The sequence below is a fragment of the Streptomyces sp. NPDC057743 genome (assembly GCF_042798755.1).
Classification (GTDB): domain Bacteria; phylum Actinomycetota; class Actinomycetes; order Streptomycetales; family Streptomycetaceae; genus Streptomyces.
In genome coordinates this window covers 54,783-167,003 of the sequence record NZ_JBHVJX010000007.1, presented here as the reverse complement: position 1 = coordinate 167,003, position 112,221 = coordinate 54,783, and the positions used below count along the sequence as shown (strand labels likewise).

General features: G+C 73.0%; 101 protein-coding genes, 1 pseudogene and 1 riboswitch (2 of these 103 running past the window's edge). Of the genes and pseudogenes, 53 read left to right on the top strand and 49 right to left on the bottom strand.

Annotated elements, in window-relative coordinates; genetic code table 11:
• On the top strand, positions 1–196 hold the 3' portion of the coding sequence (locus tag ACFVFQ_RS10480; protein ID WP_274917636.1) for a hypothetical protein. Its footprint begins 41 nt before the window's first position; only the last 196 of its 237 coding nucleotides appear in the window; the start codon falls outside the window, past its left edge; the stop codon is at positions 194–196.
• 86 nt (positions 197–282) lie between these two features.
• On the opposite strand, the gene ACFVFQ_RS10475 is transcribed toward ACFVFQ_RS10480, so the two are convergent.
• The 3 genes from ACFVFQ_RS10475 to ACFVFQ_RS10465 form a co-directional block, all read right to left on the bottom strand.
• Positions 283–1,425 carry a hypothetical protein gene (locus tag ACFVFQ_RS10475; protein WP_383412006.1) on the bottom strand — a complete coding sequence of 381 codons (1,143 nt, stop codon included), beginning with the start codon at positions 1,423–1,425 and terminating at the stop codon, positions 283–285.
• Positions 1,426–1,607: 182 nt separating this feature from the next.
• A complete protein-coding gene (locus tag ACFVFQ_RS10470; protein WP_383412003.1) occupies positions 1,608–2,414 on the bottom strand; it encodes a VOC family protein in 807 nt (268 codons plus the stop codon).
• A gap of 9 nt (positions 2,415–2,423) precedes the next feature.
• Positions 2,424–2,591, bottom strand: a complete 168-nt coding sequence (locus ACFVFQ_RS10465) for a hydrophobic protein (protein WP_383412000.1) — start codon at positions 2,589–2,591, stop codon at positions 2,424–2,426.
• A 259-nt stretch (positions 2,592–2,850) separates the two neighbouring features.
• On the opposite strand from ACFVFQ_RS10465, the gene ACFVFQ_RS10460 reads away from it, so the two are divergent.
• Positions 2,851–3,039 carry a DUF6381 family protein gene (locus ACFVFQ_RS10460; RefSeq protein ID WP_383411997.1) on the top strand — a complete coding sequence of 63 codons (189 nt, stop codon included), beginning with the start codon at positions 2,851–2,853 and terminating at the stop codon, positions 3,037–3,039.
• 18 nt (positions 3,040–3,057) lie between these two features.
• The gene (locus ACFVFQ_RS10455) at positions 3,058–4,128 is read left to right on the top strand and encodes a trypsin-like serine peptidase (RefSeq protein WP_383411993.1); all 1,071 of its coding nucleotides are present in this window, start codon (positions 3,058–3,060) and stop codon (positions 4,126–4,128) included.
• A 158-nt stretch (positions 4,129–4,286) separates the two neighbouring features.
• Here the strand turns inward: ACFVFQ_RS10455 and ACFVFQ_RS10450 are convergent, their stop codons facing one another.
• From ACFVFQ_RS10450 to ACFVFQ_RS10440, 3 genes are read right to left on the bottom strand one after another with little or no spacing between them, the layout of a single operon-like run.
• Positions 4,287–5,318 (bottom strand): ABC transporter substrate-binding protein, encoded by a 1,032-nt coding sequence (locus ACFVFQ_RS10450; RefSeq protein ID WP_383411990.1) that lies wholly within the window; start codon positions 5,316–5,318, stop codon positions 4,287–4,289.
• A gap of 38 nt (positions 5,319–5,356) precedes the next feature.
• Complete coding sequence (locus tag ACFVFQ_RS10445) at positions 5,357–6,229, bottom strand: ABC transporter permease (RefSeq protein ID WP_383411987.1); 873 nt, start codon at positions 6,227–6,229, stop codon at positions 5,357–5,359.
• Positions 6,219–7,034, bottom strand: coding sequence for an ABC transporter ATP-binding protein (locus ACFVFQ_RS10440; RefSeq protein ID WP_383411984.1), 816 nt, complete (start codon positions 7,032–7,034; stop codon positions 6,219–6,221). The genes ACFVFQ_RS10445 and ACFVFQ_RS10440 overlap by 11 nt, the downstream gene beginning before the upstream one ends.
• A 243-nt stretch (positions 7,035–7,277) precedes the next feature.
• Between ACFVFQ_RS10440 and ACFVFQ_RS10435 the strand changes: the two genes are divergently transcribed.
• Both ACFVFQ_RS10435 and ACFVFQ_RS10430 read left to right on the top strand, forming a co-directional pair.
• Entirely contained in the window at positions 7,278–8,981 is a 1,704-nt protein-coding gene (locus ACFVFQ_RS10435; RefSeq protein ID WP_383411981.1) for an ATP-binding protein, read from the top strand.
• Entirely contained in the window at positions 8,978–9,670 is a 693-nt protein-coding gene (locus tag ACFVFQ_RS10430; protein WP_383411978.1) for a response regulator, read from the top strand. The genes ACFVFQ_RS10435 and ACFVFQ_RS10430 overlap by 4 nt, the downstream gene beginning before the upstream one ends.
• Here the strand turns inward: ACFVFQ_RS10430 and ACFVFQ_RS10425 are convergent.
• Positions 9,667–10,626, bottom strand: a complete 960-nt coding sequence (locus ACFVFQ_RS10425; protein WP_383411976.1) for a LysR substrate-binding domain-containing protein — start codon at positions 10,624–10,626, stop codon at positions 9,667–9,669. The two genes, ACFVFQ_RS10430 and ACFVFQ_RS10425, sit on opposite strands and share 4 nt — an antisense overlap.
• Positions 10,627–10,777: 151 nt before the next feature.
• Here ACFVFQ_RS10425 and ACFVFQ_RS10420 point away from each other — a divergent pair, with 151 nt between their 5' ends.
• The 3 genes from ACFVFQ_RS10420 (at position 10,778) to ACFVFQ_RS10410 (ending at position 13,960) form a co-directional block, all read left to right on the top strand.
• Entirely contained in the window at positions 10,778–11,569 is a 792-nt protein-coding gene (locus tag ACFVFQ_RS10420; protein WP_383411973.1) for an alpha/beta fold hydrolase, read from the top strand.
• Between the two features lie 230 nt (positions 11,570–11,799).
• The gene (locus ACFVFQ_RS10415) at positions 11,800–13,191 is read left to right on the top strand and encodes a pyridoxal phosphate-dependent decarboxylase family protein (RefSeq protein WP_383411970.1); all 1,392 of its coding nucleotides are present in this window, start codon (positions 11,800–11,802) and stop codon (positions 13,189–13,191) included.
• Positions 13,192–13,348: 157 nt separating this feature from the next.
• Positions 13,349–13,960: a GNAT family N-acetyltransferase gene (locus tag ACFVFQ_RS10410; RefSeq protein WP_383411968.1), complete on the top strand. Its 612-nt coding sequence runs from the start codon at positions 13,349–13,351 to the stop codon at positions 13,958–13,960.
• A gap of 68 nt (positions 13,961–14,028) precedes the next feature.
• Here ACFVFQ_RS10410 and ACFVFQ_RS10405 read toward each other — a convergent pair whose 3' ends face one another.
• From ACFVFQ_RS10405 to ACFVFQ_RS10390, 4 genes are all read right to left on the bottom strand, one after another.
• The gene (locus ACFVFQ_RS10405; protein ID WP_383411965.1) at positions 14,029–15,615 is read right to left on the bottom strand and encodes an adenosine deaminase; all 1,587 of its coding nucleotides are present in this window, start codon (positions 15,613–15,615) and stop codon (positions 14,029–14,031) included.
• A 124-nt stretch (positions 15,616–15,739) separates the two neighbouring features.
• A complete protein-coding gene (locus ACFVFQ_RS10400; RefSeq protein ID WP_383411962.1) occupies positions 15,740–17,317 on the bottom strand; it encodes an amidase family protein in 1,578 nt (525 codons plus the stop codon).
• A gap of 180 nt (positions 17,318–17,497) precedes the next feature.
• Complete coding sequence (locus ACFVFQ_RS10395; protein WP_383411959.1) at positions 17,498–18,277, bottom strand: MerR family transcriptional regulator; 780 nt, start codon at positions 18,275–18,277, stop codon at positions 17,498–17,500.
• A 185-nt stretch (positions 18,278–18,462) separates the two neighbouring features.
• Positions 18,463–19,914, bottom strand: a complete 1,452-nt coding sequence (locus tag ACFVFQ_RS10390; protein ID WP_383411957.1) for a glyceraldehyde-3-phosphate dehydrogenase — start codon at positions 19,912–19,914, stop codon at positions 18,463–18,465.
• A gap of 242 nt (positions 19,915–20,156) precedes the next feature.
• Here ACFVFQ_RS10390 and ACFVFQ_RS10385 point away from each other — a divergent pair, with 242 nt between their 5' ends.
• The 4 genes from ACFVFQ_RS10385 to ACFVFQ_RS10370 all read left to right on the top strand — a co-directional run bounded on the left by ACFVFQ_RS10385 (position 20,157) and on the right by ACFVFQ_RS10370 (position 24,341).
• Positions 20,157–20,888 (top strand): FadR/GntR family transcriptional regulator, encoded by a 732-nt coding sequence (locus ACFVFQ_RS10385; RefSeq protein WP_383411954.1) that lies wholly within the window; start codon positions 20,157–20,159, stop codon positions 20,886–20,888.
• On the top strand, positions 20,885–21,946 hold the full coding sequence (locus ACFVFQ_RS10380; RefSeq protein WP_383411951.1) for an asparaginase: 1,062 nt from the start codon (positions 20,885–20,887) through the stop codon (positions 21,944–21,946). The genes ACFVFQ_RS10385 and ACFVFQ_RS10380 overlap by 4 nt, the downstream gene beginning before the upstream one ends.
• A gap of 49 nt (positions 21,947–21,995) precedes the next feature.
• Positions 21,996–23,399: an aspartate ammonia-lyase gene (gene aspA / locus ACFVFQ_RS10375; protein WP_383411948.1), complete on the top strand. Its 1,404-nt coding sequence runs from the start codon at positions 21,996–21,998 to the stop codon at positions 23,397–23,399.
• 147 nt (positions 23,400–23,546) lie between these two features.
• On the top strand, positions 23,547–24,341 hold the full coding sequence (locus ACFVFQ_RS10370) for a carbon-nitrogen hydrolase family protein (protein WP_383411945.1): 795 nt from the start codon (positions 23,547–23,549) through the stop codon (positions 24,339–24,341).
• A 74-nt stretch (positions 24,342–24,415) separates the two neighbouring features.
• Here ACFVFQ_RS10370 and ACFVFQ_RS10365 read toward each other — a convergent pair whose 3' ends face one another.
• From ACFVFQ_RS10365 to ACFVFQ_RS10345, 5 genes are all read right to left on the bottom strand, one after another.
• Positions 24,416–25,993: an APC family permease gene (locus ACFVFQ_RS10365; RefSeq protein ID WP_383411942.1), complete on the bottom strand. Its 1,578-nt coding sequence runs from the start codon at positions 25,991–25,993 to the stop codon at positions 24,416–24,418.
• Positions 25,994–26,109: 116 nt separating this feature from the next.
• Positions 26,110–27,267: an aromatic ring-hydroxylating dioxygenase subunit alpha gene (locus ACFVFQ_RS10360; protein WP_383411939.1), complete on the bottom strand. Its 1,158-nt coding sequence runs from the start codon at positions 27,265–27,267 to the stop codon at positions 26,110–26,112.
• Between the two features lie 72 nt (positions 27,268–27,339).
• The gene (locus tag ACFVFQ_RS10355; RefSeq protein ID WP_383411936.1) at positions 27,340–29,802 is read right to left on the bottom strand and encodes an FAD-dependent oxidoreductase; all 2,463 of its coding nucleotides are present in this window, start codon (positions 29,800–29,802) and stop codon (positions 27,340–27,342) included.
• Positions 29,799–30,884, bottom strand: coding sequence for an S-(hydroxymethyl)mycothiol dehydrogenase (locus ACFVFQ_RS10350; protein ID WP_383411934.1), 1,086 nt, complete (start codon positions 30,882–30,884; stop codon positions 29,799–29,801). The genes ACFVFQ_RS10355 and ACFVFQ_RS10350 overlap by 4 nt, the downstream gene beginning before the upstream one ends.
• 253 nt (positions 30,885–31,137) lie before the next feature.
• On the bottom strand, positions 31,138–31,881 hold the full coding sequence (locus ACFVFQ_RS10345) for an IclR family transcriptional regulator (RefSeq protein WP_383412356.1): 744 nt from the start codon (positions 31,879–31,881) through the stop codon (positions 31,138–31,140).
• A 282-nt stretch (positions 31,882–32,163) separates the two neighbouring features.
• Here ACFVFQ_RS10345 and ACFVFQ_RS10340 point away from each other — a divergent pair, with 282 nt between their 5' ends.
• Together ACFVFQ_RS10340 and ACFVFQ_RS10335 are read left to right on the top strand one after the other, a co-directional pair.
• Positions 32,164–32,487, top strand: coding sequence for a bifunctional 3-phenylpropionate/cinnamic acid dioxygenase ferredoxin subunit (locus tag ACFVFQ_RS10340; protein WP_383411932.1), 324 nt, complete (start codon positions 32,164–32,166; stop codon positions 32,485–32,487).
• A complete protein-coding gene (locus ACFVFQ_RS10335; protein WP_383411927.1) occupies positions 32,484–33,689 on the top strand; it encodes an NAD(P)/FAD-dependent oxidoreductase in 1,206 nt (401 codons plus the stop codon). The genes ACFVFQ_RS10340 and ACFVFQ_RS10335 overlap by 4 nt, the downstream gene beginning before the upstream one ends.
• 75 nt (positions 33,690–33,764) lie before the next feature.
• On the opposite strand, the gene ACFVFQ_RS10330 is transcribed toward ACFVFQ_RS10335, so the two are convergent.
• Complete coding sequence (locus ACFVFQ_RS10330; protein WP_383411924.1) at positions 33,765–34,118, bottom strand: hypothetical protein; 354 nt, start codon at positions 34,116–34,118, stop codon at positions 33,765–33,767.
• Between the two features lie 174 nt (positions 34,119–34,292).
• On the opposite strand from ACFVFQ_RS10330, the gene ACFVFQ_RS10325 reads away from it, so the two are divergent.
• The gene (locus tag ACFVFQ_RS10325; protein WP_383411921.1) at positions 34,293–34,889 is read left to right on the top strand and encodes an AAA family ATPase; all 597 of its coding nucleotides are present in this window, start codon (positions 34,293–34,295) and stop codon (positions 34,887–34,889) included.
• A 98-nt stretch (positions 34,890–34,987) separates the two neighbouring features.
• Here ACFVFQ_RS10325 and ACFVFQ_RS10320 read toward each other — a convergent pair whose 3' ends face one another.
• Complete coding sequence (locus ACFVFQ_RS10320) at positions 34,988–36,103, bottom strand: alpha/beta hydrolase (RefSeq protein WP_383411918.1); 1,116 nt, start codon at positions 36,101–36,103, stop codon at positions 34,988–34,990.
• A 507-nt stretch (positions 36,104–36,610) separates the two neighbouring features.
• On the opposite strand from ACFVFQ_RS10320, the gene ACFVFQ_RS10315 reads away from it, so the two are divergent.
• From ACFVFQ_RS10315 to ACFVFQ_RS10305, 3 genes are all read left to right on the top strand, one after another.
• Complete coding sequence (locus tag ACFVFQ_RS10315; RefSeq protein WP_383411915.1) at positions 36,611–37,630, top strand: ArsR/SmtB family transcription factor; 1,020 nt, start codon at positions 36,611–36,613, stop codon at positions 37,628–37,630.
• Positions 37,631–37,724: 94 nt separating this feature from the next.
• On the top strand, positions 37,725–38,228 hold the full coding sequence (locus ACFVFQ_RS10310; RefSeq protein WP_383411912.1) for a hypothetical protein: 504 nt from the start codon (positions 37,725–37,727) through the stop codon (positions 38,226–38,228).
• Positions 38,229–38,255: 27 nt separating this feature from the next.
• Positions 38,256–38,933, top strand: a complete 678-nt coding sequence (locus ACFVFQ_RS10305; protein WP_383411909.1) for a ribonuclease H — start codon at positions 38,256–38,258, stop codon at positions 38,931–38,933.
• Positions 38,934–38,987: 54 nt separating this feature from the next.
• Here ACFVFQ_RS10305 and ACFVFQ_RS10300 read toward each other — a convergent pair whose 3' ends face one another.
• From ACFVFQ_RS10300 to ACFVFQ_RS10290, 3 genes are all read right to left on the bottom strand, one after another.
• On the bottom strand, positions 38,988–39,539 hold the full coding sequence (locus ACFVFQ_RS10300; protein ID WP_383411906.1) for a hypothetical protein: 552 nt from the start codon (positions 39,537–39,539) through the stop codon (positions 38,988–38,990).
• Positions 39,536–40,711 (bottom strand): helix-turn-helix domain-containing protein, encoded by a 1,176-nt coding sequence (locus ACFVFQ_RS10295; RefSeq protein ID WP_383411903.1) that lies wholly within the window; start codon positions 40,709–40,711, stop codon positions 39,536–39,538. The genes ACFVFQ_RS10300 and ACFVFQ_RS10295 overlap by 4 nt, the downstream gene beginning before the upstream one ends.
• A 302-nt stretch (positions 40,712–41,013) precedes the next feature.
• Positions 41,014–41,298 carry a hypothetical protein gene (locus ACFVFQ_RS10290; protein ID WP_383411900.1) on the bottom strand — a complete coding sequence of 95 codons (285 nt, stop codon included), beginning with the start codon at positions 41,296–41,298 and terminating at the stop codon, positions 41,014–41,016.
• Between the two features lie 321 nt (positions 41,299–41,619).
• Here ACFVFQ_RS10290 and ACFVFQ_RS10285 point away from each other — a divergent pair, with 321 nt between their 5' ends.
• Positions 41,620–42,051, top strand: a complete 432-nt coding sequence (locus tag ACFVFQ_RS10285) for a protein phosphatase (protein WP_383411897.1) — start codon at positions 41,620–41,622, stop codon at positions 42,049–42,051.
• Positions 42,052–42,360: 309 nt separating this feature from the next.
• Here ACFVFQ_RS10285 and ACFVFQ_RS10280 read toward each other — a convergent pair whose 3' ends face one another.
• From ACFVFQ_RS10280 to ACFVFQ_RS10260, 5 genes are all read right to left on the bottom strand, one after another.
• A complete protein-coding gene (locus ACFVFQ_RS10280) occupies positions 42,361–42,654 on the bottom strand; it encodes a hypothetical protein (RefSeq protein ID WP_383411894.1) in 294 nt (97 codons plus the stop codon).
• Positions 42,651–43,367 (bottom strand): HNH endonuclease family protein, encoded by a 717-nt coding sequence (locus ACFVFQ_RS10275; RefSeq protein WP_383412352.1) that lies wholly within the window; start codon positions 43,365–43,367, stop codon positions 42,651–42,653. Before ACFVFQ_RS10275 ends, ACFVFQ_RS10280 begins: the two co-directional genes overlap by 4 nt.
• Before the next feature lie 227 nt (positions 43,368–43,594).
• A complete protein-coding gene (locus ACFVFQ_RS10270; protein WP_383411891.1) occupies positions 43,595–44,611 on the bottom strand; it encodes a DUF418 domain-containing protein in 1,017 nt (338 codons plus the stop codon).
• A gap of 88 nt (positions 44,612–44,699) precedes the next feature.
• Positions 44,700–45,377 (bottom strand): response regulator, encoded by a 678-nt coding sequence (locus ACFVFQ_RS10265; RefSeq protein WP_383412348.1) that lies wholly within the window; start codon positions 45,375–45,377, stop codon positions 44,700–44,702.
• Positions 45,378–45,460: 83 nt separating this feature from the next.
• Positions 45,461–46,831 carry a sensor histidine kinase gene (locus ACFVFQ_RS10260; protein WP_383411888.1) on the bottom strand — a complete coding sequence of 457 codons (1,371 nt, stop codon included), beginning with the start codon at positions 46,829–46,831 and terminating at the stop codon, positions 45,461–45,463.
• Between the two features lie 424 nt (positions 46,832–47,255).
• Between ACFVFQ_RS10260 and ACFVFQ_RS10255 the strand changes: the two genes are divergently transcribed.
• The 7 genes from ACFVFQ_RS10255 (at position 47,256) to rodA (ending at position 54,621) form a co-directional block, all read left to right on the top strand.
• Positions 47,256–47,768 carry an NUDIX hydrolase gene (locus ACFVFQ_RS10255; protein WP_383411885.1) on the top strand — a complete coding sequence of 171 codons (513 nt, stop codon included), beginning with the start codon at positions 47,256–47,258 and terminating at the stop codon, positions 47,766–47,768.
• 178 nt (positions 47,769–47,946) lie between these two features.
• Positions 47,947–48,663: an N-acyl homoserine lactonase family protein gene (locus tag ACFVFQ_RS10250; RefSeq protein ID WP_383411883.1), complete on the top strand. Its 717-nt coding sequence runs from the start codon at positions 47,947–47,949 to the stop codon at positions 48,661–48,663.
• A 187-nt stretch (positions 48,664–48,850) separates the two neighbouring features.
• Positions 48,851–49,510, top strand: coding sequence for a C39 family peptidase (locus ACFVFQ_RS10245; RefSeq protein WP_383412345.1), 660 nt, complete (start codon positions 48,851–48,853; stop codon positions 49,508–49,510).
• 300 nt (positions 49,511–49,810) lie between these two features.
• Entirely contained in the window at positions 49,811–50,053 is a 243-nt protein-coding gene (locus tag ACFVFQ_RS10240) for a hypothetical protein (protein ID WP_383411881.1), read from the top strand.
• 279 nt (positions 50,054–50,332) lie between these two features.
• Positions 50,333–51,982 (top strand): APC family permease, encoded by a 1,650-nt coding sequence (locus tag ACFVFQ_RS10235; RefSeq protein WP_383411878.1) that lies wholly within the window; start codon positions 50,333–50,335, stop codon positions 51,980–51,982.
• Positions 51,983–52,485: 503 nt separating this feature from the next.
• On the top strand, positions 52,486–53,223 hold the full coding sequence (locus ACFVFQ_RS10230; protein ID WP_383411875.1) for a class I SAM-dependent methyltransferase: 738 nt from the start codon (positions 52,486–52,488) through the stop codon (positions 53,221–53,223).
• A 201-nt stretch (positions 53,224–53,424) separates the two neighbouring features.
• Positions 53,425–54,621 carry a rod shape-determining protein RodA gene (gene rodA / locus ACFVFQ_RS10225; RefSeq protein ID WP_383411872.1) on the top strand — a complete coding sequence of 399 codons (1,197 nt, stop codon included), beginning with the start codon at positions 53,425–53,427 and terminating at the stop codon, positions 54,619–54,621.
• 135 nt (positions 54,622–54,756) lie between these two features.
• Here rodA and ACFVFQ_RS10220 read toward each other — a convergent pair whose 3' ends face one another.
• Positions 54,757–55,200 carry a hypothetical protein gene (locus ACFVFQ_RS10220; RefSeq protein ID WP_383411869.1) on the bottom strand — a complete coding sequence of 148 codons (444 nt, stop codon included), beginning with the start codon at positions 55,198–55,200 and terminating at the stop codon, positions 54,757–54,759.
• A gap of 606 nt (positions 55,201–55,806) precedes the next feature.
• Here ACFVFQ_RS10220 and ACFVFQ_RS10215 point away from each other — a divergent pair.
• Positions 55,807–56,568, top strand: coding sequence for a GNAT family N-acetyltransferase (locus ACFVFQ_RS10215; RefSeq protein WP_383411866.1), 762 nt, complete (start codon positions 55,807–55,809; stop codon positions 56,566–56,568).
• On the opposite strand, the gene ACFVFQ_RS10210 is transcribed toward ACFVFQ_RS10215, so the two are convergent.
• Together ACFVFQ_RS10210 and ACFVFQ_RS10205 are read right to left on the bottom strand one after the other, a co-directional pair.
• A complete protein-coding gene (locus tag ACFVFQ_RS10210) occupies positions 56,555–57,295 on the bottom strand; it encodes a DUF4389 domain-containing protein (protein ID WP_383411862.1) in 741 nt (246 codons plus the stop codon). The genes ACFVFQ_RS10215 and ACFVFQ_RS10210 overlap by 14 nt on opposite strands.
• A gap of 184 nt (positions 57,296–57,479) precedes the next feature.
• Complete coding sequence (locus ACFVFQ_RS10205; protein ID WP_383411859.1) at positions 57,480–58,928, bottom strand: glutamate decarboxylase; 1,449 nt, start codon at positions 58,926–58,928, stop codon at positions 57,480–57,482.
• A gap of 511 nt (positions 58,929–59,439) precedes the next feature.
• Between ACFVFQ_RS10205 and ACFVFQ_RS10200 the strand changes: the two genes are divergently transcribed.
• Positions 59,440–60,480 carry an alcohol dehydrogenase catalytic domain-containing protein gene (locus ACFVFQ_RS10200; protein WP_383411856.1) on the top strand — a complete coding sequence of 347 codons (1,041 nt, stop codon included), beginning with the start codon at positions 59,440–59,442 and terminating at the stop codon, positions 60,478–60,480.
• 60 nt (positions 60,481–60,540) lie between these two features.
• Here the strand turns inward: ACFVFQ_RS10200 and ACFVFQ_RS10195 are convergent, their stop codons facing one another.
• The gene (locus ACFVFQ_RS10195) at positions 60,541–61,497 is read right to left on the bottom strand and encodes a helix-turn-helix domain-containing protein (RefSeq protein ID WP_383411853.1); all 957 of its coding nucleotides are present in this window, start codon (positions 61,495–61,497) and stop codon (positions 60,541–60,543) included.
• Between the two features lie 112 nt (positions 61,498–61,609).
• Here ACFVFQ_RS10195 and ACFVFQ_RS10190 point away from each other — a divergent pair, with 112 nt between their 5' ends.
• The 4 genes from ACFVFQ_RS10190 (at position 61,610) to ACFVFQ_RS10175 (ending at position 65,785) form a co-directional block, all read left to right on the top strand.
• Complete coding sequence (locus ACFVFQ_RS10190) at positions 61,610–61,984, top strand: cupin domain-containing protein (RefSeq protein WP_383412342.1); 375 nt, start codon at positions 61,610–61,612, stop codon at positions 61,982–61,984.
• Positions 61,985–62,487: 503 nt separating this feature from the next.
• On the top strand, positions 62,488–63,573 hold the full coding sequence (locus tag ACFVFQ_RS10185; protein ID WP_383411850.1) for an ATP-binding cassette domain-containing protein: 1,086 nt from the start codon (positions 62,488–62,490) through the stop codon (positions 63,571–63,573).
• Complete coding sequence (locus ACFVFQ_RS10180; RefSeq protein ID WP_383411847.1) at positions 63,570–64,370, top strand: ABC transporter permease; 801 nt, start codon at positions 63,570–63,572, stop codon at positions 64,368–64,370. Before ACFVFQ_RS10185 ends, ACFVFQ_RS10180 begins: the two co-directional genes overlap by 4 nt.
• Positions 64,371–64,495: 125 nt before the next feature.
• Positions 64,496–65,785 (top strand): cytochrome P450, encoded by a 1,290-nt coding sequence (locus ACFVFQ_RS10175; protein ID WP_383411844.1) that lies wholly within the window; start codon positions 64,496–64,498, stop codon positions 65,783–65,785.
• Between the two features lie 178 nt (positions 65,786–65,963).
• On the opposite strand, the gene ACFVFQ_RS10170 is transcribed toward ACFVFQ_RS10175, so the two are convergent.
• A complete protein-coding gene (locus tag ACFVFQ_RS10170; protein ID WP_383411841.1) occupies positions 65,964–66,476 on the bottom strand; it encodes a GNAT family N-acetyltransferase in 513 nt (170 codons plus the stop codon).
• A 55-nt stretch (positions 66,477–66,531) separates the two neighbouring features.
• The gene (locus ACFVFQ_RS10165) at positions 66,532–67,941 is read right to left on the bottom strand and encodes a DUF5685 family protein (protein ID WP_383411838.1); all 1,410 of its coding nucleotides are present in this window, start codon (positions 67,939–67,941) and stop codon (positions 66,532–66,534) included.
• Between the two features lie 258 nt (positions 67,942–68,199).
• Here ACFVFQ_RS10165 and ACFVFQ_RS10160 point away from each other — a divergent pair, with 258 nt between their 5' ends.
• Entirely contained in the window at positions 68,200–68,622 is a 423-nt protein-coding gene (locus tag ACFVFQ_RS10160) for a hypothetical protein (RefSeq protein ID WP_383411835.1), read from the top strand.
• Positions 68,623–68,685: 63 nt separating this feature from the next.
• Here ACFVFQ_RS10160 and ACFVFQ_RS10155 read toward each other — a convergent pair whose 3' ends face one another.
• Complete coding sequence (locus ACFVFQ_RS10155) at positions 68,686–69,552, bottom strand: bifunctional 5,10-methylenetetrahydrofolate dehydrogenase/5,10-methenyltetrahydrofolate cyclohydrolase (RefSeq protein ID WP_383411832.1); 867 nt, start codon at positions 69,550–69,552, stop codon at positions 68,686–68,688.
• A 27-nt stretch (positions 69,553–69,579) separates the two neighbouring features.
• A riboswitch (ZMP/ZTP riboswitch) is annotated at positions 69,580–69,667 on the bottom strand.
• Between the two features lie 52 nt (positions 69,668–69,719).
• On the bottom strand, positions 69,720–70,736 hold the full coding sequence (locus ACFVFQ_RS10150) for a hypothetical protein (protein WP_383411830.1): 1,017 nt from the start codon (positions 70,734–70,736) through the stop codon (positions 69,720–69,722).
• 174 nt (positions 70,737–70,910) lie between these two features.
• Here ACFVFQ_RS10150 and ACFVFQ_RS10145 point away from each other — a divergent pair, with 174 nt between their 5' ends.
• On the top strand, positions 70,911–71,309 hold the full coding sequence (locus tag ACFVFQ_RS10145; RefSeq protein WP_383411827.1) for a hypothetical protein: 399 nt from the start codon (positions 70,911–70,913) through the stop codon (positions 71,307–71,309).
• A gap of 80 nt (positions 71,310–71,389) precedes the next feature.
• Here ACFVFQ_RS10145 and ACFVFQ_RS10140 read toward each other — a convergent pair whose 3' ends face one another.
• Positions 71,390–71,731 carry a hypothetical protein gene (locus ACFVFQ_RS10140; RefSeq protein ID WP_383411824.1) on the bottom strand — a complete coding sequence of 114 codons (342 nt, stop codon included), beginning with the start codon at positions 71,729–71,731 and terminating at the stop codon, positions 71,390–71,392.
• Positions 71,732–71,884: 153 nt separating this feature from the next.
• A complete protein-coding gene (locus ACFVFQ_RS10135; RefSeq protein WP_383411821.1) occupies positions 71,885–72,517 on the bottom strand; it encodes a TetR/AcrR family transcriptional regulator in 633 nt (210 codons plus the stop codon).
• Between the two features lie 143 nt (positions 72,518–72,660).
• Between ACFVFQ_RS10135 and ACFVFQ_RS10130 the strand changes: the two genes are divergently transcribed.
• The 12 genes from ACFVFQ_RS10130 (at position 72,661) to ACFVFQ_RS10075 (ending at position 85,017) form a co-directional block, all read left to right on the top strand.
• On the top strand, positions 72,661–73,851 hold the full coding sequence (locus ACFVFQ_RS10130; RefSeq protein WP_383411818.1) for a cytochrome P450: 1,191 nt from the start codon (positions 72,661–72,663) through the stop codon (positions 73,849–73,851).
• 5 nt (positions 73,852–73,856) lie between these two features.
• Positions 73,857–74,075: a ferredoxin gene (locus ACFVFQ_RS10125; RefSeq protein WP_383411815.1), complete on the top strand. Its 219-nt coding sequence runs from the start codon at positions 73,857–73,859 to the stop codon at positions 74,073–74,075.
• Between the two features lie 339 nt (positions 74,076–74,414).
• Positions 74,415–75,464: a hypothetical protein gene (locus tag ACFVFQ_RS10120; protein WP_383411813.1), complete on the top strand. Its 1,050-nt coding sequence runs from the start codon at positions 74,415–74,417 to the stop codon at positions 75,462–75,464.
• Between the two features lie 53 nt (positions 75,465–75,517).
• Positions 75,518–76,786 (top strand): FAD-dependent oxidoreductase, encoded by a 1,269-nt coding sequence (locus tag ACFVFQ_RS10115; RefSeq protein WP_383411811.1) that lies wholly within the window; start codon positions 75,518–75,520, stop codon positions 76,784–76,786.
• A 55-nt stretch (positions 76,787–76,841) separates the two neighbouring features.
• On the top strand, positions 76,842–77,726 hold the full coding sequence (locus ACFVFQ_RS10110) for an FAD binding domain-containing protein (protein WP_383411808.1): 885 nt from the start codon (positions 76,842–76,844) through the stop codon (positions 77,724–77,726).
• Positions 77,723–80,137, top strand: coding sequence for a xanthine dehydrogenase family protein molybdopterin-binding subunit (locus tag ACFVFQ_RS10105; protein WP_383411802.1), 2,415 nt, complete (start codon positions 77,723–77,725; stop codon positions 80,135–80,137). Before ACFVFQ_RS10110 ends, ACFVFQ_RS10105 begins: the two co-directional genes overlap by 4 nt.
• Positions 80,134–80,802: a (2Fe-2S)-binding protein gene (locus ACFVFQ_RS10100; protein ID WP_383411797.1), complete on the top strand. Its 669-nt coding sequence runs from the start codon at positions 80,134–80,136 to the stop codon at positions 80,800–80,802. Before ACFVFQ_RS10105 ends, ACFVFQ_RS10100 begins: the two co-directional genes overlap by 4 nt.
• Positions 80,802–81,584: an SRPBCC family protein gene (locus ACFVFQ_RS10095; RefSeq protein ID WP_383411794.1), complete on the top strand. Its 783-nt coding sequence runs from the start codon at positions 80,802–80,804 to the stop codon at positions 81,582–81,584. Before ACFVFQ_RS10100 ends, ACFVFQ_RS10095 begins: the two co-directional genes overlap by 1 nt.
• Positions 81,581–82,261 carry an isochorismatase family protein gene (locus ACFVFQ_RS10090; RefSeq protein WP_383411791.1) on the top strand — a complete coding sequence of 227 codons (681 nt, stop codon included), beginning with the start codon at positions 81,581–81,583 and terminating at the stop codon, positions 82,259–82,261. The genes ACFVFQ_RS10095 and ACFVFQ_RS10090 overlap by 4 nt, the downstream gene beginning before the upstream one ends.
• Before the next feature lie 104 nt (positions 82,262–82,365).
• Entirely contained in the window at positions 82,366–83,304 is a 939-nt protein-coding gene (locus tag ACFVFQ_RS10085; protein WP_383411788.1) for an alpha/beta fold hydrolase, read from the top strand.
• A 62-nt stretch (positions 83,305–83,366) separates the two neighbouring features.
• Positions 83,367–83,879, top strand: coding sequence for a MarR family winged helix-turn-helix transcriptional regulator (locus ACFVFQ_RS10080; RefSeq protein ID WP_383411785.1), 513 nt, complete (start codon positions 83,367–83,369; stop codon positions 83,877–83,879).
• A gap of 370 nt (positions 83,880–84,249) precedes the next feature.
• The gene (locus ACFVFQ_RS10075; protein ID WP_383411782.1) at positions 84,250–85,017 is read left to right on the top strand and encodes a PE-PGRS family protein; all 768 of its coding nucleotides are present in this window, start codon (positions 84,250–84,252) and stop codon (positions 85,015–85,017) included.
• 459 nt (positions 85,018–85,476) lie between these two features.
• On the opposite strand, the gene ACFVFQ_RS10070 is transcribed toward ACFVFQ_RS10075, so the two are convergent.
• Complete coding sequence (locus tag ACFVFQ_RS10070; protein WP_383411780.1) at positions 85,477–85,836, bottom strand: zf-HC2 domain-containing protein; 360 nt, start codon at positions 85,834–85,836, stop codon at positions 85,477–85,479.
• A 49-nt stretch (positions 85,837–85,885) separates the two neighbouring features.
• On the opposite strand from ACFVFQ_RS10070, the pseudogene ACFVFQ_RS10065 reads away from it, so the two are divergent.
• A pseudogene (locus tag ACFVFQ_RS10065) lies at positions 85,886–86,443 on the top strand (sigma-70 family RNA polymerase sigma factor); the annotation flags it as partial.
• A 635-nt stretch (positions 86,444–87,078) separates the two neighbouring features.
• Here ACFVFQ_RS10065 and ACFVFQ_RS10060 read toward each other — a convergent pair.
• Positions 87,079–87,573 carry a copper chaperone PCu(A)C gene (locus ACFVFQ_RS10060; RefSeq protein ID WP_383411777.1) on the bottom strand — a complete coding sequence of 165 codons (495 nt, stop codon included), beginning with the start codon at positions 87,571–87,573 and terminating at the stop codon, positions 87,079–87,081.
• Positions 87,570–90,596, bottom strand: coding sequence for a heavy metal translocating P-type ATPase (locus tag ACFVFQ_RS10055; protein WP_383411773.1), 3,027 nt, complete (start codon positions 90,594–90,596; stop codon positions 87,570–87,572). The genes ACFVFQ_RS10060 and ACFVFQ_RS10055 overlap by 4 nt, the downstream gene beginning before the upstream one ends.
• 991 nt (positions 90,597–91,587) lie before the next feature.
• Here ACFVFQ_RS10055 and ACFVFQ_RS10050 point away from each other — a divergent pair.
• The 4 genes from ACFVFQ_RS10050 to ACFVFQ_RS10035 all read left to right on the top strand — a co-directional run bounded on the left by ACFVFQ_RS10050 (position 91,588) and on the right by ACFVFQ_RS10035 (position 98,024).
• Entirely contained in the window at positions 91,588–92,958 is a 1,371-nt protein-coding gene (locus tag ACFVFQ_RS10050; protein ID WP_383411770.1) for an MFS transporter, read from the top strand.
• A 414-nt stretch (positions 92,959–93,372) separates the two neighbouring features.
• Complete coding sequence (asnB, locus tag ACFVFQ_RS10045) at positions 93,373–95,247, top strand: asparagine synthase (glutamine-hydrolyzing) (protein WP_383411767.1); 1,875 nt, start codon at positions 93,373–93,375, stop codon at positions 95,245–95,247.
• 159 nt (positions 95,248–95,406) lie between these two features.
• Positions 95,407–96,888: a cytochrome P450 gene (locus ACFVFQ_RS10040; protein WP_383411764.1), complete on the top strand. Its 1,482-nt coding sequence runs from the start codon at positions 95,407–95,409 to the stop codon at positions 96,886–96,888.
• Positions 96,882–98,024 carry an L-tyrosine/L-tryptophan isonitrile synthase family protein gene (locus ACFVFQ_RS10035; RefSeq protein ID WP_383411761.1) on the top strand — a complete coding sequence of 381 codons (1,143 nt, stop codon included), beginning with the start codon at positions 96,882–96,884 and terminating at the stop codon, positions 98,022–98,024. The genes ACFVFQ_RS10040 and ACFVFQ_RS10035 overlap by 7 nt, the downstream gene beginning before the upstream one ends.
• Before the next feature lie 49 nt (positions 98,025–98,073).
• On the opposite strand, the gene ACFVFQ_RS10030 is transcribed toward ACFVFQ_RS10035, so the two are convergent.
• Genes ACFVFQ_RS10030 through ACFVFQ_RS10020 form a run of 3 tightly spaced genes read right to left on the bottom strand, consistent with a single transcriptional unit; the run spans position 98,074 to position 100,984 of the window.
• Positions 98,074–98,844, bottom strand: a complete 771-nt coding sequence (locus tag ACFVFQ_RS10030; protein WP_383411757.1) for an ABC transporter ATP-binding protein — start codon at positions 98,842–98,844, stop codon at positions 98,074–98,076.
• Positions 98,841–99,905, bottom strand: coding sequence for a FecCD family ABC transporter permease (locus tag ACFVFQ_RS10025; protein ID WP_383411754.1), 1,065 nt, complete (start codon positions 99,903–99,905; stop codon positions 98,841–98,843). The genes ACFVFQ_RS10030 and ACFVFQ_RS10025 overlap by 4 nt, the downstream gene beginning before the upstream one ends.
• Complete coding sequence (locus ACFVFQ_RS10020; protein WP_383411751.1) at positions 99,905–100,984, bottom strand: ABC transporter substrate-binding protein; 1,080 nt, start codon at positions 100,982–100,984, stop codon at positions 99,905–99,907. Before ACFVFQ_RS10020 ends, ACFVFQ_RS10025 begins: the two co-directional genes overlap by 1 nt.
• 180 nt (positions 100,985–101,164) lie before the next feature.
• On the opposite strand from ACFVFQ_RS10020, the gene ACFVFQ_RS10015 reads away from it, so the two are divergent.
• Positions 101,165–101,584 carry a hypothetical protein gene (locus ACFVFQ_RS10015; RefSeq protein ID WP_383411749.1) on the top strand — a complete coding sequence of 140 codons (420 nt, stop codon included), beginning with the start codon at positions 101,165–101,167 and terminating at the stop codon, positions 101,582–101,584.
• Positions 101,585–101,612: 28 nt separating this feature from the next.
• On the opposite strand, the gene ACFVFQ_RS10010 is transcribed toward ACFVFQ_RS10015, so the two are convergent.
• From ACFVFQ_RS10010 to ACFVFQ_RS09990, 5 genes are all read right to left on the bottom strand, one after another.
• Positions 101,613–102,074, bottom strand: a complete 462-nt coding sequence (locus ACFVFQ_RS10010; protein WP_383411746.1) for a cyclic nucleotide-binding domain-containing protein — start codon at positions 102,072–102,074, stop codon at positions 101,613–101,615.
• A gap of 133 nt (positions 102,075–102,207) precedes the next feature.
• The gene (locus ACFVFQ_RS10005) at positions 102,208–105,054 is read right to left on the bottom strand and encodes an NHLP bacteriocin export ABC transporter permease/ATPase subunit (RefSeq protein ID WP_383412339.1); all 2,847 of its coding nucleotides are present in this window, start codon (positions 105,052–105,054) and stop codon (positions 102,208–102,210) included.
• 40 nt (positions 105,055–105,094) lie between these two features.
• The gene (locus ACFVFQ_RS10000) at positions 105,095–107,383 is read right to left on the bottom strand and encodes an NHLP family bacteriocin export ABC transporter peptidase/permease/ATPase subunit (protein WP_383411743.1); all 2,289 of its coding nucleotides are present in this window, start codon (positions 107,381–107,383) and stop codon (positions 105,095–105,097) included.
• Positions 107,380–108,186 carry an HlyD family efflux transporter periplasmic adaptor subunit gene (locus tag ACFVFQ_RS09995; protein WP_383411740.1) on the bottom strand — a complete coding sequence of 269 codons (807 nt, stop codon included), beginning with the start codon at positions 108,184–108,186 and terminating at the stop codon, positions 107,380–107,382. Before ACFVFQ_RS09995 ends, ACFVFQ_RS10000 begins: the two co-directional genes overlap by 4 nt.
• A 227-nt stretch (positions 108,187–108,413) precedes the next feature.
• A complete protein-coding gene (locus ACFVFQ_RS09990) occupies positions 108,414–108,629 on the bottom strand; it encodes a type A2 lanthipeptide (protein ID WP_383411737.1) in 216 nt (71 codons plus the stop codon).
• 673 nt (positions 108,630–109,302) lie between these two features.
• Here ACFVFQ_RS09990 and ACFVFQ_RS09985 point away from each other — a divergent pair.
• Positions 109,303–110,343: a PHP domain-containing protein gene (locus ACFVFQ_RS09985; protein WP_383411734.1), complete on the top strand. Its 1,041-nt coding sequence runs from the start codon at positions 109,303–109,305 to the stop codon at positions 110,341–110,343.
• 72 nt (positions 110,344–110,415) lie between these two features.
• Here the strand turns inward: ACFVFQ_RS09985 and ACFVFQ_RS09980 are convergent, their stop codons facing one another.
• Both ACFVFQ_RS09980 and ACFVFQ_RS09975 read right to left on the bottom strand, forming a co-directional pair.
• A complete protein-coding gene (locus ACFVFQ_RS09980; protein ID WP_383411731.1) occupies positions 110,416–111,327 on the bottom strand; it encodes a LysR family transcriptional regulator in 912 nt (303 codons plus the stop codon).
• Between the two features lie 49 nt (positions 111,328–111,376).
• A protein-coding gene (locus ACFVFQ_RS09975; RefSeq protein ID WP_383411728.1) for a glycine C-acetyltransferase crosses the window boundary here: on the bottom strand, positions 111,377–112,221 show its 3' portion. It continues 349 nt past the right edge of the window; the window shows 845 of its 1,194 coding nt (coding positions 350–1,194); its start codon lies beyond the right edge, outside the window; it ends in the stop codon at positions 111,377–111,379.

Below are 112,221 nucleotides of genomic sequence, written 5' to 3'. Positions count from 1 at the left end.
TTTCGAGGTGCGCATCGACGACGAGGTGCACGTCTTCGACTGCGTGGAGTGCGCCGCGCAGTCGCTCGCGCCGACGTGCGCGAACTGCCGGTGCCGGATCCTCGGACACGGACTGGAGGCGAGCGGCCGCTTCTTCTGCTGCGCGCACTGCGCACGGACCCAGGGGGTCATGGAGCTGGCCGACAGCGTCGCCTAGGGGCACGGGCCCGGCGACGCGTGGGCTGGGCCCCTCACGTGCTGCGGCGGCCGCCCCGAGGGACGGCCGCCGCATCCGCTCGCCGGTCACACACCGGCCGTCGCGGGCGTCACCCGGCGGGGGCGCAGGAGCAGCGCGGCGCCGGCCAGGCCGGCGCTGACGATGGCGAGTCCGACGGCCAGCAGCTCCGGCCACATCGAGGCGTCGCCCAGGCTGCTGCGCAGCGGGACCAGGACGCCGGCCCGGGACAGCGCGTGCAGGACGATCACGGTGACCGCGGCCACCGCACTCGCCGTCCAGACGACGGCCGTGTCGCGCATCGCCAGGCACCCGGCGAGCAGCAGGTACACCGCGGCGATGGTCATCGAGATGGCGTCCGAGGGGCCGCCGTGGCTCTCGGAGACGCCCAGCGGCAGGTGGCTCAGCCCGCACAGGACCAGGGCCGCGGCGGCGGGCCAGCGCAGCACCGACCGCAGCACGCCGCCGACCTCCTGCCCCGGCTGGGCGGGGGCCCCGGCCGCCGGCCAATCGGCGCCGGGGTACCGCGGGTTGGCCGCCGGCCAGGGGGCGCGCTGGGGGCGCGGCGGGGTGTCCCGGTGGGGGTTGTCCCGCATCGCCGGGTCGGCGGCGTCGGCCTGGCCCTGGCCGGGGCGGCCGTACTCGTGCCCCGAGTGCCCGTAAGGGTCGCCGTACGGGTCGGCGTAGGGGTCCGCATAGGGTTCCGCGTACGGATCGGCGTATGGGTCGTGGGTGACGGTGGGCAGGGTCGTCGTGGCCATGCCCATGGTGTCGGCGAAGGCGTCGGGGGTGCCGTCGCCGGGCGGTGGTCCGCCGACGGGCACGCTGCCTTCCTGGACCCGGTCGAACAGCTTGATGAGCTGGGCGACCTCGTCGACGGATCTGCCGACCGCCGCCGCACGCAGCGCCTCGTAGCTCGCCTCAGCGGTGTGCGGGGCCTCGCCGAGCAGGGCGAGCAGTGGCCCGACCTCGCTCACCGGGCGGCTCATGGCCGCGACCCGGAGGGCCTCGTCGCCCGGGTTGGGGTCTTCGCCGCTGCGCTTGAGCAGTTCCACGAGGGCGGCGACCTCTTCCACCGGTCTCGTGGTGGCCGCCGTCCACACGAGGGTGCGGAACGAGACGTTCTCTTGGCTGGTGGGCGGGGTGTGTTCGCCGTGCTCGGTCGGGGACGGGTCGGCTTGGCCCCCACGAGGAGCTGGTTCAGGTGACATGTAGGGACTCCACTGAACTAGGTGAGAGCGTTGGCACCGTGCGGCGCCGGCGCTCATCTGGCGTTGTGCCTGCTGTGGTTCAGCCAACGTCCCTCTTGGCCGCGGGCGCCAATGTTGGCGGGCCATCCGGTGGCGACACGCCGCGGGCCCGGTCGACGACCGGGCGTGTCGGCCGGGTGGGATCAGCCGGATGTGGTGGTGACGGTGAAGAGGCCGCCCTGGGGGTCGCGGATGACGGCCTCGCAGCCGGAGTCGTCCACCAGCGGTGTCACCGGGAGCGCGAGGCCGCCGGCGGCGACCGCGGCGGCGGTGACCCGCTCGATGTCGTCTACCGGGAAGGAGACGTGCCAACGGGGGCGGACGTGCGGGTCCGGGGCGGATTCGACGGCGCCGCCGCGGAGCGCGGCCACCGTGTGACCGCGCTCGTCGCGCACCACCACCTCGTCGTGCTCATAGCTGATGTCGCAGCCGCCGGGGCGGTCGGGGGACCAGCCGAAGACCTCGCCGTAGAAGATGGCCGCTTCGAAGGCGTCGCGGGTGCGCAGTTCCAGGCAGGTCGGCGCGCCACCCTGGCCGACCGCCCACGAGAGGGTCTGGCCCTCCCACAGGCCGAACACCGCGCCGTCCCGGTCGGCGGCGAGCGCGGCGCGGCCCTTGCCCAGGACGAGGGGGCCGACGGCGAGGGTGGCGCCGCGCTCGCGGATCCGGGCAGCGGTGTCGTTGGCGCTGGGCACCGCGAAGTACGGGGTCCAGGCGACCGGGACGTGCCACTGGATGCCGAGGGCGCCGATGCCGGCGACCGGGCGGCCCTCGGCGAGGGCGATGGCGCACTCGTCCCCTTCGGTGCCGGGGCGGAAGGTCCAGCCGAGGACCTTGGCGTAGAAGTCCTGGGCGGCCTGCCGGTCGCTGGTCATCAGGCTCACCCAGCAGGGGGCGCCGCCGAGGGTCGCGGTGGTGGTGCCGGTGGTGCGGGCTTGGGTGGCGGGCATGGCATTCGCCTACCGGTGGTGGCGGCCCCGGGTGCCCCGCGGGCGCGACGAACGGAACAGGAAGCCGATGAAGAAGACGGCGAGCAGGGCGACGGCGATGAGCCAGATCATTTTCATGACGAAACCGGCGCCCACGAAGAGCAGCACGAGCAGCAGGACGAGGAGGAGAGGGGCCACGGGATCCACCTCCGGAGGTTCCCTACCTGGCCCCACCATTATGCGCTTGTGGTGGGCGGCCGCCGGTGGGTCCGCGGGGCGCTCCGGGTGCCGGCGTCCTCGCGCACGGTGACGCTTCGAGGTACCGACGGGGGCGGGCCCTGTTTCGCTGGTAGGAGCGGCTTTCCGGGGCGGGTGCCCGCGGGCCGGGACGGCCGGACCCAGCGCGCCGCGCCCCTCGGGAACGCCGGGTATCGGCACGGTAGGAGAGGGAGCCGTCATGAGTTCGGAAGAGACCCGCGCACGCCTTCAGCAGATGCGCGAGAAGGCCAAGGAGCTGGCGGACGCCGCGGAGCACACCAGCGATCCGAAGGAGCGGCAGCGGCTGAAGGAGAAGTCCCGCCGGTTGCGGAGCCGGAGCGAACAGGAGAGCGCCATGCGCAGCGGGGACATCTACCCCTCGGAGTGAGCACCAGGTAGGCGCGGCATGGGCAGCGGGAGCCGATCGCCGGTGGGAACGGGCCCCGAGCGGGTCTTCGCCGATCTGCGGGCGGTGGCCGCGCGGGTGCGCGAGCAGTTGTCCTGGGAGGAGCCGGCCCCTCTCGGGGGCCTGCCCGCGGACGAGTTGCCAGCCGGCCGGATCGGGCAGTACGCGCGCCAGGAGCGCGCCCGGGTGCTGGCGGCCGGAGCCAGCGGGTTGGAGAAGCTGGTCGCGGGACGGGCCGAGGAGATCGGCGACGACGAGTCCTTCGGGCTGGAGGCGATCGTCCTGATGGAAGGGCGGCCGGCCCTCCTCGTCCAGCGGCAGGACTTCGCCCCGCAGCGGGGTGACTGGGCAGTGCTGGAGTCCCAACGGGCCGCGATCCGGGAGTCGTTGGCCCGGGTCGGTCGGGTGGCGGTCTCCGGGCATGTGGACCTGGACTGGTTGGGGGCGGGGTTCCTGGTCGGGCCCGAGACGGTGCTGACCAACCGTCATGTGGCGGCGGAGTTCGCCCGTTGCGCCGGCGACGGGTGGGGGTTCCAACCAGGGCTGCGTGCGGCCCTGGAGCTGGGCGAGGGGCGGGGCGCCGGCGCGGAACCGGCCGACGACGAACCGTCGTACGAGGTCACCGAGGTGTTGGGGGTCCACGAGGAGGTGGATCTGGCCCTGTTGCGGATCGCCCCGTATCTCGGTGGCCCGGCGCTGCCCACTCCCCTGGCGGTCGCCGCGGACGCGCCGCCGGACCTGCCGGGGCACCCCGTCTACTGCATCGGCTATCCGGCCTGGGACGGCCGCCGCGGCGAACCGGAGTCCATCCGGCGGATCTTCATGGACGTCTACAACGTCAAGCGCCTCCAGCCCGGCACGAGCACCGGGTTGGCGTCGGAAGGGAATGTGATGTGCCACGACTGCTCGACCCTGGGCGGCAACAGCGGCTCACCGGTCATCGACCTCACCGACCACCGCGTCCTCGGCCTTCAGGTCGGCAGCCGCTATGGGGTGGGCAACTGTGCCGTGCCGCTATGGCAGTTGGCGGAGGATCCGCTGCTGGTGCGGGCGGAGGTCAACTTCGTATGAGGGGCGTGCGGTTGGGTGCTTGGGAGCGGGTCTGGGCCGCCGGTCAGTTCTTCACGGACGACACCCACCGGGATCATGCGCATCTGGGCTTGCGCACCTGATCCCGGTGGGTGGATTCATGTCAACGGGCCCTATTTACAGGGTCCGTTGACGCTTCGTCACTTCTTGACGAATTCGGTGGTGTAGGTCTTCTTCAGGTCGATGGAGGCGTTCTTCAGGTTGGGGTTGAACGCCTTCAGGACGCGTTGGACGGTGTCGGGACCGTCGGCCGGCATCACGCCGTCCTTGGTGAACATCGGCAGGGTGTCCTTGATGGCCTGGGCGTAGAGCTCCTTGCCACCCTGCGCGTAGTCCGACGGCATCTTGGCCGCGATCTGCTCGGGGGTGTGGGTGGACATCCACTTGAGGGTCTTGACGAAGGCGTTGGACAGCTTCTGGACGGTGTCCTTGTGACTGTTCACCCAGTCGGTGTTCATGTAAAGGCTGGAGGACGGGTAGAGGCCGCCGAGCGCCTGCTTGGAGCCCTCGGGGGTGCGCATGTCGACCAGCACCTTGCCGATCTTCTTGTTGACGACCTGGGCGACGGTCGGGTCGGTGGTCATGCCGCCCTGGATCGAGCCCTGTTGGAGGGCGGAGAGGAAGGTCTGGCCGGCGCCGACCGCGACCGGGGTGAACTCCTGGGTCTGCACGCCGTTCTTGACCGCGAGGTACTTGGTGAGGAAGTCGGTGGACGAGCCCAGGCCGGTGACGCCCAGCTTCTTGCCCTTGAAGTCCTTGGGCGAAGTCAGCTCGCCGGCGGCCTTGTTGGAGACCACCTCGACCTCGCCGGGCGTCTGCGCGAGCTGCACCACCGATTCGACCTGCTTGCCCTTGGCCTGGAGGTCGAGGGTGTGGTCGTAGAAACCGACCACGCCCTGGACGTCGCCGGAGAGCAGGGAGGTGGTGGCCTGGACGCCGGCCGGCTCGGTGAGCAGGGTGACGTCCAGGCCCTCGGCCTTGAAGTAGCCGAGCTGTTGGGTGAGTCTGGCCGGGAGGTAGATGACCTTGTCCAGGCCGCCCACCATGATCTTGAGCTTGCCGTCCTTGGCGTCCGCGGAGGTGCCGGCGGACGAACTGCCGCAGGCGGTCAGGCCGGTGAGGGCGAGCGCGGCGGCGGCGAGCGCGGCCGGGAGCTTGAGTCGGGTGCGCATGGTCACGTCCTTGTGAGGTGGGGCGGTGTGGGCTCGGATCAGCGGCCGTCGCCGGCGTCGGCCGGCTTCCAGCGGAAGAGCCGCTTCTCCAGGAAGGCCAACAGGCCCTCGGCGAGCAGGGCGACGACGGCGAGGATCACCATGGCGGCGTAGACGCCGGCGGCGTTGAAGGTGCCCTGGGAGGCCGAGACCAGCAGGCCCAGGCCCTTGGTCGCGCCGATGTACTCGCCGACGATGGCGCCGATCAGGGCGAAGCCGAAGCTGACGTGCAGGCTGGTGAAGATCCAGGAGGTGGCGGAGGGGATCACGACCTGGAGGGTGACCTGGCGGTTGCTGGCGCCCAGGATGCGGGAGTTGGCCACCAGGTTGCGGTCCACCTCGCGGGCGCCCTGGAAGGCGTTGAAGAACACCGGGAAGAAGACCAGGACGACGGCGGAGGCGATCTTGGAGGCCGGTCCGAGGCCGAACCAGATCAGGAAGATGGGGGCCAGCACGATCCGCGGCAGCGCGTTGAGGACCTTGATGTAGGGGCCGAGCACGTCGGCCAGGAAGCGGATCCGGCCGAGCGCGATGCCCAGCACCACGCCGCCGAGGACGCCGATGATCCAGCCGAGCAGCGCCTCGTAGAGCGTGTACCAGATCTGTTCCCACAGGGTGCCCTGCGGGGTGCCGTTGAGCGCCCACTGGGTGATCTGGTTCCAGATCTTCGACGGCATGGAGAAGTTGAACGGGTCGATGACGGCGGCCCGGGCCAGCCACTCCCACAGGGCGAGCAGCCCGACCAGGAGGACGGCGCGGGCGCCGTAGACGACCAGCTTGCGGTTGCGGGCGGCCCGGGCGCGGGCCTGGCCGCGCTCCCCCACGGGGGCGGGCTCGGCGGTGGCCGGTGCGGTGACGGTCTCAGGCGACACGGGCGGCACCCCTTTCGCGGGTGATGCGGACCTCTTCGCCGAGCGAGGACCAGATCTCCCGGTAGATCTCGATGAACCGCGGCTCCAGCCGCACCGATTCGACCCGGCGGGGCCGCGGCAGGTCGATGGCGAAGACCTCCTTGACGGTGGCCGGGCCGGCCGTCATCACCACGACCTTGTCGGCCAGCGCGATGGACTCCTCCAGGTCGTGGGTGACGAAGACGACGGAGGAGCCGGTGCCGGACCACAGGTCCAGCAGTTCGTCCGACATCAGCGCCCGGGTCTGCACGTCGAGCGCGGAGAACGGCTCGTCCATCAGCAGGATTTCGGGGTCGTTGACGAAGGTCGCGGCGAGCGCGACGCGCTTGCGCTGGCCGCCGGAGAGCTGGTGCGGATAGCGGTCGGCAAAGCCGGCGAGGCCGACCCGGGCGAGCCATTCGCGGGCGCGTTCCTTGGCCTCGGGCTTGGGGACGCCGCGGAAGCGGGGGCCGGCCATGACGTTGGAGAGCACGGTCCGCCAGGGGAAGACGGCGTCCTGCTGGAAGACGAAGCCGACCTTGTCGCCGATGCCGCGGACCGGCTCACCGGCGACCAGCACCTCGCCCTCGGTGGGCTCCGTCAGGCCGCTGACCAGCGTCAAGGTGGTCGACTTGCCGCAGCCGGTGGGCCCCACCACGGCGACGAACTCGCCGCGTCCGACGGTCAGATCCAGGTCGCGGACGGCGGTGTGCAGACCGCCGGAGGGAGTGCGGAAGGTTTTGCTCGCTCCCCGCAGCTCGATGGCGGGGCTCGTGTGGCTGTTCATGGACCGGGCGGCTAGGAGCGGGCCGGGGGACCGCGGCAGCCTTGTGGGCGCAAGCCGTCTTTCTGTGCGCAAACCCTGTTGTGCCCATTTTGCTCACGCTAGAACAACAAAAGTTCAACGAGGGCTGGGCAGCCGGGCCCCGGCGGCTTACGTTGCGTTGACACCAGATCAACAGCCGGCGTCGTCAAGAGGAAGTGTCCGTTCCGCTCCGCTGCGGAGGACGGCCGAGACAAGGGGGACCGCATGCGGATCCACTGGCCCCGTCGCGTCTTCGCGCAGGTCCTGACCGCACAACTGGCCATCACCACCGGCGTGATGGTGCTGGCCACCGGGCTGTTCCTGGCGCCGCTCGGGCACGCCCTGGACGACCAGGCGATGCGCCGGGCGCTGGCGATCGCCGAGACCACCGCCGCCGACCCGGAGCTGGCCCGCGACGTGGCGGCCACCGCGCCGGCGCCGGGCGGTCCGGTGCAGTCCACCGCGGAGCGGATCCGGCGGGCGACCGGGGCGCTCTACATCGTCGTCATGGACACCCGCGGCGTCCGCTGGTCGCACACCAACACCGCGGAGATCGGCCAGCACGTCTCCACCGACCCCAGCCGGACCCTGGCCGGCCACGCGGTGCGCCAGATCGACACCGGCACGCTGGGCCGCTCGGCCCGGGCGAAGGTGCCGCTGCGCGACGACACCGGGCAGATCGTCGGCGCGGTCTCGGTCGGTATCGCCTACGACAGCGTGCACGACCTGCTGTTGCGCACCATCCCGGGGCTGTTGCGGTACGCGGGCGCGGCGCTGGCGGCCGGCGTGCTGGCCGCGGTGGTGGTCGCCCGGAGCCTGCGCCGCCGTACGCATGGGGTCGCCACCGCCGACATCTCGGCGCTGCTGGACGAGCGGGAGGCGATGCTGCACGGCATCCGGGAGGGGGTGGTGGCCTTCGACCGGCGGGGACGCATCCGGCTGGTCAACGACGAGGCGGGGCGGCTGCTCGGGCTGGACGCGAGCGCCGCGGGGCGCGCCCTGGACGAGGTGCTGCCGCCGGGCCGGACCACCGACGTGCTGGCCGGCCGGGTGGCCGGCGGCGACCTGTTGGCGATCAGCGGCGGCCGGGTGCTGGTGGCCAACCGCGTCCCGACCCGGGACGGCGGCGCCGTGGTGACCCTGCGGGACCGCACCGAACTGGAGCTGCTGGGACGGGAGTTGGACAGCACCCAGGGCCTGTTGGACGCGCTGCGCGCGCAGGACCACGAGCACGCCAACCAGCTGCACACGGTGCGCGGGCTGCTCGAACTGGGCCGGTACGACATGGCGGTGGAGTTCGTCGCCGAGGTGGCCAGCGCCCACCGGGCGTCCGCGGAGCAGATCGCCGAGCGGGTGCACGACCCGCTGCTGTCCGCCCTGTTGGTCGGCAAGGCGGCGATCGCCGCCGAGCGCGGGGTGGCCCTGCGGGTGTCGCCGGCCACGCTGCTGCCGGACACCGTGGTCGACCCGCGCGACCTGGTCACCGTCCTGGGCAACCTCATCGACAACGCGCTGGACGCCACCGCCGAGCGCCGCCGGGCCGAACCGTTCGTCGAGGTGGAGCTGCGCGCCGAGGGCACCACCGCGGTCGTCCGGGTCAGCGACACCGGGCCCGGCGTGCCCCCGGAGCGGCGCGAACAGGTCTTCGCCGAGGGCTGGTCCACCAAGAGCGCCACCGTCGCCTCCCGGGGCCGGGGCATCGGACTCGCGCTGGTGCGCCGGCTCTCCGAGCGCTACGGCGGGATGGCCCGGGTCACCGCCCGGGCCGGCGGCGGCGCGGTCTTCACCGTCGTCCTGCCCGAGGCGCTGGCGCCCGCCCGCACGGAGCTCGCGCTCCCTGCCCGCCCGTCGCCCGACCTCCACCCCCAGAAGACGGCGCTACGCGCCGCCGCCGCTCGTCAGCTCACGGCCACAGGAGAGTCACCGTGATCGATGTCCTTGTCGTGGACGACGACTTCCGCGTCGCGGAGATCAACGCCGCCTATGTGTGCCAGGTGCCGGGCTTCCGGGTCGTCGGCCGCGCGCACACCGCCGCCCAGGCCCTGGCCACGGTGGAGCGCCGCCACGTCGACCTGGTGTTGCTCGACCACTACCTGCCGGACGAGACCGGCCTGACGCTGGTGCGACGGCTGCACCAACTCGGCCACCACACCGACGTGATCATGGTGACCGCGGCCCGGGACGTGGCCACGGTGCAGGCGGCGATGCGGTATGGCGCCCTCCAGTACCTGGTCAAACCGTTCGGATTCGCCGGGCTGCGGGCCAAGTTGGACGCCTATGCGGCGCTGCGCCGCACCGTGGCGGGCGTCGGCGGCCGGGGCGAGGCCGGCCAGGAACAGGTGGACCGGATCTTCGCCGCGCTGCGCACCCCGGACTCCCCGCACGCCGAACTCCCCAAGGGGCACTCGGCCGCGACCGTCGACCTGATCCGCCGCACCCTGGACGAGGCGGGGCTGCCGCTCTCCGCCCACGAGGTCGCCGAGCGCGCCGGCGTCAGCCGCTCCACCGCCCAGCGCTACCTCAAACACCTCGAACGCACCGGCCACATCAGCCTCACCCTGAAGTACGGCGACACCGGTCGCCCGGAACACCGCTACGCCTGGGCCAGGGCCAGCTAGGGCCTGTCCGATGGGGCAGGGGCGGCGCCGGTGACCGCGCCGGTGCCGGCGCCGGTGACCGTGTCGCTGGCGCCCTCGACGGCCGCGTAGCACGCCTCGATCAGGGCGCGGAGTCCGGCGCGGGGCGGGCCGCCGCGCACCGCGAGATAGGTCCGCATGACCGGCGCGGGCCCGGTCAGTGGGCGGAACACCACGCCGGGCACCGGGAGTTGTGCGGCGTGCGGGGCGTAGAAGACCGTCCAGGACGGTTTTCCGTAGCCGACGGCGGCCAGGGTGTCCTGGGCGTTGGTGAACTCCGGCCCCCGGACGGGCTCGTAGCCGGCCGCCCGGCAGGAGCGCAGGATCAGGTCGTGCAGGGCGGGGTTGCGGTGGCGCGGGGAGAGTCGCAGCGGGAGGTCGGCGAGGTCGGCCAGCTCGACGGTGTCCCGCGCGGCGAGCGCGTGGCGGGCCGGCAGCGCCGCCATCAGCCCGTCCTGCCACAGCGGCAGGAACTCCAGCCCGGGATCGGTGCGTTCACCGCGCAGCAGGGTGGCGTCCAGCTCGCCGGTGCGCACCCACGCCAGGCGCTCCTCGGTGCTGCCGGTGACGAGTTCGAGCTGGGCGTGGCCGGCGGTCCGGGTGAACGCGGCGAGCACCGCATCGAGCCAGCCGCCCAGCCCGGAGCTGGTGCCGAGCCGCACCGTCGCGGCCTGTTCGGCGCGCAGTTCGTCGAGCGCCTCCCGGGCCCGGGCCTGGAGGGCGAGCATCTCCCTGGCGTAGGGCAGCAGCCGCTCGCCGGCCACGGTGAGCCGGACGACGCGGGTGGAGCGGGTGAACAGCTCGGTGCCCAGCTCGCGTTCGAGCCGACGGAGCTGCTGGCTGACCGCGGACTGCACGATGTGCAGCCGCTCGGCGGCGCGGCCGAAGTGCAGCTCCTCGGCCACCGTCAGGAAGTAGCGAAGCTGTCGGATCTCCATGGTTCCCCCCGTTCACCGTGATCGGTATTGATCACCGATCGCGATCAGTGTAGGCGGGGATCGCTCGTTGGTCGGCGGGCGGGATCGCGGTTGGCTGAGGGCATCACGAACCGCGCGGCCCCAACGGGCCCACGAGGCAGAGGAATCCGCCATGCCCAACCTGGACGTCAACGACACCACCTACTACTACGAGGACGAGGGGACCGGCCCGGCGCTGCTGTTCCTGCACGGCTGGGGCACCAGCGGCCGCACCTGGGGCGCGCAGCAGGCCGAGTTCACCCGGGACCACCGGGTGGTCACCGTCGACTGGCGGGGCTGCGGTCGGTCCGCCCGGCCCGTCCGCGGCAACACCACCGCCGGCGTGGCCAGCGACCTGGTGGCACTGATCGGCGCGCTGCGGCTGGACCGGCCGGTGGTGGTCGGCTCGTCGATCGGCGCGTCCTTCGCCACCGAACTGGGGGTGCGGCGGCCGGAGTTGATCGGCGGGGTGGTCTCGGTGGACGGGCCGGCGTACTGGCCGTCCACGGGGATGCCGATAGCCGAGCTGATGGACGATCTGCGCCGCGACCGGGCCGGCACGGTCGCCAGCTGGGTGCCGGGGTGGTACGCACCGGGCACCTCCCCCGCCCTCGTCGACTGGACGGCCCGGCAGATTCTGGACTCCGGCGTCCACATCGACCAGCACTTCGCCGAGGCCCTCAGCTACGACCCGCGGCCGGTCCTGCCCGGGCTCCGGGTGCCGATCCACTACATCCACGGCGAGTTGGACACCGAGATCCCGCTGGAGGTGCCCCGTACCTGCGCCGCCCGCACCCCCGGCGCCGAGGTCGACGTCATCGCCGGCTCCGGGCACATGCCGCACCAGGAGCGCCCCGAAGCCTTCAACGCCGCGCTGCGCACCGCCCTCGCCCGGATGGCCCCGGCCGCCCGCGCCACCGCCTGAACTCCCGTCCGCCCGCCGGGCGCACGCGCCGACGCGGCGCCCGGCCACGGCCGACGACTGGGCCCTGGCCGGCGGTTGCGTCCAGGCCAACGGCCGGGCCCCGGACTGGTACTCCCGCCCCATCGAACAGGCCGCCCGGTCCCAATTCCAGTCCACTTCTCTCGAATTGGACCAGGCGGACGGGGACCGGCCCGGCTAGCGTCGTGATCACTCGACGAACGGAGCGCCCCGTGCACCCCCAGCTCGCCGCGGATCTCGCCGCGCTGCCCGACCTGTTGGAGACCACCCGGCAGCGCGCCGTGGCCTTCCTCGACGGCCTCGACCAGGCCCCCGTCGTCCCCGCGCGCCCCGCCCCGGAACCGGCCCCGCTCCCCGAGCGCGCCACCGGACTGAGGGACGCGCTCGGGGACTTCACCGCACGCTGGCAGCCCGGCCTGTCGGCCAGCGCCGGCCCCCGCTACCTCGGCTTCGTCACCGGCGGGGCGACCCCGGCGGCGCTGGCCGGCGACTGGCTGACCGCGGCCGCGGACCAGAACTCCATGTCGTCCCTGGACGCCACCGGGCAGCACCTGGAACGGGAGACGGTCGGCTGGCTGCGCGCCCTCTTCGGGCTCTCCGACGCCCACCACGGCGCGCTGGTCAGCGGCGCCACCCTGTCCAACACCGTCGGACTGGCCATCGCCCGCGAATGGCTCGGCGAGCGGCGCGGCGTCTCGCCGGCCGAGGACGGGGTGGCCGCGCTCGGTCCGGTGCGGGTGCTGTCCGGCGCCGCGCACTCCAGCGTCGCCAAGGGGCTGTCGATGCTCGGACTTGGCCGCGCCGCGCTGGTCACCGTGCCCACCCTCCCCGACCGGGAGGCGGTCGACCCGGCGGCGCTGGAGCGCGCCCTCCAGGAGGCCGACGGCCCCTGCGTCGTCGTCGCCAACGCCGGCACCGTCAACACCGTCGACTTCGACGACCTCCGCGCCCTCGCCGCACTCCGCGACCGCTACGGCTGCTGGCTGCACGTCGACGCCGCGTTCGGCGCCTTCGCCGCGCTCTCCCCGCGTCACGCCCACCTCGCCGACGGCCTGGACCTGGCCGACTCGCTCTGCATCGACCTGCACAAGTGGCTCAACGTCCCCTACGACAGCGCGGTCCAGTTCACCCGCCGCCCGGACCTCCAGGCCCGGGTCTTCCAGAACGCCGCCGCCTATCTGGGGCCGCTCGGCGACACCCCCGACCTGGTCCACCTCACCCCGGAGAACTCCCGCCGACTGCGCGCCCTGCCCGCCTGGTTCACGCTGCGCGCCTACGGGCGCGAGGGCCACCGCGAGATCGTGGAGCGCTGCGTCGAGGGCGCCCGCACCCTGGGCGCGGCGGTCGCCGCCCTCGACGGGCTGCGGCTGCTCTCCCCCGTCCACCTCAACGTCGTCTGCTTCACCCTCGCCACCCGCCCCACCGCCCGGCGCCTCGCCGCCCTCGCCGACGCGCTGGCCACCGAGGTCTTCCTCACCCCCACCGTGCACGCCGGACTCCCCGCCCTCCGGGCCGCGTTCAGCAACTGGCGGACCACCCCCGAGGACGTCCACCGGATCAGCGCCGCCCTGGAGGCCGCGGTCCGCCAACTGCCCCTGGACTGACCGGTTCACGCGGCGCGCGACAGGGGTACGGGCGGCCCTGTCCGTCGCGTCGGACAGGGCCTAGGCCCTGTCGTCACACTCCCGTCTGCCGGGCGGCGCCCGGCCCGCCCTCCGGGCGAACGACGGGAGTTTGACGACAGGACCTAGGCTGCCGTCCATGCACCCCCTCAAGATCAACGAGCCCGACCACCAGACCGTCGTCCTGGATGCCCACGCGCTGGCCGCCGACCCCGAACTGGCGGCGGAGTTCCCCCGATCCGCGCACCGGATCCTCGCCGACCTGGTCGCCGACGGCGCGCCGCTCGGCTGGGTCGATCCGCCCGGGCCCGCGGAGGTCGCCGAGCTGGTCGACCGGGTGCTGACGGCCGCCGCGGCCGGCGACGGGGCGCTGCGCGCCGCCTACGCCGGCCGCACCCTGATCGGCCTGGGCTACTGGCTGCGCTACGCCCGCCCCACCAACTACCCGCACGCCGACCTGGAGAAGCTGGCGGTGGCCGGCACCGCGCACCGCCGCGGCATCGGCCGGACGCTGGCCGGCGCGCTGATCGCCGACGCCCGGGCCGCCGGCATCGAGGTCCTCACCCTGGACGCCCGCGCCGACAACGCCCACGCGCTGCGGCTGTACCGGTCGTTGGGCTTTAGGGAATACGGCCGCCTCCCCGGTTTCGTGGCCATCGGCGAGCGCCGTTGGGACAAGGTGTTCTACCTGTTGGACTTCCGCGCGGAAGCATCAGAGGCGTCGGAGGCATCGGAGGCGTCGGAGGCGTAGCCGGACATGGCCGGGCCCCGGCGCCCCGTCGTGGACGGGTGCGCCGGGGCCCGGGCCGGCCGCCGCGGTCAGCGGTGGCTGAACTGCCGCTCGAAGGAGGCGAAGGCGGCCTCCTGCCGCCACTCGACGGCCGCCTTGGGGCTGTCCGCGAGCAGCCGCCGGCAGGCCGCACCCGGGGTGCCGTTGCCGGGGACCTGTCCGCGGCAGGCGGCGACGGGGTGGTAGCCGTGCCGGGTCGGGTTGCCCTGCCACAGGCTGCGGCCGGAGAGGAAGGAGTACTGGAGGGAGGCGCGGGCCAGGTCCTTCAGCTCGCCGTAGCCGAGCCGGTACGTCGTGGCGGCGTACTGGTACTCGTGGCTGATGTCGATCCGGGAGATGCCGGGGTCGTCGGTGGCCAGCACGACCGGCACGCCGTACGCGCGGTAGGTGTTGAAGGGGTGCTCCGCGCCCTTCACGCCGAGGATCTGGGCGTTGCTGGTGAAGGGCACCTCGACGGCCACCTCACGGGCGGCCATGGTGCGCGCCAGCTGCCGCCAGCCGTCCTCGTGGACGAGGTCCACGCCGTGGCCGATGCGCTCGGCGTGGGCGACGTTGACCGCCTCGTTGATGTGGAACTTCAGGTCCTCCGGCTTGACCAGGCCCGGCGCCAACTCGCCCGCGTGCAGGGTGATGTGGGCCTTCGGGTAGACCTGGTGCAGATAGTTCAGCATCCGCATCTGGAGGCGGTAGTCGCGCAGCGCGCGCTCGCCGTCCTCGGGCTGGACGAGGTTGACGGCGGTGAACCGCGGGTCCCGCTCGGCCAGTCGGAGCCCGACCTCCATCTGCGTGAAGACCCGCTCGGGGCTGCTGCCGCGGGAGACCTGGGAGTTCCAGCGGACGGTCAGCCGGCAGCCGGGGGCGGCCTGTGCGGTGCCGCAGTGGGAGGTGGCGCGGAACTCGGCGTCCGCGTCGTCGGCCTCCTTACGGGCGGTGGCCACCAGTCGGTCCAGCTTGCCGTCGGCGGCCAGCTCCCGGTGCATGCGGGCGAGGTCGGGGTGCCAACCCACCTGGTCGGCCACCTTCTTGGCCTCCTCGGAGGCGGGGGTGACCAGCGTCTCCAGGTAGAACTGGTTCTGCGCGGCGATGCCGTCGGCGACCTTCGACAGCAGCTTGCCGCGGTGCCGCCAGGTCACCTCACCGAACTTGCCGAAGGTGTCGAAGAAGTGGTCGTGACCCGATCCGCCGGCCGGGAAGTCCTGCATCGACCAGGCCCGCAACAGCGCGTCGTGGAAGCTCCGGTCGGTCTTGGCGTCCACCGCCGGCCGCTTGCCCTCGCCGCACGGCCCCGGCACCGCCGTCATCGTCTTGGTCTCGATGCACAGCTTGTCCTCGGCGGCCAGCGTGATCAGGTACTCGGTGGGTACCGCGCCGGAGAGGTGGTTGTGCAGATCACCGCCCTTGGGGAACTGCCGGAAGAAGCCGCGCAGCCGCGCCGGGTCGGAGCGGACCGACTCCAGGTAGGCGGCGGTGCGCGCCTCGGCCGGGTTCAGCGGGCGGGCCGAAGGGGACGGGGTGGAAGGGGGGTTGGCCGGCTGGGCGGCAGCGGGCACGGCGGACACTATCGACAGGGTACTGAGGGCGGCCAGACCGGCCCGGAGGACCCGGCGACGGTTCATGGCACGACGACGATCATCAATCACCGAGGCATCTTCGTCACCCGATCGAGGGAATGCGAGTGCCTTTTCAGCACATTTCTTCGAACGGGGAGGTCAAGGTTGGCGCAAAGCCGATGAAAACCTTTCAGCGAGGGCCGTCGGAGCCCAGCGTCGGCAGGTAGCGCGGGGCCCGCCAGGCGTGCAGCCGGTGTTCCACCGCGGCACCCAGCGCCAGCAGTCGCTCGTCCTGGTGGTTGCCGGCCATCAGCAGCAGGCCGACGGGGAGTTGGCGCACCGTCCCGGCCGGCACCGACAGCGACGGGTAGCCGGAGACGGCCGCGGGGGTCGAGGACGGGATGACGTCGTTGTCGCCCCGCGCGCAGTCCGTCGTCCAGGCGGGCGGGTTGGTCGGCGCGGCGATGGCGTCCAGGTGGTGGGCGGCCATGGTCTCGTCGATGGAGCGCCGGGACAGGTCCGCCAACTCGGCGCGGCCGGCCCGGTACTTGGGGTCGGTGGTGGGCGGCGCGGCCAGCGCCTTCTCGAAGAGCTCCTGACCGGCGAAGCAGGTGTGCTCCGCCGGGTGGCTGCGGTTGAACGCGATCAGCTCGGCGAGGCTCTGCGGCCCCTTGCGGGTGGGGAGGTAGGCGTCGATGTCCCGGTGGAACTCGCTGAGCAGCGCCGGGAATTCGAGCTCGGCGATGCGTTTCTGGTAGGGCGGCGTCACCTCGACGACCTCGGCGCCGGCGTGCCGCAGGGCGTCCGCGGTCCGGGACAGCACGACGTCCACGTCCGGCCCGAGCTCGGGCAGTCGCCACAGGCCGATCCGCTTGCCGCGCAGCCCGTCGGGGTGCGCCAACGAGCCCTGGGCGGTGGTGGGTTCGCGCCCGCTGAGCACCTGGAAGGCGAGCGCGGTGTCGATCACGTTGCGCGCCATCGGGCCGGCGGTGTCCTGCTCGGCGGAGATCGGCACGATCCCGGACTGGCTGACCAGGCCCAGGCTGGGCTTGTGCCCGACCACGCCGTTCATCCCGGACGGGCACACGATGGAGCCGTCCGTCTCGCTGCCGATGGCCACCTGCGCCAACGACGCGGCCAGCGCGGCGGCCGAACCGGCGGAGGAGCCGCACGGATTGCGGTCCAGTACGAAGGGGTTGTGGGTCTGACCGCCCACCGCCGACCAGCCCGAAGTGGGCTTGTCCGCACGGAAGTTGGCCCACTCGGAGAGATTGGTCTTGCCGAGGATCACCGCGCCCGCGTCCCGCAGCCGGGTCACCAGGGCGGCGTCCCGGTCGGGCGGGCTGCCGGCCAGCGCCAGCGAGCCGGCGGTCGAGGCCAGGCCCCGGGTGTCCACATTGTCCTTCACCAGGACGGGGATGCCGTCGAGCGGGCCGCGCGGTTCGCCGCGGCGGTGCCGGGCGTCACTCGCGGCGGCCTGCCGCAGGGCCGTCGGGTCGGTGCGCAACACCGCATGGATCGTGGGGTTGATGGCCTCGATCCGCGCCAAGTAGGCGGCGGTCAGCGCCGAGGACGTGAGCGAGCCGTGGGTCATCCGGGCCTGGAGTTCCGGGATCGTCACCGTGTCCAGATCGACGCCCGGCAGTGCGGGCGAACCGGCGCCCGGCGGCGGGCCGTCGGCGGCCCGGGCGCGCGGCTGCGGCACGCCGGCACACAGCGAGCCCGCGACCAGCGCGGCGAACAACGTGATGACGCTCCGCTTCCTCATGCTCCCCCAGCCCCTCCGGTTGCTCATGAGGGTCAGCCGACTACACACCGGCCGCGGAGCGCAAGGGTCTTTCACGTCCCACCGTCCGGGGACGGACGGACGGACGCGGGGCGCGCGGGCTTCTCCCGCGCGGGGCACGTACTGTCGGAGGTCTGCAGCCCCCCGACAGCCTGTGTGCGATCAGCTCAGCTCGGCACCGGCGTAGACGCGCATCGCGGCGCTCAGGTACTCGGCCAGCCCCTCGGCGATCTTCTCGAAGTTGCCCCGCATCTGCGGGTCATCGACGTACCGCTGGGCCAGGCCCTCGTAGGCGGCCTTGTTGGGCGTCCAGAAGCGGCACACGCCCTGGTAGTGATGTGCCACCTCGGCCTGCACGGCGGGGTCGTCCGCCGGGGCGCCGGCCACCATGAGCTCCGCCATGCGGATCAGCTGCGCCGTCACCTCGCGCTGCCACGCCTCGGTGTCCTGCGCGCTCATCCCCTCGGCGGCCCGCCGGGACTGCTCCCAGGCCGCCGGCCACCGCTCGCGGACCTCCGCCTCGACCTCGGCCTCGTAACGGGACGGCTCGAACCCCTCGAAGAGGTTCTCCGGCCGGTTGATCTGGACCGTCATGTCCTCGTTCCCCTCGTCCTTCTTCTCCAAGTCGGCGATGGTGCGGGCGACCGTCCGGGCCAGCGTCTCCAGCCGGCTCCGCTCCCCCAGCAACCGTCGGTGGTGCTCGCGCAGCACGGCCACCTGGTCCCGTTGGCTGTCCAGGACCTCGCGGATCTCCCGCAGTCCCAGGCCCAACTCCCGCATCAGCAGGATCTGTTGCAACCGCAGCAGATCCGCCTCCGCGTAGTACCGGTGTCCGTTGCTCCCGATCCCCGCGGGCGGCAACAGGCCGATCTCGTCGTAGTGCCGCAGCGTCCGGGACGTCACGTTGGACATCCGGGCCACCTCCGCGATCGACCAGTTCATGGTCGCTAGCTCCCCTCGCCGGGCCGGTCTTTCCGGCCACAACCAAGACAGTAGGAGTTGACGCAACGGAAGCCGCAAGTCGAGGCGTGGGCGGGCCGCGCGCCGAGTGGAAAGCAAGGAGGGCGACCGGTGCCTGGTGCGGCACCGGTCGCCCTCCCCGGGGCGGTCGGTCGGCGGTCGGCGGGTCAGGCCACCGGCGCCGGGTAGGTCGGGTACTCCACGCCGGAGACGTACTGGACGACCCGGATGACCTGGCAGGAGTAGCCGAACTCGTTGTCGTACCAGAGGTAGAGGATCGCGTTGTCGCCCTCGACCTTGGTGGCGCCGGCGTCGACGATCGAGGCGTGCCGCGAGCCGATGAAGTCGCTGGAGACCGCGTCGGGGGCGCTGATGAAGTCGATCTGGCGCTTGAGCGGCGAGGTCAGCGACACGTCGCGGAGGTGGTCGAGGACCTCCTCGCGGGTGGTCTCGCGGGCCAACTGGAGGTTGAGGATGGCGATCGAGACGTCCGGCACCGGCACCCGGATCGAGCTGCCGGTGATCTTCGCCTGGAGGTCGGGCAGCGCCTTGGCGACGGCGGAGGCGGCGCCGGTCTCGGTGATGACCATGTTGAGCGGCGCGGAGCGGCCACGGCGCTCGGACTTGTGGTAATTGTCCAGCAGGTTCTGGTCGTTGGTGAACGAGTGGACGGTCTCCACGTGGCCGCGCAGCACGCCGTACTCGTCGGCCATCGCCTTCAGCGGCGGCACGATCGCGTTGGTGGTGCAGGACGCGCAGGACAGGATCTGCTCGTCCGGCTTGATCGTGTCGTGGTTGACGCCGTGCACGATGTTGGGCACGTCGCCCTTGCCCGGGGCGGTCAACACCACCTTGTCGATGCCCGGACGCAGGTGCTTCGACAGGCCCTCGCGGTCGCGCCACTTGCCCGTGTTGTCGATGAGGATGGCGTCCTTGATGCCGTACGCCGTGTAGTCGACCTCGGACGGGTCGTTGGCGTAGATCACCTTGATCTCGTTGCCGTTGGCGATGATCGCGCTGTTGGCCTCGTCGACGGTGATGGTGCCCTGGAACTGGCCGTGGATGGAGTCGCGGCGCAGCAGCGAGGCGCGCTTGACGAGATCCTCGGCGGCCCGGCCGCCGCCGCGGACGACGATGGCGCGCAGCCGCAGCCCGTTGCCGGAGCCGGACTTCTCTATGAGCAGGCGGGCCACCAGGCGGCCGATGCGGCCGAAGCCGTAGAGGACGACATCGCGGCCCTCGCGGCACTCGATCTTGTTGGCGCCGGTGGCGCCGGCGACCGCCTCGGCGGTGAACTCCTCGATCGACAGGCCGCGGTCGTCCGACCGGTAGGTCGCGGCGAGCATGCCGATGTCGATCTGGGCCGGACCGAGGTCGAGCGTGGTGAGCGCCTGGAGGAACGGCAGCGTCTCGGTGACCGAGAGCTCCTCACCGGCGATCTGCCGGGCGAAGCGGTGCGTCTTGAGGATGCTGACCACCGACTTGTTCACCAGGGAGCGGCTGTGGAGCAGGACGGTGACGTCACGCTCCCGGTGCAGCTTCCCGATGAGCGGGATCATCGACTCCGCGATCTCCTCGCGGATCTTCCAGTTGGTGAACGAGTCGTCGTTGACAGTCACAGGCTTATCTCTCGATCGAGCTAGGCGGTGCTCATATGCTAACCGCACGCCGTTTCGACCTTTCACGGGGTGCCGGGGTGAGGGGAATCCCCGCCTCCTCCTGGCGGTGAACTCGCTTGCGAGGAAAGGCCATTGGGGGCGAAAAGCCGTCCGGCAGGCGGCGCTCCGCGCGCTCCGGGCATGACGTACGCCTCACCTCCACCCGCTTGACAGCTCCCCCGCGCCCGACCGACCATCCCCGGGTGAACCTGTCAGACAGCCAGACAGCCGGCGACATATCCAGCCCCGCGGCACCCCGGCGCGTGAGCGCCATGGAGGCCGTGTTGAGCCACCTGCGCGGGGCCATCGAGCGCGGCGAGTACGCGGTCGGGGACAAGCTGCCCTCCGAGGCCGAGCTGTGCCGCCGCCTCGAAGTGAGCCGGCCGGTGCTCCGCGAGGCGCTGCGCGCCCTCCAGACCATGGGACTCACCGTCTCCCGCACCGGCAAGGGCACCTTCGTGGTCTCCGACGGCGCGGTGCCGGACCCCACCTTCGGCGACTACGCGGCCAGCGACCTGCTGGAGGTCCGCCGTCACGTCGAGGTCCCGGTGGCCGGCTACGCCGCGGTGCGCCGGACGCCGGAGGACCTCGACCATCTGACGCACCTGCTGGAGCGGATGGAGCGGGAGACCGACACCACCGCCTGGGTCGCCATGGACACGCTGTTCCACCTGGCCATCGCCCAGGCCGCCCGGAACCCGGTGTTCCGGCGGGTGATCGAGGAGATCCGCGACGCCCTGGCCCGCCAGTCGGCCTTCCTCAACGACGTCGGTGGGCGGCGCGAGCAGTCGAACCGCGAGCACCGGGCGATCATCGAGGCGCTCGTGGACCGCTCCGAGCACGACGCCGTCGAGGCGATGAAGCACCACCTCGCCCGGGTCGAGACCACGCTGTCCACCATCGTGCGGACCGGCCAGGCCGGGGGCGAGGCATGAGCGCGCCGCGGAACGCCGTTGCGGATCTCGACGGGGCCGCGGGTACCGCCCCGCCGCCGGCGCTGCGCGCGCCCGGGCACGTCCCGGTCGCCGAGGTCGTCCGCGGCGGCCTCGTCGAGGGCGTCCACCACGGCTCGGTGGTGGTGCTGGCCGCGGACGGCACGGTGGAATACCAACTCGGCGACGCGGAGGCCGCGTTCTACCCCCGCTCGGCGCTCAAGCCGCTCCAGGCCGTCGGGCTGCTGCGGGCCGGGCTGCCACCGCTGGACGACCCGGCGCTGGCCCTGGTCGCGGCCAGCCACTCCGGGGAGGAGCGCCATCTGGCCACCGCCCGACGCATCCTGGACGCGAACGGGCTGACCGAGGACGACCTGCGCAACGTCCCCGACCTGCCCTACGGGACGGCCGAGCGGGAGGCGTGGCTGGCTCGCGGCCTGGGACCCGATCGGCTCGCCCAGAACTGCTCGGGGAAGCACGCCGCGATGCTGGCGACGGCGCGCGCCCGCGGCTGGCCCTTGGCCGGCTACCTCGACCCCGACCATCCGCTCCAGCGTCAACTCGCCGCGACCGTCGAGGAGTTGACCGGCCAGGGCATCGCCCAGGTCACCGTCGACGGCTGCGGCGCACCGCTGTTCGCGGTCTCGCTGCTGGGGCTGACCCGGGCCGCCGCCCGACTGGCGAGCGCCGCACCGGACACCGCCGCGGGCCGGGTGGCAGGCGCCATGCGGCACCACCCCGAGATGGTCTCCGGCCGCGACCGGGACGTCGCCCACCTGGTCCGTGCCGTGCCCGGACTGCTGGCCAAGGACGGCTTCGAGGGCGTCCAGATCGCCGCGCTGCCGGACGGCCGGGCGGTCGGCGTGAAGATCGCCGACGGCGCCGACCGGGCCCGGATGCCGGTCACGGCCGCGGCGCTGGCCCACTGCGGCATCGACCCCGAGGTGCTCGCCCCGTTCGCCACCCGCCCCGTCCTGGGCGGCGGTTCGGCGGTCGGCGCCGTGCAACCGGTCGCCGCGTTGCGCAATGACCGCCTCCTCCCCCGCTCCCCGGCCGCCTGACCCGCGCCGCGCTCCCCCTCCCCGTACCCCACCGCACGAAGGACCCGTCATGACCCCCGGCCACCGCCGCGAACACGATCTGCTCGGCGAGCGCGAGATACCCGCGGACGCCTACTGGGGCGTGCACACCCTGCGCGCCGTCGAGAACTTCCCCATCACCGGCACCGCGATCTCCGGCTATCCGCACCTGATCGACGCGCTCGCCGCCGTCAAGGAGGCCGCGGCCCGCGCCAACGCCGAACTCGGCCTGCTTGCCCCGGAGAAGGCCGACGCGATCGCCGCCGCCTGCCGGGAGATCCGGGACGGCCGCCTGCACGACCAGTTCATCGTCGACGTCATCCAGGGCGGCGCCGGCACCTCCACCAACATGAACGCCAACGAGGTGATCGCCAACCGGGCGCTGGAGCTGCTCGGCCACGCCAAGGGCGACTACGCCCCGCTGCACCCCAACGAGCACGTCAACCTCAGCCAGTCGACCAACGACGCCTACCCCACCGCGGTGAAGGTCGCCACCGTGATCGCGGTCCGGGAGCTGCTGGCCTCGATGACCGTGCTGCGGGAGGCGTTCGCGGCCAAGGCGGAGGAGTTCCGGGACGTCCTGAAGATGGGCCGCACCCAGCTCCAGGACGCGGTGCCGATGACGCTGGGCCAGGAATTCTCGGCGTACGCGGTGATGTTGGAGGAGGACCAGGGCCGGCTGGCCGAGGCGGTGGCCCTGATCCACGAGATCAACCTCGGCGCCACCGCCATCGGCACCGGCCTCAACGCCCCGAAGGGCTATGCCGAGTCGGTGCGACGCCATCTGGCCCAGATCACCGGCCTGCCGTTGGTGACCGCCGCCAATCTGGTGGAGGCCACCCAGGACTGCGGGGCGTTCGTCCACCTCTCCGGCGTCCTCAAGCGGATCGCGGTCAAGCTCTCCAAGAGCTGCAACGATCTGCGGCTGCTCTCCTCCGGCCCGCGCGCCGGCCTCGCGGAGATCAACCTGCCGCCGGTGCAGGCCGGTTCCAGCATCATGCCGGGCAAGGTCAACCCGGTGATCCCGGAGGTGGTCAACCAGGTCGCCTTCGAGGTGATCGGCAACGACGTCACCATCACCATGGCCGCGGAGGCCGGGCAGCTCCAGCTCAACGCCTTCGAACCGGTCATCCTGCACGCGCTGTCGGAGAGCATCACCCACCTCGGGGCGGCCTGCCGCACCCTCGCCGAACGCTGCGTCCTCGGTATCACCGCCAACACCGAGACCCTCCGGGAGAGCGTGCAGAACTCCATCGGCCTGGTCACCGCCCTCAACCCGCACATCGGCTACACCGCGGCGACCGCGATCGCCAAGGAGGCCCTGGCCACCGGGCGCGGGGTGGCCGAACTGGTCCTGGAGCGGGGCCTGTTGCCCGCGGACCGGCTGGCCGCGCTGCTCCGCCCGGAGGAGCTCGCCGGCGCGGACCGGGCCTGAGCCGCCGGGCGTCGTCCGAGGTCGAGGGGGCGGCGCCCCCGAGGGGGAGCTGTGGTGCGGGCGCGGCACGGCGTACCGTCCAAGGCAGGGCGGCCCGCGCGATCTGAGTGGGGGTCGTGGGAGCGGAGACGACGGGAGAGAGTGCCGATGCGTATCGCACTGTGCCAGATGACCTCTTCGACCGAGCCGAAGGAGAACCTCGCACAGCTCGCGGACCTGGTGCGCCGGGCCGCGGCCGAGGGGGCGCGCCTGGCGGTGTTGCCGGAGGCGGCGATGGTGCGCTTCGGGGTGCCGCTGGGGCCGGTGGCCGAGCCGTTGGACGGGCCGTGGGCCGAGGGGGTGCGGGCGGTGGCCCAGGAGACCGGGGTGACGGTGGTGGCGGGGATGTTCACCCCGGCACCGGACGGCCGGGTCGCCAACACCCTGCTGGCGACCGGACCCGGGGTGGAGGCGTCCTACGACAAGATCCATCTCTACGACGCGTTCGGATTCCGGGAGTCGGACACCGTGGCGCCGGGCGACCGGGTGGTGACGATCGACGTGGACGGCGTCCGGGTGGGCCTGGCGACCTGCTACGACCTGCGGTTCCCCGAGCTGTTCCGGGCCCATGCGGACGCCGGCGCGACGGTGTCGCTGCTGCCCGCTTCCTGGGGCGCGGGCCCCGGCAAGCGGGAGCAGTGGGATCTGCTGGTGCGGGCCAGGGCGCTGGACGCGACGGTGTGGCTGGCGGCGGTGGGCCAGGCGGCGCCGGACCAGGACGCCGACCCGGAGGCGCCCACCAAGGCACCGACCGGGGTGGGCCACAGCGCGCTGATCGGCCCGGACGGTACGGTCCGGGCCCGACTGGGCGGTGCCCCCGGACTGCTGCTCGGCGAGGTGGACCCGGCGGAGACCGAGCGGGTGCGGCGAGCGGTGGCCGTACTGGACAACCGCCGTCTGTAGCCGGCCCGTTCGGGGCCGGGCCGGTCCGACGGAACACGGTCGGACCGGCCCTGGCACCGTGCGGACGGGCGCGGTCAGTCGTGCGCCGGGACGGCGAGCGGGGTGTCGGTTGCGTCGTCGTCCCCGTCGGCCGGTTGCGCGGCGTGGTCGGCGAGGACGCCGGTGCGGTGGCGCTGGACGCACCAGTAGTAGGCGAAGCCGCCGAGCGCGACCAGGCCGACGAAGAGCACCGCGCCCCAGCGCAGGTACCAGTGGTGCGGTGGGGCGGCGTTGTAGACGGCGTCGCGCGGCCAGGCCAGGTTGACGATCATGGCCGCGCCCCAGAGGACGGCGGCGGCGTTGACCGGCAGCCCCCAGCGGCCCAGGCTGAACCGGCCGCCGCCGGCCGGCTGCCACCTGCCGCGCAGCCTGGCGACCAGCATCGGCGCGGTGACCAGCAGATAGGCGGTGTAGATCATGATGATGCCGAGGCTGGTGACGACCGAGAAGATCTGTGGCTGGCGGATGTTGAGGACCAGCACGCTCAGCGACAGCACGCCGATGATCACCGCGGGCAGGACCGGGGTGCGGAAGCGCGGACTGAGCCTGGCGAGCCGGGCGGCGAACGGGAGGTTGGTGTCCCGGGCCATCGCGAAGGTGAGCCGGATGGCGGCGGTGTGCACGGCCAACGCGCAGACCGTGACGGCGATCAGCACGCACCAGAGCATCGCCTTGCCGACGGTGTCGCCGAGGACGTTCAACACGACGTACTGGAGGCCGTCGGTGGTCAGGCCCTTGCCGTTGAGGCTGCCGACGCTCATCAGCGCGAGCAGCAGGATCAGCCCGCCGAGCAGGAACGAGGCGATCAGCGCGCGCAGGATGGCGCGCGGGGCATTGCGCGAGGGGTCCAGGGACTCCTCGCCGAGCGAGGCCGCGGTGTCGAAGCCGTACATGACGTAGGCGGAGGCCAGCGAGGCGGTGAGGAACGCGCCGAGGTAGCCGAGGTGTTGGCCGGCTCCCGTGTGGTGGGTCTGGAGCAGCACGCCGGGGCCGCGGACGATGTGCACCGCGAGCAGCACGATCAGCACGACGGTGGCGATCAGCTCGATGAAGACGCCGGCGGTGTTGATGCGCGCCATCAGCTTCACGCCGAAGGCGTTGACCAGGGTGGTGAAGAGGATCAGCACGGTGGCCAGGACCACCGCGTTGGTCGCGGTGTCGTAGGGGCCGGTGCCGTCGCCGACGAACTGGAAGGCGTGGGATATCTGCGGGAGCGTCAGTTGGTAGGAGAGGGCGACCGCGGCCAGCGAGACGATGGAGGCGACCAGCATCATCCAGCCGGCGAGCCAACCGATGTGGGGATTGCCCAGCTTCTTGGCCCAGTTGTAGACGGAGCCGGCGACGGGGTGGCGGGCGGCCAGTTCGGCGAAGGAGAGCGCGACCATCAACTGGCCGATGAAGACCATCGGCCAGGACCACCAGTAGGCCGGGCCGCCGTGACCGAAGCCGAAGTAGAAGAGCTGGAAGGTGCCGGTGAGGATGGAGATGTAGCTGATGCCGGCGGCGAAAGTGTGGAAGTTGCCGAGGGTGCGCTTGAGTTCGGGGCGGTAGCCGAATTCGGCCAGGCCGGTGTCGTCCTCGGGTGCCGGGTTCGTGCCGCGAGTTGGAGTCAAGGGCCGTCCTCCTCAGTACGCCGCCGGTGCGAGCTAGGGATGGTAGTCGTGAAGGCAATTGGTGCCCAGGTGCACGGCTGAGGCAGGGGGTGCGGGGCCGACGGCCCTCGGCGTGGTCAGGCGGGCCCGCCCGCCAACTGCCCGGTGACCCAGGCATGGAAGGCCCCGATGTGGTGTTCGCTGGGCACCAGCACGCCGCCGTCGCGGTAGGCGCGGGAGTCCATGGCCGGCTGGGTGCGCTCGCAGGCGTCGAAGTCCTGGGTGTTGACGCGGTGGAAGAGTTCGACGGACTTGGTGGTGTCGGCGCCGGATTCCACGACCTCGGGCAGATACAGCCAGTCGCACTCGACCAGGGTGCGGTCGGCGGCGAGCGGGAACATCCGGTGCAGGATGACGTGGTCGGGGACGAGGTTGAGGAAGACCTGCGGGCGGACGGTCACGGCGTAGTAGCGCCGGTCCTGGCTGTCGTCGATGCCGGGCAGCCGGCCGAAGCCGGCGCTGCCGTCCACGGTGAAGCCATGGGCCTCCTCGGCGAACTCGGCGCCGTGCCCGACGTAGTACTGGGCGGCCAGGCCGTCCGCGAACTCCGGGAGCACATCGGTGAGTTCGGGATGGATGGTGGCGCAGTGGTAGCACTCCATGAAGTTCTCGACGATCAGCTTCCAGTTGGCCCGCACGTCATAGCTGATGCGGCGGCCCAGGGCCAGGCTCTCGGTGCGGTAGCGGTCCAGGGCCGCGACCTCGCCCAGCCGCTCGACGGCCGCGCCGATCACGGTGTCCTCGAAGGACGGCGGTTCGTCGGCCAGGCACACCCAGGCGTAGCCGAGCCATTCCCGCACCGGGACGGTGACCAGGCCGCGTTCGGTGCGGTCGAGGTCCGGCATCTTCTGGAGGTTGGGGGCGGCCACCAGTCGGCCGTCCAGGTCGTAGGTCCAGGCGTGGTACGGGCATTGGAGGTTGCGGCGGACCTGGCCGGACTCCTCGGTGCACAGTTGGGCACCGCGGTGCCGGCAGATGTTGAGGAAGGCGCGGAGCGCGCCCGCGCGGTTGCGGGTGATCAGGACGCTCTCCCGGCCGACCCGGACGGTGCGGAAGGCGCCGGGCCGGTCGAGGTCGGCGCCGCGGACGGCGCAGAACCACAACCGCTCGAAGATCAGCTCCTGTTCGCGGCGGAAGTGGTCCGGGTCGGTGTAGGCGCGGCCGGGAAGGGTGGCGGTCAGGCTGGGCGTGGCGGAGGCCGTGGGGCGGGCTTCGGCGGGGGTGGTGGTCGTCATGGCGGCTCTCCTCGGGCGACCGGGGCAACGGAGCGGCGGGAAGGGACGAACGGGGCGCGGGGCGAGGCGGCGTTAGCGGCGGATGCGGGTCATCTTCGGGTCGAAGAGCGGTTCTTGGGCGACGGTCGCGGCGAGGGGCCGCCCGAAGTACTCGATATGGACGGCGGTGCCGGGGACCGCGTCGGCGGCCGGCAGCCAGGCGTAGGCGATGCACCGGCCGAGGGTGTAGCCGTAGGCGGCGGAGGTGACATAGCCGACCGGGACGCCGTCGCGGAGGACGGGTTCCTTGCCGAGGACGTTGGCAGCGGGGTCGTCGAGGGTGAGGCAGGTGAGCTTGCGGGTGGCGCTCTCCTCGCTGCGGCCCTCCAGGGCGGCCCGGCCGAGGAAGTCGCCCTTGGCGGGGCGGACGGCGAAGCCGAGGCCGGCCTCGTAGGGGTCGTGTTCGGTGGTCATGTCGTGGCCCCAGGCGCGGTAACCCTTCTCCAGGCGGAGGCTGTTGAAGGCGCTGCGGCCGGCGGCGATCACGCCGTGCTCCTGGCCGGCGGCCCAGAGCGTGTCCCAGAGGCGGAGCCCGAGGTCGGCGGTGGTGTAGAGCTCCCAGCCGAGCTCGCCGACGTAGCTCAGGCGCAGCGCGGTGACCGGGACGTGCCCGATGTGGGTCTGCCTGGCCCGGAAGTAGCCGAAGGCATCGTGCGAGAAGTCGTCGCGGGTCAGCGGCTGGACGAGGGCGCGGGCGAGCGGGCCCCAGACGCCGATGCAGCAGGTGCCGGAGGTGAGGTCGCGGACCTGGACTCCCTCGGGGGCATGCCGGAGCAGCCAGTCCAGGTCGGCCGGGCTGTTGGCGCCGAGTTGGAAGCGGTCGGGGGCGAGCCGGGCCACGGTGAGGTCGGAGCGGATGCCGCCGGTCTCGTCGAGGAGGAGGGTGTAGGTCACCGCGCCGGGTTTCTTGGCCAGTTGGTTGGTGGTCATGCGCTGGAGGAAGTCCAGCGCGCCGGGTCCGGTGACCTCCAGGCGGCGCAGCGGCGTCATGTCGTAGAGGGCGACACGCTCGCGGGTGACGGCGGCCTCGGCGGCGGCGATCGGCGACCAGTAGCGGGCGGACCAGGCGTCGCGTTCGGGGAGGTCGAGCCCCTCGGCGAGCGGGGCGTTGGCCTCGTACCAGTGGGGGCGTTCCCAGCCGCCGGCCTCCAAGAAGGCGGCGCCGAGCTCCTGTTGGCGCGGGTAGAAGGGGCTGGTGCGCAGCGGGCGGGGCTGCTCCATGGGCTGGAGGGGGTGGATGACGTCGTAGACCTCGACGAAGCTCTGGGCGCCGCGCTCCGCTATGTAGGCGGGCGAGCGCTGGGCGTCCTCGAAGCGGGTGAGGTCGCATGCGTGGACGTCGGTGGTGGGGCGGCCGTCGCTCATCCACTCGGCGACGGCCTTGGCGACGCCGGCGGAGTGGGTGACCCAGACCGCCTCGGCAAGCCAGAAGCCGCGCAGGGTGCGGGACTCACCAAGGACCGGCATCCCGTCGGGGGTGAAGGAGAAGACGCCGTTGAAGCCGTCGGCGACCCGCGAGCCGCCGAGGGCGGGCAGCAGAGCGACGCTGTCGCGCCAACTGGGCGCGAAGTCCTCGGCGGTGAAGGGCAGCGAGGACGGCATCACCGGGGCGTCGTCGTAGGCGGGGACGGTGAACGGGTCGACGGGCAGCGGGCGGTGGGCGTAGGAGCCGATGCCGATCCGGTCGACGTGTTCGCGGAAGTAGAGGTCGCGGTCCTGGTAGCGGAGGATCGGCCGGCTCGCCTCCTGGCGGGGGTCGTTGAGGCCGGCGAGCTCGGGCAACGGGCCGGTGGTGGCGTACTGGTGGGCCAACGGCAGCAGCGGCACGTCCACGCCGGCGAGCGAGCCGATCACCGGTCCCCAGAAGCCGGCGGCGGAGACCACGTGGTCGGCGGGGAAGACGCCGTGGTCGGTGACGACACCGGTGACGGCGCCGGCCGCCCGCTCGATGCCGGTGACGGTGTGCCGCCCGAGGAAGCGGGCGCCGCGGCCCTCGGCCCGGGCCATCTGGGCGCGGCAGGCGAGCAGCGCGCGGGCCAGGCCGTCGTCGGGGGTGTGCAGGCCGCCGAGGACCTTGCTCTCGTCGAGCAGCGGCCACAGCTTCTTGCACTGCTGGGCGTCGAGGAGTTCGCCGCGGACGCCCCAGGAGGCGGCGAGGCCGGCCTTGCGGTGCAGGTCGGCCCAGCGGGCCTCGGTGGTGGCGAGCTCCAGGCCGCCGACGGCGTTGAAGCAGGGCAGTCCGTCGACGTGGAGGGAGCCGAACTTCCGGACGGTGTAGGCGGCGAACTCGGTCATGGTCTTGGACGGGCCGGTCTGGAAGACCAGGCCGGGGGCGTGCGAGGTGGAGCCGCCGGGGGCGGGCAGCGGACCCTGGTCGAGGACGGTGACCTCGCGCCAGCCGCGGGCGGTGAGTTCGTCGGCGAGCGAGCAGCCGACGATGCCGGCGCCGATGATCACGACGCGGGCGCGGTCGCGGTCGCGCAGCGGGGCGGTCACAGGACCACCACCGAACGCAGCACCTGGCCGTCCCGCATCTTGTCGAACGCGGCCTCCACTTCGTCCAGCCCGATGGTCTCGGTGACGAAGCCGCCGAGGTCGAGCCGTCCGCTGAGGTAGCGGTCGATCAGGACCGGGAAGTCCCGGCTGGGCAGGCAGTCGCCGTACCAGGAGGACTTCAGCGCGCCGCCGCGGGAGAACAGGTCGATCAGCGGCAGGTCGATGGTCATCTCCGGTTCGGGGACGCCGACTTGGACCAGGGTGCCGGCCAGGTCGCGCATGTAGAAGCCCTGGCGGTAGGTCTCGGGGCGGCCGACCGCGTCGATGACCACGTCCGCGCCGTGGCCGCCGGTCAGCTCGCGGACCGCCTCGACGGGGTCGGTGCGGCGGGAGTTGACGGTGTGGGTGGCGCCGAAGCGGGTGGCACCGTCGAGCTTGCGCTCGTCGATGTCGACGGCGATGACCCGGCGGGCGCCGGCGATCGAGGCGCCGGCGATGGCGGCGTTGCCGACGCCGCCGCAGCCGATGACGGCGACGGTGTCGCCGCTGCCGACCGCCCCGGTATGAACGGCGGCGCCGTAACCGGCCATCACCCCGCAGCCGATCAGCCCGGCCGCCTCGGGGCGGGCCGAGGCATCGACCTTGATCGCCTGCCCGGCGGCGACCAGCGTCTTCTCCGCGAACGCGCCGATGCCGAGGGCGGGGCTGAGCGGGGTGCCGTCCAACAGCGTCATCTGCTGGCTGGCGTTGCGGGAGTCGAAGCAGTACCAGGGGCGGCCGCGCCGGCAGGACCGGCACTGGCCGCACGGTGCCCGCCAGGCGAGCACCACGTAGTCGCCGGGCGCGAGGTCGGTGACGCCCTCGCCGACGGACTCGACGACGCCGGCGGCCTCATGGCCGAGCAGGAAGGGGAAATCGTCGTTGATGGCACCCTCGCGGTAGTGCAGATCGGTGTGGCAGACCCCGCTGGCCTGGACGTCGACGAGCACTTCTCCGGGGCCGGGATCCGGCACCAGGATCGTCTGCGGACCGACGGGTGCGCCCTTCTTCGCCGCGACGACGGCATGGACTTCGTGTGGCATGCCCTACCCCTCAGTGTTGCGCACTGCACGACTAGTTGCGCGATGGGAGACATCTTGGGAACGGCGTATCGGTAGCGTCAAGAGGTGCGCGCTAGCGGTTTGTAAAGGGATGGTTACGCATGCGGACGCAAAGCGGAGCGCCCGTGCCCGGCCCGCACACACGACCGCGGGGCCGGGTCAACGACCCGGCCCCGCGGCCCAGTTGACTCATCCGGCGGTCAACGAGCCCCCCGCCCGGACCGCCGCTCCCCCGTCAACAGGCGTACCCCATCCGCCGGGAGAGCTCCTCACCGGCGGCGACGGTGCGCTTGACCACCTCCGGCAACCGCTGCTCGTCCAGCCGGTACGCCGGCACCGACACGCTGATCGCCCCGATGACCGAGCCGTCGTGCGCCCGCACCGGGGCAGCGACCGCGCGCAACCCCAGCTCCAACTCCTCCACCGCTACCGCAAACCCCCGCTCCACCACCTCGGCCAACTGGTCGCGCAGCACGACCGGCGAGGTCACGGTCCGCTCGGTCAGCCGGGGCAACTTCCGCGCCAGCACGGCCTCTCGGACCGTCGGCGGCTGATAGGCCAGCAGCGCCTTGCCGCTGGACGTGGCGTGCAGCGGCGTGCGCCGGCCGAGCCAGTTCTGTGCGGTGACCGACGCCGGGCCGCGCGCCTGCATGATGTTCACCGCGGCATCGCTCTCCAGCACCGCGATGTTCACCGTCTCGCCCAACTCGTCGGCGAGCGTGCGGCATACGGCCGCGCCCTCCTGGGAGATGTCCAGCCGCACCGCGGCGGCCCCGGCCAGCCGCAACACCCCGGCGCCGAGGTAGTACTTGCCGCGCTCCTGCTCCTGGGCGACCAGTCCGCGGTTCTCCAGCACGCCCAGCAGCCGGAACGCGGTCGACTTGTGCACGCCCAACTCGTCGGCGATCTCGGTCACTCCGGCCTCGCCGAGTCTGGCCAGGATCTCCAGCACCGTGACCGCCCGGTCCACCGACTGCACCGCGCTCGCCGCCCCTCTGGACGGCTTGCCCGCCCCCGCATCGTGCGGCTTCGGGTCCGACCTGCCTGCCGGCTGCTTCTCCGCCCGCGCCTGGGCCTTGGCCGATTCCGTCATAGATCCGTGTCACCACCCAGCTCGCTGCCACCACCCAGCGGCCCGATCGGGCCGGCTTTCCCGGAGACCGCTTGACGGGCCAAGCCTCCGACTGGATTCTGTTGCGCATAACGCTTTGTCGTGCGGATTGCGAAACTCAAGAGTACCGAACAGTAACAGGGGGGCCCAGTGATTCCCGTCTGCCACCTCGCTGAACTGCCCGCCGGCGAGTCCGTTCGCCTCGACACCGCACCTCCGATCGCCGTGTTCAACGCCGACGGAGAGCTCTACGCCATCGACGACACCTGCACCCACCAGGACGCCTCACTCGCGGACGGGTGGCTGGAGGGGTGTCTGGTCGAATGCCCGCTGCACGCCGCTTCATTCGATCTCCGCACCGGAGCCCCGACCTGCCTGCCCGCCCGCCGCCCCGTCCGCACCCACCCCGTCTCGATCGAGAACGGCATGGTCTACGTCCACCTCACCGCCGAGGAAGAAGGCACCGCCGCATGAAGTCGGTCACCGTCATCGGAGCCTCACTGGCCGGGCTGTACGCCGCGCGGGCGCTGCGCGCGCAGGGGTACGACGGCCGGTTGACCATCGTCGGGGCGGAACCCCACCGCCCCTACGACCGCCCGCCGCTCTCCAAGGAGTTCCTCACCGCACCCGCCACCACGGACGACCCCGACCAGGACCCGGCCACACAGCCCGCGCTCGCCCTCACCGACACCGAGGAGCTCGCCGAACTCGACGCGGACTGGCTCCTGGGCACCCGCGCCACCGGCCTCGACACCCGCCTGCGCACCGTTCACCTCGACACCGGACGCGCCCTGGCCACCGACGGCGTGGTACTCGCCACCGGCGCCACCCCGCGCCGCCTCCCCGGCCCCGCACCGGTCGGCTCGCACACCCTGCGCACCGTCGACGACGCCCGGGCACTGCGCGCCGACCTGACCCGCGGCGGCCCGGCCCAAGTCGTGGTCATCGGCGGCGGGTTCATCGGCGCCGAGGTCGCCGCCTCGTGCTCCGCCCTCGGCCACCGGGTCACCGTCGTGGAGGCCGCACCGCTCCCCCTCGTCCCGCAACTGGGCCACACCATGGCCGAGTTGTGCTCCCGTCTCCACGGCGATCACGGCGTCAGGCTGCTCACCGGCACCGGCGTCCGGCAGCTGCACGTCGGGGGCGACGACGGCCGGGTCGCCGCCGTGGAGCTCTCCGACGGCCGGCTGCTGCCCGCCGACGTCGTCGTCACCGGCATCGGCGTCCGCCCGCACACCGACTGGCTCGAAGGCTCCGGACTGCCGCTCGGCGACGGCGTCCGCTGCGACGCCGGCTGCGTCACGCCGATCCCCACCATCGTGGCCGCCGGCGATGTCGCCCACGTGGCCGGCGCCCGCGCCGAACACTGGACCAGCGCCACCGAACAGGCCGGCACCGCCGTGCACAACCTCCTCGCCGGCCGCACCGTCCGCACCCCCCACACCGTCCCCTACTTCTGGTCCGACCAGTACGGCGTCCGCATCCAGTTCGCCGGCCGCCGGGCACCCGGCGACGTCCCCCGCATCGTCGAGGGCTCCCCGGACGACCGCAGCTTCCTCGCCCGCTACGAGCGCGACGGCCGCACCACCGCCGTCCTCGCCCTCAACCGCCCGCGCCCCTTCATGCGCCTGCGCCGCGAACTGGCCCGCGCGCAGCAGCCGGCCGCCACCGGCTGAACGCCCCTGCCCGCCCCACCGGTTGCCCGGAACGGCGCGGCACGGCACGGCACGGCACGGCATCGAACGGCGCGACTACTGCGGGTCGCCCGCACCCTGAGTCGCCCCCGACGGCATCCGCGCGCGGAGGACCGCCTCCACCGCGTCCGGGTCGTCGGGGGTGAGGAACGGCCGGACGTAGCGGCCGAGATCGAGGATCAGCGCGGTGGACTTGGACATCCGCTTCGGGTCCAGGCTCGCCCAGTACCGCGGGTGCCCGGTGCCCCAGATGCGGCCCTGGCCGGTCAGCACCCCCATCTCCACCCGGCGCACCGAGCGGATCGCGGTGTACGGGATGGTCTTGGTGCCCCACGGGAAGTAGTAGCCGCGGATCCGCAGCCCGTCCTGGGCGCAGGTGATCCAGCGGTCCTGGTAGTAGGTGGCCGTCATGTCCGCCGTTCTCCCTTAGAAGGTGGTCAGCCTCCGAGCCTCGTCACCCGAGCATACGGAGCGGGGTAGCGGGTGGGGCGGTGGGGCCCGGGCGTCAGCCAGGGGCCTTGGCGCACGATCGTGCCGGTGGAAATTCGGCGGCGCCGGAGGGCGGCGGCCGCCACCATGGACTCCATGACCACGCACGCCCCTGATTCCCCCGCCCCGCGCCCCGTCCCCCAAGGCCCCTGGCTGGCCCCGGGAGTTGTGGTGATCACCGGCATCCAGGCCGCCGGCAAGTCCACCGTTGCCCAGGCCCTCGCCGAGCGGCTGCCCAAGGCGGTGCATCTACGCGGCGACGGCTTCCGGCGGAACATCGTCAGCGGCCAGGTCGGCATGACCCCGGACGCGGGCGAGGAGGCGCTCGCCCAACTCCGGCTGCGGCACCGGCTGACGGCCCACTGCGCCGACGAGTACGCCCGAGCCGGCTTCACCGTGATCGTCCAGGACATCCTCCTCGGCGAACACCTGGCGCAGATGACCGTCGACATCGCGACCCGCCCGCTGGCGGTAGTCGCCCTGCTGCCCGACCCGGAGGCGGTCGCGGCGCGCGAGGCCGACCGCCCCAAGACCGCCTACGGGCCGGACTGGTCGGTGCGCGACCTGGACGCCCTGATCCGGACACAGACGCCCCGCGACCTGGGCCTGTGGCTGGACACCTCACGGCAGACCGTGCCGGAGACAGTGGACACGATCCTGGCCCGCGCGTGGACCCAGGGCGCGGTGGCCTGACGGCGGGGACGGGCGGGCGGTCCCCCGTACCGCCCGCCCGTCGCCCGACCTCCACCCCCAGGTGACGGTGCTACGCGCCGGCACCTGCCGCGCCGGTGTCACCGACGCGGCAGGTGCCGGGCGAAGAACGACCGCAGCCGGGCCCGCACCAACGGGACGGATACGGCCGGAGCGATCGCGCCGACCAGTGCCCGCCGGTCCGCGGCGCCCATCAGCCCGGCGGACTGCAACTGCGGGGCGAGGGCCGCGTAGTCGGTGAAGACCCAGTGCGCGCCGCGGGCGATCTCCGCGCGGTGGACCCGGTCCCCGGAACGGGCCCGGACCGCCGACCAGGAGCGCGCCAGCTCGGGTTTGCCGGCGAAGCCGGCGCTGCCGAGCAGCAGCAGCGGGCGGTCCACGCCGTGCCGGGCGACCGGGAGCAGCGCCCCCGCCCGGCCGGGTGCCGGCGCGGGCCAGTCGAGGAAGCCCTCCAGGTTGACCGCGGCGCCGATCCGTGGGTCTTCGTACAGCGCCTCGGCCACTGCGGTGCCGCCCGCCGAGTGGCCGTAGGCGCCCAATCGCCGCAGGTCCAAGGCCCGTTCGAGGCCGGCGGGCAGGGCGCGCCCGGCCGCGTCGGGGTTCTCGCCGGCCGCCAGCAGCGCCAACTGGTCGACGACGAACCGGAGGTCGGCGATCCTGGTCTCGATCGCGGTGCGGAAGAGGGGCGGGTCGGTCCGGGGGTCGTACCGGAACTCCGTCGTCCGGACCCGCCCCGGCCGCCCCGCCCGAGTCACCGGAAACTCCACCTCGCTGGCGTCGCCGGGGTGGTCGACGGTCACCACCACCGCGCCGTGGCTGGCCAGTTCCTCCGCCGGGCCGGTGCCCAGGGTGCGCGGATCGCCGCCGCCCGGCGAATAGAGGAGCACCGGCGCCGGCCGTTCCCGGGCGGGCGCGCCCGGATGGGCATGCGTCCTGGTGGCCGCCCAGTCCACCCCGTGCCTCGGCAGGCGGTGCAGGACGGCATCGAGCTGCCCGAAGACCGCCGCGGCGGCCGGCGTCATCTGGCGGGCCACCGGGCGGCCGTGGGCCGCCCGGGCCGGGTAGTACACCGTGAGCATCAACTCCCGTACCCGGATGGCGGGTTCCCATGGATCGGCCCGGGACGGGTCGACCAGGTAGAGCGCGGTGGTGCCGATCGGGTGTGGCCCGGTCGGCGCCGGCAGGCGCAACGTCACACCGGAACGACCCGGTCGTCCCGATAGCCCCGATCTCCCCGCTCGTCCCGGTCGTCCCGGTCGTTTCGCTTCCGGCACGCGTTCCCGTGCCGACGCCCCGGGCGCGCCACCGCCGCCCAGCAGCAGCGCCGCCGCCAGCGACGCCCCCGCCCCGACGATCACCCGCCGGCCCACCCCTCCCCCACCGGTGCCCGCCACCGCACCGTCCGTCCTCCGGGGCATCGCTCCCCCTCGCTCCTCGTGCGCCATCTCGTCCGCCATCTCGTCCGCCCTTTCGTCTGCCGAGCCGTCGTCAACGCCCGTCCGCGGACGCCCCGTTGCCCCGTTGCGCCGTTGCCCCGCTGCTCCAGTACTCCGGTACTCCGGTGCGGAGCCCCGGCCGCGGTCGTCATGCTGCTCCGGTAGCCGGCCGGCGGCGATCCTTTAGGCTCTGGCCGAAAGGCTGGCGCCACGGCGGCGCGACAGGGCAGGGACAAGCCAGAACGGGAACGGGAACGGGAGGGTGCGGTGATCCGGATCCGCTTCACGGCCGCCGACTTCGCCCGAGTCCGGTTCGCGGCGCGGCCGGCCCCGCTCCAGGAGCTGAACGTGGCGCTCGGGATGGCCTGCCGCCGCGACGCCGCGACGCTCTTCGGCCGCTGGCGGCAGCGGACGCTCCGCGCCCTGCCGCCGGCCGCCGCACCCTTCGGCGACCTCGTCCCCGGCCTGCGGCCCCCACGCTTCCTCGACCAGTTCGGCGACGACCTCGCCGAGGAGTTGGAGTCCGTCCGGGCCACCGACCCGGGCCTGGTCCGCGCCGAGATCGAGCGGGTCTACGCCGGGCACCCTTCGCCGGCCCCGCGTTGGGTGCACGACCTGCACCGCGGCGACGCCGACGCCTGGCGGCTGCTGGGCCGGGCCCGGGTCGCCGCCTTCGACACCGTCCTCCGACCCGTCTGGCCGCTCGTCCAGGACCTGCACCAGGCGGAGTTCACCCGCTACGCCGTGACCGTCGCCGAGCACGGCGTGGCGGCCGCGCTGGACGCGCTGGTCCCGGGGGCCCGATTCCGGGGCGACCGTTGGGAGTTGGCAGGCCCGCCGGCCCTTGGGGGCGCGGCCGGCGACGGTCCGCGCGAGGTCGAACTGCGGGGGCACGGGGTGATCCTGGTCCCCACCTTCCACTGGGTCGGGCCGCCCCTGCTCGCGGAGTTGCCCGGTCGACCGCTGCACCTGACCTATCCGGCCGGGCCGGGGCTGCCGCTGCCGCCGGTCCCGGTCGGCGGCAGCGACGAGGCGCTCGCCGCGGTGGTCGGCCGGACCCGGCTGGAGGTCCTGCTGCTGCTCGGCGAGGAGCACACCACCGGGGCGCTCGCCCGCCGCCTGCGCGTCAGCGACGCCACCGTCTCGGCCCACACCGCCGCGCTGCGCGGGGCGGGCCTGATCTCCACGGAGCGGGCCGGCCGGGCGGTGTTGCACCGTCGAACCGCACTGGGGACCCTGCTCGTCGGGCGGGGCCGGGCGCCCGCGCCGGACCCGGCCCGGCGGTGACCGGCAGCGGGTGGAACGGAGTCAGGCCCAACCCCCGTCCGTCCAGAGGCCACTGCTGAGGTCGGTCCCGTAGACGACCTGTATGCGTCGGGGAGTGATCCGCAGCAGACCGTATGCGGGGTCGGCGGGGCCCCGGCGCCAGGAGCGGCTGGCGACCGCCGAGGAGCGGCTGCGCCCCTGGCTTGCCTGGCACCGCCGCCGCGGCGACACCCCTGAACTCGCCCTGGTACTGGCCAAGTTGGACTTCATCGCCGAACAGCGCGGCGACGCCGACCGCGCCCTGGCCCACCACCGCGACGGCCTCGCCGCCGCCCTGGCCACCAAGGACCCCCGCTCGGTGGCCCTCGCCCTGGAGGGGCTCGCCGGCGCCCCGCACCCCCGGCCGAGCGCGGCGACGTGGACCGCATCGGCGCCCGGGTGCGCACCGCCGTCGACGGGCCGACCTTCGCCCGCGCCTTCGCCACCGGCACCCGCACCCCCTACGACCCCCAGGCGGCGCCGGACGCCCCGTTCCTCCTGGACGACGACACACCGGCCAGCAGTGAGCGACCACACTCCGTGCCCCCACCGTCACCCCGATTCCGCGCATGCGGGGTGACCGGCCCCGAGATGGCATGATCGGGGGATGTCCGATCGCATCATCGCTGCCTGTGACGGGGCCAGCAAAGGAAACCCGGGACCCGCCGCCTGGGCGTGGGTCACCGCCGACGCCGAGGAGAACCCCACCCGCTGGGAGGCCGGCCCGCTGGGCTCGACGACCAACAACGTCGCCGAGCTGACGGCCCTGGCCGAGCTGCTGGAGGCCACCGACCCGGCGCGGCCGCTGGAGGTCCGGATGGACTCCCAGTACGCGATGAACGCGGTGACCAAGTGGATCGCCGGCTGGAAGCGGAACGGCTGGCTGACCGCGTCCAGGAAGCCGGTCGCCAACCGGGAACTGGTGATGCGGATCGACGCGCTGCTGGACGGCCGCCCGGTGGAGTTCCGGTACGTCCCGGCCCACCAGGTGGACGGCGACCCGCTGAACGCCATCGCCGACCAGGCGGCCAGCGACTCCGCCACGTCCCAGCAGGCCGCCGGCACCTCCCACGGCACCCCGACCGTCCCGGCCCCGCGCGCCGAAGCGATGGAGCGCCCCGGCGGCGCCAAGAAGCCGGCCAAGCCCGCGCGCCGCGCGCGGACCGGCGGCGGCACCATCAAGGCCAAGTACGCCGGGCGGTGCGGCGGTTGCCGCGCCGCCTACGAGGCCGGCGCCCAGGTCGCCAAGGGACCGAACGGCTGGGGCCACCCGGACTGCCGTTGACGCTCGGCGCGACGCCACACGGGACGGCATGACGCAGGGGCCCCGCCGCGCGGTTCACGCGCACGGGGCCCCGCGCACGACAACCGGGGCACCGCCCGTCGCCGGACCCGCCACGCTCACCGGCCGGGCCCGACCGTGCCCCGCCGCCAGCGCGTAACGGACCCGGCTGGCCTCCTCCCCCATCACCTCGGCCGCCTCCGCCACCGAGTAGCCGAGCACCTCGTGCAGCACAAACGCGTCGTACTCCAGGGTGGGTTGGCGTAACCCGGAGCCGTCCGGGTTGCCCCACGCCGCACCCTCCGGGGCGGGGCCCGGGCACCGGCTCCGCTGCCGGATGCGGGTGCGCACCAGCATCCAGGCGCAGGCCGCCGGGTTGGGCCGGCGGACGATGTCGGCCCACCGGATGGCGACCTCGCCCATCGCCTCGCCCACCATCCGGGAGGCGGCCGGCTCCCCCGCGTGGGCCAGGGCGTAGCCGAGGTAGCGCGCGCAGTGCAGGGCGTAGAACGCCTCGAAGGCGGGCGGCAGGGCGACCACCGGGGGGACCGCGGGCACCGCGCGCCGGGCCGCCTTCTGGGCCGGCACGCGGGAGGGGGCCGCCGTCATCCGAACGCCTCGGCGCGCGGGGTGTGACGCTCCGGCACCAACCCGTAGGTGACCGGGGCGAGTTGGGCGAGCCGCGCATGGTCCCAGAGCGGACGGATGTCGTCCGGGCGGCCGTGCAGCGCGCCGACGACCGTGCCGACGGTCTCCCAGTCCGGCACCAGGGAGCCGGACAGCAGGCCGGTGAACTCCCCTTCCGTCAGCACGTTTCCGCTGGAGGTGCAGATCTGCACGGGGTCCGGGCAGGCCGCCGAGAGGTAGAGCCCGCGCAGCGCGGCGTGCAGGCTGCCGGCCCGGGCCGGGTGTCGCCCATGGGCCGCGTCCCACAGGGGACGCATGGCCTCCGGGTCACCGCCGCAGGCGAGGGCCATCCGGCGGGTGACCTTCCAGGAGGGGCTGCGCTCGCCCGAGAGGATGCGGGAGACGTAGGAGGGGCTCACCCGCGCCTCGTCCGCCAGCGCCCGGAGGGTCTTGTCGCCGGCGCGCTGGAGGTGGGACAGCGCCGAGGCCAGCGCGCTGTGCGGGTCCTGCCCCGCCGCCTTGCCGCCCGCCCCTTGCCCCCTCGCTTGCTCCACTCCGTGGTCCGCTCTCCCTCCGCCTTCGCCGCCGCTCTCGCCCTCCGGGCAGCCTCGGCGGTGCGGGCCCGGACGGACGGCGGTGGGCCGGCGCCGCTCACCATCCGTACGGGCCACGGACATCGGCGAGCCCGGGCGGGCAGCGGCCAGTTGGCCCGGGCGGACCGGCAGCGGCGGCGGGACCGCCGGGGCGGCGGCGAGCAACGCCGCCCGTCGCTCGCGCCGCTGGGTCAGCTTCCGGCCGATCCGCTCCCGGGTGTACGTCCGCCCGATCTTGTCCACCCCGACGTGCAGGGCCTCGGCGATGGCCGCGCCCCGGTGGCCGCGGTCCCGGGCCTGCTGCACCACGGCGGCGGTGACGCACTCCAGGTCGCTGTTGAGGTCAACGACCTGCCGTAGCCCGGCCAGTGCGTCACCGTCGCGTATCTGGGTCCGGAGGACCGCGATCCGGCAGGCCATGTCGTCGGCGACCTGGAGGGCGTCCTCGTCGTGGGCCTTGGTGTCCGGGGTCCGCCGGGAACTGCGGATCTTGCGGACGGCCCGGCCGCAGGCGTCGCTGCAGTACTTCCGGCGCCGGCCGGGACCGGACCCGCTCTCCACTTCGTTGGGGCAACCGGCCCTCGCACAGGGGACCGGTCCAGGATCCTTAGGAGACATCAGCTGTAATCCTTCTGGGGGCAGTTGCCACCGTGAACTCGCCGCAGAAATGGGCGATGTGCCGTTTGCCGGACCGGCATCGGGGCCGGGCCCCGCGGCCGTTCGGCGTCGCGGCACGACCCCGGCACCGGGCCGGGTGGTCCGCCGCGGCGCCGGAAGGGCTCCGGCACCGCGGCGGACCCAGGTCTCGGACCACCGTCCGAGCGCGTCATTCCGAGAACGGGCGGCTCCCCGCCGCGCCCCCGTCAGCCGGCGCGTCGATGCTGGTGGCGAAGCCGGGACCGACCGACCCCGGCCAGCGCGACCAGCGCGACGGCGGGCATCCAGCGGGCGTCGGCACCGTGCACCAGGACGTTGCCCACGTACGGAATCGCGAGGAACGCGCCCAGCGGAACGGCGAGTTGCACATCGCACCGGAGGGCGAACCGGGCCCGGAACGGGGCGTCAACACGGGCGTTGACCGGGAAGTCACGCCGGTTTCCGGTTTCAACCGGGCCCCTGCGAGGGATGTTAGCTTCGTATCGCTTCAACTGGGGCTCCTTCAGGTTCCAGTGGAATGTTCGGTCAGGGGGCATCAGTTCCTCCTCGATCGAGACGAGATGCGAATGAGTGGCCCTGGCTCCGGTTCCAGCCTTGCCAGGGCCACCCTCGTGTTCCGGGACCGTACATCGTCACAGAAGTCATCCACCAACGCTACGGTCGGTTAATGGCACGATTGCGATTGCCGATATCTTCCCAGTTGCGAATCCAACGCGCCCCGCGGCGCCCGCGGACGCTCTCCCCGAGTCCAGCGCCCATCCCGGCACCCCAACTCCCCGCCAACTCCCCTTGTTCCGACCTAGGCTGAGCGGATGCCGGAAACCTGGAACGCCGCCGCCGCCGGGGTCCTGCGACTGCCCTCCGGTCGCCTGATCCGCGGCCGCGGCCTGCGCCACCCGCTCCCCGACGGCCCCCAACCCACCTACGGCGTCTACCTCCTGGGCCGCCAACCACCCGAAGTCACGTGGGAATCCACGTGGTTGCGCTGGCCCGACTTCCGCCTGCCGAGCAACCGCGAAGCGGCCCGCCAGGCACTGACCACGGCATGGGAACGGGCAACCGAGGAACGCGTCGAACTCGCCTGCGGCGGCGGCCGCGGCCGCACCGGCACGGCCCTGGCCTGCCTGGCCGTCCTGGACGGCGTCCCGCCCGAGGATGCGGTGGCGTTCGTCCGCCACCACTACGACCGGCACGCGGTGGAAACCCCCTGGCAGAAGCGGTACGTCCGCCGCTTCCCGGCCTGACGGCGAGCGGAGGCAACCCTTCCGCCCCGCCCCCTCCAACTCGCCCTCCAGCAACCCCTCGATCGATCTCCTTCGCGAGTGCGAAGGAGGGGGCGCTGTCAGTGGCCGCTGGTATCCCTGAGGACATGGAGAACTTACGCAGCGCCCCGGCGAAGGGCGCCGAAGAAGGGCCCGCGCGGGGCGGCGGACGGGAAAAGTTTCGGCGCCGCCCCGGTCGGAGCGGCGCCGGACACGGGCACCCGGCCGAGCGGCCGAACTCCCGTAGCGGACAGGGAAGTAGGGGTCCGATGGGTCAGCGGCGGCTGGGCCCTAGAACGACGGCCAGGTGTCGGGCACAGACGCTGCACCGCCGGTGCGCACGGCGTCGAGCACCGCCCGGTGGAGCCCGACGATGCCCGTCGGCGGGATGCGTACCGGGCCGCCTTCGAGGTCGTAGCGGTCTTCGGCGCCGGTGTAGTGGATGACGACGGCGGCCGTGCCGTCACCCAGGTCGGTGGTGGTGACGGTCAGGTCGCCGGTGATGACGCCGACCTGCACCGTCATCGCACCGCCGGGGCCGGCCGTGACCCGGTCGGTGAGCCCGTCGCGATCGGGGGTGGTCACCGCTCGCAGGTGTTCAGCATCTCGCCGAGCTTCGCCTTCTCCGGCTCGGTGACGTTCAGGTGGTAGCGGTGTTTGACGTCGGTCCAGGCGCGGGCGTAGGTGCACCAGTAGGCGTGCCGCGGCGGGGCCCACTGGTCCGGGGACTGGTCACCCTTCTGCCGGTTGGAGTTGGCCGACACGGCGATCAGTTGGGAGTGCACGAGGTCGTTGGCGAAGGCCCGCCGCTCGGGGGTGGTCCACTCGTCGGCGCCGGAACGCCAGGCATTGGCCAGCGGCACGACGTGGTCGATGTCGAGCTGGCCGGAGACCGTGAAGACCTTCGCGTCGTACTCGCTGAACCACCTTCCCTCGACGGCCCGGCACTTCTCGTCCTGCCTGATGCCCTCGCCGTCCCGGGCGAGGACCAACTCGCGGGTGTCGCACTCCCCGTGCTGCTTGATCCAGTGCGGGAACTTCGTGCGGCTGTAGCCGTTCATCGAGTGCGGTGACGCGACGTGCAGACCGGCGAGTTCGGTCCGCACCTGACCGACGGGCGGCGGCTCCGGGAGTCCGCTGTGCGGCTCGGTGAACGTCGTGCCGGCGGGCCGTGCGTCCTGCGCCGGGGCGGGCGGCGGGGCGGGGTCGGCTATGGCGGTGGAGGCGGCGACCGGGAGAACTGCTGCGGTGATCAGGGCTGTTGTCGTGGCTGCGCGGCGCCACCAGGCTTTGGTCAACACGCAGAGAGCCTCACCCGCCGAAACGATTCCGCAGTCCTGCCTTCACTCCTTTGTGCACACCTTCGGGCCTCCCGCGCCCGGTGAGGAGCCGGGCGAGTATAAGGAGCGCGCGCCGGCGGGGGCGCGTCGCCGTTACGGAAACGCACCCCCGCCCGCCGATGGCGCCGGGAACACCGGGAACACCGGGCCTCGCCCGCCCAAGTATCCGGTCAACACCCGCGGGTTCAGCGGCGGTTGGGCACGCGCTCCCACCAGGTGACGCAGCGGAGGCACCACTCCGCCGGGCCGTAGCGGAAGCGGGCCAGCCACCAACGGCTCGCCAGTACCTGTGCGGTGAGGATGACCAGCGCCAACGCCATGGCGGTGCCCCAGTGGAGGGAGTGGCGCAGGCCGAGCAGGGGTGCGGCCGCGACGACGAGGAGGGTCGCGGTCAGGTAGTTGGTGAGCGCCATGCGGCCGAGCGGTTCGAGGACGGCGGAGAGCGCCGGGCCGAGCGGGGTGCGCAGCAGCAGGAGCAGGGCGACCGCGTAGGCGACGGCGGTCAGGAGGCCGGCGCCCGCGGCGATCCGGGTGGCGTGCGCGTCGGCGGGGTCGGTGGCGTGCTGCCACGAGACCGCGGCCGCCGCCACGGGCGCGGCCACCGCGAGTACCGCGGCGAGCCGTCCGGTGCGGTGGTCCAGGGCGCGCGGGACGCCGAGGCGGGCGACCGCGAGGCCGAGCAGGAACAGGCCCGGGATGGTGAGGAGTCCGCCCGAGGCGAGCGTCACGGACGCGGCGGTGAGGCCGACGCCGCCTACCAGGACCACCGGGGTGGGCAGCCAGGTGGCGGGCAGCAACACGAGCAACCCGAAGATCGCGTACGGGGCGAGCGCCTCGCCGGGGTGCAGGAGTTGGTGCGCCGCCCCGAGGAGGCCAAGCGCGACCAGGCGCCGTACCAGGAGCAGTCGCGGCCGGTCCGAACGGCGGGCGGCGCCGTCGAGGAAGAGCGCGAAGCTGATCCCGAAGAGGAAGGAGAAGATCGGGAAGAAGCGTTCCTGGACGGTGAGGTCCAGGAACGCGCGGATTGGGTGCAGGACGCCGGGCCGCGGCCCGAAGAGCATGTCGGTGATCTGCGGGATGTTGACCAGGAGGATGCCGCACAGCGCGAAGCCGCGGAGGGCGTCGAGGGCACGGATGCGGTGCGCGCCGGGCGTCGGCGTCCGGGCCGGCGCGGGCGGTGTTGCGGTGGTGGACTGCTGCATGCCACCACGGTCGGCCAGCGGGGGTGCCCCGGACCTCTGCCGTTCGGCCAGAGACGCCCCGCGGCCCTCGGCCGATCGGCCGAGGCGGTCAGCGGGACCGCACCGCGCCCGTTTCCCACGCCCAGGCGGCGATCTCGACCCGGTTGCGGACGCCCAGCTTGGTCTGGATGCTGCCGAGGTGCGTCTTCACGGTGCCCAGCGACACATAGAGCTCCTGGCAGATCTCCTGATTGGTGCGCCCCCGCGCCACCAACCTGGCGACGTCCATCTCCCGTTCGGTGAGCGGGCCTTGGGGCTCGTAGGCCCCTTGGAACCCTTGGGACCGTTGGGGGCGCCCGGCGTCGTCCGTGGCACCGGTGCCGTCGGCGCCCGGGTGCGGCCCCAGCCGTTCCAGCAGCCGTACCGTCACCGACGGGGAGACCAGCGCATCGCCGCGGGCGGCGGCCCGGACGGCCTCCACCAGGAGGCCGGGGCCGGCGTCCTTGAGGAGGAAGCCACAGGCGCCGCCCTGGAGGGCGCCGTAGACGTAGTCGTCCTGGTCGAAGGTGGTCACCACCACGACCCGTAGGGGGTCGACGGCGTCCGGGCCGGCGAGGGCCCGGGTGACGTCCAGGCCGTCCAGCTTGGGCATCCGGATGTCCACCAGGCAGACGTCGGGCCTCAGCCGCCGGGCGACCTCCACACAGGCCGCGCCGTCGGCGACCTCGGCGATGACCTCGATGTCCGGTTGGGCGTCGAGGATCAGTTGAAAGCCGGTGCGGACCATTTCCTGGTCGTCGGCGATGAGGACGCGGGTCGCACGGGCCCGGTGCGCCGGCTCCGGCTCGGGTGGGGAGGTGGGGGAAGCGCTCACGGCTCCGATCGTGCCACGCCACCGCCGGCGTCGGGCCCGTCACCAGCGTCGCGGGCGTCACCGGCATCGGGGCCGTCACCGGTGCCCGGGCCGTCTCCCGCGCCCGGCCCCTCGTCCGCATCCGGCCCCTTGCCCTCATCCGGGCCCTCGCCGGTGTCCGGCCCCTCGGCGGGGCCCTGGCCCAGTACGGGGAACGACGCGGTGAGCTGCCAGCCGCCCTCCGGCATCGGTCCGGCGGTCAGCGCGCCGCCCACCGCCTCGGCGCGCTCCCGCAGCCCGACCAGCCCGAAGCCGCCGCGGCCGCCGGCGGGCGCGGCCGCACCCCGCTCGCCCGACGGGCCGTTGCGCACCTCGACGGTCAACGGCGACTGCGGCCCTTGGAGGGTGGCGCGAATGGCGACCGTGGTCGCCCCCGGCGCATGGCGGCGCACATTGGTCAGCGCCTCCTGCACCGCGCGCTGCACGGAGGTCTCGACCTCGGGGGCGAGGCGGGCGCGGCGGGCAGCGGCGTCGATCCGGACCGTGACGTCCGGGCCGCCGCGCCGCGAGAAGTCGGCGGCCAGTTCGGCGAGCGCGGCGTACAGCTCGCCGGGGCGCACCCCGCGGCCCTCCTCCTCGCGCAGAACCCGGACCAGTCGACGCATCGAGTCCAGCGTCTCCAGCCCGGCCCGCTCGATGCCGAGCAGCATCGCGTCGGCCCGCTCGGGGGCGGTGGCGCGGATCGTCCGGGCGGCCTGGGCCTGGACGACGATGCCGGTCACGTGGTGGGCCACGAAGTCGTGCAGATCGCGGGCGAGTTCCAGCCGTTCGCCCTGGCGGACGGCGGCGACGGCGCGGGCGCGGCGGGCGTCCAGGGCGCGCAGGTAGACGCCCAGGCCGAGCACGGCGCCGACGGCGAGGGTGAGGACGAAGGCGTAGTTGACGAGGTCCTCGTAGTGCCGCATCCGCAGCGGGGCCGCGACGACGGCGGTGCCGAGCGCGACGCACAGGACGACGGCGGTGCGCGGCGGTGCGGCCCGCCGGGCGGTGGCCAGGAGGATGCCCAGCAGCGCCACGGTCTCCGGCAGGCCCCACGACCCGGCCGCGCTCCGGGTGGGCAGGCCGACGAGTGCGAGGGTCACCGCCCATGAGCCGGCCGCCGCGAACGCGGCGCGGCGCGACACCGTCAGCCACGGGTGCGGCACCAACAACAGCGCCATGAAGAACGGCGCGGTGGCGAGCGGGACGAAGTCCGCGATGGTGTGCCGGTATCCGGTCAGCGGTTGGACGCTCGCCCAGTCGACGAGCCAGCACAGGACGAGCAACAGGGACAGCGCGCCGGTGGCCGTCCACCGGGCGCGGCGCGGAAGGGGTGCGTGAGGTTCCACTCCGGCAGGTTACGGAAGCGACGGCCCGCAACGGCTCAGCCGAACGGCCGACCCGCAGCCGGCGGGCCGCTTCGCGTCCGTCCGCCTCTCCCTCGCAGGCGATTTCCGGACATGATCGCTGGATCTGACCCTCGAACTGAAACTGGAACTGGATCTGGATGTGGAGCCGGAGCTGGACGTGGAGCTGGAGCTGAACGTGGTTGCCGGACGGTCGGGCGTGATCGCCGGACGTGCTGCCCCGGACTGGCCGTTGTCGGCACGGTCAGCCATCCAAGCCGACCGGTTCCGCGCCGGTTCGGCAACCTCCACCGACCGAGTTCGGCCGGATCGGTGGAGGTGACCAGCGGTTATGGGCGAAGGTGGGGAAGATGGTTCCCGGCCCGGTCCGGGGTGGGCCGCTTCACGGAGTCGAAAGAGGGACGGGATGGACAGCGGGACGGGCGTGGGCACGGGCGCGGTGACCAGCCGGCAGCGCGGTGACCAACCGCCGCAGGCGCAGGCCGTGTTCGGGGTCGGCGTGATCGTGCTGGACGCGGACGGACGGGTCCTGCTCGGCCGGCACCGGGCGGGGACGTGGGAACTGCCCGGCGGCAAGGTCGACCCGGGCGAGGGCGTACGGTCCGCCGCGGCCCGCGAACTGCGCGAGGAGACCGGGCTGCACGCCGAGCCGGACGACGTCCGGGTCTTCACGATGCTGCACGACGACTTCCACGGTCTGCGCCGCATCACGATGGCGGCGCTCGTCACCCGCTACGAGGGGACGCCGTACGCGGCGGAGCCGGAGTTGGTCAGCGCGTGGGAGTGGCACTCCCCCACCGCGCTACCCGGCCCGCTGTTCACGCCGTCGGCACAGGTACTCGCCGTATGGCGGCCGGAGTTGGCGATCGACGCCCCCGCGGCGCACCGCCTCGACGTACTGAGCGTCGGGATGACCTGACGGGCAGCGGAGCGGCCCTGATTCTCGGCGGGGTCCCGTAAGCCGAGGACCAGGCCGTCCCGGGCCGGCAGCGGGCCCTCCCCCGCCCGCACCACCGGGGGATCGGTGGTGCGGGCGCCCGCCGGGCCACGGTCGGAAAACGGCTGCGGCGCCCGAACGGCCCGTGAATCATGGGGACATGCAGACGACCTCAACGCACCTGGCGGTGCACCGCCTCGACCTGGGGTACTTCGTCCGGCCGGCGGTGGAGACCGGCGGCCCGGAGCCCCGCGTGGAGCCGGCCCTGGCCTACCTGGTGGAGCACGAGCGGGGCCTGCTCCTCTTCGACACCGGCATCGGCGCCGCGGACCCGGAGACCGAGGCCCACTACCGTCCCCAACGCCGCCCGCTCCAGGCCGCGTTGGCCACCATCGGCGCGTCGCTCGCCGAGGTCTCCCTCGTCGTCAACTGTCATCTGCACTTCGACCACTGCGGCGGCAACCCACTGCTGGCCGGAAAGCCCATCGTGGTGCAGGAGGTGGAGCTGGCCACCGCGCGCCGCGGCGACTACACGATCGACGCGTTGATCGACTTCCCCGGTGCGCGCTACGAGGAGGTCGCCGGCGAGGCCGAGATCTGGCCGGGCGTCCGGGTCGTGCCGACGCCCGGCCACACCGACGGGCACCAGTCGCTGGTCCTCCGCGGCCCCGGCGGCACGGTCGTACTGGCCGGCCAGGCACACGACTTCGCCTCGCACTACGCCAGCGCCGACCTGGCCCGCCGGGCGGCCCGCGACGGCGTGGCGCCGCCGCTCCCCGCCTACCACCCCTGGCTCGACCGGCTCGCCGCGTTCGATCCGCGTCGGGTGTACTTCGCCCACGACGCCTCGGTCTGGGAGCCACCGCGCACCGTGTGACCACGGACCATCACAGCCATCACAGCCATCACAGCCATCACGGACAACCGCAGACGGCCACCGGCCCGGCGCCGGGAGGCGCCCCTCCCGCTCCAGCCCCACCGTCGGGCCGCCCCATTCCCCGCCGCCGTCGATACCCTGCACCATGCCCACCAACGCCACCCACCTCACCGGCCCCACCGGCCCCATGGGCCCCACCGATCCCGCCCCTCCCCACCACCCCACCCACGGCACCCTCATCCACCCCGTCCCCTACTACTCCCAGTGGGCCTCCCCGGAACTCGTCCCCGCGATCATCGCCGGCACCGTCCCGGCCACCGAGGACCCTCGCTGGCCGGAATACGGGGCCAACAGCCCCGAGGAATACGCCTGGTGGTCCTGGCGGTTGTGCGGGATGGCCTGCCTACGGATGGCGCTCGCCTTCTGGCGACACCCGGTCCCCACCGCCATGGGCCTCGCCACCGCATGCCTGGACGCCGGCGCCTACGTGCGCCACGAGGACGGCCTGCGCGGCTTGATCTACGCGCCGTTCGCCTCCTATGTGGAGCGCCGCTGGGGCCTGTTGGCGCAGTCCCGCCCCCAGCTCCCCCGGGAGGAACTCCCCGCCCTGATCGGCGCCGGCCGGCTGGTACTGCTCTCCGTCCACCCCGCCATCCGGGACGCCGACCCCGAACCGCCGCACCGGGGCGGCCACCTGGTCCTGGCTATCGGCGTCACCCCGAACCACGTGGTGATCCACAACCCCTCCGGGTTCCCCGGCAGTTCACAGGAGTTCGCCCCCGTCGACTGGCAGACGCTGGACCGCGTGTATGCCGGACGCGGGGTCGTCCTGGGACTCCAGGACTAGCCACGGCGCGCCCCTCTCCGTCCCGGCCGCGGGCTGGAGGGCCTGCGCATGCTGCACGCCGTGAAGCCGTGAAGCCGTGAAGCCGTGAAGCCGTGAAGTGACGGTACGCGCTCCCGGTGCCAGTGTCCCCTTATGGGTGATGGTCAACTGGCCGCGTTTTCAAGGAAGATGGGGTGCGCGCGACACCGGGCACGACCCGCGTGGTGTGGAGCCCTGCACCCGTCGTGTCGCGCGCCGGGCCGGGCGGTCGAGCGCGCCCGCACCGCGCACCGCAGTCACGCGAGGGAGGGCGAAACGGGCATGCAGGACAGCGACGGCCCGCAGCGGTGGCATCGGCGCATCCCGTTCGGGGCGATCGGCCTGGCCCTCGCGTTCATCGTCAGCATCGCCGGCATCACCTGGGCGGTCGACCTCGACGAGACCGGCGTAGAAGTGGCACCGCCCAGCGCCGACACCCACCACCCGGCAGGCTCCCCCGCTCCGCCCGCCCTCCCCCTCGCGCCGGGCCCGCACGCCATCAGCTCTGCCTCACACGGCATGTGACGCACCGTCCGCACGGCCCCTCACGCACACCCTCACTCGGCATCGGCCAGTGACGCGCGTCCTCACACGGCATACGACACACCCGGCATATGACGCACCCGGCGCGCCGCCCGCGGCAGTTGACGCCGTCGTGGTACGCGGTCGCGGCGCCCCGGCGCGGCGTACTGTTCTGCCCGCACCCGTCCTGAACTATTGGGGCAAAAGGTACGTAGGCCCGCACAGGTCATCGGGCCCGCCGTCAGCCGCCGCACCCATCGCAGCAGAACGAGGGCACGCCCCATGGAGATGCACAAGCCGACCGAACCCGCCGCCCCCAAGAACCCCGGACTGAGACGCGACATCGGGCTCATCGGGCTGATCTGGACCTCGGAGGGGTCGATCATCGGGTCCGGATGGCTGTTCGGGGCGCTGCTCGCGGCACAGGCGGCGGGCACCGCGGCGCTGGCCTCCTGGGGCATCGGGGCCGTCGCCATCGTCATCCTGGCGTTCGTCCACGCCGAGCTGGGCGCCATGTACCCGGTCGCGGGCGGCACCGCGCGCTTCCCGCACTACGCGTTCGGCAGCGCCGCCGGCGCGTCCTTCGGCTGGTTCTCCTGGCTGCAAGCGGTCACCGTGGCGCCGATCGAGGTCATGGCGTCGCTGAACTACCTCAGCGTGCACGCCCCCTGGGTCCAGACCGGCAAGAACCATCTGACCCCGGCCGGCTACGGACTCGCCGTCGCCTTCATGGCGTTCTTCATCGTCGTCAACTTCTTCGGCATCCGATGGCTGGCCCACACCAACAGCGTGGCAACCTGGTGGAAGCTGGCCGTCCCGGTGCTCACCATCGTGGTGATGGGCTCCGCCGTCTTCCATCAGGACAACTTCGGCTACCAGGGCTTCGCGCCGTTCGGCGTCCGCGGCATGCTCTCCGCGATCAGCACCAGCGGCATCATCTTCGCCCTCCTCGGCTTCGAGCAGGCCGACCAGTTGGCGGGCGAGAGCCGCGATCCGGCCCGGGACATCCCGCGCGCGGTCCTCGGCTCGATCCTCATCGGCGTGCTGGTGTACGTCGCGCTACAGGCGGTGTTCATCGGGGCACTGCCGCACACCGCGTTCGCGCACGGCGGCTGGGCCAACCTCTCGTTCAGCGGCAAGGCCGGCCCGTTCGCCGGCCTCGCCACCACCGTCGGCCTGGGTTGGCTGGCCACGCTCCTCTACATCGACGCGGTCGTCTCGCCGTCCGGGACCGGCCTCATCTATGTGACGGCCACCTCCCGCGTCTCCTACGGGCTGTCCCGCAACGGCTATGTCCCGGCGGTCTTCGAGCGCACCACCAGGCGCGGTGTGCCGTGGTTCGGGCTGCTGGTCGCCTTCGTCATCGGGCTCGTGGTCTTCCTGCCGTTCCCCACCTGGCAGAAGCTGGTGGGCTTCGTGACCTCCGCGAGCGTGCTGATGTACGCCGGTGCCCCGCTCGCCTTCGGCTGCCTGCGCAAGCAGGACCCGGACCGGCCGCGCCCCTACCGGCTGCCCGGCGGCCTCTTCTGGGCCCCGGTGGCCTTCGTCGTCGCCAACTTGATCATCTATTGGGCGGGTTGGGACACCCTGTGGCGGCTGGGCGTGGCGATCGTCCTGGGCTATCTGCTGCTCGGCGGCTCGGCGCTGCTCCGCCTCAACCCCAAGGTCCCGCACCTGGACTGGAAGCACGCGCAGTGGCTGCCGGTGTATCTGCTGGGCATGGGCGTGATCTCCTGGCAGGGCGGCTTCTGCAGCACCGGCCCGGCGTCCAAGGTCTCCTGCGGCGCGACCGACGCCCTTCCCCTGTGGTGGGACATCGCCCTCATCGCCGCGTTCAGCCTCGTCATCTACTACTGGGCGCAGGCGGTGCGACTGCCGGACGAGGAGACGCGGGAGTACATCGGCTCGGTGGAGGTCGTGACCGGGACGTGAACACCGTGAGCCGCGACCGGACGACCGGCTTCCGCCGCCGTTCGCCACGCGCTCAGAAAGTGCCCGTACCCCGCCCCGAGTTGGGCCCGTAGCGGGGCGGAGCGGGGAGCGTACCTGGCGCCCCCGGTGGCGGCGGACCGGGGCGGCCGGCACCCCCGGCTCCGGCCGCCAGACGGCCGGTGATCCGTTGCGCGCCACGTGGACGACCTGGGCGCCCGCCCCGCCCTCCCCTATCGTCACCGGCAACGACCAGGCAGGTACCGGGACGAGGGCGGGCTCAGGCACGAGGACGTGCCCGGACCCGGGCACGAGGACGGGCACAGCCACGGGCACGGGACGGGACCGGGCACGGTACGAGACCGGGAGGGCGGATGGGCACTGCGGACGGGTCCGAGGAGCGGGGACGGCACGCCCAGTTGGAGCGGCAGGTGAGGAGGACGGACCACGTGGACCGGCTAGACCGGGTAAACGAGGTAGACGGGGTAGAGCGCAACATCCGCACCGTGGAGGACGTACTCGGGCTGCTCGACGGCCTGTTCGCGCCGGAGGCGGACCGCTGGACGGCGGGCGGCGCCTCCTGGTGGGACGGCTTCTACGCGGACCGCGACCGGTCGGTGCCGTTCTTCGTGGCGAAGCCGGACGAGAACCTCGTCTCGTACCTCGACCGCGGGTTGCTCTCCGGCGGCCGGGCCCTGGACCTGGGCTGCGGGCCGGGCCGGAATGCGCTGCACCTGGCCTCGTTGGGCTTCGAGGTGGACGCCGTGGACCTCTCGCCGGCCGCCCTCGCCTGGGCCGAGGAGCGCGCCCGCACGACCGGCGTCGCGGTCCGCTTCCACTGCGGGGACGCCTTCGCTAAGCCCACTGCCCCGGACGGCACCTCGGCCGGCGAACTCGTCGGCCCCTACGACCTGATCTACGACTCCGGCTGTTTCCACCACCTGCCGCCGCACCGCCGCATCAGCTATCTCGCCCTCCTGGACCGGGCGCTGGCCCCCGGCGGTCACTTCGGCCTGAGCTGCTTCGCGGCCGGCGCGATGGGCTCCGAGCTCGCGGACGCCGACTTCTACCGCGGGGCCGGCCTGCACGGCGGACTCGCGTACACCCCCGACTCGCTGCGCACGCTCTTCGCCGACCTGACCGAGGTCGAACTCCGCCGGATGCACGACGAGCCGCCGGAATCCCCCCACTTCGGGGAGCCGTTCCTCTGGACGGCCCTCTTCCGCCGGGACGTCGCACCGTAGCCGTGCCCAGCGCGAGGCTCCCAACACCGCGCCATCTGCCAGGACTTGCCCCCCATCGCGCCCCTCTTTCCGCTCCTCCAGGGAGCGCACGACGCGGCCGTCCGCCGCCGAATGCACCGACACACCGCATGCTTTCGTAGTTGCGCAAATAAGCGGAGTAGTGTCTGGCTGTCGTGGCTGCGTCCGGACAGGAGGCCAAGGTTGAGTGCCATCAGCTTTCCCGTGCGCGGGACCACCCGCGCCAAGTCGGCCTGGGGCAGAATCCTCGGCCGGGGGTCCCTGGTCCGCCGGCTCGACTGGATGCTGTTCGGCGCGGCGTTCGCGCTCTCCGCGATCGGCGCGCTGCTGGTCTTCTCCGCGACCCGCGGCCGGATGGAACTCAACCAGGGCGACCCGTACTTCTTCGTGCTGCGGCACCTCATCAACACCGGCATCGGCCTCGCCCTGGGGGCGCTGACCCTCTGGTACGGCCACCGCCGCCTCCGGGACACCGCGGCCATCCTCTACGTGGTGACGGTGCTGCTGGTGGCGCTGGTGCTGACGCCCGTCGGGGCGACCATCAACGGCTCCCGGCGGTGGATCGTGATCGGTGGCGGGATGTCCATCCAACCCGCCGAGTTCGTCAAGGTCGCGATCATCATCGCGATGGCGGTGGCGCTCACCTCGCGGGTGGATGCCGGCGACCTCTCCCAGCCGGACCAACGGGGCATCGTCCGGGCCCTCGCCCTGGGCGGGGTCCCGGCAGCGTTGATCATGCTCACCCCGGACCTGGGGCAGGTACTGGGCATCGCGGCGATCGTGCTGTGCATGCTGATGGCCGCGGGCGCGCCGAAGCGGTGGGTGGTGGGCCTGCTGGGGATCGGCGTGGTCGGCTGCCTGGCGGTCTGGCAGTTCCATCTGCTGGACCAGTACCAGATCAACCGGTTCGCCGCGTTCGCTGATCCCGCGCTCGACCCCTCGGGCGTCGGCTACAACACCAGCCAGGCGCGGATCGCGATCGGCGCGGGCGGGCTGACCGGCTCCGGGCTCTTCCGCGGGGCCCAGACCAACGGCCAGTTCGTGCCCGAGCAGCAGACCGACTTCGTCTTCTCGGTCGCCGGTGAGGAACTGGGCTTCATCGGCGCGAGCCTGATCATCGCCCTCATCGGGGTGGTGCTGTGGCGGGCCTGCCGCATCGCGCGCCAGTGCCCCGACCTCTACGGCACGGTCGTCGCCACCGGCATCGTGGGCTGGTTGGCCTTCCAGGCGTTCGAGAACATCGGGATGAACCTCGGCATCATGCCGGTCACCGGGCTGCCACTGCCCTTCGTCAGCTACGGCGGATCGTCGATGTTCGCGGGCTGGGTCGCGATCGGGCTGTTGCAGTCGATAAAGGCACAGCGGGTGATGTCGGCCTAGGGTCTGTCCGAACCTGACCCGTCACCCGTCCCCGTCGGGCGGGCCCTGAGCCGGCGCGGCCGCGGCGCCACGGCCCCGGCGGGTGTGGCACCCGCCGGGGCCGACCCGTGCCGCCCGCTCCCCCGCGGCGGGCGGCTACTCGGCCGCGAACAGGGCCCGCAGATGGCTGCCGTTGGCGACCACGAGGACGCCGAGCAGCGCGAGCCCGCAGACGCCCTGCTCCAGCTTCAGCCACAGCGGGAAGGGACCGGGGACCGCGACGATGACGGCTATCGCCACCACCATCACCGCGGAGACGATCCGCAGTCTGCGGTAGGCGCCCCGGGAACCGCGGGCGGCCCGGACGGCGAAGGCGAACGACAGCAGGGCGCTGGCGACGACGATGCTGACCCGGACCCAGACCGCGTCGTTGACGACGGTCGCGTCGCCGCGGAGCACGAAGAGGGCCGCGAGGGTGAGCACGCTGATTGCGAGGTATCCGCCGACCAGCAGCTTCATTCCGTGCAGGGCCTTGCGGCTGCGTGGATCCCGCAGTGCTTCGGCGGGAACCGCGGCGGGGCGCGGGCTCCGGGCGTTCATGAGGGTCGTCCCTTCTGCTTCCTCGGCGGGGCGACCACGCCCCGCCGATCGGTCCCCACCAGCATCTCGGCGCCTCGCCGCGCATTCATCGACCGCTCGGACGACTCCCAACCCCCGTTGTCTCAGGGCCCGGTGAGGGCCATCCCGTACGGGCACCCCCGTGGCGTCTCGGGGTTACCTCCTAGGGGCCGAGGAGGGCTCGGACGCCATCCGCCGGCCCTACGACCGCGGTTCGTACCGGATCGCGGTCGACCGCCCCGCACCGGACCGGGTCGATCGTCCTTCCCCGCCCGGGACTTTCGGCACCTCGTCCGGTGCCGTTCGGCGCTGTGGAACGGGGCCGCAGACGGGCACGAACGGCCTGGTGGGGGCATGTTCCGGGCCGTTCCGAGGCGGTTTCGGGGAGCAGATTTGCCCCGGGCCGGGGGCGGTGTGCGACAGTTGGCCCTTCCGGTCGACCGGGCGTTTCGCCATGGGCGGCGACGGTCGCCGGATTTCTCGATATCCCCCATCCCAGAACGACGGCTCCGGCATGTGCCCTGCGCGCATCCGGTCCGCCAACCTGCCCATCCGTCCTCCCCCCAAGCGATTCCTTCCCAGAGAGCGATGCAGGCGACGACCCTTCTTCCCCGGAACTCGGATCTGTTCACCCAGGGCCTGGAGCGGCAGTCCGGCTCCGCGCTGCTGCGCTTCGGCGCCGCGCGGCCGCGGCCGGCCGGTCGGATCCATTGGTCCGGTGACGGTGCGGTGGCGTGGCTCGACGAGCCGCGCGGTCATGTGTGGAGCGTCGGCGAACCGGCCGCGGCGGCCGGCCTCGTCCTTCGCGCGGCCCATCAACTCCCCGACACCGTGCGGGAGTTCACCGGACCGCGGGGCGTCGAGGAGTTGCTCGGCCGGCATCTGCCGGTGACCGACCGGATCCCCTGGGTCTTCCGGTGGACGCTCGACGAGCCGCCGGTCCACCCGACGGAGGAGCGGGTGGTGATGCTCGACGAGACGCACCACGAGGAGCTGCTCGCCTTCCTCAACGTGCACAGCCCGGACCACTCGACGGGGCCCGGCTCCGCGGACGTCAGCCTGTGGGTCGGGATCCGCGGCGCGGACGGGCGCCTGGTGGCCTGCGGCGCGCTGAGCAGCCTGCGGGACAACGGCGCCCCGCTGATGGCGTCGGTCGCCACCGACGCGGCGGAGCGCGGCCAGGGGCTCGGCGCGGCCCTGACCTCGTGGCTGACCCGGTACGCGGTCCGCCGCTACGGCTTCTGCACCCTGTGGCAGCTGGCCGACAACGCCCCCGCCGAGCGGCTCTACACCCGCCTCGGCTACCGCAACGAGGACCCCTGCGTGGCCGCCCGGCTCATCGGCCGCTGACCACCCGCCCGTGAGGCGGTCGCCGCCCGCTCAGTGGGCGGTGGCCGCCGGGGTGGGGCCACGGTGCGAGCGGTGCCGGAGCCGGCTTCAGCGGTGGGCAGGCGTCGGTCAGGAAGAACACGTAGGCCAGGACCTGGAGTAGCCAGCGGTCGAACGCGATCAACGCGGTGAACTGGCGCCGCGGGTAGTGCCCGGTCCGCAGCAGCCCGGCGGCGGGCGAGGTGAGGACCAGGACCACCACGGCGACCAGGGCCAGGAAGGCCGACAGTCCGCCGACCCACCACACCAGCCGGAACGCGAGGCCGAAGAGCACCAGCCCGAGGACTTGCGGGAGCGCGCGCAGCCGTGAGACCAGGAGCGCCGGCCCGCGGGGCAGCCGTTCCGGGCGGTCGATGTGGAGGCGTGCCGGGTAGTCGGGCACGGCCCCGAGGCTGAACGGCGGATAGCGGTCGGTGGCCAGCGCCCCGTAGGAGTAGAAGGCCACCCGCCAGGCCCAGCGGAGCACGCCGGTGGTGAAGGCGAACAGCACGCGCGGATAGCGCCCGGTGACGAGCAGCACCGGCAGCGCCAGGGCGGTGGCGAGCAGGAAGCCGAGGGCCAGGGCGGTCAGCAGGAGGTGGTGCGGCGCCAGGAGCAGCCATTTCACCGCCCAGAGCCAGCGCGACAGCGGTTCGTCCAGCTCCGCCTCCACGCGGACCGGACGGTACTCCGCGGCCATCGTCGCCATGACCGTGCGTCCCTTCCGTCACGGTGCCCGGCACAGCCGGAGGGCTCCCGAGGGGGCGCCCCTCCCCTCCAGCGTGACCGCTCCCGGCCCGTTTGGACAGGCCCTTCGGCAGCCAGGCGCGGACGGCGGGCGCGCCCGGCCGCGCCCCGGACCATCACGACGGCCCCGGGGCGCGCCCCGAAGGTCAGCCGCGGACCGACTGCCCCGGGATGGCCGGGCGGGAGGGCTGCTTGGGCTCCGCGCCGTGGGCGAAGCCGCCGGCGTCATCGGCGTCGCGGTGCGGGCGCTGCTGGGCCTGGAGGCGCGGCAGGACCCGGCGGAGGTCTTCGAGGAACAGGTCTCCGAGGTCGTGCCCGAAGCCGTTGCGGACGACGACGCGCAGGGCGGCCAGGTCGGTGCGGTTGGCGGGGAAGGTGTAGGCGGGCACCTGCCAGCCGCGTTCCCGGAGGGCCGCGGAGACGTCGAAGACGGTGAAGTTGGTGACGTCGTCGCTGACCCGGAAGGCGAAGACGGGGAGTTGGCTGCCGTCGGTGAGGAGGGTGAACGGTCCCATCTCGGCGATCTCGGCGGCGACCCGGGTGGCCACGTCGCGGCTGGTCTGCTGGACGGCGCGGTAGCCCTCGAAGCCCAGGCGCAGGAAGTTGTAGTACTGGGCGATGACTTGGGCGCCGGGCCGGGAGAAGTTCAGCGCGAAGGTCGGCATGTCGCCGCCGAGGTAGTTGACGTGGAAGATCAGGTCCTCGGGGAGGGCGTCGGCGTCCCGCCACAGCGCCCAGCCGACACCGGGCATCACCAGGCCGTACTTGTGGCCGGAGGTGTTGATGGAGGCGACCCGCGGGAGCCGGAAGTCCCAGACCAGCTCGGGGTCGAGGAACGGGGCGATCATCGCGCCGGAGGCGCCGTCCACGTGTACCGGCACGTCGATGCCGGTGCGCTCCTGGAAGTCGTCGAGGGCCGCGACGAGTTCGGCGACCGGCTCGTAGGCGCCGTCGAAGGTGGAGCCGAGGACCGCGACGACGCCGATGGTGTTCTCGTCGCAGAGCTTGACGGCCTCCTCCGGGGAGATGATGAAGCGGTCGCCCTCCATGGGGACGTAGCGCGGCTCGACCTCCCAGTAGTTGGCGAACTTCTCCCAGCAGATCTGGACGTTGATGCCCATGACCATGTTGGGGCGCTCGGTGGACTTGCCCTCGGCGCGCCGGCGCTGCTGCCAGCGGCGCTTGAGCGCCATCCCGGCGAGCATCGCCGCCTCACTGGAACCGGTGGTGGAACAGCCCACCGCGGCATGGGAGTCGGGGGTGTGCCACAGGTCGGCGAGCATGTGCACGCAGCGCGACTCGATCTCGGCGGTCTGCGGGTACTCGTCCTTGTCGATCATGTTCTTCTCGGCGCACTCCGCCATCAGCCGCTGGGCCTGCGGCTCGGCCCAGGTGCTGACGAACGTGGCGAGGTTCAGCCGGGCATTGCCGTCCAGCATCAACTCGTCGTGGACGATCTGGTACGCGGTGTCCGGCTCCATGCCGTCGGCCGGCAGCTCGAACCGGGGGACGTGGAGCGGTTCCCGGCTGAAGACCGGGTTGACGGTGAGGTTGCGGCTGGCGTCACGGTGCTGGTGCGGGCGCTTCAGTGGCATGGAGCGTGTCCTTCTCTGGTACGTGCCGGACCGTGCGGCGGACGGTCCGGTCGACCCTCCCGCCCGGCCGGGCCGTTCCGCGCGGCGGCCAGGTTAACGGCTGTCTCTGTGCCGGGGCGTGGGGGTTGCGATATCGGGGCGCACGGGGGGAGCGCTTCCGGACGGGTGCGGCGTTCTGGGTGGATACGGGCCCGCCCACACCTGCCGTAACTGCCTCCCTACGGACCGGAATCGCACCCCCGAGCCCAACTCCCCCGCTCGGCGCGCGTGATCGGCCCGGAGCTGTTGTGCTGGTGGAAGGAGGCCGTTGCACCGTTGCCCCAGCGCGCAGCAGGGCCGGCGGGTGGCCGGGCCGACAGCACGCGGCAGCCACACAGGGAAGCCGGGACGGCACCGCCCGGAGCGAGAACGGCCAAAACGGGGCGCGGCGACGCGCGGCGCGGGTCCTCGGCACGCGGGATCCGGCGCGCGGCGCGCCCGCGCCGGCAGTGGGCAGGTGGGAGAGATCCAGATGAGCAGCTACCGAGTCGCGCAGGTCGGCGCCGTCGGCGCGCCCTTCGAGATCGTCGAGCGTGAGGTGCCGCGGCCGGGACCGGGGCACGTCCGGATCGACGTGGACGCCTGCGGCATCTGTCACAGCGATGCGATGTTCGTCGGCGGCGCGCTGCCGGGTGTCCGGTTCCCACTGGTCACCGGCCATGAGATCGCCGGACGGATCGCGGAGGTCGGCGAGCGCACGGACAGCCGGTGGAAGGTCGGCGACCGGGTCGCGGTGGGCTGGTTCGGCGGTAGTTGCCACCACTGCACGCCCTGCCGGGAGGGCGACTTCATCGTGTGCGAGCAGCTGAAGGTGCCGGGCTGGGCCTACGACGGCGGGTTCGGCGAGACGGTGATCGCGCCGGCCGACGCGCTGGCCCGGATACCCGACGGGCTGGCGGCGGCCGATGCCGGGCCGATGGCCTGCGCGGGCGTGACCACGTACAACGGGCTGCGGCGCAGCGCGGCCCGGCCCGGCGATCTGGTCGCCGTGCTGGGCCTCGGCGGCCTGGGGCACCTCGGCGTGCGGTTCGCGGCCGCGATGGGCTTCGAGACGGTGGCGATCGCCCGCGGCCCCGACAAGGCGGACTTCGCCAAGCAGCTCGGCGCGCACCACTACGTCGACAGCACCGCCGGCACCCCGGTCGCGGAGGCGCTGCAATCCCTCGGCGGCGCCCGGGTGGTGCTGGCCACGGCCGCCAACTCCGCCGCCATCTCCGCGACCGTGGACGGCCTGGCGCACCGCGGCGAACTGGTGGTCATCGGCGCGGACGTCGAACCGCTGACCCTCACCCCGACCCAACTCCTCATGCAGGCCAGGGTCGTCCGCGGCCACCCCTCGGGCACCGCCCAGGACGTCCAGGACACCATGGAGTTCTGCGCCCTCCAGGGCATCCGCCCGATGATCGAGACGATGCCGCTGGACCACGCCAACGAGGCGTACGGCAAGATGCTCGCCGGGACGGCCCGGTTCCGGATGGTGCTCACGCACACGGAGGTTGGACGCACCCACTGAAGCGGCGGACGGCCGCGTCGGGGGTCGTGGCCGTTACGGTTCCCCGCCTCACGCCCGAGCTCACGCCCCCGCGCGAAATGCCCGCCGGTAGGCGCCCGGTGTCGTGCCCAGCGCCCGCAGGAAGCGCCTGCGGAGGTTGGTCGCGGACGAGAGGCCGACCCGGCGGGCGATGGCCTCCAAGGGGAGGTCGGTGGATTCCAGCAACTCCCGGGAGGCGGCGATCCGCTGGGCGAGCAACCACTGCCCGGGGCTCGCGCCCAGTTGGTCGGCGAACCGACGGGCGAGCGTACGGGCCGACACGCCCTCGTGCGCGGCCAGTTCGTCGACCGTGAGGGAGGCGTCGAGCCGCGCGGTGGCCCACTCCAGGAGGGGCGCCAACGAGCCGTCCAGCTGGACCGGGTGCGGCGGCGCCGTGAACTGGAGCTGGCCGCCCTCGCGATGCGGCGGCATGACCATGCTCCGGGCGACCTGCGCGGCGTAGCCGGCACCGTGATCGGTGCGGACCAGGTGGAGGCAGAGGTCGATGCCGGCACCGGAGCCGGCGCTGGTGGCGATGTCCCCGTGGTCCACGTAGAGCACGTCCGGGTCGACCTGAACGGCCGGGAAGAGAGCGGCGAGTTGGCCGGCGCTCGCCCAGTGAGTGGTCGCCCTGCGCCCGTCCAACAGCCCGGCGTGCGCCAGCGCGAACGAGCCAGAGCAGATGCTGACCATCCGCGCCCCGCGCGCATGCGCCCGGCGCAGCGCGCGCACGACGGCCTCCGAGGGCGCCACTTCGGGCGGCAGCCAACCCGGGATGACGACGGTGTCCGCCCGGTCGAGCGCGGCCAACCCGTCCGTCACGACCATGTCGTACCCGGCGAGCGTGGGCACCGGCCCCGGCTCCTCCGCGCACACCTCGAAGGCGTAGCGCACCGCGACCCCGCGCCGCTCGATCCCGAAGACCTCGGCCACACAGCTCAGTTCGAAGGTCGACTGGGGCGGGTGGACGAGCGCGATGACACGGTGCACGACAGTCATGACAGAAAAGTACCGCAGGATGTCTTTTCTGACACTCGGCTGATCAACTCCGCCTCGCGAGGCTGTCCTCATGACGACGAACGACACCACGCAAGAACTGCCTGACCAGGGAATGACCGCGAAGAAGAGGGCGTCGAATGACACGACAGTGAACGGGAACGCCGGTGGCCAGGTGGCCGGTTACGTGTGGGCGGCCGCGGCGGACGCGCCGGTCCGCGAACTGTTCCCCGGCATCCGGCTGCGCTCGCTGTGGAGCGGGGAGAACGGCGCCACGGCCCACGTCCTGGAGATGGACCCGGGGTCGCGCTGGAAGGGCATAGACGTCCACGAGCCGGGCCCCGAGGAGGTGTACGTGGTCTCCGGCGTCTTCAACGACGGCGAACGGGACTACCCGGCCGGCTCGTTCATCCACGCCCCCGCCGGCTCCTCGCACATCCCGCAGACGACGACGGGCTGCACGCTGTTCGTCTTCTACCCGGAGGGATAGCGCACCCGCCGCACGGCACCCCCAGGCACCCGCCAGCCGCCGCCCGAGCCCCGCCGCTCGGGCGGCGGCGCCGTTGTGACCACCTGTAGCCACCCGGAGCGCCCGCGGCCCCCGCGAACGCGACATCCGCACGACATGGCACCACCACTGACGCCATCGCTGGCGCCACAGCCACTACCACCCTTGCCGGCATCAATGAGCCGCAGCACAACGGCCCCACCGCGCCACCGAAGCCCGCCCAACACCCGCCCCACCTGCCACGGAACCCACTCCGCACCCCCGAACGACGCCACCATGACACACGCATAACGCCACCCACTTCCTCATGGCGCCAAACATGTGCCATCATGGCGCCACGGACTTCGCGGGGGCCAACGGCATCGGCATTCACCACGCCGCCCGCACCCCGCCAACTTCCTTAGCAGCACCAGCACTTCACAAGCACCACCCCACGCACCAACGCACACCCCTCCACACACCCACCCGAGAACGGACCTGCCGTTATGACTCGTAGGAACGGGGCGACCAGGGCGAGCGCCGCCCTCACCGCGACCCCAGCCGCTCCTCCCCGCCCCACGGCTCCCTGCCCCACGGCGATCTCGGCCACCGGACTGACCAAGTCCTACGGGGACAAACTGGTCCTCGACGGCATCGACCTGGACATCCCCGAGGGCACGGTCTTCGCCCTGCTCGGCCCCAACGGCGCCGGCAAGACCACCACCGTCCAGATCCTCTCCACCCTCATCCCCGCCTCCGCCGGCCAGGTGCGCGTGGCGGGCCACGACGTGACCCGCGACCCCGATGCCGTGCGCACCGCGATCGGCGTCACCGGCCAGTTCGCCGCGCTGGACAACCTCCTCAACGCCCGGGAGAACCTCCTCCTGATGGCGGACCTGCACCACCTCGACCGCCGCGAGGGCCGCCGGCGCGCCACCGAACTGTTGCGCCGCTTCGACCTCACCGACGCGGCCACCAAGCCCGTCGCCACCTACTCGGGCGGTATGCGGCGCAAGTTGGACCTCGCGATGACCCTGGTCGGCACTCCGCGCATCATCTTCCTCGACGAGCCGACCACCGGACTCGATCCGCGCAGCCGGCGCACGATGTGGGAGATCATCCGCAGCCTGGTCGCCGACGACGGCGTCACCATCTTTCTGACCACGCAATACCTGGAGGAGGCCGACCAACTCGCCGACCGGATCGCCGTCCTGGACCAGGGCAGGCTGGTCGCGGAAGGCACCGCGGACGCCCTCAAGCGCCGCATTCCCGGCGGCCACATCCGCCTCCGGTTCGCCGACGCGCGGGCCCTGGAATCGGCCGCCGCCCTCTTCGACGCCGTCACACCGGACCATGACGCGCTCACCCTCCAGATCCCCGGCGACGACAGCCTCCCCGCCGTGCGCGCCGTCCTCGACGCCCTGGACGCCGCCTCGGTCACGGCCGAGGCCCTCACCGTGCACACCCCGGATCTCGACGACGTCTTCCTCGCCCTCACCGGCCGCCCCCAGCACGGACAACGGTCGCCACGCTCACCGCACTCGTCTCACTCGCCCCAGTCGCCCAACGCCCCGATGGAGAACGCCCGATGAGCACCCCCGCCTACGCGCTGCGCGACTCGATGACGATGCTGCGGCGCAACCTCAAGCACGCGCGGCGCTACCCGGCCATGACGATCTCGGTCGTCGCCATGCCGATCCTGATGCTGCTGCTCTTCGTCTACGTCCTCGGCGGGGCGCTCGGCCACGGCATCGGCGTACCGGGCCTGACCAACGGCCGTGCGGGCTACGTCAATTACGTCGCCCCGGGGATCATCCTGATGGCCGCGACCTCCGGTGCCGTTGCCACCGCGGTGTCCGTGTGCACCGACATGACCGAGGGGATCATCAACCGCTTCCGCACCATGGCGATCTCCCGCGGCTCGATACTCACCGGACATGTGGTCGGCAGCGTCATCCAGACCATGGTCAGCCTCGCCCTGGTCATCGGGGTCGCGCTGGCGGTCGGCTTCCGGCCGCACGCCACCCTCCTCGGCTGGGTCGCCGCGATCGGCCTGCTCGCCCTGCTCGCCTTCGGCCTCACCTGGCTGTCGGCCGCGATGGGCCTGGTCGCCAAGACCGTCGAATCGGCGAGCAACGCGCCGATGCCGCTCACCCTCCTGCCCTTCCTGGGCAGCGCGTTCGTCCCGCCGGAGTCGATGCCGGTCGGCATCCGCTGGTTCGCCGAGTACCAGCCCTTCACGCCGATCAACGAGACGCTGCGGGGCCTGCTGATGGGCACGCCGATCGGCAACAGCGCGCTGGCGGCCGCCGTCTGGTGCGTCGGCCTCGCCCTGGCCGGCTACCTCTGGGCCCGCGCGATCTTCCGCCGCCACGCCACCCAGCACTGACCCCAACGACACCCTCCAACGCACCTTTCACGCCCAACCCAACAACCTCACCCCCCCGAACGCCCTCATCAGCCCAACATCCCAACAGTCCAACAGCCCTACAAATCAAAGGACTTACGCATCCCATGCAGAACACATCCGCCACGCCCACCCCACCCAGCTCACCCACCCCGCCCTCAACACCCGCCGCACCGCCGGCCGTCGGGTCCGCGCGCCCCGAACCGGAGCCGCTCGCCGGACTGCCGGTCACCCGCCCCAAGGGGCGCCCCTTCGACCCGCCCGCCGAACTGGCGGAGCTGCGCGCGGAACAACCGCTGCGCCGGATGCGTTACCCCGACGGCCATGTCGGCTGGCTGGCCACCGGCTACTCCGTCGCCCGCGCGGTCGCCGCCGACACCCGCTTCAGCTCGCGCTACGAGTTGATGCACACCCCCTTCCCGGGCACGGAGGACCTCGCCCTGCCGCCGGCCCCGGTCGGCGACCTCACCGGCATCGACCCGCCCCACCACACCCGCTACCGCCGCATCCTCATGGGCAAGTTCACGGTCCGCCGGATGCGCGAACTGACCGCGCGCATGGAGCAGATCACCACCGAGCACCTCGACGCCATGGAGCGCCAGGGCCCGACGGTGGACCTGGTCACGGCGTTCGCCCACCCCCTCCCGGCGCTGATGATCTGCGAGTTGCTCGGGGTGCCCTACGCCCAGCGCGCCCTCTTCCAACGGCACGTCACGACCTTGTCCGACACGGAGGTGACGATGGCGGACCGGTTCGACGCCTGGAACGCGCTTCAGGAGTTCATCCGGGAACTGGTCCTGGCCAAGCGCGCCCGCCCCACCGACGACCTGCTCAGCGACCTGACCAGCAGCGATCTCACCGACGAGGAACTGTCCGGCGTGGGCACCTTCCTCCTGGCCGCGGGACTGGACACCACCTCGAACATGATCGCGCTGGGCACGTTCGCCCTGCTGACCCACCCGGAGCAGGCCGCCGCCCTACGCGCCGAACCGGGCCTCGCCGACCAGGCGGTGGAGGAGCTGATGCGGTACCTCACCATCGCCCACACCGGGGTGCGGGCGGCCCTGGAAGACGTCGAGTTGGACGGGCAGTTGATCAGGGCCGGGGAGTCGGTCACCGTCTCGCTCCAGGCCGCCAACCGCGACCCGGCCCGCTTCCCCGACCCCGACCGCCTCGACCTCCGCCGCAAGGCCACCGGCCAACTCTCCTTCGGCCACGGCATCCACCAGTGCCTGGGCCAGCAACTGGCCCGTGTGGAGATGCGGGCGGCCTTCCCGGCGCTCCTCACCCGCTTCCCGGCGCTGCGCCTGGCCGTCCCGCCGGAGGAGGTACCGCTGCGCACGGACCCGACCATGCACGGGGTGCAGCGCCTCCCCGTCACCTGGGACGCGGCGTAGCCCCGCCCGGCCCCCGGATACCGGGTGTGCCCACCGCAGCCCTACGGGCGGGGGCACACCACGGGCCCGCCAGGCGCCCGTTGGCGGCCAGACGTCCCATCAAACGTCCTCAGAAAACGCCCGCAGCCCCGCAGAAACGCCTTCCTCAACGCCTTCGTCGTCGCCCTCATCAACGCCCTCAGATGCCGAAGGGCGCCGCATAGCGGATCACCCCGCTCGGCGCGGGGCGGGACGCGTCCAGGGCGAGGGCCATCAGCGCCTCGTCGGGGACCTCGAACGGGGCCCGGATGCCGAAGCGCGAGGCGGGAACGAAGCCGAACCGGGGGTAGTAGTCGGGATGGCCGAGGACCACCACCAGGTGCTCGCCCTTGTCCCGGGCGGCATCGAGCGCGGCCCGGATGGCCGCCGTCCCGGTACCCCGCCGCTGATGCGCCGGCAGCACCGCGCACGGGGCCAGGGCCAGGGCCGGCCGGTCGTCGATGTGGCAACGGGTGAGCAGGGCGTGCCCGGCGAGGCTGCCGTCGGGCGCCTGGGAAACCCACGAGAGGCCGTCGATCCAGGCATCGCGATCCGCACGCAGGGCGTCGACCAGGTCCGCTTCCTCGGCGGTGGGGAACGCGGCAAGGTTGATTCCGCGGACCGCGGCGATGTCCTCGGGCCGCTCGGGGCGGGTGGTCCAGGTGGTGCTCATGGGGTTCCGTTCTCGTGTGAATGCGGGGAGCCGGGGGTACAGCGAGAACCCTCGCTCAGCAACCACAGTCGCAGCAATCGCAGCCGTCGCAACAATCGCAACCATCACAGCAGCTGCAACAGTCGCCGCAACCGCTGCAGTCGGCGTTGCTGCAGTCACAACAGTCGCAGGCGTGGACGCAGCCCTCGCGCTTCTTGCCCGACCAGGGCCCCTCGAACTCCGAGGCGCAGCACGCCTTGCAGGTGCAGCACAGCCCGATGGCGAGCGCACAGCCGGCCCAGAAGCCCCGGGGCTTCTTCGGCCCCTGCGGAACGTGCGGCGGCTGCCAGCCCCCACCGCCGCCCGGGCCCCCCGAACCGCCCCCGTAGCCACCGCCATGCCCACCGGGCGGGACGGGCCCCCCACCGGCCGGCGCCTGCGGGTAGTTCAGGTTCTGCTGACCCCCGCTCCCGTAAGGGCCCTGGCCGTACGAACTACTGCCATACGAGCCGTTGCCATACGGGCTGTTGCCATACGGATCATTGCCGTACGGGTTGTTGCCGTACGGGCTCCCGCCCTGGCCGTCGTACGGGCCCGGCGCCCCCTGCCCGTGCCCCTGATGGGAGCAGGTGGAGCTGCCGAAGGCGCGGTCCACCGAGCGCCGCAGCTCGTGCGCCAGCAGCACATGCACCAGGGTCGAGTCGGTGAACTCCACGTCGCGCAGGGCGAGTCGGATGCCGTGCAGCGCGTCGTCACACAGGCGGCGGGCCTCGGTCAGTCCGGCGCCGGTGGCGGTGATCGGGTTCCAGGCGCCCTCGGCGGCGTCCGCGGCCCGGTCCTCCACCGCGTCGAGGAGGTGGGCGAGTCGGCCGAAGAGCCGGCCGGCCTCGGCCAGCGGCGCGGCGTTCCCAGGCCGCCCGGCCAACACCGCGGTGTGCGCGAAGGCCGCGGCGGTGGCGGTCTCGGTCGGTTCGGTGATCGCTGTCAGCGGCGTGCCGGGCCCGGCCAACTGCTCGATGCCCACCTGGCGGTCGACCGCGTCGACGAGCACGGCGGTGTCGAAACCGAGCGTCGCGCCGGTGCGCGCGCCGGCGCGGTCCCACCCCGCGGCGACCCGGCGGGCCGCGGCGGCCATCGGGCGGCGGCGCAACACCCCGTTCCCGTCGGCGACATGGTCACGGATCTTCGCCGAGGCGAGGACGAGGGAGACCGACGCCGCGAGCCGCGCGCCCTCCCCCTGGGCGACCGAGGCGGTGCGCATGCCGCGCAACGGACAGGGGCCGGCGGTGCGCCGCCGGAGGTCCGCCCGCCCGGACTGGGCGTCGGTGAGTACCGACACGATCAGTCCGTCGTAATTGGTGACGACCCGGGCGAATTGCCCGTGATCGGCGCGCAACGCCAGGCAGAGGCCGCAGAGATGGGCCATCCACTCCGTTTTCAGTCCTTGGGAGAGTCGATGCGCGCAGGGCCTGACGATTCCGAACATGTGAGAAATACCCCCGTGTGGCATGAGCATGGGCAGGCAGCCGCGGCTGGGAATGCTACCCACCACCCCCGTGACCTGCGCACACGGCCCACGCGCCGGGCACCACCCCGGTCAGCTCCCCCGAACCTCCCGTTCACTCGATCTGCTGATACCGCCGCCCGATCCCCGATGGGAGCATGACCGCGCCGCGGTGCGAGCGGCCGGGTCGCGGCGGGGCCGCCAGTCAACCCGCAGTCTTTTCCGGGACTTTGGAGAGCCATGAGGGCGATGAGGTATCTGGCCGCGTTGGGGGTCGCGGGTGCGGCGCTGGGGGCCGGCGCGGTTTCGGTCGCGGCTCCGGTCGGCCCGGGTGCGGCCTCGGCGACCCACAGCGTCGTGCTCACGGGCCGGGACAACGGCCGGACGCTGACCGTGCGTTCCGGGGACGTGGTCGAGGTCCGGCTCACCGGCGAACGCGGGCCCGGCACCACGTTCACCTGGAGCGCGCCCGCTTCGAGCGCCGCCGCCGTGCTCAAGCGGACGGCGGCGGGCACGACCCCGACCGGTGGTGCCGCCGCGCGGTTCGTCGCGGCCGGGCGGGGCACCGCCGCCGTCACCGCCCAGCGGACCTGTCACGCCTCCCCCGGCCACCTCTGCCCGCACGTGGTACTGCCGTGGCGGGCCACGGTCCGGGCACTGTGAACGGATCTCAGGTCAACGGACCTCAGAACAAGGGGACTTGGCCATGTCCCGATGGGCCGGGCCCTACCTCGTGGCCACTTGGCGGGTCGCCGCGTCCACGGTCTGGGTGAGGAGGGTGGCGATGGTCATCGGGCCGACGCCGCCGGGCACGGGGGTGATCAGGTCGGCGACGGCGGCGGCCGATGCGAAGTCGACGTCGCCGACGTTGCCGGGGTTGTAGCCGGCGTCGATGACGACGGCCCCGGGCTTGAGCTGGTCGCCGCGCAGGAATTGGGCCCGGCCCACCGCGGCGATCAGCACATCGGCCTCCCCGGTGTGGGCGGTGAGGTCGGCGGTGCGGGAGTGGCAATAGGTGACGGTGGCGTTGCGACCGAGCAGCAGCATGCCGACCGGCTTGCCCAGGATGGCGCTGCGGCCGACGACCACGGCGTGCTTGCCGGCCAGTTCGACGCCGTAGTGGTCCAGCAGGCGGACAATGCCGCCGGGCGTGCAGGAGGCGAAGCCGTCCATGCCGAGGCTCATCGCGGCGAAGGAGTGGGCTGTGACGCCGTCGACGTCCTTCTCGGGGGCGATGGCCTCGAAGGCGGCGCGCTCGTCGATGTGGTGGCCGACCGGGTGCTGGAGCAGGATGCCGTGCACGCCGGGGTCGGCGGAGAGCTCGCCGAGGGTGTCGACGAGCGCGGCCGTGGTGGTGTCGGCGGGCAGCGCGACGTGCCGCGACTCGATGCCGGCCTTGGCGCAGCGGTTGCGCTTCATCCGGACGTAGGTGACCGATGCGGGGTCGTCGCCCACCAGGACGGTGGCCAGGCAAGGGGCTTGGCCGGTGCCCGCGGTGAGTTCCGCGGCGCGGGCCCCGGCCTCCTCGACCATGCGGCGGGCGAGTGCGCTGCCGTCCATCAGGCGGGCGGTGGGGGACGTGGTCTGCGACATGGCGCCTCCTGAGCGTCGTACGTCGTACGGGATCGCCCAGGCGCACGGCATTGGCCGGTCAGGCCGAGCCGCTCCCCGGTGGTACTCCACCCAAGCGCCAGTCACGGCTCGCGCCCCACTCTAGGCGATGGCCCGGAGGGGCCCATGGGTGGTGCGGGCCACCGCGGTCATGGGGATTGTTGGCCGGGACTGGAGGTGTACGGCGCGGTGGCGGCCTCCCATTGGCTGAGGATGCCGTCCCAGTCGTGCTGGGCAACGGTCACGGCGCTGGGATCCCAGGTGGGGGCGGAGGCGATTCCCGGTGGGGGTGACCAGGTGGCGGCGTCGGGTGGGGACCATGAGGCGTAGGCGTCCTGCGTGGCGGCCCATGGGGCGGGGTGGGCGGTGGACGCCCAGGTGGACTGCGGCTCGTAGGGCGGCGGGGGCATCTGGGACTCGACGCGGGGGAAGTGGCCGGGATCGGTGGGGGCGGCGGGTTGGCCGTCGGTCATCCGGCGGTGCCGACCGATGCGGTCGGTGGGCGAGGAACGGGAGGTGCTGGATTCCGCGGCGAGTTGGTGGGCCCGGGCGTTCAGGATGGTGACGTCCAGGCCCAGTTCGCCGGCGAGCGCGGTCAAGTCGGCGCCGGTGTGGTGGCTGTGCACCAGGACCGCGTCCAGCGCCGGCGACCAGCCGGGTTCGCTGACGGGTGTGCCGGCCGGTGCGGGCGCGGGGTGGGGTGGCGGGGCCGGTCGGGGTGGGACGCGGGTGACGGCGGGTTCGGGCGGGGGTGCCGGGGCGGCGGGTGGGGGCGCGGGAGCGGCGGCGCGGGGACGGCTCGGTGGGGTCGGGATGCCGGCCGCGGGTGGTGGGGCGGGGCGGACCGGTTCGGGCCGTTCCGGGGCGGTGGGCGGGCCCGCGGCGCGGCGTTCCCGGGCGGACTCGTCGAGCAGGCTCTTGGCCACCGCCCGGGCGTCCTCCTTGCCGACCGTGCGGCGGGCCAGGCGCACCTCGCGGGTATCGAGCCCGAGCAGGTCGGCGACCACCTCGTCGCTGCCCACGGTCACCGCGAAGGCCGCCAGCGTCCGCGAGCGGCGGGCCTCGGCCTCGTCGAGGAGTCCCTGCGTCCGGCGGACCTCGTCATCGCTGATGCAAAACGCCTGGGCGAGTACCGCGTGGCGCTCCCACAACTCCCTCGGTTCCATGTCTGCGACAACGCTTTTTGGACGTTCTTGGACCGGTTCCCCACGGGAGATCACTGTAAGAGGTGATATTCCCTGCACCGCACGCAGCGCTTTGGGATGTTATGAGAGGAAGCACGAGGGCCGAACGGGGGTGCGTGCAGTGACCGTTCAACGGGACGCATCGTTTCAACGGCCATGAGTGCTCCGTCTTCCGTCACCGTCGCCGGCCACGGCCGGACCTCGTTCGTCCCCCGCCCCGCGGTGGCCCAGCCCGCTCCCCCCACCACGGAGGCGGTGCGCGCATCGCCGCGGATCAACGCCGAAGTCATCCGGCAGACGCCGGTGTACGCGGCGTTGTTGAAGACCTGGTTGGAGCGGTCCGCGACGGTACCCGGCGTCGCCGACCCGGAGTGGCAGCGGCTGGTGTCCTACCGGGCGCTGATGGAGGAGACCGAGATCGCGCTCAATGCGCTGCGGCCGCACCGGGCGCCGGACGTGCTGCCGTCGCGCCGCCCCCTGCCCGTTCCGCCCGGCGGCTACGGCCGCGAACTGACGTCGGCACACGGGTCGTTGAGACCCGTCGCCCGCCCCTGACGGTCCGCCCCTCCCCCGCACACGCGCGTGGGCCCGGGTACGGGACCCGGGCCCACGCAGGTGGCGACGCGGCGCGACGGTCAGAGGATCCCGAGGAGACCGAGGCCGAGGAGGCCGCCGCGGCCCAGGCCGTCGGAGTGGCGGCCGAGCCCGTCCTCCCCACGACCGAGGCCCTCACCACGGCGACCGAAGTCGTCACCACGGCGGCCGAAGCCGTCGTCGCCTCGGCCGAAGCCGTCGTCGTAGCGGGCGTGCCCGTGCTGGCCTTCGCGGCCGTGAGAAGCGTGGCACCGGCTGTGCGCGGTGCACAGGGCGGACTGCGCGTTGCTGGGGGCCGCGGTGGCCGCGCCCGCCGTCGGGACCATGAGGGCCGCCGCGGCGAGGCCGGCCACCGCGAGCCCGCGAGGAATCGAACGATGCATTGTTCCACCTTTGCTCGGCTGGGCAGAAAAGAGACATTCTCCTGCAAGCGCGACGTTAATTGGTTTATCGGACTGCACGTGGCGACCCGCCGGAGGGTCACCGGAACGCAGCACGGGCCCGGGCGCGCCCCGCGCGGTGGTGGCCGTCCGGTCTCACTCGGCCTGCGGCAGGTCCTCCATCAGGGTCCCCAGCGCCCGCCCCACGAGGTGGACGACGGCATCCGGGTCGGCGCTGGCCAGCGGCTCCTTGCCGACCACCACCCGCATCAGGCCGATGCCCAGCAGCCAGGACAGCGCCAGATCGCCGCGCAGCGCGCCGTCGCCGGCGCGGGAGAGCGTGGCGAGCGCGTCGGCGTACTCGTCGCCGAGCCCGCGGAGCGCCTCGGCGATCTCGTCGCTCCCGCCGATGGAGCGCAGACAGACCTCCAGCGAGCGGTCGTTGCCCGGGCCGCCACCCTCGGCGAGCATGCCGCGCAGCGCGACCTCGAAGAGCCGCTCCGCGGGGGTGGTGCGCAGTTGCTCATGGCCGCCGCGCGCCATCACCTCGCCGAACAGGGCCTTCTTGGAACCGAAGTAGCGGAACAACAGGGCTTGGTTGACGCCGGCGCGGGAGGCGATGTCGCGCACCGTGGCGCGTTCGTAGCCGCGTTCGGCGAAGAGTTGCGAGGCGGCGTCGAGCAGCAGTAGCCGGGTGTCCCGGGCGCTGCGGCGGGGTTCGGCGGGGCCCGGACTCGGTGGGCTCCCCCCGGCCTCCTGCACCGTCTCTTCGTGCGTGGCCTCCTTCACGGACGCTCCCCTTTCCGTCGGTCTGCCAGTTGATCGCCGCGGTCCGCCGCGACGGGCCAAGATGCCGTGCGTAATTCATCGTTGACCACCCCGAGCGCGCGTCCTACGGTATGTAAGCAGGTGCTTACACGAGGGAGGTCACCATGACCACAGCCGACACAGCACCCCTTGCCTACCCCTTCAACATCGCCGAGAGCCTTGATCTTTCGGCGGAATACGAACACGCGCGCAACCGCGAGGGCCTACTGAAGGTCCAGTTGGCGTACGGCGAGCCGGCCTGGCTCGTCACGCGGTACGCCGAGGCCCGGTTCGTCCTGGGCGACCAGCGGTTCAGTCGGGCCGAGAGCGAACGGCACGACGAGCCCCGGCAGTCCGAGGGGACCCGCAACGGCGGGATCCTGAGCATGGACCCGCCGGACCACACCCGGCTGCGGACCCTGGTGGCGAAGGCGTTCACCGTCCGCCAGGTGGAGAAACTCCGGCCGCAGATCAAGGAGTTAACCCGGGAACTGCTCGACGAGTTGGAGGCCGCGGGGCCGCCGGTGGACCTCGTCGACCGGTACGCGCTGCCGATCCCGGTGGCCGTCATCTGCCGGCTGCTCGGGGTGCCGACCGAGGACCGGCCGCAGTTCCGGGTGTGGAGCGACGCCGCGCTGTCGACGAGTTCGCTGACCGCCGAGGAGTTCGAGGCCAACCGCGAGGAACTCCGCGCGTACATGCGCAAGTTGATCGAGCAGCACCGGAAGGAACCGCAGGACGACCTCATGACCGCGCTGATCGACGCGCGGGACGTCAACGACCGGCTCTCCGAGCTGGAACTGATCGATCTGTGCGTGGGCATCCTGGTCGCCGGGCACGAGACCACCGCCACCCAGATCCCCAACTTCGTGCTGGCGCTGCTGGACCACCCCGAGCAACTGGCCCTGTTGCGGGAGCAGCCGGAGCTGGTCGGCGGCGCCGTCGAGGAGCTGCTGCGGTTCGTCCCGTTGGGCAGTGGGGCGGGGCAGCCCCGTTACGCGCTGGAGGACATCGAGGTCGGGGGCACGCTGGTGCGGGCCGGCGAGCCGGTCCTGGTGGCGGTGGGCTCGGCCAACCGCGATGCGCTGCGGTTCGACGCGCCGGGGAAGTTGGACATCCGGCGCACCGGGAACCAACACCTCGGTTTCGGCCATGGTGTCCACCACTGCCTGGGTGCGCCGCTGGCCCGATTGGAGCTCCAGGAGGCGATCTCGGCGCTGATCACCCGGTTCCCGGGGCTGCACGTGGCCGGGGACGTGGAGTGGAAGACCCAGATGCTGGTGCGCGGACCCCGGGTCCTGCCGGTGGGGTGGTGACCGCGGTGGCGTGGAAGGTGGAGATCGATCCGGGGCTGTGCATCGCCTCCGGCTCCTGCCCGGCGATCGCCCCGGACCTGTTCGTCCTGGACGGGCCGCACGCCAGAGCGGTGCGGGACGAGGTCGCGGAGGACGAGCGGGCGCTGGACGCGGCCGATGTGTGTCCGGCGATGGCGATCACGGTGCGGGACGGTTCCGGGCAGGTGATCGGGCCCCGACCGTAGGAGTACGCGGGCAGTTGACGGGGCGTGGCCGGAGGGGCCGCGCCCCGTTGCGTGCGCCCGGGCGCCATTCGGCGGTGCGGGCGGGCGCGTTGCGGGTCGATCAGGGAAGAGCTCGGCCAACTCGGCGCGCGCCTCTTGCCAAGCCAAGATCGTACGTGTTCGGATTATCTCTGCGGGGATGCCCGGGGCGCCACCGCATCACCGCAGCTCAACACCTGTCCGCAAGGCCCTCGGCGAGGGGCCGCAGCGCCCCGCCGGGCACGGGGAGCGGCCACTCCCCCGCCGGGTGCCGCACCGACACCGACCACCCAGCCCCAGACTCGTTCCTGGAGGGTCCCCGTGTTCGCTCTCTCGTCCGTCGATCTGCTCGATGCCTTCACCCGCGAGCTGCGGTTGTGCAAACTGCGCCGCGACGAGCACGTGGTGGTGCTCGCCGAGCCGGACAGCCGCGGCGACTACGTCGCGGCCGCGTTCGGCGCCGCCAAGGCGTGCGGCGCGCACGTCATCGCGGCGACCGTCCCCGGCGGCACCCCCGCGCCGATGCCCAGCACCCACACCGGCGCCGGCCCCGGCCTGACCTCCGTCCTCAACGACACCTGCGCCCAGGACCTGCTCAAGTCCGCCGATCTGGTGGTGGATCTGACCCGCGAGGGCTTCATCCACGCCCCGGTCCAACAGGACGTCCTGCGCGCCGGCACCCGCATCCTCTTCGTCTGCGACGCGCCCGAGGTGCTGATCCGCAACCTCCCCAAGGAGCAGGACAAGGCCGAGGTGCTGCGCGGCGTCAAACTGCTCAAGCGGTCCTCGCAGATGCGGGTCAGCTCCGCCGCCGGCACCGACCTGACCGTCCAACTGAGCGGTTCCAAACCGGAGTTCCAGTGCGGTTTCGCCGACGACCCTGGGCGCTGGGACCACTGGCCGAGCACCATGGTGCTGTGCTGGCCGGAGCTCTCCGACGGGCAGATCGTGCTGGCGCCGGGCGACATCCTGCTGCCGTTCAAGGAGTACGTGCGGGAGCCGGTGACCCTCCAGATCGCCGGCGGGCACATCGAGAAGGTCAGCGGCGGCGCCGAGGCCGACCTGCTCAGCACGTTCTTCGAGGACTCCCGGGACACCTGGGCGCGCAGCCTGTCGCACATGGGCTGGGGGCTGATGCGGACCGCCGACTGGTTCGCCACCGCGATGTACGGCAAGGACCAGCTGATGGGCATGGACGCCCGGGCGTTCGCCGGCAACTTCCTGTGGTCCACCGGCCCGCACCCGGTGTTGGGCCGCGAGTCCTACGCCCATCTCGACATCGCGATGCGCGGCTGCTCGGTGACGGTCGACTCGACGACGGTGGTCGCGGACGGCCGGCTCGTCGAGGACGGGCGGTGCGCCGACGACTGAGCGACCGCCTCGCCCCCGTCCCGTCGTGAGCGAGCGGAACCCCTGGAGGAAGAGTGACGCCCAGTCAGTGCTACGAAGTCACCATCGTCGGCGGCGGCCTCGGCGGCCTGACCGCCGCCCTGGCCCTGCGCCAGCGCGGACTACGGGTCACCGTGCTGGAACAGGCGCCCCAGCTCGGCGAGATCGGCGCCGGCATCCAGACCGCGCCCAACGCCAGCCGGGTCCTGCTCGGGCTCGGCCTGCGCCGCCAGCTCGAAGCCATCCGCACCGAACCGCTCGACCAGGTGCGGCGACGCTGGCAGGACGGCAGCGTGGTCGCGCTCACCCCGCTCGGCCAATACTGCAAGGACCGCTTCAACGCCCCCTATTGGCACTACCACCGGGCCGATCTGCACCGCGTGCTGATGGACGCCTGCCTCGACCCGCACGGCCCGGGGCCGGTGGTGGCGCTCCACACCGCGAGTCGGGTCGTCGCACTGGACCGCACCCGGCCCGAGCGGCCGGTGGCACTCCTCGACGACGGGCGGCGCTTCGCCGGCGATGTACTCCTCGGCGCCGACGGCGTCCGCTCGCGGGTGCGGGAGCTGATGGGCGCGCCCGACACCCTGCTGTTCTCCGGCGAGATGGCCTACCGGGCGCTTATCCCGGGCGAGTTGATCGCGGCCGACCCGGCCACCCGGTGGCTGGTGGACCGCTTCCAGAGCACCATCTGGTACGGGCCGGGGCGGCACCTCGTGCACTATCTGATCCGCGGCGGCGCGTACCTGAACGTGGTGGCGTGCGTCCCGTGCACCGACGAGGTCGCCGAGAAGTGGACGGTGACCGCCACCCCGCAGGACCTGGCGGACGCCTTCCCCGGCTGGGACGACCGGGTGCCGGCGATGCTCTCCAAGGCGAAGGAGAACGTCAGTTGCTTCGCCCTCTACCACCGGCGCCGCGACCCGATCTGGACGGACGGCAACGTGGCACTGCTCGGCGACGCCTGCCACGCCATGCTGCCCTACCAGGCCCAGGGTGCCTCGCAGGCCATGGAGGACGCCGCGGTGCTGGCCGAGGAGTTGGGGGCGGTGACCGTGGCGGAGGTGCCACAGGCGCTGCGCCGGTACGTCGACCGGCGGGCCAAGCACGCGGGGATGGTGCAGGAAGCGTCCTGGCAGAACAAGACCTTCTACCACTACCCCGACGGGCCCGAGCAGCGGGCCCGCGACGAGCAACTGCGCCGCTTCGACGGGGAGTCGGACCTGTCCTACGAGTGGCTGTGGCGGGGGACGCCGCTCAACGACCCGGATCAGGTCGCGTTCTCCTATCCGTTCGCGCGCTGAGCGCCGAGCGCCTCGGCCCGCCCGCCCCACCACCGGAGAAACGAACAGGAACCGCATGAAACCCGCCCCCTTCCGCTACCACCGGGCCCGCGACATCGAGGGCACCACCGCCTTACTCGCCGAGCTGGGTGACCAGGGCGACGACGCCAAGATCATCGCCGGCGGCCAGAGCCTGGTCGCGATGATGAACTTCCGACTCGCCCGGCCCGGCCACCTGGTCGACATCGGCGCCCTGCGCGAACTCGACCACCTGGGCGTCCGGCCCGACGGCGCCCTGCACATCGGGGCACTGACCACCCATCACACCGTCGAGGTCGCGCCCGCCGAGGCGTTGGGGCCGGGGTTCGCGGTGCTGCGCCGGGCCATGGAGTGGATCGGCCACCTGCCGATCCGGACCCGGGGCACCGTCGGCGGCAGCCTCGCGCACGCCGACGCCTCCGCCGAGTGGTGCCTGCTCGCCCACACCCTCGGCGCCGAGCTGCACGCCACCGGCCCGCGGGGCGGCCGCCGCATGCCCGCCGCCGAGTTCTTCCTCGGCCCGTACACCAGCCTGCTGGAACCGGACGAGCTGCTCACCGAGGTGGTCTTCCCGCGGCCCGCACCGCACGCCGCGCTCACCGAATTCGCCGAGCGCAGGGGCGACTTCGCGCTCGTCTCGGCGGTGGTGGACCTCGATGTCGAGGACGGGCGGGTGCGCGGCGGCCGGGTCGGGCTCGGCGGGGTGGCGCCGGTGCCGGTGCGGGTGCCGGAGGCGGAGGCGGTGCTGGCCGGCGGCGGCTCGTTCGCCGAGTGCGCCGACGTCGCGGCCGCGGCCGTCGATCCACCGGACGACGCGGGCGGCAGCGCGGCCTACCGCCGGCGGCTCGTCCGCGCCTTGGTCGAACGGGCCGCGACGCAGGCCCTGTCCACTACCCAAACGAGGGAGGCGGGGCCCCAGTGAGGAGCACGGAGAACGACGCGGAGCACGGCGCCGGGAACGGTCCGCGGGGCGACGGGCGGCTCGTCGGGCGGTCGGTGCCGCGCCGCGAGGACCCCCGACTGCTGACCGGACGCGGCCGGTTCGTCGACGACATCGCGCTGCCGGGCATGCTGCACGCCCAGTTCGTCCGCAGCACCGTCGCGCACGGCGAGATCACCGCGCTCGACCTGGACGCGGTCCGGGCGGTGCCGGGCGTGCTCGCCGCGTACACCGCCGACGACCTCGGCCTGGGCGACATCACCGCCGAACTCGACCGCCCGCGCTCCGAGTACGTGCCGACCGCGATGCCGGTGCTGGCCCGCGACCGGGTCCGCTACGTCGGCGAGCCGCTCGCCATCGTCGTCGCCGAGAACGCCTACGCCGCCGAGGACGGGCTGGAGGCCGCCCGGGTCCACTACGCCGTCCACCCGCCGATCACCGGCGAGGCGGCGGCCCTCGCCGACGGCGCGCCGCTGCTGCACGCCGAGGCGGCCCGCAACACCCTGGTGGACGTCGAACTGTTCGCCACCGACGGCATCGACGAGGTGTTCGCCACCGCCGACCGCGTCGTCCGGATCGACGCCCACACCGGCCGGCAGAACGCGCTCCCGTTGGAGACCCGGGGCGCGGTGGCCCACTGGGACGACCGGGAGGAGCAGCTCGTCCTCCAGACGTGCAGCCAAGTCCCGCACCAGGTGCGGACGGTGGCCGCGCGCTGCCTGGGGCTGGCCGAGCGGTCGGTGCGGGTGGTGGTGCCCGACATGGGCGGCGGGTTCGGGCTCAAGTGCGTGGTGGGGCGGGAGGAGATCGCCGCGGCGGCGGCCGCGCTCCGGCTGCGCCGCCCGGTGAAGTGGATCGAGGACCGCAAGGACGCCCTGACCGCGTCCTTCCTGGCCCGCGAGCAACACTACGACGTACGGGCCGCGTTCGACGCGACCGGCCACATCCTGGCGCTCGACGCCGACGTGGTCTGCGACATGGGCGCCTACTCCTGCTATCCGTTCACCGCCGGCATCGAGCCGCTGATGGCGGCGGCCGAGATGCCCGGCGTCTACAAGGTGCCCGCCTACCGGGTGCGCGGCCGGGCGATCGCCACCAACAAGGCGCCCTCCGCCCCGTACCGCGGGGTCAGTCGCCCGCAGTACGTGATGGTCATGGAGCGGCTGTTCGAGCGCGCCGCCCGCGAGCTGGACCTCGACCCGCTGGAGGTCCGCCGCCGCAACCTGATCACCGACTTCCCGTATACCGGCGTCAACGGCATCACCTACGACCCCGGTTCCTACCGCGAATCGCTGGACCTGTGCGAGCGGACGCTGCGCGCCGAGGGCTGGTACGAGCGGGCCCGCGCGGCTCGCGCCGAGGGCCGGTACCTGGGCATCGGCTACTCCTGCTTCAGCGAACGCACCGGCTACGGCACCACCGCGTTCGCCCAGCGCAAGATGGCCGTCGTCCCCGGCTACGACCTCTCCGAGGTCCGGATGGACCCCGGCGGGGCGGTGACCGTCACCACCGGGACGATGAGCCACGGGCAGAGCCACGAGACGACCATGGCCCAGATCGTCGCCGACGAACTCGGCCTGGAACTGGGCCAGGTGAAGCTCCGCCAAGGGGACACGGACCGGGTCGCCTACGGCTGGGGGACCTTCGCCAGCCGGTCGATCGCGGTCGGCGGCAGCGCCGTACGGCTGGCCGCCGGGCGGCTCGGCGAGAAACTGCGCGCGCTCGCGGCGGCCCGCTGGGACGTCCCCGTGGAGGACACCGTCCTCGGCCCCGGCAAGGTGCTCCGCCGCGACGACCCCGACACCGCGCTCGGCTACCCCCAACTCGCCGAAATCGCCCATCTACGCGCCGACCTGCTCCCCAAGGGCACCGAGCCGGGCCTGACCGCGACCGCCTCCTTCGACGTCTTCAACGACGGGACCTTCTCCAACGCCACCCACGGCACCGTCGTCGAACTCGCCCCCGACACCGGCCGGGTGGAGATCCTGCGCTACGTCTGCGTCGAGGACTGCGGGGTGGCCATCAACCCGCAGGTGGTGGACGGCCAGTGCCGGGGCGGGATCGCCCAGGGCATCGCCGGGGCGCTGTTCGAGCAGGTCACCTACGACGCGCAGGGCGAGCCGTCCGCGACCAGCTTCATGGACTACAAGGTGCCCACCGCGCACGAAATTCCCGATGTGGCGATCCATCACCTGGAAACACCGTGCGCCTTCACCGAGACCGGCGCCAAGGGCGCGGGCGAGGGCGGCACGATCGGCGCGCCCGCCGCGGTGCTCAACGCCGTCAACGACGCCCTGCGCCCCACCGGCGTGGAACTGGACGACACCCCGATCACCCCCGAGACGGTGCACCGCGCCCTGCACCGCGAGCACTACCAGGAGAGCACCCGATGACCACGCCCCCACAACTACCCGGCACCACAACGCCGGACGCCGCCGCGCCACCCGACACCTCGCCGCTCGCCGAGCGGGAGCTCCAGCTCATGGTCCTCGACGTGAACGGGGTCCGCCACGAGGTGATCACCGAGCCGCGCCGCACGCTCGTCGACGTGCTCCGCCACGACCTGCGGCTGACCGGCACCCACGTCGGCTGCGAGCACGGCATCTGCGGCGCCTGCACGGTGTTGCTCGACGACCGCCCGGTGCGGGCCTGCCTGATCTTCGCTGCACAGGCGGAGGGGGCACGGATCCGGACGGTGGAGTCGGTGGGGGCGGGCGGTTCTCCTGGGCGGTCGGGGGGTGCGGGCGCCCCGGCGGAGGATGTCGATCCGGAAGGCGGGGCGTCGGATCCATGGGGTCAACTCAGTGATCTGCAACGCGCGTTCCGGGAGCGGCATGCCCTTCAGTGCGGCTTCTGCACGCCCGGATTCCTGATGCTGGCCGAGGGGTTCCTCGCCGAGCGGCCGGACCCGTCCCGCGCGGAGATCCGCGAGGTGGTGGCCGCCAACCTGTGCCGGTGCACCGGCTACCAACCCATCGTCGAGGCGATCGAGGACTGCGCCGCGGCCCGGCGCGCCGCCCGCGCGACCATCCGTCCCGAACCCCGCAAGGAGAAGTGATGCAGCTCAGCAACACGGTGCCGGTGAATGCGGCGCCCGATGCGGTGTTCGCGCTGGTCAACGACGTGGAGCGGGTGGCGTCCTGCATGCCGGGGGCGGTGCTCGACGGCCGGGACGGCGACGCCTGGCAGGGCCGGGTCCGGGTGAAGGTCGGGCCGATCACCGCCGCGTACGCGGGCACGGTGCGGTTCCTGGAGACCGACGCCGACCGCCGGCGGCTACGGGTGCAGGCGCGCGGTGCGGACGCCCACGGCAACGGGGACGCGGAGGCGGAGGTGACACTGACCGTCGCCGAGGCACCGGAGGGCGCGCGGCTGGAGCTGGTCACGGACCTGGTGATCCGCGGCAAGCTGGCCCAGTTCGGGAAGGGCGCGATCGGGACGGTCTCGACGCGAATCCTGGAGCAATTCGCCCGTAATTTGGGCGGGTTGTTGGCGGGGGAGCATGGAGGCGGGAGCGGGGGCGGGCGTGCGACCGATCTGGCTGGTGGGGCCGGCCGGGCCACTGTGGCGCCCTCGGGTGCGTCGGGTGCGTCGGGTGGGGCGGCGGGTGTCGGTGGAACTCCCGTTGCCGCCGGTGGTGGCGGGCTCGACGGTGAGCTCGACGGCTTGTCGGCGCTGCTCGGGCCCACTGCCGGGCCGTTGCTGACCAAGTACGGGCCGCTGGCCGCCGCGTTCACCGTCGGGGTGTTCGAGGGCTGGTTGTTGGGGCGGCTCGCGGGAATGCGACGGGAGCTCAAGACGCTGCGCAGGTCCGGGGCACCGCGGCGGGGACGCGCATGAGCCACTACGGGACGGCCATCGACCGTACGTATGCGCGCGCCGGGTTCGGCGCGCCGGTGTGCCGCGGTCGGCGGCCCGCGCTCGTCGTCGTCGATCTGACCCGGGGGTTCACCGAGGACTGCTTTCCGACCGGGGCCGATCTGAGCGAGGTGGTGGCGGCCACCGCTCGACTGATCGAGGCGGGCCGCCCGGCAGGCGTGCCGGTGGTCTTCACCGCGATCGCCTACGCGCCCGCCGAGGTGTCCGGCGACCGGATCGCCTGGCTACGCAAGGCGCCTGGGTTGAGCGCCCTGTTGGAGGGCAGCGAGGCGGTCGCGCTCGATCCCCGGCTGCCGCGGCGGGAGACCGACACGTTGGTGGTGAAGAAGGGTGCATCGGCCTTCTTCGGCACCTCGTTGGCCGCCACCCTGACCGCGCTGGGCTGCGACACCGCGGTGGTGTGCGGCGCGACCACCAGCGGCTGCGTGCGCGCCACGGCGGTCGACGCGGTGCAGTCCGGCTTCCCGGTACTGATCCCCCGGGAGTGCGTCGGCGACCGAGCGGCGGGCCCACACGCCGCGGCCCTCTTCGACCTCCAGGCCAAGTACGGCGATGTGGTGGGAGTGGCTGACGCGGTCGGCTATCTGGGCGGCCTGGCGGGCGACTTGGGCCACGACGCCCACATCGCACCGCCATAATCCGGCCCTTATCCGACCCCATTTCCGTCCTCATCTCCCTCCCGATCTCCCTTCTCATCTCCCTTCTCGTCTCCCTCCCGCTCCTCCTCCGGAAGGACTCCGCCATGTTGGAGAGCCCGCGGCGCGACGCGGCTTCCCGGTCCGTCCTCCAGTCCGCCCTCGCGGATCTGGCCGAGCTGCCCGCCACCAGCCGGTGGGTGCGTTCGGGGCCGACCCGGTTGCACGTCCTGGACTACGGGGGCGGCGGGCCCGCGTTGGTGGTGCTGCCGGGGATCACCAGCCCGGCCGTCACCATGGACTTCGTCGCCCGTGAACTCACCGACCTGGTACGTCCGGTGGTGGTCGACGTGCGCGGCCGCGGGCTGTCGGACAGCGGCCCGGATGGTGCGTCGGGCGCCCCGGGGGACGGCGGCGGATCGGACGGCCCCGGGGGCGGCGACGGGGCCGTTGGCCCCTACGGGCTGGAGGCGTACGCCGCGGACACCGAGGCGGTGATCGAAGGGCTCGGCCTGGAGGGGCCGTTGCTTTTCGGGCATTCCATGGGCGCGCGGATCGCGGCGGCGGTCGCGGCCCGCGGCAAGGTGGCGATCGGCGGCAGCGTGCTGGCCGATCCGCCGATGAGCGGGCCGGGGCGCGGCCCGTATCCCACCACGTTGGAGGCGTTCCTCGGGCAGTTGGCCGAGGCCGAACGCGGTACCGACGCCGAGGAGGTGGGCCGGTCGTGGCCCCGATGGCCGCGTCGGGAACGGGAGTTGCGGGCGCGTTGGCTGTCCAGTTGCGACCGTGCGGCCGTCGTCGCCACCCACCGCGGCTTCGAAACCGAGGACTTCTTCGACTGGTGGCCCGCGGTCACCGGCCCCACGACGCTGCTGTACGGCGCGGAGAGCCCGGTGGTCACGGCGGCGGGGGCCGCGGAGGCGCGGGCGTTGCTGCCGTCGGCCGCGGTCTTTGCGGTGCCGGGCGCGGGCCACATGATCTTCTGGGACAACCCGTCGGCGGCCCTGGACGCCCTGCGCGCGGCGCTGCGTTCGATGCTGGTGTGAGTGGTGTGAGCATCATGACGGTCCGCGACGGCCACCCCTGCGCACCGTGATTGAGTGGGCTCATGGCTGACGAGACCACGACCTCCACACCTGATTCCCCCGCGGCACCCCCGACTGCCGACACCGGGACGGCGATCCCAGCGGCCCTGACAGCCGCGCCCGGCTACCAGGTGCGCCGGCTCTACCAGGCGTACCTGGCCGTGTGGGTGCGGGCGGTCGATCCGACGCTCACCGGGCCGCAGTTCGCCGTCCTCACCGCGGTGGAGGCGACGCCGGGACGGGACCAGCGGTCGATGGCCTCGGCGGTGGCCCTGGACACCTCCACGATGGCGGACGTGGCCCGGCGGCTGGAGGGCCGGGGCCTGATAGTCCGCCGCGCCGACGCCGCCGACGGGCGCCGCAAGCTGCTGTTCCTGACCGAGGAGGGCCAGCAGACGCTGCGGGCCGCCCGCGACCGGGCCCGGCAGTTGGACGACCGGCTGCTGGCGCCGTACGACGCCGCACAGCGCGGCGACGTCATGCGGTTGCTGACGTCCCTGGCCGACCACTGGGAGGGCCTGGCCGGGGAGTCCTGACCGGGCCCCCCGGGCCGCCCGGCCCGCACCACCACGGCGCCGCCCGGATACCCGCATACGACTGCCGTACCCCCGGTATGCCCATGCCCCGTACACGCGGCATGTCCTCGGCTGCCGGGGGCCGGGCGAGCGCTGGGCGGTGAACTGGCCGGGTAGCGGCGAGTCCTGCTACCCGGCGGTGGGGGGCTTGGTACCGGGCGGCGGGCGCTTGGTACCGGGTGACGGCGGAACTCGCCGCCAACTCCCCGGTGGCTCGCGCGCGGTGGCCGCCCCGTCGCTCCCGCCGTCAGCGACTCACCGCCCCGGTCCGGCGACTCTTGTGCCCCTCCCGGTTCCCTTCCGGGGGCGAGGTGCGACGATGGGGCCTGTCATGGATGCGGGGCACGTTCTCAGGGGGCTGCGCGCCGCGGTGTTCGCGGCGGTCTGCGTGCTCCTGGCTGCGCTCGGGCACGCGGTGATGTCGGATGCCGCGGTGCCCGGCTGGATGCTGCTCGCGGCCGGTCTGGCGACCGCGGCCGGGGCCTGGTGCTTCGCCGCGCGCGAACGCGGTCCCGTATTGGTCGGGTTGCTGACCATCGGCACCCAGGCCGCGCTGCACAGCGCGTTCTCCTTTGGGCAGGCGGTCGCCGGCGCCGGCGCGGACCAGGCCGCCCTCACCCGCGAGTGGGCCCGTACCTGGCTGTGCGGTGCTCAAGGGCTGTCGCTCGCGGACCTGGAAGCGGCGCGGGCCCTGTCCCCCATGGGGCAGACGGGCCCGGGCGCGATGAACATGTCCGACTCGGGCATGGCACACATGGGCACGTCCTCTCTGAGCGCGTCCGCTATGGACATGTCCTCCACTGGCATGTCCTCTATGGGCATGCACGGCAGCGCGCTTGGGATGCTCGCCGCGCACCTGCTCGTCGCCCTGCTCAGCGCGTGGTGGCTGTGGGGCGGGGAGCGGGCGGCGTTCCGGCTCGTGCGGAGCGTGTCCGCCTGGTTGTTCGCGCCCCTGTTGCTGGTACTGCGGACGGTGCTCCCGGAGGGCCGCCCGGTCCCGCGCCCCGCCCGTCAGGAGCCGCGGTGTGCGGCGCGGCAGTTGCTGCTGGCGCACGCCATGTCCCTGCGGGGTCCCCCGCGTGAGCCGGCTGTCGTCTGACAGCACGGTCGAATTCCCGAGCCGGACTGCCACCGGAGCGTACGGGGCCACTGCCCCGCGCCCGGCGTTCCGGCTCCGACTTCAACGGTCGCCCGCGCCGTCGCGCGGCCGCCCGGATCACGCGAAGGACCCAGAGGACTCCACATGATGATTCCTGTCCGAACGCCGGTGGTGGCACGGCCGCTTGCGCCCGCCCCCGGTCAGCGCGAGCAGCAGGGCCGCGGCGAGCGCCCGGCGCTCCCCGGCCGCCCAGCCCGGCGCCCGGCACTCCCTGGTTACTCAACTCAGCGCCTGGCGCTCCCCGGTTACTCAATCCGACGGCCGACGCTCCCGGGTTGCTCAGCACGACGCCCGGCGCTCGACGGTTGCTCAACCCGGCGGCCAGCGCTCCCCGGTTGCTCAGCACAACGCCCGGCGCTCCCGGGTTCCTCGCCCCAGCCGCCGACACTCCCCCGATACTCAGCCCGCCCGTCGTACCGAACGGAGGCGGGCGAGCAGCGTCTCGACGGACTCCGACGTCGGCTCGAAGGGCTCCGGGGGCGGTTCGAAGGACGCCTGGGTCGGTCGGCCGCCGGCGGCCGACCGTGCGGCCATCTCGACCTCGGACTCGACCTCGGACTCGGACTCGGACTCGGACTGGGCATCCTGCGCGGCAACACTGCCGATGGCCACGGTGAGCGCTCGCGCGCGGGCGTCCCATTGGCGGCAGTCCCGGCAGCTCGCCAGGTGGTCGTCGAGACGGCGGGTGGTGAGCCCCGGGGGCAGCGCCTCGCCGTCGAGGCGGGCCGACAGTGCCGTACGGATGCGCGAGCAGAGCATGCCCCCATCCTCCCCGAATTGGTCCGGACCGGCGAGGGGCGGTTGCGGCATGCGTGACGACGAGACGGTGACGGGCTGGGCGCTGGCCGCCCGGGACGGCAACGAGCACGCCGTCGAGCAGTTCGTGCGGGCCACCCAGCTCGATGTGCGGCGCTATGTCACGCACCTCAGCGGGGAGCCGCAGGCCGCCGACGACCTGGTGCAGGACACCTATGTGCGGGCGCTGCGCGGCCTGCCCCGGTTCGAGGGCCGCTCGTCGGCCCGGACTTGGCTGCTGACGATCGCCCGACGGGTGGTGGCGGACCGGATCCGCACCCATGCGGTGCGGCCGCGGCTGTCGGCGACCGACGACTGGCAGTCCGCCGCCGAGCGGGTCCAGCCGCGCGGCGTGCCGGGCTTCGAAGAGGGCATCGCGCTGGCCGAGTTGTTGACGGCGCTGACGGCGCAGCGGCGGGAGGCGTTCGTGCTGACGCAGTTGCTCGGACTGCCGTACGCGGCGGCGGCCGGGGTGATGGGCTGCCCGGTGGGGACGGTGCGCTCACGGGTGGCCCGCGCCCGGGAAACGCTGATCGCGCTCTTGGCGGAGGCAGAGACGGATACGGAGGCAAAGGCGGACGCAGGGGCGGGGGCGGAGATGGCGGCTGGCACTGGGGCTAGGGCTGGAGCTCGGGCTAGGGCTGGAGCTGGGCGCACGGCCGCGGATAGGGGCAGAACGGGGGCCGCAGCCACCCCTGTTGTCGCTGCTGCCTCTACTACCTCTACTGCCTCTGCTGGCCCTGCTACCTCTGCTGCCCCTGTCGTCCCATCCGTCGCCTCCGTTATTGCTTCCGCGTCGGCCGGGGCTACGCAGCGGAGACCGCTGCCGGGTGACCGGCAACCGCGCCGGCTTGCCGCCGCCCTGGCCTGACGAGTCGGGCAGGGCAAGCTACGGGGGCTCAGGGGCGGGGCTCAAGCCGCCCCTGAGCCCCGACGACGGCATCAGGGTTCCCTGATCTCGTTTTCCGGGATTTCCCCGATCCCCAACGGCCGCCGTTCTCCGTACGGTTGAGTCATGAACCGAGACACCCGCACCCAGAACGCTCCCGCCGGGGCAGACCGGCGGCGGGCCCCTGTCAGCCGGCCCGCCTCCGCCGATCCGTCCCTCCCGACGGCCGCGCGCTCCATACCCTCGGCCGCCTGATTCACCTCCCCCAGCCCCGCTTTCACCCCACCCCCTCCCCCCGTCACTCACTCCACCACGCATTACCCCGCCGCGCCCTCCGACCGCTCTTGGCCGGGGCGCACCGCTCGGGCGCGGACGGTGAGGGGTGGGCTGTCGCGGAAGTGCAGGGTGAAGGTGAGACGGTCTCCGGGGGCGAGCCGGGGCGGCGGACTGATCATGATGTCGAGGGTGATGGGCGTCATGACCAGTGAGCCCCCGGCCGGGACGGTGGCGCCCTGAACCATCGCCATGGACCGGGCGTTACGCCCCACGGCGACGTCCCGGCTGAGCATGGCGCGGTGACCAGGCGGTCCGGTGACAGCGGTGAGGACGTCGTCTGCGGCGCCGGTGTTGCGCAGGGTGAAGAAGGCAGCGGTGGCATCGTTCCCGGCGGGAATCAGGACGCGGCCCTCGGCAGCCGTCAGACGAGCAGGGGAACCCGCGTTCCCGGTGACGGCCCAGGCAGTGAGAGTGCCCAGGGTCGCCAGGCAGGTGACGACCGGCACGGCGACGGCGGCGAGGTGAGAGCGGTTCATACGGTCTCCCAAGTACCCCTCCTGCGGGGCGTGTTGCTGGGGTCGCCGCCCGAAGAGGGGGTGGCGAGGTGACGGGCTGAGTCCGAGTGCGCGGGTCGGCGACGGGCCTTGCGCGCAGCGGCAGATGGCTGCCAGGCACGGAGGCGCAGGCTGTTGCCGACGACGAGAAGGGAGCTGGCGGACATGGCGGCCGCCGCAAGCATCGGGTTGAGCAGCCCGACGGCGGCGAGCGGCACGGTGACGAGGTTGTATCCGAACGCCCAGAGGAGGTTGATACGGATGGTGGCGAGTGTGCGGCGCGCGAGGCGCACGGCGTCGGCGATGGCCTGGAGGTCCTCGCGGACGAGGGTGACATCGGCGGCCCCGATCGCGGCGTCGGTGCCGCTGCCCATGGCGATGCCGAGATCGGCGAGGGCGAGAGCCGCCGCGTCATTGACTCCATCGCCCACGACGGCGACCCGACCCCCCTGTTCCTTCAGGGTCGTGACCAGCGCGGCCTTGTCGTGGGGCCGGGCCTCGGCGTGGACCTCGGTGATGGCGAGTTGCCTGGCGATCGCATGGGCGGTGGCCGCGCGGTCCCCGGTGGCCAGCACCGGCCGCAGGCCCAGTCGCCGCAGGTGGTCGACGGCGCGGTATCCGTCGGGGCGGAGCGAGTCGCCGAGGGTGAGGACGGCCTCCGGGGTGTCCTCGACGGTGACGAGAACCGCGGTGTGTCCGGCGGATTCGGCGGCGCGGACCGCTTCCGGTAGCGGGGTCGGGAGTCGGGTGAGGTCGTCCGGCGGTCGGACGACGGTCACCATGCGCCCATCGATCACGCCGCGGACCCCGTATCCGGGCGTAGCGGTGAAGTCGCGGACGGCGGCGGCCGGTTCGAGCGGGCGCTCGGTCCCGAGGTGCTCGCGGGCGTGCGCGATGACGGCGCGAGCCACGGGGTGCTCGGAACCCTGCTCCACGGTGGCGGCAAACCACAGCACGTCATCCGGGTCGAGTCCATCGGCCCGCGGCGTGAAGTGGCTGACGGTCATCCGGCCCGTGGTGAGGGTGCCGGTCTTGTCGAGGACGACGGTGTCAATGCGGCGCAGGCGTTCCAGCGCTGCCGGACCACTGACCAGGATGCCGAGTTGGGCACCCCGGCCGGTGGCGGCCAGCAGCGCGGTCGGGGTCGCCAACCCCAGAGCGCACGGGCACGCGACGACGAGCACGGCGACCGCGGCGGTGACCGCTGCCTGGGCGTCGGCGCCCGCGCCGAGCCAGAATCCCAGGACGGTGACCGCGATGGTCAGCACGGCGGGGACGAAGACCGCGGCCACCGCGTCCGCGAGCCGCTGGGCCTGGGTCTTGCCGGTCTGGGCGTCCTCGACAAGCCGGGTGATCCGGGCCAGTTGGGTGTCGCCACCCACGGCTTCGGCCCGTACCTCCAGCAGACCACCGGAGTTGACCGCACCACCGACCACCTCCGCGCCCGGTCCGACCTCGACGGGATGGCTCTCACCACTGATCAGGGAGAGATCCAGGGCCGAACTACCACTGACGACGGTGCCGTCGGTGGCTACCCGCTCGCCCGGTCGGACCAGGAACCGGTCACCGACGCGCAACACCTCGATGGGGACTCGGCGTTCGGAGCCATCGGCCCCGCGTACCGATATCTCCTTGGCGGCCAGTTCCGCCAGGGAGCGGAGCGCGGCGCCGGTACCGCGGCGGGCCCGGGCCTCCATCCGCCGCCCGGCCAACACGAACAACGGGACGCCGACGGCGGCTTCCAGATAGAGATGGGCGGTGCCATCGCCCGCCGTGGGCAGCAGGCTGAACGGCATGGTCATCCCCGGCTCACCGGCGCCGCCGAGGAACAGTGCGTAGGTGGACCAGCCGAACGACGCGGCGACGCCTAGGGACACCAGGGTGTCCATGGTCGCGGCACCGTGCCGAAGGCCGCGCAGCGCACGCACGTGGAAGGGAGCCGCGCCCCACACGGCAACGGGGGCAGCCAGCATGAAGCAGAGCCATTGCCAGTTCCGGAACTGCCAACCGGGCACCATCGACAGGAACAGAACGGGGAGCGAGAGGAGGGCGGTCACCAACAACCGGCGACGCTCGGCGCGGAGGGCGACACGGGCGGCAGCTGCGGCATCAACGTCGGCATCGGCGTCGGCATTGACGTCGGCATTGACGTTGACGTGAGTCCCGGCAATGGTGCGAGGCTCCGCGTCGGTGCCCGCATCGGTGACCACGTCGATGGCGGCGCGGGCATCTGTGTGGGGCTGGCCGCCGGGGTCGTCTTCGTTGCGGCGACTGGTGCCGGAGCCATCGTCGTTGCGGCGGTCGCTGCCGTGGCGGTCAACACCGGGGCAATCGTCGTTGCGGCGGGGATGGTTGGGCTGGTCGTGGATGCGACGGTCATTCTGTTTTCGGGCGTGGTGATGGCGGGCGTTCTCGTGAGCGGCTTGGTGGGCCGGGTCGTCGTGGGGGCCTTGGTCGCCTTGCGGGGTGGGGGCATTGCTGGGGGACGCGCTGCCGTGGGAGACGGCCCCGTGGGCGGCGCTGCCCTGGGGAGGGTCATGGCGGGCGGTGCCGTGGCAGGCGGCGCTGTCTTGGGAGGTGCTGCCGCGGGAGGAGGCGTCAGGGTCGTGCGCGACGGGTGACGGGGGCAGTGTGCCCGAGAGGGGGGTGGGTGGGGCGGGCGGGGCGGGGGTGGGGGCCAGGAGGTGGGCGGTGAAGCCGGCGGCCTCGATGGTGGCGATGAGTACGTCAGCGGAGACCGATGCGGGGTGGCTGACGTGGGCCCGTTCGGTGGCCAGGTTCACGGTGGCGGTGACGCCGTCCAGCCGGCCCAGTTTCCGCTCAACTCGGCCCACACAGGCGGCGCAGGTCATCCCGCCGATAGCGAGGGTGGTGGTGCGGCTGGGGTCCGTCGCCGGGGCCCCGACGGGGTCTTGGGTAGGGGGTTGGGCGGAGGCGGCAGCGTTGCCGGGCGCGGTCGGGCGGGGCCTCGGGAGGTGGGGCCTCGGGAGGGGTTGCGGGCTCATCGCTGTGCTCCCCGTGCCGTGCAGGTCGGGGCGGGACGGGATGCGGATGCCGTGATTGCGTTGACTGCCGTCGGCGGCACCGCCCGTAGGGCGCCTCGTGCGTCAAGTACGCCCCGGGTGGCCAATACGCCCCGGGCGTCCCCTACACCTCGTGCGTCCGAAACGCCTCGTGCACCCACGACATCCCGTGTGGCCAGTACGCCCCGTGCAGCCAGTACGCCCCGTGTGGACAGTACATCCCGTGTGGACAGTACATCCCGCGGGACCGGTGCATCCTGCCTGGTCAGTGTCTCCCGTGTAGCCGGTGCAGCGCCTTCGCCCGGCGCATCCCGTGTGGTCGGTGCGGCGCCCAGTGGGTCCCGTGCGCCGCGTGTTCCCTCGGCGCTCATCGCTGACATCCCGTGCATCCCCGGCATGTTGGGACTTCCGTCGGGGGCTCCGCCACCGGAGGGGCCGGTGGGGCCCGGGCGTGTGCGGTCGGCCGGGTGGAGGCCGGGGGCCACCGGTCCGGCGGCACTGCCCACCGCGTACGAGAGGGCGCCCAGCAGCGCCAGGAGCGCGACGAAGCCGAGCACCGCGGGGGCCGGCAGCAGTCGCCGGAAGGGGAGGGGGCGAGGCGAAGGCCGGGGTCGCCGGGCGCGGTTGGGGGGTGGGGAGTCGGGTGCCAAGGCCCCGAGTACTGGGGTGGTCATCGCGTCATCGTGGCAGTTGGGAAGGGGGGCGGAGGGGCGATCAGGGGCCGTTCGACGCGTGAGGTTTGTCCCGTCCGTGGGGCGGAACTCGGGGCCGTTCCGGGCCGACTAACTGAGTTTGCCCGCCCCCCATTTCGATGGCCTGGTTCCGCAATTGCCCGCGTTGTGGCGGGAACTGGGAGCGGTCCGCGCCCGACCTCTCAGACGCCGCGCCGAACCGGCGCGGCGAACCGGTGCGGAGAACTGGTGCGGAGAACCGGTTCGGTGACCGGTGCGTGAGTCGACGAGAGGACGGGCCGATGCCACGGGACCCACAGGACGCGGCGGGGGCGCAGGAGGAGCGGTGGGGGCTGGTCGCCGTCGCCGGGATCTGCTCGTTCCTGGCCATGTTCGACATGGGCGTGATGACGGTGGCGGTGCCGGACCTCGCGGGCGGCTTCGACGTCCCGGTCGCCGTCGCCCAATGGGCCGTTCTGGGTTACCAACTCCCGGTGGTCGCACTGCTGTTGCCGGCCGGACGGTGGCTCGATCGGGCGCCGTTGCGGCCCGTGGCGCTGGGCGCACTGGCCGGCTTCGGGTTGTGCGGCGCGACGGCGGCCGCCGCGCCGGCCGCCGCGGTGCTGATCGGGGCGCGGCTGCTCCAAGGGGCGTGTGGGGCGGTGTTGTTCGTGCTGATGCCGCTGTTGGCGGTCCGCGCGGTACGGCCGGAGCTGCGCGGGCGGGCGATGAGCGTGCCGGCCACGCTCGGACCGCTCGGGGCCGTCGTCGGGCCGGCGTTGGGCGGGGTGTTGCTGGACCATTGGGGTTGGCGCGCCGTCCTGCTGGTGAAGTTGCCGCTGTGTGCGCTCGCCTGGTGGGTGGCCCGCCGCGGGCTCCCACCGGGCGGGCGGCCGGCCGCGCCCCGGCGGGCCGAGTGCCGGGACGCCTCGCTGGCCGGCACCGCCGTCGGGGCGCTGCTGCTCGGGCTGACGTTCACCGAGGGGTGGGTCGGGCCGGCGCTGTGCGGGTTCGCGCTGGTGCCGGGGGTGCTGTGGGCCCGGGGTGACGGCGGGCGACGCGTGCGCGGTGCGCTGCGGGCGGCCCGTACGGGCGGGATCCACGGTGCCGTGCTGGCCCTCGCGGTGGCCTTCGCGGCGGTGCACTTCCTGCTGGCGGTGCACCTCCAACGCGTAGAAGGCGTCTCGGCGTTCGGCACCGGTCTGACGCTGCTCGCGTTCCCGGCCGCGATGGCGGTGGCGGGGCCGGTGGGAGGTCGGCTCGCGGACCGTTACGGGGCCCGGCCGGTGGCGGTGACCGGGGCGGCGCTGGTCGCCGCCGGGTTCGGCCTGCTCGCTGTGGCCGGGGACTGGCCGCCGCTCCAGGTGGGCTGGCGGCTGGCGGTGGCGGGGTTCGGCATGGGGCTGTACGGCGGGCCGGCCCAGTTGATGGTGCTCGATGCGGCGGGGCCGGAGCGGATGGCCACGGCCGGTTCGACCGTCCAACTCGCCCGTAGCGCGGGCTTCGCACTGGGCCCGGCGGCGGCCACCGCCTTGGGAAGCCTGACCGGGCCGCGCACCGGTCCGGTACTGGCCACGGCGGTGGCGCTGTTGGCAGCGACGCTGCTGGCAAGGCCGGCGAGACGCGCCACGACGGCCGCACCGGTGGACTCGGGCCCCGCGCCTCCGCCGTAGTCCCGGGCTTCGGACTCCGGACCGCGGACCCCGGGCCGCGCCTCACGCCCCATACACCACTCCTCACGTCCCCGCACCTCACGCCATACGCCGTCAGCCATCAGCCGCCCGCGATCAGCCGTCGCCCCCAACTCCGGTGCCCCGAACTGCGGTGGCCCCACCCCGAACCGGGCGACGCCGATGGCACCAAACGCCCAGACTCCACGCCCCCGAGCCCAGATGCCACCGCAGGCCCCAACTCCGCCCTCCCCCTCCCCGCCCAGCCCGCACACTCCCGCGGCCAACCACCACCCCACCAACCAACCACCCCGTCCCCACCCCCCACCGCGCACCACACGCCCCACCCCTCACCCTCTCCCCACTCCACGTCCCCTCTCCTCTCCTCCCCCACCCCACCCCAAAGAAAGGCACCCCATGTGCGGCATTACCGGTTGGGTTTCGTTCGGCGAAGAGCCCGGGCGGCGGCCCCGCGTCATCGAGCGGATGACCGCGACGCTCGCTCCCCGTGGGCCCGACGGTTCGGGTATCTGGGTCGGTCCGCATGCCGCACTCGGGCACCGGAGGCTGGCCGTGCTCGACATCGAGGGCGGCGCGCAGCCCATGACGGCGAGCGCCACCGGCGCCCCACAGGCCGGCGGGAGCCCCTCCCCCGACACGGTCGTCCTCAGCTACAGCGGCGAGGTCTACAACCACCACGAGCTGCGCCGCAAACTCCGCTCCGCCGGGCGGGAGTTCGCGACGCGGAGCGATACCGAGGTGGTGTTGCGCGGCTACCAGGAGTGGGGCGCAGGGCTGGCCGAGCGGCTGGTGGGCATGTACGCGTTCGCCGTGTGGGACGCGGCGGCCGGCCGACTGTTGCTGGTGCGGGACCGGATGGGCGTCAAGCCGCTGTACTACGCCCGGACGCCCGACGGCGGCCTGGTCTTCGGCTCCGAGCCCAAGTCGCTGTTCGCGCACCCCGATTGCGTACCGCGGGTTGATGCGCAGGGGCTACGGGAGGCGTACGGCCTGGTGTTCGGGACGGGGGCGACGCTGTGGGCGGAGGTGCGGGAGGTGCCGCCCGGCGGCCTGGTGGCGTTCGACCGCGACGAGCTGACCGAGCGGCTCTACTGGCAGTTGACCGCGCGGCCGCACGGTGACCCGGACCTCGCGGCCACCACCGCCGGGGTCCGCGACCGTCTGGAGCACGCGGTGCGCTCCCAGTGGGAGGCCGATGTGCCGCGGTGCAGTCTGCTGTCCGGCGGGCTGGACTCGACGGTCGTCACGGCGCTGCTCGCCGACGAACTGCGGCTCCGCGAGGGCCCGGAGGCGCGGTTGCGCACGTACGCCGTCGACTACAGCGACCAGGCGGAGCGCTTCACCGGCGATGTGTTGCGCACCGGGCACGATGCGCCGTACGCCGTCGAGGCGGGCGCGTTCATCGGGACCGAGCACCAGACCGTCGTGCTGGACCCGCAGGCACTGCTGGATCCCGGGCACCGCGCGGCCGTGGTCGCGGCCCGCGATTCGCCGATCGGCGTCGGCGACATGGACACCTCGCTGTACCTGCTCTTCGGCCGGATCGCCGAGCACTCGACGGTGGCGTTGTCCGGTGAGGCCGCGGACGAGGTGTTCGGCGGCTACCCGTGGTTCCACGATCCGGCGGCGCTGGCCGCGCCCACCTTCCCGTGGCTGCGGGTCACCAGCGACGAGGCGGCGATGCCGCTCCACCCGGACCTGGCCCGGGAGTTGCGCATCGGGGAGTTCCAGCGCGACACCTACCGCGCGGCGCTGGCGGCGGTGCCGCACCTCGACGGCGAGAGCGCGGCGCAACGCCGACAGCGCGAGCTCCAGCACGTGTCACTGACCCGTTGGCTGCGCCAGCTCCTGCACCGCAAGGACCGACTCAGCATGGCGCGGGGCCTGGAGGTGCGGGTGCCGTACTGCGACCACCGGCTGGTCGAGTACGCCTTCAACGCGCCCTGGGAGCTGCACCGGCACGACGGCCGGGAGAAGAGCCTGCTGCGCTCCGTGGGCACCGGGCTGGCCCCGCGGTCCGTGCTGTGGCGGGCCAAGAACCACTATCCGGCCACCCACCACCCCGACTACAACCGCGGGCTTCAGCGGCTCGCCCGCGAGGCGTTGGACGCGGCCGGCGGGCGGGTGCGCGACCTGGTCGACGAGCGGGTCATCGCCGCCAACCTGACGACCGCGCCGGAACGGCTGGAGTGGGGGCATCGACTGCGACTGGAGCGGGTGGTGGACCTCGCGCTGTGGCTCGACCTCTACCGGCCGGAGCTCGCCGTGTGAGCCACCCGAACGCCCCGCGCGGGCCGATGCCCCGCCCGGGCCGATGGCGTCCGCCGGCCCTCGCCCTGCCCTGCCCCACCTACAGAGACCCGCCCTCCCACCCTCTCCCTTCACCGGAAGCCCAGAGGAACACCAGAGGAAGACCAGAGGAAGATCCAGATGAAACCGACCGACTCCAACTCACCAGACACCGCAGCCCGGATACACACCCCAGCCCCCACCACCCCCACAGAGCCGGCAGAGCCGAGAGGGCCGGTAGATCCGAGAGCGCTGGCAGAGACGAGCGGGCTCGTAGAGCCAAGAGGGCCGGTAGAGCTCTACGGTCCCGCCTACAAGCGTGACCCCTATCCCCTCTACGCCGAGTTGCGGGACCGCGGCCCCGTTCACCGCGTCCGCTTCCCCAGTGGGGTGTGCGCCTGGCTCGTCACCGGGTACGAGGCGGCCCAACGGGCGCTGACCGACCCGCGGTTGGGCAAGCACCACTCACGCGGCAACGCGGCCTGGCGGGCGCGCGCCTCGATCATGCCGGAGCCGCAGCACTCGCAACTCCAGGTGCATCTGCTGCACCAGGACCCACCCCGACACACCGCGATGCGCCGGATGATCACCGATGCGTTCGCCCCACAGCGGGTGGCAGCGCTCCGTCCGCGCTTCCAGGAGTTTGCCGACGAGTTGCTGGACCGGTTCGCGGGCGTGGGCCGGGCGGACCTGGTCGCGGAGTTCGCGGCGCACTTCCCGTTCCGGGTGCTGGCCGAGGTGATCGGCCTTCCCCGGGAGTTCGTGGTGCGCTTCGACCGAGACTGGGGGAAGGTGGTGCAGCCGGTCGGGCCCACGGACCCGGGCCGACCCGCGTACGAGGCGCGGCTGCGCGGGCTCCAGCAGTACATCGCCGATCTGGTCGGGCACAAGCGGCGCGTACCGGGGGCGGACCTGCTGTCCCGTCTGGTGGCCTGCCGCGACGCGGATGAGCTGACCCAGGAGGAACTGGACTCGATGGTCTTCCAGTTGCTGGTCGCGGGCCAGGAACCGGTCACCAACCAGATCACCACCGCACTGATCGCCCTGCTCCGCCACCCCGAAGACCTCGCCACGCTGGCCGCCCGGCCCGAGCTGTTGCCCTGGGCGGTCGAGGAACTGCTGCGCCATGACGGCGCGTTCGAGCTGACGACCTGGCGGTTCTTCGCCGAGGACAGCGAGTTGCACGGGACCCGTATTCCGGCCGGCGACTCGGTGATCGTCTCGCTGTGCGCGGCCAACCGCGACCCGCGGCGCTTCGCCGACCCCGACGCCCTCGACTTCGACCGCTCGCCCAACCCACACCTCGCCTTCGGCCACGGCAGCCACTTCTGCCCGGGGGCCGCGCTCGCCCGCGCCGAGTTGCAGATCGCGCTGGGCACCCTGCTCCGTCGGCTGCCGGGCCTCCGCCTGGCCGTTCCGGAGGACCAACTGCCGTGGATCCCGGCAGTCCTGGCCCGCGGGGTCAACCACCTCCCGGTGACGTACGGAAGCGAACCGGAGCGGTCCCCTGGCCAGGCCCCCGGTCCAGGCACACCCGCCACCGGCTGCCCGATGACCACGCCCCGCCCCGCGCCCCGCCCCGCTAGCGCAACGGACTCCCACCCCCGGGACAACGCATGCTGATCCCGAACGCCCTCGAAACCCCTTGCACCGACCACCCGACCTCCATCACCTCCACGGCCTCCACGGTCTCCACCTGCAAGGCGATACTCCGCGTCCTCCTCCCCTACCGGCGCACCCTGGACGACGCCACCGACGGCGACACCCCGGACGCGTTTCCCGTCCAACTGCGCCAGTTGGCCCCCTGGGTCGCGGCGGGGCGGCCGATCCCCTTCACCCTGCCGGGCTTCCCCTGCAAGTCCCCCAACCCCGCGAAGGTGCTCGGCCCGCTCCCCGACGAGGGCGAGCGGCTCGCGCTGCGCTTCCTGGACGGGCTGTGCGCCCGTATTGCGGCCGTGTACCCACCGGGCGCCCGGATGGTGATCTGCTCGGACGGACACGTCTTCAGCGACCTCATCCGGGTACCGGACGCCGACATCGACGCCTACGGGGACGGGCTGCGGGCGCTGCTCCAAGAGGAGGGGCTGGCGCCCCGGTTGAGCGTCTTCGATCTGCGTGCCGCATACGGGGACCTGCCCTACGACGCCAAACGGGCCCGGATCGAGGCGGAGCACGCGCCCTCGCTGGCGGCGCTACGGGGCGAGACGCGGGCCGACGAGGCCGCCCGGCGGCTGTACTTGGGCATCACCCGGTTCCTCTTCGAGGACACCGACCTCGGCGCCTACCCCGGCACCCGTTCGGCGTTGCAGCGGGAGTGCCGGGCGCGCGCCTACGGGGTGATCCGGCGGAGCCGGGCCTGGGGCGAGTTGATCGCCGGGTACCACCCGGGGGCGGTGCGGCTGTCGATCCACCCGCAGCCGCGGGGTTCGGCCAAGTTCGGGATCCGGCTGCTGGACGCGCCGGATGTGTGGACGACGCCGTGGCACGCGTGCGTGCTGGAACACGACGATGGGAGGCGGGAGTTGCTGCGCCGGGCGGACGCCGAGCGCCGGGGCCGTCTGATCCTGCGGCACGGGCGGCCCAGCCACTTCACGACGACAGCGACGATGGCGGCGACACAGGAGACGGGGGCGACGGGGGCGACGGGAGCGACAGCAGCGCCGACAGCGACAACGGCACCAGCGCCAGCACCAGCACCAGCACCAGCACCAGCACCAGCACCGACACCAGCACCAGACACGCACCCCCCAACCCCATAACCACCCCCGTGCCCGCAGCCCCCACTCCCCCGAGGACTGCGGGCACCCCCTACCCACCCCGGTGATCAAACGCAATCAACGGATCGCCCGTCAGCGGATGTTCCGTCACCGCCGCCCGCACCCCGAAGACCTCCGCCAGCAGTTCTGGCGTCAGTACCGTCCGGGGCGGTCCGGAGGCCACCAGTCGGCCGTCGTGCAGGACGTGCAGGCGGTCGCAGAGCGATGCCGCGGCGTTCAGGTCGTGCAGGGAGATCAGGGTGGTGCGGGCCCGGTCGCGGAGCAGGGTCAGCAGCTCGACCTGGTGGCGGACGTCGAGGTGGTTAGTGGGTTCGTCCAGCACCAGCACGTCCGTGTCCTGGGCGAACGCCCGGGCCAGCAGCACGCGTTGCCGCTCGCCGCCGGAGAGCGCGGTGAACCGGCGGGCCTCCGCGCCGGCCATACCGACGGCGGCGAGCGCGTCGGCCACCGCCGAGCGGTCGGTGTCGTCCTCGCCGGCGAAGGCCCGCTTGTAGGGCGTCCGCCCCATCGCCACCACCTCGCGCACCGTCAACTCGAAGTCGGCGGCCCGCTCTTGCGGCAGGGCCGCGATGTGGCGGGCGGCGCGCCCGGGGGACAGCGTGGCGAGGTCGGTTCCGCAGAGCAGGACGCGGCCGGCGGTGGGGCGCAGATGCCGGTAGACGGTCCGCAGCACGGTGGACTTGCCGCTGCCGTTGGGGCCGACCAGCCCGACGATCTCGCCGGAGGCCGCCATCAGATGCACCCCGGCGACGACGTCCCGTCCGGAGTAGCTGACCCGCAGCTCCTCGATGTCGATCCTCATCGCTCGCCCCCCAACCGCCGGTCCAGCACGAACAACAGGGCCGGCGCGCCGATCATCGCCGTGACGACCCCGACCGGGAGCTCCTGACCGTCCAGGGCCGTTCGGCAGACGACGTCGACCACCACCAGCAGCAGCGCCCCGGTGAGGGCGGACAGCGGCAGCAGCCGGCGGTGGTCACCGCCGACGACCAGCCGGCACAGGTGCGGCACCATCAGGCCGACGAAGGCGATGGCTCCGGAGACCGCGACCAGGACGCCGGTCAACAGGCTGGTCACCACGAACAGTTCGCGGCGCAGCCGGGTCACGTCCACGCCGAGCCCGGCCGCCGTCTCATCGCCCATCAGCAGGGCGTTCATCGCGCGGGCCCTGGCCTGGAGTGCCAGCAGGCCGGCGGCGACCGCGAGCGCCGGCAGCCACAGTGCGCCCCAAGTGGCCCCGCTCAGGCTGCCCATCAGCCAGAACAGCACCCCGCGGGTCTGCTGTTCGTCGCCGGCCTGGAGGACGAGGTAACTGGTGAAGCCGGACAGGAACTGACCGATGCCCACGCCCGCCAACACCAGCCGCAGCGGCGAGAATCCGCCGCCGCGCCGCGCCATCGCCCACACCAGCGCGAACGCGGCGAGCGCCCCGGCGAAGGCGGCCGCCGACATGCCGAGCCCGAGCGCTCCGCCGGCGCCGGCGCCCAGCACGATGGCGGCGACCGCGCCGAGCGAGGCCCCGTTGGAGATGCCGAGGAGGTACGGGTCGGCGAGCGGGTTGCGCACCAGGGCCTGGGTCGCGGTGCCGACCAGCCCGAGGCCGGCGCCGACGCAGGCGGCCAACAGGGCTCTGGGGACCCGGAGTTGCCACACGATCAGCTCGTCCGTGCCGGGTTGCGGCGCGGCCCCGCCGAGCCGGCGCAGCACCACCGACCAGACGTGTCCGGGCGGCAGGTCGGTGGCGCCCAGCGACACCGCGGCGGTCAGCGCCCCGACCAGCGCCACGGCGAGGACGAGGGCGAGCGGCCCGGTGCGCGGCGGGTGCGTCCGTTCGCGTACCGGGGCGAGCGGCTGCGCCCCCACTACCGGGCCGCCTTGAACCGCGTCGGGTACAGGGTGCGCGCGATCTGCTCGACGGTGTCGGCGTTGCGGGTGCCGGCGATGGTGGTGGGCTCCGAACCGATCCGCAGGAACCGCTCGTTGCGGACCGCGGCCAGGCCCTTGGTGGCGGGGAAAGTCTTGAGGAACTGCGCGGCCTGGTCGAACGCCTCGGCGTTGGCGACCGCGTCGCCGCGGTCGCGGACGGCCAGTTGGATCCAGTCGGGGTTCTTGGCGACCACGTCCTCCCAGGAGACCGGCTTGAAGTCCCCGTCACAGTCGCCGAAGACGTTGCGGGCGCCGGCCTGGCTGATCACGGCGTTGGCGACCTGCTTGCCGCAGACGGCCATCGGCTGCTTGGTGCCGGCGTCGAAGTCGAAGAAGAAGTAGCGGGGCCGCTCGGCCTCGGGGACGTCGGCGACGGCCTGGTGGACGGCGGCGACCTTGGCGCGCATGCCGGCGACCAGTTCCCGGGCCCGCGGCGCGGTGCCGGTGACGGCGCCGAGCCGGGTCAGGTCGCCCTCGACGCCGGACAGGTCGCGCTGCGGGCCCTTGGCCATCGGGGCGCAGGCGGTGGAGGCCAGGTAGACGTGGCGGATGCCGGCCGCCTTGAACTCCTCGTCGGACGGGGCGTCCCCGGCGCCGCCCATGCCGCCCATGCCGCCCATGGCGGCGAAGGTGTCGATGTAGAGGTCGGCACCGGAGCCCAGCAGCTTCTCCTTCGGGATGACGGCCTTGCCGAGGACCGGCACCTTGGCGGCCCGGGCGCCGAGTTCGCCGGGCAACGTCCCCTTGCCGGGCGGGAATCCGGTGCCGATGACCCGGTCGCCGGCGCCGAGCCGCAGCAGCATCTCCAGGGCGGCGGCGTTGCTGGTGACGATCTTCCGGGGCGGGGCGGTGAACGTGGTCTCCACGCCCTTGCAGTCGGCGACCCGTACGGGGAAGCCGTCGCGGCCCGGTGGACCGCCGTCCGCCCCCGTAGCGCGTGTCCCGCCGCCTGAACCGCACGCCGTGGCGGCCAGCGCGACAACCACCGCGAGTCCGCACCACTTTCCTAGGCGCATGGGCCTTCTCCCCTACCGCTGTGACGCTCCGGCCGGTCCACCGGCCGCGGGCCACCCTCGTGGCCCGGCACAGGTAGTCGGGGAGGCACCGCCTCCGGTTCCCGGCCCCTGGCGTTCATGTCGAGCGCCGCGTCATCCTGAGCGAACGGCACACCGACCAACGGGGAAACGGAACCCGCCATGAGCCACGACACGTCAAGCTACGACTCGTCATCCGGCTGGGACACTTCGAGTCACGGCAACCACGACAGCTACGGCCACGACAGCCACAGCTCATCGAGCAACGACTCCTCGCACCACGACTCCTCGCACCACAGCTCTTCGCACCACGACTCCTCGCACCACAGCTCTTCGCACCACGATTCGTCGCACCACGGCTGGTCCGGCTCCCACGCGTCGAGCGGCTACTCGTCCTCGCACGCGCCCCACCACTCCGCCGCGTCCCACTCCACAGCACCCCACCCCACCCCCCACATGACCAACGACCTGCCGGCCTTCGGGAGCGATCAACAGGCCGGCGACGACGAGCAATCCCGGCGTCGGCGGCGGGCGGAGGAAGAGGAGGAGCACCGCCGGCGGTGGGTCCGGCGGCACCGGTGACACGCGGTGGACTGCCGGCCGTCGGCGCTCAGGGTCCCTCTTCGCCGCTCCCTTGGGGGCCGTAGAGCTCCAGGAGTCGGGTGCGGGTGCCGTGGAGACGTTCGGCGACGGTCTCGGCGACGTAGCGGTAGACGGCGCGGCCCAGGACGGCGTCGTCCGCGCAGAGGCCGCGGACGACGGCCGCGTCGAATTCGAGCGCCTCGACGGGGCCGAGGGTCTCGGCGCCCAGGTGCCAGAGGTAGGGCGGGAACAGCCAGGACCAGCCGAGGAGTTCGTCCCGGCCGAGGGTTTCGACGACGGCGGCGCGGCGGCCGGGGACGCGCTGGTCGAGCGCGACCCGGCCGGAGCGGATGATCCAGAACCGCTCGGCCCGGCGGCCCTCCTCGAAGACGCGGGTGCCGCGGGGCAGCGACACGAGCCGGGCGACCTCGGTCAGCCGTCGGCGCCGGTCGGGCGGCATCGCGTCGAACAGGTGCTTCACCTTGGGCATCTCGCCCTCCATCCACCATGTGGGATCACTGTGGGCTAACTTCAGAGCGTTCTGCACGATATGCGGAGGATGCGACGGATGCCGGGAATGGCCGGCCCGGAACGCGGCAACCAGCGCGCCCGGGCATACGCCCTCAGGCCATCTGACGGCGTACCAGGTCGTGCAGCCGGCCGCCGGTGTTGGCGAGGAGCTCGGCGGGGGTGCCCTGTTCGACGATCCGGCCGTCGGCCATGACCAGGACCCGGTCGGCGTCCAGCACGGTGGAGAGGCGGTGCGCGATGACCACGCGGGAGGCGCTCAGCGCGCGGGTGCTGTCGATGACGATCCGCTGGGTCTCGTTGTCCAGGGCGCTGGTGGCCTCGTCGAAGAAGAGGATGCGGGGGCGGCGGACCAGCGCCTGGGCGATCATCAGCCGCTGCCGCTGGCCGCCGGAGATGGCGCCGCCGCCGGAGATCATGGTGTGCAGGCCCATCGGCATCCGCTTGATGTCCTCGGCCAACCCGGCCATCTCCGCGGCCGCCCAGACCTCTTCCTGGGTGAACGACTCGGCGCCGCTGATGCAGTCCAGGATGGAGCCGGTGAGCGGCTGGGCGTTTTGCAGGACCACCCCGCACTGGCGGCGGACGGCGGCCTGGTCGAGCGCGCCGAGGTCCTGGCCGTCGTAGAGGACACTGCCGGAGGAGGGCCGGTCGAAGCCGATCAGCAGGCGCAGCAGGGTCGACTTGCCGCAGCCGCTCGGGCCGACGATGGCGACGAACTCGCCGGGCCGCACCTGGAAGGAGACGTCGTCGAGGACCAGCGGGCCGTCCTCGCGGTAGCGGAAGGAGAGCCGGCGGGTCTCCAGGGCGCCAAAGAGCGCGCCCGGTTGGGAGCTGCCGCCGCGGACCTCGGGGGCCTCGTCCAGCACCGGCTTGATCTGCTCGAACATCGGCAACGCCGCGGCGGCCTGGATGAGCGCGCCGGTGATCTGGGTGACCGAGGTGAGCAGCATGGTCACCGAGGTGTTGAAGGTCAGGAAGGCGCCGGCGGACAGGGTGCCGCGGGCCGGGCCGGCCAGCAGCATGAACAGCGCCAGGGAACAGACCGGTAGGTAGACGGCGTTGAGGACGGTGGTGAGGTTCTTGATCCGGCCGGCCCGCTGCTGGAGCTCCCGGGAGCGGGCGAACTCCCGCGCCCAGGCGGCGTAGGCGAAGGACTCCGCGGCCGCGACCCGCAGCTTGGGCAGGCCACGCAGGGTCTGGAAGGCCCGGTTGTTGAGCTTGTTGCCGAGCACGATCAGGCGGCGCTGCCAGCGCAGTTCCCACAGGCCGAGGACGAGGAAGACCGCGCCGATGACGAGCAGCACGGCGAGCGCGGCGAGCGCCAGCGGGACGCTGTAGAGGAGCAGCAGCACGAGGTTGATCGCGCCGACCGTGCCGGCCTGGACGGCGACCGGTCCGACGCCGGCCAGCACCCGGCGGATGGCGCTGATCCCCATGGCGGCGCTGGCCAGTTCGCCGGTGGAGCGGGCGGCGAAGAACTGGGTGGGCAGCCGCAACAGCCGGTCCCAGACGGCGGGTTGGAGGATGGACTCGATCCGGCCCTCGACGCGCAGCACGGTGAGGTTCTGGAGCAGGGTGAAGGCCGCCGCGACAACGCTGGAGACGATGACGGCGAGCGCGATCTGGACGATCAGGTCGCGCTGGGCCGCCGGTACGTAGACGCCGAGGACCTTGCCGGTGGCGATCGGCACGAGGGCACCGAGGGCGACCGTGACCAGCCCGGCCAGGGCGAGGTTGCGCAGGTCGGTGCGGGTGCCGCGGAGGCTGAAGCGCATCAGCCGCCACAGCGTCAACCGCCCCTCGGGCAGCGGCCGGTAGAACATCACGGCCTGCGGCTCGAACTCGTCGGCGTTGTCCTTGCCGATCCGGATGCGCAGCCCGGAGGTCGGGTTGACCGCTTCGTAGCGGCCGCGCCGCCACAGCAGCGCCACGGGGGCGCCGGACTTGGCGCGGTGGCCGACCAGGGGGCCGGCGTCGGTGCGCCACCAGCGGCCGTCGAGGCGGACGGCGCGGGTGCGTATCCGGGAGGCGAGGGCGATCCGCTCGACGGGGCTGACCCGGTCGCCGGCGGCGGCGCCCTTGGGCGGTTCGGTGAGGGTGATTCCGGCGGCTCCGGCGACCTGTTGGCAGACCGCGAAGGTCAGGTCGTCGCCGGCGCGGTCGCGCGCGGCGGTGGCGCGAGCGCCGCGCTCCTTGCCGATGGAGGCCAACAGCGCCTGGTCGGCGCGCTCGCGGACGGCCTCGCCGGCCTTGATGCCGGCGGCCGCGCGGTCCTCGTGGGCCCGCTCCTCCTGCTCGATCCAGCGGTCGACGGCGGACAGCAGCCGGTACTGCTGGTTGACCATGCGCTGCCACAGCGCGGCGTCGACGAGCAGATCGGCGGCGGCCTCGGCGCTGTAGGAGGCGCCGTATTGGACGCTGCCGGGCGGCACCGGCATCCACAGCACGTCGTCGTCGGCCACCGCCTCGTCGCTGGGCCGGCCGTCCAACGGGGCCTCGAACAGCACGCCCAGCCCACGGGCGGTGCCGAGCGCGAAGGCGTGTTCCACAGGGGTGGCGACCGGCGTCCCGTAGGGGTCGTCGTATCCGTAGGTGTGGGGGTCGCCGCCGTGGTCGGCGCGGGGCAGTTCGCGCAGCGCGATCCGGCGCAGGCCGCAGTCGGCCGACGGGCGGCCCACGAGGGTGTGTTGGGGGCCCTGGACGGGGCCGAGCAGCAGGGTGCCGGCTTCGAGGCGGCCGAGGAAGTGCCAGTGGCCCTCCTGGGCGGCGTCGACCGCGAACAGGTCAAGGGTGCCGCCGGTGACCAGCCACAGGACGTGCGGGCCTTCGAGCGGGACGTTGCGCAGCCCGGTGCAGTCGACGGGGGTGCCGAGGGTGCCCAGGGCGTGGGTGACGGCGTCAGCGCCGGGTGCGGCGGCCGGTTCCGCGGGCGGCGGCACGGCGGGTCCGGCGTCCGGGGACGGGTGTGCGGAGGCCACGTCAGTGCTCCTTGACCAACTGGGCGTAGGCGCCCCCGGCGGCGACCAACTCCTCGTGCCGGCCGCGTTCGACGATGGTGCCGTGGTCCAGGACCACGATCTCGTCGCTGTCGCGGACGGTGCTCAGCCGGTGGGCGATGATGACGCAGGCGCAGCCGCGGCGCCGCAGGTTGTCCATGATGACCGCCTCGGTCCCGGCGTCCAGGGCGCTGGTGACCTCGTCGAGGACGAGCACGCTGGGGCGCCGGACCAGCGCCCGGGCGATCTCCAGGCGCTGCCGCTGGCCACCGGAGAAGTTGCGGCCGTCCTGTTCGACGCGGCTGTGGATGCCGTCGGGGCGGCGGGCGATGACGTCGTCGTAGAGGGCGGCGTCCTGGAGGGCGGCGATCACCGCGTCGTCCGGTATGGAGGGGTCCCACAGGGCGACGTTGTCCCGGACGGTGCCCTCGAAGAGGAAGACGTCCTGGTCGACGAAGGAGACCGAGGCGGCCAGCGCGCTGCGCGGGATGTCGGCGAGGCGCTGTCCGTCAATCCGGATGGTGCCCTCCCAGGGCGCGTAGAGGCCGGAGATCAGGCGGGAGACGGTGGACTTGCCGCTGCCGGAGCCGCCGACCAGGGCGACCTGCTGCCCCGGGCCGACGGACAGCGAGAAGCCGGTCAACAGCGGGGCGTCGAGCGGGCTGTAGCCGAAGGTGATGTCGTCGAGGGTGACATGGCCCTTGAGGCGGCGGGTGCCGGCGTCCGCGTCCGGGCGGGAGTAGAGGGTGTCGGCGGGGAAGCTCTCGACGTCCTTGAGGCGGGCGACGTCGGCGGCGAAGTCCTGGATGCGTCCGGCGACGCCGTTGAGGCGGGTGACGGGGGCGGTGAAGCGGGTCACCAGGGCCTGGAAGGCGACCAACAGGCCGATGGAGAGATGGCCTTCGACGGCGCGCAGGCCGCCGATCCAGAGGATCAGCGCGCTGTTGAGGGTGGCGAGGGTGGGGGCGACGATCGCGAGCCAGGCGCTGGGGACGCCGAGCCGCTGCTGCACCTCCAGGGTGGTGGCGTGCTGGCCGGCCCAGCGGCGGAAGTAACCGTTCTCGCCACCGGTGGCCTTCATGGTCTCGATGAGGGTGAGGCCGGTGTAGGAGGTGTTGGTGAGGCGTGCGGTGTCGGCGCGCAGCTTCTGGGTGTGGGTGGCACGCAGCCGGACGACGATGCGCATGGCGACGACGTTGAGCAGGGCCAGCAGCACGCCGATGACGGTGAGTTGGGGGTCGTAGGTCCACAGCAGGACCGCGTAGAGGATGACGACCACGCCGTCGACGGCGGCCGCGGCCAGGTCGCGGGCGAGGGTCTCGGCGACCGCGTCGTTGGACTGGAGACGTTGGACGAGGTCGGCGGGCGAGCGCTGGGCGAAGAAGGTGACCGGCAGCCGGAGCAGATGGCGCAGGAAGCGGGCGCTGCTGAGGGTGGAGGAGATGATCCGGCCGCGGAGCAGGTTGGCCTGTTGCAGGCCGGTGAGGACGGCGGTGAGCGCCACCATCGCGGCCATCGCCGCGAACAGCGGGCCCAGCAGCGAGGTTTGGTTGCCGATCAGGAACATGTCGATGTAGGTGCGGCTGAGCGCGGGCACCGCGGCGCCGACGCCGACCAGCAGCAGGCTGGCGAGCAGGGCGGCCAGCAGGGTGCCGGTGGTGCCGCGCAGCCGGGCCGGCAGGGCGTGCAGGACGCTGGGGCGTCGGCCGCCCTTCTCGAACGCCTCGGAGGGTTCGAAGACCAGCACGACGCCGGTGAAGCTGGTGTCGAAGTCCTCCACGGGCACGAAGCGGCGGCCCTTGTCGGGGTCGTTGAGGTGGACGCCGCGGCGGCCGAGGCGGCGGCCCATGCCGTCGTAGACGACGTAGTGGTTGAACTCCCAGAAGAGGATGGCCGGCGCCTGGACCTCGGCGAGCGCGGCCGGCTCCATCTGCATGCCCTTGGCCGTGAGGCCGTAACTGCGGGCGGCCTTGAGGAGGTTGCTGGCGCGGGAGCCGTCGCGGGAGACGCCGCAGGCGATCCGCAGTTCCTCCAGCGGCACGTGCCGGCCGTAGTGGGCGAGCACCATCGCCAGGGAGGCGGCGCCGCACTCCACGGCTTCCATCTGCAGGACGGTGGAGGTGCGGACCGACTTCTTCGCCTTGGGGGCGCGCTCCGGTGCCCTGCGACGGCGGGTGGGCGGCGCGCCCTCGGGACGGTGCCGTCCACGGCCGGCGGGCGGGAGGTGCTGCGGGGGCGCCGCGGAGGCAGCGGAGGCGTCGGGCGCGGTCACGAGAGCAGCCAATCGATCGGGTGCTGCGCGGCCAGGTGGACGGCTGCGGTGGCCGGGGTCATCGAGTCGAGCGCGAAGGGGGGCCCGGTGGAGGTGGACCAGGCGTAGCCGGAGGCGGTGTGCGCGGTGTCGAGGGTGACCCGTACGGCGACGGGCTGGCCGTCGCGGGAGAACTGCTCGGCGAGTTGGTCGCTGCCGAGGAACGCGGCGATCCGTTGCCGGGGCTGGGCGGCGCGGCCGATGGCGGCGACGTGGCCGCGCAGCACGCCGTAGCGCTGGGTGGGGGCGGAGGCGACGGTGAGGTCGACGGGGGCCCCGACCGGGAGCGTGGCGGCGCTCTCGGCCGGGACGTACAGGGTGGCCGTCAGCGGGTCTTGGGGACCGGAGGTCCGCTCTACGGAGGCGAGGTCGGCGCCCGTGGTGACGACCGCGCCGATGCTGGCGTCCAAACTGGTCAGCCGGCCGGCGGCGAGCGCGCGGACGACGGTGGTGGTGCCCTGCGCGGTGCGTATTCGGACCAACGGGACGCCGGACGCGACCTGTTTGCCCTCCTCGGCGAGGACCGTGGTGACCTGGCCGGCGACCGGGCTCTGGAGGACGTAGCTGCCGTGGCCGTGGGTGAGGATGCCGGGGGCGGTGAGGGTGGCGGTGACCGTGCCGGTGATCGCCCAGACGGTCGCGGCGATCATGACGAGGACGGTGACGGTGAGCACCAACCAGCCCTGGGGGCGGGCGAAGCGCACCGGCAGGTCGAGTTCCTCGGGCGACTGCAGCTTGGAAAGGGCCTGTTGGCGAAACTGCACGACACTCTTCCCTCAACTGCCTGGGCTGGTACGGACGTACGAGAGTACGCCGCCGACGCGGCGGTCCGGCGGCGGGCCCCGGCGGTGGACAGCCGGGTGCCCCGGAATCCGGCCGGAGCCGGATTGTCCGGGGCACTCGGTGCGGCAGATCGGCAGGGAGGGGGCGCCGACTACCGTCATGGCCGTTCGATGCCGGCCGTGCCGCGGGGCGGCACGTGATCGCTAGATCAGAGGCCGTTGGTCAGGCCGCCGGCGATGCCCTGCACGTCCAGGCCGGTGGTCTGCTGGACCAGGCCGGTGGCGGTGTTGAGGACGCCCGAGACGGGGGCGACGGAGTTGACGGTGCCGGTGACGGTGCCCACGACGCCGCCGACGAGGCCACCGGACACGTTGTCCAGGTCGGCGTCGGAGATTTCCTGGGTCTGAACCTGGGCGTTGTTCATGGTGTTTCCCTTCGGACGGATCAATACAAGAAAAACTGCGACGGGCCATCCGGTGGCCGGCCCGGCCGCGGCCACGGTAGTGGGGGTCCCGATTTCGGGAAACCCCGGCGACTGCCGTGGTGCGATGGATCAAAGCATGCGGGCGGGTTGCCCTGCTAATCGGATGAGTGGCGATCCGGACGCGACTGCTCGAAGGAATTACCGGACGTGTACGTACGTCCATGGCTTGGTCGAGGCATCTTCACATCTCCTCCGGTTTCCTTTCCGCGGAATCGTCGTTGCCAGACGCGCGGAATGGGACATTCCGGAAGTCATCCACCGATCGGCCGGACCGCACCCGGGCCCGAAACACCGGCGCGTGTGCCGGCTGCGCATTCGGTGTGCAGATTTCCTGAAGGCCCTCGAACTTAACGCCCGACTAGCGCGCCACGCCCCCGCGAAGTCCACCACGCGTTTCCGCAGTACGACACGGGTGTGACGGGGTTTTTAACCGAACATGATTGCCCGTGACTTCCCGTGCGGTATTGACCGGAATCGTCACCGCTATCGCCCCGCCATTCCGATGGAAACGGATCGACCACTAGAGAACGGACATATTCGCATAACTGCGGTGGTGGTGTGCGACCACCGCACCGCGGTGGCAGCCGGCCCCCGCCCGGTGCACGGTGGGGAGGTGGATCCCGTGGCGGCCCTGGACCGGATCGCGTTCCTGCTGGAACGGCAGGGCGCGGTGACCTACCGCGTGCAGGCGTTCCGCACCGCGGCCGCCGTGCTCGACCAACTTCCCCCGGACGACCTGCGCGAGCGCGCCGCGCGCGGAACGCTGGGGCGCCTCAAGGGACTCGGCCCCAAGACGACCCGGGTCATCGAGGAGGCGCTCGCCGGGCAACGCCCCGCCTACCTCGCCGCGCTGGAGGAGGAGGCCGGCGGCCCGCTGGTCGAGGGCGGGCGGGGCCGGGCACTGCGGCGGGCGCTGCGCGGCGACTGCCATCTGCACTCGGACTGGTCGGACGGCGGCAGCCCGATCGCCGCGATGGCCCGGGCCGCCCGCGACCTCGGCCACGCCTGGTGCGCGCTGACCGACCACTCCCCCCGGCTCACCGTCGCCCGCGGGCTGACGGCCGAACGGCTGCGCCGACAACTGGACGTGGTCGCGGAGCTCAACGAAGAACTCGCACCGTTCCGACTGCTCACCGGGATCGAGTGCGACATTCTCGACGACGGCTCGCTCGACCAGGAACCGGAGCTCCTGGACCGGCTCGACGTGGTGGTCGCCTCCCTCCACTCCAAGCTCCGCATGGAACGGGCCCCGATGACCCGCCGGATGCTGACCGCGGTGCGCAATCCGCTGGTGGACGTCCTCGGCCACTGCACCGGCCGGCAACTCACCGGCAGGGGCCGCCCGGAATCGGCGTTCGACGCCGCGGAGGTCTTCGCGGCCTGCGCCGAGCACCACACCGCGGTGGAGATCAACTGCCGCCCGGACCGGCTGGATCCGCCCCGTCGACTGCTGCGCCAGGCCCTCGACGCCGGCGCCCTCTTCGCGATCGACAGCGACGCGCACGCCCCCGGCCAGCTCGACTGGCAGATCTACGGCTGCGCCCGCGCCGAGGAGTGCGGCGTCCCCGCCGGCCGCATCGTGACCACCTGGACGGCCCGCCAACTGACGACCTGGACCACAACCGGCCGCACCCCGCGCCGGACCGCCGCCTAGGGCGCTTCTGGCGCCCTAACCCACCCCACGCAACGGCCCAAGGGCGTCAACCCGCCCCGAACCCGCCCGACTTCACCCCTCCTGCGCGGCGGCCGCCGTCCGTAGCGCCGCCAACACCGGCCGGAACAACGGATGCTCCTCCGCACCGCGCCGCACCGCCGCGAACACCCGGCGGGTGGGCGCCACCCCGTCGACCGGCCGGACCACCACTCCCCCCAGGTCCATCCCGCGCAGCGCCGAGCGCGGCACCAGTGCCACCCCGGCGCCCGCCGACGCCAGCGCCACCACCGCCCGGAAGTCGTCGGAGAAGTGCGTCAGCAGCGGCCGGAACCCGGCGTACTCGCAGGCCAGGACGACCACGTCATGGCACGGATTGCCCGAATAGGGGCCGATCCAGGGGGACTTGGCCAGCGCGGACAGCGGCACTGCCGCCGCCTCGGCCAGCGCATGGCCGGGCGGCAGCACCGCGTCGAACGGCTCCGCGTACAGCGGGACGCGGGTCAACCGGGGGTCGTCCGCGTCCGGCGCGCCCCGGTACTCGACGGCCACCGCCACATCGACCTGCCGGTCCAGCACCATCGGCAGGCTGGCGTCGCCCTCCGCGTCCCGCACCCGGACGTGGATGCCGGGCGCGGACGCGGCCAGTTCGGCGAGGGCCGGCGCGAGCACCAGCCCGATGACGGTCGCGAACGCCGCGACCGTCACCGTGCCGCCCTCACCCTTGTCGTAGGCGGCCAGCTCGGCCTCGGCGCGCTCCAACTGGGCCAGCACCGCGTTGGCGTGGGCGAGCAGGATGTCGCCGGCCGGCGTCAGCCGGACCCCGCGGGCGCCGCGCTCGACCAGCCGGTGGCCGGTCTCCTGCTCCAACGCGGCGAGCTGTTGGGAGACCGCCGACGGCGTGAGGTAGAGCGCGGCGGCCGCGGCGGTCACCGTGCGGTGGTCGGCCAGCGCCCGCAGGATGTGCAGCCGACGTGCTTCGATCATGGGTCCAGTTTCGCAGGGCACGGCCGGATCGTGCCCCGCGGCCGCCCGGTCAGCTCGCCAGGGCCGCGCGGGCGGCCACGAAGGCGTCCACGACGCGGTGCACGTCCTCGGTGGAGTGGGCGGCGGAGAGCTGGACGCGGATCCGGGCCTGGCCCTGCGGAACCACCGGGTACGAGAAGCCGATCACGTACACCCCGCGCTCCAGCAGCAGCTCGGCCATCCGGCCCGCCTCGGCCGCGTCGCCGATCATCACCGGCGCGATGGGGTGCTCGCCGGGCAGGATCGCGAAGCCCTCCTCGGTCATCCGGGAGCGGAACAGCGCGGTGTTGGCGTGCAGCCGCTCGCGCAGGTCGCCCGCGGACTCCAGCAGGTCGAGGACCTTGAGGGAGGCGGCCGCGATCACCGGGGCCAGCGAGTTGGAGAACAGGTAGGGGCGGGAGCGCTGGCGCAGCAGCTCGACGATCTCGGCGCGGGCCGCGACATAGCCGCCGGAGGCGCCGCCCAGCGCCTTGCCCAGGGTGCCGGTGATGATGTCGACCCGGTCCATGACCCCGCACAGCTCCGGGGTGCCGCGGCCACCGGGGCCGACGAAGCCGACCGCGTGCGAGTCGTCGACCATGACCATCGCGCCGTAGCGGTCGGCCAGGTCGCAGATCTCCGCCAGCGGCGCCAGGTAGCCGTCCATGGAGAACACGCCGTCGGTGACGATGAGGGTGCGGCGGGCGCCCTCCGCCTCCTTCAACTGGCGCTCCAGGTCGGCCAGATCGCGGTTGGCGTAGCGGAAGCGGCGGGCTTTGCTCAGCCGGATGCCGTCGATGATGGAGGCGTGGTTGAGGGCGTCGGAGATGACCGCGTCCTCCGGGCCGAGCAGGGTCTCGAAGACGCCGCCGTTGG

Excerpts from the sequence above, each read along its gene's own strand:
- ACFVFQ_RS10195 (WP_383411853.1), bottom strand. The coding sequence starts at position 61,497 with ATGACTGTCGTGCACCGTGTCATCGCGCTCGTCCACCCGCCCCAGTCG.
- ACFVFQ_RS10180 (WP_383411847.1), top strand. The coding sequence starts at position 63,570 with ATGAGCACCCCCGCCTACGCGCTGCGCGACTCGATGACGATGCTGCGG.
- ACFVFQ_RS10060 (WP_383411777.1), bottom strand. The coding sequence starts at position 87,573 with ATGAACCGCTCTCACCTCGCCGCCGTCGCCGTGCCGGTCGTCACCTGC.
- ACFVFQ_RS10010 (WP_383411746.1), bottom strand. The coding sequence starts at position 102,074 with ATGCCCAAGGTGAAGCACCTGTTCGACGCGATGCCGCCCGACCGGCGC.
- ACFVFQ_RS10145 (WP_383411827.1), top strand. The coding sequence starts at position 70,911 with ATGAGTGCTCCGTCTTCCGTCACCGTCGCCGGCCACGGCCGGACCTCG.
- ACFVFQ_RS10325 (WP_383411921.1), top strand. The coding sequence starts at position 34,293 with ATGACCACGCACGCCCCTGATTCCCCCGCCCCGCGCCCCGTCCCCCAA.
- ACFVFQ_RS10150 (WP_383411830.1), bottom strand. The coding sequence starts at position 70,736 with ATGGAACCGAGGGAGTTGTGGGAGCGCCACGCGGTACTCGCCCAGGCG.
- ACFVFQ_RS10050 (WP_383411770.1), top strand. The coding sequence starts at position 91,588 with ATGCCACGGGACCCACAGGACGCGGCGGGGGCGCAGGAGGAGCGGTGG.
- ACFVFQ_RS10405 (WP_383411965.1), bottom strand. The coding sequence starts at position 15,615 with ATGAACCGTCGCCGGGTCCTCCGGGCCGGTCTGGCCGCCCTCAGTACC.
- ACFVFQ_RS10300 (WP_383411906.1), bottom strand. The coding sequence starts at position 39,539 with ATGACGGCGGCCCCCTCCCGCGTGCCGGCCCAGAAGGCGGCCCGGCGC.
- ACFVFQ_RS10420 (WP_383411973.1), top strand. The coding sequence starts at position 10,778 with ATGCCCAACCTGGACGTCAACGACACCACCTACTACTACGAGGACGAG.
- ACFVFQ_RS10190 (WP_383412342.1), top strand. The coding sequence starts at position 61,610 with ATGACCGCGAAGAAGAGGGCGTCGAATGACACGACAGTGAACGGGAAC.
- ACFVFQ_RS10360 (WP_383411939.1), bottom strand. The coding sequence starts at position 27,267 with ATGACGACCACCACCCCCGCCGAAGCCCGCCCCACGGCCTCCGCCACG.
- ACFVFQ_RS10030 (WP_383411757.1), bottom strand. The coding sequence starts at position 98,844 with ATGAGGATCGACATCGAGGAGCTGCGGGTCAGCTACTCCGGACGGGAC.
- ACFVFQ_RS10410 (WP_383411968.1), top strand. The coding sequence starts at position 13,349 with ATGCACCCCCTCAAGATCAACGAGCCCGACCACCAGACCGTCGTCCTG.
- ACFVFQ_RS10020 (WP_383411751.1), bottom strand. The coding sequence starts at position 100,984 with ATGCGCCTAGGAAAGTGGTGCGGACTCGCGGTGGTTGTCGCGCTGGCC.
- ACFVFQ_RS10215 (WP_383411866.1), top strand. The coding sequence starts at position 55,807 with ATGCAGGCGACGACCCTTCTTCCCCGGAACTCGGATCTGTTCACCCAG.
- ACFVFQ_RS10095 (WP_383411794.1), top strand. The coding sequence starts at position 80,802 with ATGCAGCTCAGCAACACGGTGCCGGTGAATGCGGCGCCCGATGCGGTG.
- ACFVFQ_RS10220 (WP_383411869.1), bottom strand. The coding sequence starts at position 55,200 with ATGAACGCCCGGAGCCCGCGCCCCGCCGCGGTTCCCGCCGAAGCACTG.
- ACFVFQ_RS10090 (WP_383411791.1), top strand. The coding sequence starts at position 81,581 with ATGAGCCACTACGGGACGGCCATCGACCGTACGTATGCGCGCGCCGGG.
- ACFVFQ_RS10210 (WP_383411862.1), bottom strand. The coding sequence starts at position 57,295 with ATGGCGACGATGGCCGCGGAGTACCGTCCGGTCCGCGTGGAGGCGGAG.
- ACFVFQ_RS10350 (WP_383411934.1), bottom strand. The coding sequence starts at position 30,884 with ATGCCACACGAAGTCCATGCCGTCGTCGCGGCGAAGAAGGGCGCACCC.
- ACFVFQ_RS10460 (WP_383411997.1), top strand. The coding sequence starts at position 2,851 with ATGAGTTCGGAAGAGACCCGCGCACGCCTTCAGCAGATGCGCGAGAAG.
- ACFVFQ_RS10055 (WP_383411773.1), bottom strand. The coding sequence starts at position 90,596 with ATGAGCCCGCAACCCCTCCCGAGGCCCCACCTCCCGAGGCCCCGCCCG.
- ACFVFQ_RS10165 (WP_383411838.1), bottom strand. The coding sequence starts at position 67,941 with ATGTTCGGAATCGTCAGGCCCTGCGCGCATCGACTCTCCCAAGGACTG.
- aspA (WP_383411948.1), top strand. The coding sequence starts at position 21,996 with ATGACCCCCGGCCACCGCCGCGAACACGATCTGCTCGGCGAGCGCGAG.
- ACFVFQ_RS10330 (WP_383411924.1), bottom strand. The coding sequence starts at position 34,118 with ATGACGGCCACCTACTACCAGGACCGCTGGATCACCTGCGCCCAGGAC.
- ACFVFQ_RS10240 (WP_383411881.1), top strand. The coding sequence starts at position 49,811 with ATGCAGGACAGCGACGGCCCGCAGCGGTGGCATCGGCGCATCCCGTTC.
- ACFVFQ_RS10305 (WP_383411909.1), top strand. The coding sequence starts at position 38,256 with ATGTCCGATCGCATCATCGCTGCCTGTGACGGGGCCAGCAAAGGAAAC.
- ACFVFQ_RS10370 (WP_383411945.1), top strand. The coding sequence starts at position 23,547 with ATGCGTATCGCACTGTGCCAGATGACCTCTTCGACCGAGCCGAAGGAG.
- ACFVFQ_RS10170 (WP_383411841.1), bottom strand. The coding sequence starts at position 66,476 with ATGAGCACCACCTGGACCACCCGCCCCGAGCGGCCCGAGGACATCGCC.
- ACFVFQ_RS10085 (WP_383411788.1), top strand. The coding sequence starts at position 82,366 with ATGTTGGAGAGCCCGCGGCGCGACGCGGCTTCCCGGTCCGTCCTCCAG.
- ACFVFQ_RS10470 (WP_383412003.1), bottom strand. The coding sequence starts at position 2,414 with ATGCCCGCCACCCAAGCCCGCACCACCGGCACCACCACCGCGACCCTC.
- ACFVFQ_RS10270 (WP_383411891.1), bottom strand. The coding sequence starts at position 44,611 with ATGCAGCAGTCCACCACCGCAACACCGCCCGCGCCGGCCCGGACGCCG.
- ACFVFQ_RS10040 (WP_383411764.1), top strand. The coding sequence starts at position 95,407 with ATGAAACCGACCGACTCCAACTCACCAGACACCGCAGCCCGGATACAC.
- ACFVFQ_RS10425 (WP_383411976.1), bottom strand. The coding sequence starts at position 10,626 with ATGGAGATCCGACAGCTTCGCTACTTCCTGACGGTGGCCGAGGAGCTG.
- ACFVFQ_RS10435 (WP_383411981.1), top strand. The coding sequence starts at position 7,278 with ATGCGGATCCACTGGCCCCGTCGCGTCTTCGCGCAGGTCCTGACCGCA.
- ACFVFQ_RS10175 (WP_383411844.1), top strand. The coding sequence starts at position 64,496 with ATGCAGAACACATCCGCCACGCCCACCCCACCCAGCTCACCCACCCCG.
- ACFVFQ_RS10100 (WP_383411797.1), top strand. The coding sequence starts at position 80,134 with ATGACCACGCCCCCACAACTACCCGGCACCACAACGCCGGACGCCGCC.
- ACFVFQ_RS10130 (WP_383411818.1), top strand. The coding sequence starts at position 72,661 with ATGACCACAGCCGACACAGCACCCCTTGCCTACCCCTTCAACATCGCC.
- ACFVFQ_RS10400 (WP_383411962.1), bottom strand. The coding sequence starts at position 17,317 with ATGAGGAAGCGGAGCGTCATCACGTTGTTCGCCGCGCTGGTCGCGGGC.
- ACFVFQ_RS09990 (WP_383411737.1), bottom strand. The coding sequence starts at position 108,629 with ATGAACAACGCCCAGGTTCAGACCCAGGAAATCTCCGACGCCGACCTG.
- ACFVFQ_RS10475 (WP_383412006.1), bottom strand. The coding sequence starts at position 1,425 with ATGTCACCTGAACCAGCTCCTCGTGGGGGCCAAGCCGACCCGTCCCCG.
- ACFVFQ_RS10140 (WP_383411824.1), bottom strand. The coding sequence starts at position 71,731 with ATGCATCGTTCGATTCCTCGCGGGCTCGCGGTGGCCGGCCTCGCCGCG.
- ACFVFQ_RS10015 (WP_383411749.1), top strand. The coding sequence starts at position 101,165 with ATGAGCCACGACACGTCAAGCTACGACTCGTCATCCGGCTGGGACACT.
- ACFVFQ_RS10205 (WP_383411859.1), bottom strand. The coding sequence starts at position 58,928 with ATGCCACTGAAGCGCCCGCACCAGCACCGTGACGCCAGCCGCAACCTC.
- ACFVFQ_RS10200 (WP_383411856.1), top strand. The coding sequence starts at position 59,440 with ATGAGCAGCTACCGAGTCGCGCAGGTCGGCGCCGTCGGCGCGCCCTTC.
- ACFVFQ_RS10450 (WP_383411990.1), bottom strand. The coding sequence starts at position 5,318 with ATGCGCACCCGACTCAAGCTCCCGGCCGCGCTCGCCGCCGCCGCGCTC.
- ACFVFQ_RS10265 (WP_383412348.1), bottom strand. The coding sequence starts at position 45,377 with ATGGTCCGCACCGGCTTTCAACTGATCCTCGACGCCCAACCGGACATC.
- ACFVFQ_RS10035 (WP_383411761.1), top strand. The coding sequence starts at position 96,882 with ATGCTGATCCCGAACGCCCTCGAAACCCCTTGCACCGACCACCCGACC.
- ACFVFQ_RS10395 (WP_383411959.1), bottom strand. The coding sequence starts at position 18,277 with ATGAACTGGTCGATCGCGGAGGTGGCCCGGATGTCCAACGTGACGTCC.
- ACFVFQ_RS10075 (WP_383411782.1), top strand. The coding sequence starts at position 84,250 with ATGGATGCGGGGCACGTTCTCAGGGGGCTGCGCGCCGCGGTGTTCGCG.
- ACFVFQ_RS10155 (WP_383411832.1), bottom strand. The coding sequence starts at position 69,552 with ATGTCGCAGACCACGTCCCCCACCGCCCGCCTGATGGACGGCAGCGCA.
- ACFVFQ_RS10160 (WP_383411835.1), top strand. The coding sequence starts at position 68,200 with ATGAGGGCGATGAGGTATCTGGCCGCGTTGGGGGTCGCGGGTGCGGCG.
- ACFVFQ_RS10285 (WP_383411897.1), top strand. The coding sequence starts at position 41,620 with ATGCCGGAAACCTGGAACGCCGCCGCCGCCGGGGTCCTGCGACTGCCC.
- ACFVFQ_RS10185 (WP_383411850.1), top strand. The coding sequence starts at position 62,488 with ATGACTCGTAGGAACGGGGCGACCAGGGCGAGCGCCGCCCTCACCGCG.
- asnB (WP_383411767.1), top strand. The coding sequence starts at position 93,373 with ATGTGCGGCATTACCGGTTGGGTTTCGTTCGGCGAAGAGCCCGGGCGG.
- ACFVFQ_RS10250 (WP_383411883.1), top strand. The coding sequence starts at position 47,947 with ATGCAGACGACCTCAACGCACCTGGCGGTGCACCGCCTCGACCTGGGG.
- ACFVFQ_RS10255 (WP_383411885.1), top strand. The coding sequence starts at position 47,256 with ATGGACAGCGGGACGGGCGTGGGCACGGGCGCGGTGACCAGCCGGCAG.
- ACFVFQ_RS10070 (WP_383411780.1), bottom strand. The coding sequence starts at position 85,836 with ATGCTCTGCTCGCGCATCCGTACGGCACTGTCGGCCCGCCTCGACGGC.
- ACFVFQ_RS10335 (WP_383411927.1), top strand. The coding sequence starts at position 32,484 with ATGAAGTCGGTCACCGTCATCGGAGCCTCACTGGCCGGGCTGTACGCC.
- ACFVFQ_RS10110 (WP_383411808.1), top strand. The coding sequence starts at position 76,842 with ATGAAACCCGCCCCCTTCCGCTACCACCGGGCCCGCGACATCGAGGGC.
- ACFVFQ_RS10455 (WP_383411993.1), top strand. The coding sequence starts at position 3,058 with ATGGGCAGCGGGAGCCGATCGCCGGTGGGAACGGGCCCCGAGCGGGTC.
- ACFVFQ_RS10380 (WP_383411951.1), top strand. The coding sequence starts at position 20,885 with ATGAGCGCGCCGCGGAACGCCGTTGCGGATCTCGACGGGGCCGCGGGT.
- ACFVFQ_RS09980 (WP_383411731.1), bottom strand. The coding sequence starts at position 111,327 with ATGATCGAAGCACGTCGGCTGCACATCCTGCGGGCGCTGGCCGACCAC.
- ACFVFQ_RS10245 (WP_383412345.1), top strand. The coding sequence starts at position 48,851 with ATGGGCCCCACCGATCCCGCCCCTCCCCACCACCCCACCCACGGCACC.
- ACFVFQ_RS10440 (WP_383411984.1), bottom strand. The coding sequence starts at position 7,034 with ATGAACAGCCACACGAGCCCCGCCATCGAGCTGCGGGGAGCGAGCAAA.
- ACFVFQ_RS10235 (WP_383411878.1), top strand. The coding sequence starts at position 50,333 with ATGGAGATGCACAAGCCGACCGAACCCGCCGCCCCCAAGAACCCCGGA.
- ACFVFQ_RS10080 (WP_383411785.1), top strand. The coding sequence starts at position 83,367 with ATGGCTGACGAGACCACGACCTCCACACCTGATTCCCCCGCGGCACCC.